Annotated in this window: 82 protein-coding genes and 1 pseudogene (2 of these 83 running past the window's edge); 28 read left to right on the forward strand and 55 right to left on the reverse strand. The window is 55.9% G+C overall.

Annotated elements, in window-relative coordinates; translation table 11 throughout:
* Together BMW31_RS02045 and BMW31_RS02050 are read left to right on the forward strand one after the other, a co-directional pair.
* A protein-coding gene (locus BMW31_RS02045) for a glycoside hydrolase family 97 protein (protein ID WP_091820466.1) crosses the window boundary here: on the forward strand, positions 1-1,294 show its 3' portion. 635 nt of this gene lie to the left of the window's left edge; only the last 1,294 of its 1,929 coding nucleotides appear in the window; its start codon lies beyond the left edge, outside the window; its stop codon occupies positions 1,292-1,294.
* 109 nt (positions 1,295-1,403) lie between these two features.
* Positions 1,404-2,159, forward strand: a complete 756-nt coding sequence (locus BMW31_RS02050) for a M15 family metallopeptidase (RefSeq protein WP_255404787.1) — start codon at positions 1,404-1,406, stop codon at positions 2,157-2,159.
* A 211-nt stretch (positions 2,160-2,370) separates the two neighbouring features.
* Here the strand turns inward: BMW31_RS02050 and BMW31_RS02055 are convergent, their stop codons facing one another.
* The 3 genes from BMW31_RS02055 to BMW31_RS02065 are packed head-to-tail and all read right to left on the reverse strand — an operon-like array spanning position 2,371 to position 5,834.
* The gene (locus BMW31_RS02055) at positions 2,371-3,126 is read right to left on the reverse strand and encodes a succinate dehydrogenase/fumarate reductase iron-sulfur subunit (protein ID WP_091820469.1); all 756 of its coding nucleotides are present in this window, start codon (positions 3,124-3,126) and stop codon (positions 2,371-2,373) included.
* 41 nt (positions 3,127-3,167) lie between these two features.
* Complete coding sequence (locus BMW31_RS02060) at positions 3,168-5,114, reverse strand: fumarate reductase/succinate dehydrogenase flavoprotein subunit (protein WP_091820471.1); 1,947 nt, start codon at positions 5,112-5,114, stop codon at positions 3,168-3,170.
* A gap of 45 nt (positions 5,115-5,159) precedes the next feature.
* The gene (locus BMW31_RS02065; RefSeq protein ID WP_091820474.1) at positions 5,160-5,834 is read right to left on the reverse strand and encodes a succinate dehydrogenase/fumarate reductase cytochrome b subunit; all 675 of its coding nucleotides are present in this window, start codon (positions 5,832-5,834) and stop codon (positions 5,160-5,162) included.
* Positions 5,835-6,065: 231 nt separating this feature from the next.
* On the opposite strand from BMW31_RS02065, the gene mnmG reads away from it, so the two are divergent.
* The 7 genes from mnmG (at position 6,066) to deoC (ending at position 12,607) form a co-directional block, all read left to right on the forward strand.
* Complete coding sequence (mnmG, locus tag BMW31_RS02070; RefSeq protein WP_091820476.1) at positions 6,066-7,937, forward strand: tRNA uridine-5-carboxymethylaminomethyl(34) synthesis enzyme MnmG; 1,872 nt, start codon at positions 6,066-6,068, stop codon at positions 7,935-7,937.
* Between the two features lie 92 nt (positions 7,938-8,029).
* On the forward strand, positions 8,030-8,560 hold the full coding sequence (locus BMW31_RS02075; protein WP_091820478.1) for an adenine phosphoribosyltransferase: 531 nt from the start codon (positions 8,030-8,032) through the stop codon (positions 8,558-8,560).
* Positions 8,561-8,632: 72 nt separating this feature from the next.
* Complete coding sequence (gene uvrC / locus BMW31_RS02080; RefSeq protein ID WP_091820480.1) at positions 8,633-10,483, forward strand: excinuclease ABC subunit UvrC; 1,851 nt, start codon at positions 8,633-8,635, stop codon at positions 10,481-10,483.
* Between the two features lie 59 nt (positions 10,484-10,542).
* On the forward strand, positions 10,543-10,995 hold the full coding sequence (gene dtd / locus BMW31_RS02085) for a D-aminoacyl-tRNA deacylase (RefSeq protein ID WP_091820483.1): 453 nt from the start codon (positions 10,543-10,545) through the stop codon (positions 10,993-10,995).
* Between the two features lie 117 nt (positions 10,996-11,112).
* Positions 11,113-11,262 (forward strand): hypothetical protein, encoded by a 150-nt coding sequence (locus tag BMW31_RS13390; RefSeq protein ID WP_177166251.1) that lies wholly within the window; start codon positions 11,113-11,115, stop codon positions 11,260-11,262.
* Positions 11,262-11,600 (forward strand): nucleotide pyrophosphohydrolase, encoded by a 339-nt coding sequence (locus BMW31_RS02090; RefSeq protein ID WP_091820485.1) that lies wholly within the window; start codon positions 11,262-11,264, stop codon positions 11,598-11,600. The genes BMW31_RS13390 and BMW31_RS02090 overlap by 1 nt, the downstream gene beginning before the upstream one ends.
* A gap of 68 nt (positions 11,601-11,668) precedes the next feature.
* Positions 11,669-12,607 (forward strand): deoxyribose-phosphate aldolase, encoded by a 939-nt coding sequence (gene deoC / locus BMW31_RS02095; RefSeq protein ID WP_091820487.1) that lies wholly within the window; start codon positions 11,669-11,671, stop codon positions 12,605-12,607.
* Between the two features lie 558 nt (positions 12,608-13,165).
* On the opposite strand, the gene BMW31_RS02100 is transcribed toward deoC, so the two are convergent.
* On the reverse strand, positions 13,166-14,143 hold the full coding sequence (locus BMW31_RS02100; protein WP_091820489.1) for a polyprenyl synthetase family protein: 978 nt from the start codon (positions 14,141-14,143) through the stop codon (positions 13,166-13,168).
* 88 nt (positions 14,144-14,231) lie between these two features.
* Here BMW31_RS02100 and polA point away from each other — a divergent pair, with 88 nt between their 5' ends.
* Positions 14,232-16,994 carry a DNA polymerase I gene (polA, locus tag BMW31_RS02105; RefSeq protein ID WP_091820491.1) on the forward strand — a complete coding sequence of 921 codons (2,763 nt, stop codon included), beginning with the start codon at positions 14,232-14,234 and terminating at the stop codon, positions 16,992-16,994.
* A complete protein-coding gene (locus BMW31_RS02110; protein WP_143049128.1) occupies positions 16,964-17,392 on the forward strand; it encodes a hypothetical protein in 429 nt (142 codons plus the stop codon). Before polA ends, BMW31_RS02110 begins: the two co-directional genes overlap by 31 nt.
* Positions 17,393-17,458: 66 nt before the next feature.
* Here BMW31_RS02110 and BMW31_RS02115 read toward each other — a convergent pair whose 3' ends face one another.
* The 5 genes from BMW31_RS02115 to BMW31_RS02135 form a co-directional block, all read right to left on the reverse strand.
* A complete protein-coding gene (locus tag BMW31_RS02115; protein ID WP_091820493.1) occupies positions 17,459-18,016 on the reverse strand; it encodes a lipocalin-like domain-containing protein in 558 nt (185 codons plus the stop codon).
* A 320-nt stretch (positions 18,017-18,336) separates the two neighbouring features.
* Positions 18,337-20,535, reverse strand: a complete 2,199-nt coding sequence (locus BMW31_RS02120) for a hypothetical protein (protein WP_091820495.1) — start codon at positions 20,533-20,535, stop codon at positions 18,337-18,339.
* Positions 20,513-21,433 carry a hypothetical protein gene (locus BMW31_RS02125; protein WP_091820497.1) on the reverse strand — a complete coding sequence of 307 codons (921 nt, stop codon included), beginning with the start codon at positions 21,431-21,433 and terminating at the stop codon, positions 20,513-20,515. Before BMW31_RS02125 ends, BMW31_RS02120 begins: the two co-directional genes overlap by 23 nt.
* Before the next feature lie 34 nt (positions 21,434-21,467).
* Entirely contained in the window at positions 21,468-22,403 is a 936-nt protein-coding gene (locus BMW31_RS02130; RefSeq protein WP_091820501.1) for a cation diffusion facilitator family transporter, read from the reverse strand.
* Between the two features lie 56 nt (positions 22,404-22,459).
* Positions 22,460-23,476 carry a hypothetical protein gene (locus tag BMW31_RS02135; RefSeq protein ID WP_091820504.1) on the reverse strand — a complete coding sequence of 339 codons (1,017 nt, stop codon included), beginning with the start codon at positions 23,474-23,476 and terminating at the stop codon, positions 22,460-22,462.
* A gap of 143 nt (positions 23,477-23,619) precedes the next feature.
* On the opposite strand from BMW31_RS02135, the gene ychF reads away from it, so the two are divergent.
* Positions 23,620-24,723, forward strand: a complete 1,104-nt coding sequence (gene ychF / locus BMW31_RS02140; protein ID WP_091820507.1) for a redox-regulated ATPase YchF — start codon at positions 23,620-23,622, stop codon at positions 24,721-24,723.
* A 44-nt stretch (positions 24,724-24,767) separates the two neighbouring features.
* The gene (gene lgt, locus BMW31_RS02145) at positions 24,768-25,652 is read left to right on the forward strand and encodes a prolipoprotein diacylglyceryl transferase (RefSeq protein ID WP_091820510.1); all 885 of its coding nucleotides are present in this window, start codon (positions 24,768-24,770) and stop codon (positions 25,650-25,652) included.
* Between the two features lie 857 nt (positions 25,653-26,509).
* On the opposite strand, the gene mutS is transcribed toward lgt, so the two are convergent.
* The gene (gene mutS / locus BMW31_RS02150) at positions 26,510-29,173 is read right to left on the reverse strand and encodes a DNA mismatch repair protein MutS (protein WP_091820513.1); all 2,664 of its coding nucleotides are present in this window, start codon (positions 29,171-29,173) and stop codon (positions 26,510-26,512) included.
* A gap of 186 nt (positions 29,174-29,359) precedes the next feature.
* Between mutS and BMW31_RS02155 the strand changes: the two genes are divergently transcribed.
* Genes BMW31_RS02155 through BMW31_RS02170 form a run of 4 tightly spaced genes read left to right on the forward strand, consistent with a single transcriptional unit; the run spans position 29,360 to position 31,488 of the window.
* Positions 29,360-30,148 (forward strand): GIN domain-containing protein, encoded by a 789-nt coding sequence (locus BMW31_RS02155; protein ID WP_091820515.1) that lies wholly within the window; start codon positions 29,360-29,362, stop codon positions 30,146-30,148.
* A 49-nt stretch (positions 30,149-30,197) separates the two neighbouring features.
* Entirely contained in the window at positions 30,198-30,677 is a 480-nt protein-coding gene (locus BMW31_RS02160) for an RNA polymerase sigma factor (RefSeq protein WP_091820517.1), read from the forward strand.
* Complete coding sequence (locus BMW31_RS02165) at positions 30,674-31,105, forward strand: hypothetical protein (RefSeq protein ID WP_091820519.1); 432 nt, start codon at positions 30,674-30,676, stop codon at positions 31,103-31,105. Before BMW31_RS02160 ends, BMW31_RS02165 begins: the two co-directional genes overlap by 4 nt.
* Positions 31,102-31,488, forward strand: a complete 387-nt coding sequence (locus tag BMW31_RS02170; RefSeq protein ID WP_091820520.1) for a DUF5024 domain-containing protein — start codon at positions 31,102-31,104, stop codon at positions 31,486-31,488. Before BMW31_RS02165 ends, BMW31_RS02170 begins: the two co-directional genes overlap by 4 nt.
* 431 nt (positions 31,489-31,919) lie before the next feature.
* Here the strand turns inward: BMW31_RS02170 and BMW31_RS02175 are convergent, their stop codons facing one another.
* Positions 31,920-33,230, reverse strand: coding sequence for a histidine-type phosphatase (locus tag BMW31_RS02175; protein WP_091820522.1), 1,311 nt, complete (start codon positions 33,228-33,230; stop codon positions 31,920-31,922).
* Positions 33,231-33,362: 132 nt separating this feature from the next.
* Here BMW31_RS02175 and BMW31_RS02180 point away from each other — a divergent pair, with 132 nt between their 5' ends.
* Positions 33,363-35,627 carry a DUF4838 domain-containing protein gene (locus BMW31_RS02180; RefSeq protein WP_091820728.1) on the forward strand — a complete coding sequence of 755 codons (2,265 nt, stop codon included), beginning with the start codon at positions 33,363-33,365 and terminating at the stop codon, positions 35,625-35,627.
* A 559-nt stretch (positions 35,628-36,186) separates the two neighbouring features.
* Here BMW31_RS02180 and BMW31_RS02185 read toward each other — a convergent pair.
* From BMW31_RS02185 to BMW31_RS02230, 10 genes are all read right to left on the reverse strand, one after another.
* Positions 36,187-37,068, reverse strand: coding sequence for a carbohydrate kinase family protein (locus BMW31_RS02185; protein ID WP_091820525.1), 882 nt, complete (start codon positions 37,066-37,068; stop codon positions 36,187-36,189).
* A 182-nt stretch (positions 37,069-37,250) separates the two neighbouring features.
* Positions 37,251-38,408 (reverse strand): MFS transporter, encoded by a 1,158-nt coding sequence (locus BMW31_RS02190; protein ID WP_091820528.1) that lies wholly within the window; start codon positions 38,406-38,408, stop codon positions 37,251-37,253.
* Positions 38,409-38,433: 25 nt separating this feature from the next.
* The gene (locus BMW31_RS02195) at positions 38,434-40,170 is read right to left on the reverse strand and encodes a glycoside hydrolase family 32 protein (RefSeq protein WP_177166252.1); all 1,737 of its coding nucleotides are present in this window, start codon (positions 40,168-40,170) and stop codon (positions 38,434-38,436) included.
* A 148-nt stretch (positions 40,171-40,318) separates the two neighbouring features.
* Positions 40,319-41,908, reverse strand: coding sequence for a glycoside hydrolase domain-containing protein (locus BMW31_RS02200; RefSeq protein ID WP_091820532.1), 1,590 nt, complete (start codon positions 41,906-41,908; stop codon positions 40,319-40,321).
* Positions 41,909-41,923: 15 nt separating this feature from the next.
* Positions 41,924-43,309 carry a DUF4960 domain-containing protein gene (locus tag BMW31_RS02205; protein ID WP_091820535.1) on the reverse strand — a complete coding sequence of 462 codons (1,386 nt, stop codon included), beginning with the start codon at positions 43,307-43,309 and terminating at the stop codon, positions 41,924-41,926.
* A 256-nt stretch (positions 43,310-43,565) separates the two neighbouring features.
* On the reverse strand, positions 43,566-45,305 hold the full coding sequence (locus tag BMW31_RS02210) for a RagB/SusD family nutrient uptake outer membrane protein (RefSeq protein WP_091820538.1): 1,740 nt from the start codon (positions 45,303-45,305) through the stop codon (positions 43,566-43,568).
* Between the two features lie 15 nt (positions 45,306-45,320).
* Positions 45,321-48,425 (reverse strand): SusC/RagA family TonB-linked outer membrane protein, encoded by a 3,105-nt coding sequence (locus BMW31_RS02215; protein ID WP_091820541.1) that lies wholly within the window; start codon positions 48,423-48,425, stop codon positions 45,321-45,323.
* A 359-nt stretch (positions 48,426-48,784) separates the two neighbouring features.
* Entirely contained in the window at positions 48,785-51,445 is a 2,661-nt protein-coding gene (locus tag BMW31_RS02220) for a substrate-binding domain-containing protein (RefSeq protein ID WP_091820542.1), read from the reverse strand.
* Positions 51,446-51,598: 153 nt separating this feature from the next.
* The gene (locus tag BMW31_RS02225; RefSeq protein WP_091820544.1) at positions 51,599-53,371 is read right to left on the reverse strand and encodes a RagB/SusD family nutrient uptake outer membrane protein; all 1,773 of its coding nucleotides are present in this window, start codon (positions 53,369-53,371) and stop codon (positions 51,599-51,601) included.
* A gap of 52 nt (positions 53,372-53,423) precedes the next feature.
* On the reverse strand, positions 53,424-56,501 hold the full coding sequence (locus BMW31_RS02230; protein WP_091820547.1) for a SusC/RagA family TonB-linked outer membrane protein: 3,078 nt from the start codon (positions 56,499-56,501) through the stop codon (positions 53,424-53,426).
* A 325-nt stretch (positions 56,502-56,826) separates the two neighbouring features.
* Here BMW31_RS02230 and BMW31_RS02235 point away from each other — a divergent pair, with 325 nt between their 5' ends.
* Entirely contained in the window at positions 56,827-58,383 is a 1,557-nt protein-coding gene (locus tag BMW31_RS02235; protein WP_091820550.1) for a sulfatase family protein, read from the forward strand.
* A gap of 495 nt (positions 58,384-58,878) precedes the next feature.
* Here the strand turns inward: BMW31_RS02235 and BMW31_RS02240 are convergent, their stop codons facing one another.
* The 7 genes from BMW31_RS02240 to BMW31_RS02270 are packed head-to-tail and all read right to left on the reverse strand — an operon-like array spanning position 58,879 to position 66,134.
* On the reverse strand, positions 58,879-59,853 hold the full coding sequence (locus BMW31_RS02240) for a hypothetical protein (RefSeq protein WP_143049129.1): 975 nt from the start codon (positions 59,851-59,853) through the stop codon (positions 58,879-58,881).
* Between the two features lie 50 nt (positions 59,854-59,903).
* The gene (locus tag BMW31_RS02245) at positions 59,904-60,854 is read right to left on the reverse strand and encodes an aldo/keto reductase (RefSeq protein WP_091820554.1); all 951 of its coding nucleotides are present in this window, start codon (positions 60,852-60,854) and stop codon (positions 59,904-59,906) included.
* Positions 60,855-60,908: 54 nt separating this feature from the next.
* The gene (locus BMW31_RS02250; protein WP_091820555.1) at positions 60,909-62,792 is read right to left on the reverse strand and encodes a 4-hydroxy-3-methylbut-2-en-1-yl diphosphate synthase; all 1,884 of its coding nucleotides are present in this window, start codon (positions 62,790-62,792) and stop codon (positions 60,909-60,911) included.
* A 27-nt stretch (positions 62,793-62,819) separates the two neighbouring features.
* The gene (gene purE, locus BMW31_RS02255; protein WP_091820557.1) at positions 62,820-63,326 is read right to left on the reverse strand and encodes a 5-(carboxyamino)imidazole ribonucleotide mutase; all 507 of its coding nucleotides are present in this window, start codon (positions 63,324-63,326) and stop codon (positions 62,820-62,822) included.
* Between the two features lie 14 nt (positions 63,327-63,340).
* A complete protein-coding gene (locus BMW31_RS02260; protein ID WP_091820560.1) occupies positions 63,341-63,952 on the reverse strand; it encodes a phosphatase PAP2 family protein in 612 nt (203 codons plus the stop codon).
* Positions 63,949-65,442: an RNA polymerase factor sigma-54 gene (gene rpoN / locus BMW31_RS02265; protein ID WP_091820563.1), complete on the reverse strand. Its 1,494-nt coding sequence runs from the start codon at positions 65,440-65,442 to the stop codon at positions 63,949-63,951. Before rpoN ends, BMW31_RS02260 begins: the two co-directional genes overlap by 4 nt.
* Positions 65,443-65,486: 44 nt before the next feature.
* A complete protein-coding gene (locus BMW31_RS02270) occupies positions 65,487-66,134 on the reverse strand; it encodes a hypothetical protein (RefSeq protein ID WP_091820733.1) in 648 nt (215 codons plus the stop codon).
* A gap of 991 nt (positions 66,135-67,125) precedes the next feature.
* On the opposite strand from BMW31_RS02270, the gene BMW31_RS02275 reads away from it, so the two are divergent.
* Positions 67,126-67,347, forward strand: coding sequence for a hypothetical protein (locus tag BMW31_RS02275; RefSeq protein WP_091820566.1), 222 nt, complete (start codon positions 67,126-67,128; stop codon positions 67,345-67,347).
* Between the two features lie 20 nt (positions 67,348-67,367).
* Here the strand turns inward: BMW31_RS02275 and BMW31_RS02280 are convergent, their stop codons facing one another.
* The 3 genes from BMW31_RS02280 to BMW31_RS02290 are packed head-to-tail and all read right to left on the reverse strand — an operon-like array spanning position 67,368 to position 71,079.
* Positions 67,368-67,556 carry a hypothetical protein gene (locus tag BMW31_RS02280; RefSeq protein ID WP_091820568.1) on the reverse strand — a complete coding sequence of 63 codons (189 nt, stop codon included), beginning with the start codon at positions 67,554-67,556 and terminating at the stop codon, positions 67,368-67,370.
* Positions 67,557-67,607: 51 nt separating this feature from the next.
* The gene (locus tag BMW31_RS02285; protein ID WP_091820570.1) at positions 67,608-69,071 is read right to left on the reverse strand and encodes a glycoside hydrolase family 32 protein; all 1,464 of its coding nucleotides are present in this window, start codon (positions 69,069-69,071) and stop codon (positions 67,608-67,610) included.
* Positions 69,072-69,084: 13 nt separating this feature from the next.
* Positions 69,085-71,079, reverse strand: coding sequence for a glycoside hydrolase family 32 protein (locus tag BMW31_RS02290; RefSeq protein WP_177166253.1), 1,995 nt, complete (start codon positions 71,077-71,079; stop codon positions 69,085-69,087).
* A gap of 373 nt (positions 71,080-71,452) precedes the next feature.
* Between BMW31_RS02290 and BMW31_RS02295 the strand changes: the two genes are divergently transcribed.
* Complete coding sequence (locus tag BMW31_RS02295; protein ID WP_091820574.1) at positions 71,453-74,185, forward strand: hybrid sensor histidine kinase/response regulator transcription factor; 2,733 nt, start codon at positions 71,453-71,455, stop codon at positions 74,183-74,185.
* A gap of 243 nt (positions 74,186-74,428) precedes the next feature.
* On the opposite strand, the pseudogene BMW31_RS13245 reads toward BMW31_RS02295, so the two are convergent.
* From BMW31_RS13245 to BMW31_RS02365, 15 genes and pseudogenes are all read right to left on the reverse strand, one after another.
* A pseudogene (locus BMW31_RS13245) lies at positions 74,429-74,536 on the reverse strand (DUF3108 domain-containing protein); the annotation flags it as partial.
* Positions 74,537-74,558: 22 nt separating this feature from the next.
* Entirely contained in the window at positions 74,559-76,079 is a 1,521-nt protein-coding gene (locus BMW31_RS02300; protein WP_177166254.1) for an alpha-N-arabinofuranosidase, read from the reverse strand.
* Between the two features lie 106 nt (positions 76,080-76,185).
* Entirely contained in the window at positions 76,186-77,232 is a 1,047-nt protein-coding gene (locus BMW31_RS02305) for a family 43 glycosylhydrolase (protein WP_091820579.1), read from the reverse strand.
* 74 nt (positions 77,233-77,306) lie between these two features.
* Positions 77,307-79,151 carry a RagB/SusD family nutrient uptake outer membrane protein gene (locus tag BMW31_RS02310; protein ID WP_091820582.1) on the reverse strand — a complete coding sequence of 615 codons (1,845 nt, stop codon included), beginning with the start codon at positions 79,149-79,151 and terminating at the stop codon, positions 77,307-77,309.
* 28 nt (positions 79,152-79,179) lie between these two features.
* The gene (locus BMW31_RS02315) at positions 79,180-82,698 is read right to left on the reverse strand and encodes a TonB-dependent receptor (protein ID WP_091820584.1); all 3,519 of its coding nucleotides are present in this window, start codon (positions 82,696-82,698) and stop codon (positions 79,180-79,182) included.
* 212 nt (positions 82,699-82,910) lie between these two features.
* On the reverse strand, positions 82,911-83,924 hold the full coding sequence (locus tag BMW31_RS02320) for a FecR family protein (RefSeq protein WP_091820586.1): 1,014 nt from the start codon (positions 83,922-83,924) through the stop codon (positions 82,911-82,913).
* A gap of 170 nt (positions 83,925-84,094) precedes the next feature.
* Positions 84,095-84,682 carry an RNA polymerase sigma-70 factor gene (locus BMW31_RS02325; protein ID WP_091820588.1) on the reverse strand — a complete coding sequence of 196 codons (588 nt, stop codon included), beginning with the start codon at positions 84,680-84,682 and terminating at the stop codon, positions 84,095-84,097.
* A 425-nt stretch (positions 84,683-85,107) separates the two neighbouring features.
* Positions 85,108-85,917: a DUF3108 domain-containing protein gene (locus tag BMW31_RS02330; protein WP_091820590.1), complete on the reverse strand. Its 810-nt coding sequence runs from the start codon at positions 85,915-85,917 to the stop codon at positions 85,108-85,110.
* A gap of 56 nt (positions 85,918-85,973) precedes the next feature.
* Entirely contained in the window at positions 85,974-87,860 is a 1,887-nt protein-coding gene (locus BMW31_RS02335) for an Ig-like domain-containing protein (RefSeq protein WP_255404793.1), read from the reverse strand.
* A gap of 187 nt (positions 87,861-88,047) precedes the next feature.
* Positions 88,048-89,571, reverse strand: a complete 1,524-nt coding sequence (locus tag BMW31_RS02340; protein WP_091820595.1) for a GH3 auxin-responsive promoter family protein — start codon at positions 89,569-89,571, stop codon at positions 88,048-88,050.
* Positions 89,572-90,807: 1,236 nt separating this feature from the next.
* A complete protein-coding gene (locus BMW31_RS02345) occupies positions 90,808-91,941 on the reverse strand; it encodes an AAA family ATPase (protein WP_091820597.1) in 1,134 nt (377 codons plus the stop codon).
* 228 nt (positions 91,942-92,169) lie between these two features.
* Positions 92,170-92,970 (reverse strand): outer membrane beta-barrel protein, encoded by an 801-nt coding sequence (locus BMW31_RS02350; RefSeq protein WP_143049130.1) that lies wholly within the window; start codon positions 92,968-92,970, stop codon positions 92,170-92,172.
* 243 nt (positions 92,971-93,213) lie between these two features.
* Positions 93,214-93,582, reverse strand: a complete 369-nt coding sequence (locus tag BMW31_RS02355; protein WP_091820602.1) for a tellurite resistance TerB family protein — start codon at positions 93,580-93,582, stop codon at positions 93,214-93,216.
* Between the two features lie 33 nt (positions 93,583-93,615).
* On the reverse strand, positions 93,616-93,819 hold the full coding sequence (locus BMW31_RS02360) for a hypothetical protein (RefSeq protein WP_091820604.1): 204 nt from the start codon (positions 93,817-93,819) through the stop codon (positions 93,616-93,618).
* A gap of 191 nt (positions 93,820-94,010) precedes the next feature.
* Positions 94,011-94,658 carry a DUF4294 domain-containing protein gene (locus BMW31_RS02365; RefSeq protein ID WP_091820607.1) on the reverse strand — a complete coding sequence of 216 codons (648 nt, stop codon included), beginning with the start codon at positions 94,656-94,658 and terminating at the stop codon, positions 94,011-94,013.
* A gap of 110 nt (positions 94,659-94,768) precedes the next feature.
* On the opposite strand from BMW31_RS02365, the gene BMW31_RS02370 reads away from it, so the two are divergent.
* The gene (locus tag BMW31_RS02370; RefSeq protein ID WP_091820610.1) at positions 94,769-96,760 is read left to right on the forward strand and encodes a helix-hairpin-helix domain-containing protein; all 1,992 of its coding nucleotides are present in this window, start codon (positions 94,769-94,771) and stop codon (positions 96,758-96,760) included.
* A gap of 252 nt (positions 96,761-97,012) precedes the next feature.
* Here the strand turns inward: BMW31_RS02370 and BMW31_RS02375 are convergent, their stop codons facing one another.
* Entirely contained in the window at positions 97,013-97,375 is a 363-nt protein-coding gene (locus BMW31_RS02375) for a helix-turn-helix domain-containing protein (RefSeq protein ID WP_091820613.1), read from the reverse strand.
* 14 nt (positions 97,376-97,389) lie between these two features.
* The gene (locus tag BMW31_RS02380) at positions 97,390-97,692 is read right to left on the reverse strand and encodes a type II toxin-antitoxin system HigB family toxin (protein ID WP_091820616.1); all 303 of its coding nucleotides are present in this window, start codon (positions 97,690-97,692) and stop codon (positions 97,390-97,392) included.
* Positions 97,693-97,972: 280 nt separating this feature from the next.
* Here BMW31_RS02380 and BMW31_RS02385 point away from each other — a divergent pair, with 280 nt between their 5' ends.
* A complete protein-coding gene (locus BMW31_RS02385) occupies positions 97,973-99,688 on the forward strand; it encodes a phosphoethanolamine transferase (RefSeq protein WP_177166255.1) in 1,716 nt (571 codons plus the stop codon).
* 202 nt (positions 99,689-99,890) lie between these two features.
* On the opposite strand, the gene BMW31_RS02390 is transcribed toward BMW31_RS02385, so the two are convergent.
* Complete coding sequence (locus BMW31_RS02390; protein WP_091820620.1) at positions 99,891-101,108, reverse strand: anaerobic sulfatase-maturation protein; 1,218 nt, start codon at positions 101,106-101,108, stop codon at positions 99,891-99,893.
* Positions 101,109-101,211: 103 nt separating this feature from the next.
* Positions 101,212-102,660, reverse strand: a complete 1,449-nt coding sequence (locus BMW31_RS02395; RefSeq protein WP_091820622.1) for a serine hydrolase domain-containing protein — start codon at positions 102,658-102,660, stop codon at positions 101,212-101,214.
* A gap of 413 nt (positions 102,661-103,073) precedes the next feature.
* Here BMW31_RS02395 and BMW31_RS02400 point away from each other — a divergent pair, with 413 nt between their 5' ends.
* Both BMW31_RS02400 and BMW31_RS02405 read left to right on the forward strand, forming a co-directional pair.
* Complete coding sequence (locus tag BMW31_RS02400; RefSeq protein WP_091820623.1) at positions 103,074-103,553, forward strand: D-Ala-D-Ala carboxypeptidase family metallohydrolase; 480 nt, start codon at positions 103,074-103,076, stop codon at positions 103,551-103,553.
* A 110-nt stretch (positions 103,554-103,663) separates the two neighbouring features.
* Complete coding sequence (locus BMW31_RS02405; protein ID WP_091820625.1) at positions 103,664-103,885, forward strand: winged helix-turn-helix domain-containing protein; 222 nt, start codon at positions 103,664-103,666, stop codon at positions 103,883-103,885.
* A gap of 176 nt (positions 103,886-104,061) precedes the next feature.
* Here the strand turns inward: BMW31_RS02405 and BMW31_RS02410 are convergent, their stop codons facing one another.
* From BMW31_RS02410 to BMW31_RS02430, 5 genes are all read right to left on the reverse strand, one after another.
* Positions 104,062-106,458: a glycerophosphodiester phosphodiesterase family protein gene (locus BMW31_RS02410; protein WP_091820736.1), complete on the reverse strand. Its 2,397-nt coding sequence runs from the start codon at positions 106,456-106,458 to the stop codon at positions 104,062-104,064.
* 102 nt (positions 106,459-106,560) lie between these two features.
* A complete protein-coding gene (locus BMW31_RS02415; protein WP_091820627.1) occupies positions 106,561-108,207 on the reverse strand; it encodes a RagB/SusD family nutrient uptake outer membrane protein in 1,647 nt (548 codons plus the stop codon).
* A 10-nt stretch (positions 108,208-108,217) separates the two neighbouring features.
* Complete coding sequence (locus BMW31_RS02420) at positions 108,218-111,256, reverse strand: SusC/RagA family TonB-linked outer membrane protein (RefSeq protein ID WP_091820629.1); 3,039 nt, start codon at positions 111,254-111,256, stop codon at positions 108,218-108,220.
* Between the two features lie 759 nt (positions 111,257-112,015).
* Positions 112,016-112,360 (reverse strand): DUF1893 domain-containing protein, encoded by a 345-nt coding sequence (locus BMW31_RS02425; protein WP_091820738.1) that lies wholly within the window; start codon positions 112,358-112,360, stop codon positions 112,016-112,018.
* Positions 112,361-112,567: 207 nt separating this feature from the next.
* Positions 112,568-113,272 carry an SIR2 family NAD-dependent protein deacylase gene (locus tag BMW31_RS02430; RefSeq protein WP_091820634.1) on the reverse strand — a complete coding sequence of 235 codons (705 nt, stop codon included), beginning with the start codon at positions 113,270-113,272 and terminating at the stop codon, positions 112,568-112,570.
* Between the two features lie 117 nt (positions 113,273-113,389).
* Between BMW31_RS02430 and BMW31_RS02435 the strand changes: the two genes are divergently transcribed.
* The 3 genes from BMW31_RS02435 to BMW31_RS02445 all read left to right on the forward strand — a co-directional run.
* Entirely contained in the window at positions 113,390-113,995 is a 606-nt protein-coding gene (locus BMW31_RS02435) for an FKBP-type peptidyl-prolyl cis-trans isomerase (protein WP_091820638.1), read from the forward strand.
* 40 nt (positions 113,996-114,035) lie between these two features.
* On the forward strand, positions 114,036-114,908 hold the full coding sequence (locus BMW31_RS02440; RefSeq protein WP_091820641.1) for an FKBP-type peptidyl-prolyl cis-trans isomerase: 873 nt from the start codon (positions 114,036-114,038) through the stop codon (positions 114,906-114,908).
* A gap of 71 nt (positions 114,909-114,979) precedes the next feature.
* Positions 114,980-115,343, forward strand: partial view of an FKBP-type peptidyl-prolyl cis-trans isomerase gene (locus BMW31_RS02445; RefSeq protein ID WP_091820644.1) — the beginning only. It continues 614 nt past the right edge of the window; the window shows 364 of its 978 coding nt (coding positions 1-364); its start codon is at positions 114,980-114,982; its stop codon lies off the right edge, out of view.

Raw genomic sequence — 115,343 nt, forward strand, 5'->3', positions numbered from 1 at the left:
GAGCAACGGGCAGGGAGGGCTCAAGGCCGAGTTCCCCGCCTATCCCAAAGAACTCTCGCCCGTGGGCGACAGGCACTTCAACATCGTGTCGACCCGTAACTACATCGCCCGCACTGCAGGCCGCCGGAGCCTGCCCTGGCGCTACTTTGTCATTGCGAAAGACGACGACCGGCTGGTGTTTAACGGCATGGCAGAGCGGCTGGGGGCTGCCTGCGAGCTGAAGGACTGCAGCTGGATAAAGCCCGGACAGGTGAGCTGGGACTGGCTGAGCGGCCGCCGGTTCGAGGGGGTTGACTTTAGGTGCGGCGTAAACAACGAGACCTATAAGTACTTTATCGATTTTGCGGCGCGCCACCATGTACCCTACATCATCCTTGACGAGGGCTGGGCACGCAACACGCAGAACCCTTACGAGACGGTGGAGGGCATCAATCTGCCCGAACTCATAGCCTACGGACGGCAGCGGGGCGTAGGTCTCATACTCTGGATGACGTGGCTCTGCACGGAGAAACATCCCGACGTGTTTGAGCACTTCGGCAAGATGGGCGTGGCGGGGTTCAAGATTGACTTCATGAACCGCACCGACCAGCAGATGGTTAACTACTACGAGCGCACCGTGCAGGCAGCGGCGCGCCACCATCTGCTCATCGACTTCCACGGCGCCTACAAGCCTGCGGGGCTGGAGAAGCGGTATCCTAACCTGCTCTCGTACGAGGGCGTGCGCGGTCAGGAGCAGGGTAACGGCTGCACGCCGGCCAACTCGGTGTGGCTGCCTTTTATCCGCAACGCCGTGGGGCCCATGGATTTTACGCCGGGCATACTGACCTGTGCGCAGCCGGAAAACGCCCATTCCACCGCCGAGATGCCCATGAGCATCGGCACGCGGGCCTATCAGCTGGCGCTGTACGTGGTGTTCCAGAGCGGCATCCAGATGCTGTCGGACAATCCGCAGGTATATGACACCCTGCCGGAGTGTACCGATTTCATCATCGCAGTGCCCGTTACGTGGGACGAATCGCGCGTGCTGGCCTCGCAACTGGGGCAGTACATCGTCGTGGCACGCCGCAAAGGCAGCCGGTGGTACATTGGAGCCATGACGAACGGGCAGCCCCGCAGCATTACCGTGAACCTCGACTTCCTGCAGTGCAGCGGCAGGCTCACCGCCTTCGAGGATGGCCTCAATGCCGACCAAATGGCCCGCGACTGCCACCGCACAGTGCGCAATGTGGACAACTCCACGCAGTTGGAACTCAAATTGGCACGCAACGGCGGCTGGGCAGGAGTGATAGAATAAGTCCCAAAGCCCATCTTTCCCTCCCAAAGGGAGAGGGGGAAGCCTACCCTAACCCTCCCAAAGGGGGGAACAGAGACTGAGATTGAGAATTGACAATGTATAATTGAGAATGATGATTTGTTTTGATGATGAACTCTTTCCCTCCCATTGGGAGGGTCGGGGTAGGCTCTCTGCCTCCCACTCCATTAGGAGAGGTTGGAAGAGGGCCACTGTGGTGGGCTGCCTCTGCCTCTTCTTCTCCTTCACTCCTTCTCCTTTGAGCCGGACGGCACAGAGTCTGGAGCAGCGGGGATACGTGAACGTGCAGAAGAAAGACCCCTCTATATTCGTGTCGCTGATGTATGCGCGGCCCGACAACTTTACGGGCAGCGTGCTCTACGACGACTTGCGCGAGGCCTACCTGCACCCGAGGGCGGCCGAAGCGCTGGTTGTTGCCCAGAAAAGACTGAAGCAGCTGCGCCCCGACCTGAGCCTGAAAGTGTACGATGCAGCCCGCCCCATGAGCATACAACAGAAGATGTGGGACAAGGTGAAGAATACTTCAAAGGATTTCTATGTCTCAAATCCTGCCCACGGCGGCGGGTTGCACAACTACGGACTGGCGGTTGACATCACACTCTGCAATCTACGAGGCGACACGCTCGAAATGGGAACCAAGATTGATTACATGGGCGCTGCAGCCCACATAGACCGCGAGAACCAGCTGGTAGCCACGGGACGCATAACACGCAAGGCGCTGCAAAACCGCCGGTTGCTGCGCGAGGTGATGCGCTACGCCGGCTTCAAGGCGCTGCGCACAGAGTGGTGGCACTTCAACTTCCGCACCCGAGCCCAGGCCAGGAAATATTATAAGGTGATAAAATAAAGAACTCGCTTGTAATGGATAATTGAGAATGGACAATGGATAATGATGATTAGTTTTGTGAGGGCACGTTCCTGATTATTTTCCTTATCCGACAGGATATGAGCAAAAAGCTAATCATCATTATCCATTGTCCATTCTCAATTATCAATTACCACATAAAAAAAATCCCTGCCATCCTTTCGGAGGCAGGGATTTTTTTATGTGAAGTGGGTTAATCATTCAGTTTTGCCTTGATGAACTCGCGGTTGAGACGGGCTATATTGGCAATGGACTCGTTCTTGGGGCACTCGGCCTCGCAGGCACGGGTGTTGGTGCAGTTACCGAAGCCCAGCTCTTCCATCTTGGCAACCATGGCCTTGGCACGTTTGGCAGCCTCCGGACGGCCTTGCGGCAGCAGCGCGAGCTGGCTCACTTTAGAGCTTACAAAGAGCATGGCAGAGCCGTTCTTGCAGGCTGCCACGCAGGCTCCGCAGCCAATGCAGGTAGCGCAGTCCATGGCTTCGTCGGCTGCCTCCTTGGAAATAAGGATGGCATTGGCATCCTGGGCCTGGCCAGTACGCACGCTGGTGTAACCGCCGGCAGCGATAATCTTATCGAAAGCGGAGCGGTCGACCATACAGTCCTTGATAACCGGGAAACCGGCCGAACGCCACGGCTCGACGGTGATAACGTCGCCATCGCTGAAACGGCGCATGTAGAGCTGGCAGGTTGTGGCCCCCTGGCCTGGGCCGTGGGGATGACCGTTGATGTAGAGTGAGCACATACCGCAGATGCCCTCGCGACAGTCATGGTCGAATACGAACGGCTCCTGGCCGTCTTCGATGAGCTGCTCGTTGAGGATATCCAACATTTCGAGGAAAGAGGTATCGCCCGGGATATCCTTCATCTCAAAAGTGTCAAAGTGACCCTTGGCCTTGGGTCCGTTCTGACGCCATACTTTAAGTGTGAAACTTATATTTGTATCCATTTTGAATTTCTCCTTTAACTATTAATATTACCTGTCAACTCTTAGCTCTTGTAGTTACGTGTCTGTACCTTGATGTACTGGTAGTTGAGGTCTTCCTTGTAGAGGGTTGGTGCTACCTCATCGGAGCCTTCGTACTTCCAGCAGGCTACGTACATGTAGTTCTCGTCGTCGCGCTTGGCCTCGCCTTCTTCGGTCTGGCTCTCCTCGCGGAAGTGTCCGCCGCAGCTTTCATTGCGGTTGAGCGCGTCGTAGGCAATGAGCTCGCCCATCGTGATGAAGTCGCGCAGGTGGATGGCCTTGTCAAGTTCTACGTTGAGACCTTCCTTTTCGCCGGGGATACGCACGTGCTCGTTGAACTCTTTACGGATATCCTTGAGCATCTGCAGGGCCTTCTCCAGCCCTTCCTTGTTGCGGGCCATGCCTACGTAGTCCCACATGATGTGGTAGAGCTTCTTGTGGATGGAGTCAACGCTCTCGTCACCCTTAATGTTGAAGAGACGGTCAATCTCTGCCTGTACGGCCTTTTCTGCCTCGTCGAACTCAGGAAGGTCGGTGGAGAAGCGGGGAACGGTAATCTGGTCGCTGAGATAGTTCTGCATGGTGTAGGGAATGACGAAGTAGCCGTCGGAGAGTCCCTGCATAAGAGCCGAGGCTCCGAGACGGTTGGCACCGTGGTCGGAGAAGTTGCACTCGCCGAGGGCAAACAGTCCCTTGACGGTTGTCTGCAGCTCGTAGTCAACCCAGATGCCGCCCATTGTGTAGTGGATGGCAGGGAATATCATCATCGGGTTTTCGTAGGGGTTCACGTCGGTTATCTCTTCGTACATGTCGAAGAGGTTGCCGTAGCGCTGCTCTACGCGATCCTTGCCAAGGCGCTCAATGGCTTCGGAGAAGTCGAGGAACACGGCGAGGCCTGTATTGTTAACGCCGAAGCCCTTGTCGGTACGCTCCTTGGCGGCGCGGCTGGCAACGTCGCGCGGCACGAGGTTACCGAAGGCCGGATAACGACGCTCCAGATAGTAATCGCGGTCTTCTTCGGGAATATCCTTGCCTTGCAGGGTTCCGGCCTGCAACTTCTTGGCGTCTTCGAGTTTCTTGGGCACCCAGATGCGACCGTCGTTACGCAGCGACTCCGACATCAGGGTCAGCTTGCTCTGCTTGTCGCCGTGAACGGGGATACAAGTGGGATGAATCTGCACAAAAGCAGGGTTGGCAAAGTAGGCTCCCTTGCGGTAGCACTGGATGGCTGCAGTGCAGTTGCAACCCATGGCATTGGTAGAGAGGAAGTAAGTATTGCCGTAGCCACCGGTGGCGATACAAACGGCATGGGCGCTGTAACGCTCCAGTTTACCGGTAACAAGGTTCTTGGCGATAATGCCTCGTGCACGGCCATCGATGATAACAACGTCTTCCATCTCGGTGCGGGTGTGGAGCTCTACGGTACCGTTGTTCACTTCCTTCATCAAAGAGGAATAGGCACCGAGCAGCAACTGCTGGCCCGTCTGCCCCTTGGCATAAAACGTACGGCTAACCTGCACACCGCCGAAGGAGCGGTTGGCAAGCATGCCGCCGTACTCGCGGGCGAAAGGCACGCCCTGGGCAACGCACTGGTCAATGATGTTGGCACTTACCTCGGCCAGACGATAAACATTGGCCTCACGGGAGCGATAGTCGCCACCCTTGATGGTGTCATAGAACAGGCGGTAAACGGAGTCGCCGTCGTTCTGGTAGTTCTTGGCTGCATTGATACCGCCCTGCGCTGCAATGGAGTGAGCACGGCGGGGGGAATCCTGAATGCAGAGATTGATGACATGGAAACCCATCTCACCGAGAGAGGCCGCTGCCGAGGCGCCGGCCAGACCGGTACCAACAACGATAACGTCGAGCTTACGCTTGTTGGCGGGGTTAACTAATTTCTGGTGAGCTTTATAGTTGGTCCACTTCTCGGCTAATGCGCCTTCAGGTATCTTAGAATCTAACTGTGACATAATCTTATATCTCTTACAAGTTTACTATTAAATAATGTAATGCCATTAAAGACTCGGCGCAAAGCCAAGCCAGAATGAGAGAACCAGAAAAGCGAAAATAGCCATCAGGATGGTTACGTAAATCAGGCCAATCATCTGCCAGCGCTTGAGCCAAATCTTACCGCTCCAGCCCAGTGTTTGCATAGCACTCCAGAAACCATGGGAGAGGTGGAACCAGATGGCGCAAATCCAAAGAAGATAAAGGATGGAGAATACGGGATTAGAGAAAGTGTCCTGTATCCAGGCAAAACCATCCGAAGGGCTGTGAGCCACCTCGATGTCGGCCAGTTCGGCGAACATCATGTGCCCCCAGAAATTGTACAAGTGAAGCACGAGGCCGAGCAAAATGATGATGCCGAGCACCAGCATGTTCTGACTGGCCCAGCTCACTTCGGGCCGACGGTCAGTCACTGCATAACGCTCGCTGCCACGTGCACGGCGGTTCTGTGCGGTGAGGATAAACGCATAGACGATATGGCATACAGCCAGAACGGCAAGCGCCATCGTACCAACCAGTGCATACCAGTTAGTGCCCAGAAACTCGCAAACCATGTTGTAAGCCTCTCCGGAGAAGAACGCGGCAACATTCATGCAACAGTGGAACGTCAAGAATAGAATAAGGCTAATGCCGGTTACCGACATTACCACTTTTCTACCAATAGATGAATTGATTAACCACATAAATGATTGAAATTAAATTATTTAACTGTTAGAAATTATTTTTAAGAATTATACGAAAAACACGAAAGACCAACCCAAAGCTACCGCAAGTCAAAAGGTTACATACTCTTTTTTAGGTATCCAAGAGCGCTCTTTTGACTGCAAAAATACTATATTTTGATGATTAATCAAAGCATTTCTGATAAAATTTGGATTTAATTTCTTACTTTTGTGGAAAATTGGACGAACGGAATGAAGTATCAATATGATGTCATTGTTATCGGAGGCGGGCATGCTGGCTGCGAGGCCGCAACTGCTGCCGCCAACATGGGCGCCAAGACGTGCCTGATAACAATGGACATGAACAAGATAGCACAAATGAGCTGCAACCCCGCAGTTGGCGGCATTGCAAAGGGGCAGATAGTACGCGAAATCGACGCACTGGGCGGATACATGGGCCTGGTTACCGACGCCACAGCCATCCAGTTCCGCATGCTCAACAGGGGCAAGGGTCCTGCCGTGTGGAGCCCGCGCGCACAGTGTGACAGAGGCAAGTTCATCTGGAAATGGCGCGAGGTGCTCGACAGTACGCCCAACCTCGACATCTGGCAAGACCAGGCCGACGAGCTTATCGTTGAACACGGCATGGCCGTTGGCGTGCGCACCGTGTGGGGCGTGGAGTTCCGCGCAGCAAGTGTGGTGGTTACGGCCGGCACCTTTCTCAACGGACTCATGCACATCGGGCGCCACCAGTACCCCGGAGGCAGATGTGCCGAGCCGGCCGTGGCCAACTTCAGTGAGAGCATCGCGCAGTGGGGCATACGCGTGGCCAGAATGAAGACGGGCACCCCTGTGAGGATTGACAAGCGCAGCGTACATTTCGAGGACATGGAAGAACAACCGGGCGAAGCCGACTTCCACCAGTTCAGCTACATGGGGCCGCACCGCCAACTGCACCAACTGCCCTGCTGGACGTGCTATACCAACAAGGCCGTTCACGACACGCTGCGAAGCGGACTGGCCGATTCGCCCCTCTTCAACGGCCAGATACAGAGCACCGGTCCGCGCTACTGTCCTTCCATAGAGACCAAGCTCGTTACCTTTCCAGACAAAGACCAGCACCCGCTCTTCCTCGAACCGGAGGGCGAAGACACCAACGAAATGTACCTGAACGGGTTTTCTTCCAGCATGCCGATGGACATTCAGCTGGCTGCCATCCATCAGATACCGGCCTTGCGCGATGCAAAAATCTATCGTCCCGGCTATGCCATCGAGTACGATTACTTTGACCCCACGCAGCTCAAGCACTCGTTGGAATCGAAGATTTTGCCCGGTTTGTTCATGGCGGGACAGGTAAACGGCACCACCGGATACGAGGAGGCAGGAGGCCAGGGACTGGTTGCCGGCGTAAATGCAGCCATCCATTGTACGGGCGGCGAGCCGTTTGTCATGGCACGCGACGAGAGCTACATCGGCGTCCTTATAGACGACCTAACCACCAAAGGCGTAGATGAGCCTTACCGCATGTTCACTTCCCGCGCCGAGTACCGCATCCTCTTAAGGCAGGATGATGCCGACGCACGCCTCACGGAGAAAGCCTACCAACTCGGCATAGCCAAGCACGACCGTTACGAATGGTGGATGGAGAAGAAAGAAAACATCAGCCGCATACTCGATTTCTGCAACAATACATCGGTGAAACCAACTGAAATCAACGACGCGCTACAACGACTGGGCACCACCCCACTCCGCATGGGATGCAAGATTTCCGACCTCATTGGCCGGCCGCAGCTCACCATGCACAACTTGGCCGAAGTGCTTCCAGAACTTAAAGAAGTGCTGAATTCACCGCAAAACCGCAAGGAAGAAATTGCCGAGGCTGCAGAAATCAACATCAAATACAAAGGATATATAGAACGGGAGAAGATGGTTGCCGACAAGATGCACCGCCTGGAAGATATCAAGATAAAAGGAAGATTCAACTACAGCACGCTGCATGAAATCTCGACCGAAGGACGGCAAAAGCTCGAAAGAATAGATCCGGAAACTTTGGCGCAGGCCAGCAGAATTCCCGGTGTTTCTCCGAGCGACATCAATGTGCTGCTGATTCTCCTCGGAAGATAGAGGAGCAAAGAAACAAGCAGCCAACTGCTACACCGTCGTTTCCGTTTCACGTGAAACCAAAAGAACGCATACAGAACAATAACTTACTGATAATGAACAACAAAGTGCTACTCGACAATCTGCGCTGTATTCCGGATTGGCCGATTAAGGGAGTAAATTTCAGAGACGTAACGACGCTCTTCAAGAGTGCAGAATGCCTCAAAATCATTAGCGACGAGATGTTCGGCATCTACAAGGACAAGGGCATCACCAAGATTGTAGGTATCGAGAGCCGCGGTTTCGTCATGTCATCGGCGCTGGCCATCCGGCTCAATGCCGGCATTGTGTTATGCCGCAAGCCAGGCAAACTGCCCTGTAAAACCGTGCAGGAAAGTTACGCCAAGGAGTACGGTATCGACACAATAGAAATACACGAAGATGCCATCAACGAGAACGATACCATCCTGCTCCACGACGATTTGCTCGCAACAGGCGGCACCATGAAGGCAGCCTGCGACCTTGTAAAGAAGTTTCACCCCCGGAAGGTGTACTGTAACTTCATCATCGAACTTGTCAACGAGGGGCTCAATGGCCGTGAAGCATTCGACGACGACATTGAGATAAGCAGCCTGATTCAAATCTAAAACAGTAAAGGCTCTGTCGTTTCACGTGAAACAACAGCACCTTTATCCTCTTTATACATAAGGGTTTAGGAGATGACAAAGGAAGAAAACGAACAGCGACTGGCGTATTTGAAGAACATAGTCCTCAACATGCCGGAGGTTCCGGGTAGCTATCAGTTTAAAGACGAGACCGGAACCATCATCTACGTAGGCAAGGCCAAGAACCTCAAGCGCCGCGTTTCTTCTTATTTCCTCAAAGAAGTAGACCGCTTCAAAACCAAGGTTCTGGTGTCAAAGATTAGGGACATCAGCTACTTTACGGTAAAAACAGAGGAGGACGCACTGCTTCTTGAGAACAGTCTTATCAAGAAGTACAACCCCAAGTACAATGTTCTGCTCAAGGACGGAAAGACCTATCCCAGCATTGTTGTTACCAAGGAGTACCTGCCCCGCATCTTCAAGACGCGCAACATCAATAAGAAGAACGGCACGTACTACGGCCCTTTTCCGCACATTTCGGCCATGTACAACGTGCTCGACATCATCAACCGCGTCTTCAAGCCGCGCCGCTGCCACTTCCCCATTACCCGTGAGGGCATTGCAGCAGGCAAATACAAGACCTGCCTGGAATACCACCTGCACAATTGCATGGCGCCCTGCGTAGGCAAGCAGAGCTACGAGGACTACCAGGAAAACATCCGCCAGGCGCGCGAGGTACTGAAAGGAAACACGCGCGAGCTGGGCGACTGGCTCTACAAACTCATGGAGAAAAACGCCGAAATGCTGCGTTTTGAGCAGGCCGAAGCCCTCAAACAGCGCTATATCCTGCTCCGCGAATTCGTTGCAAAGAGCGAGGTGGTAAGCCACACGATAACGGATGTTGACGTGTTCAGCATTACCGACGACGAGCTACGCAAGCACGCATTCATCAACTACATACACGTAACCAACGGAACCATCAACCAGAGCTTTACCTACGAGTACAAGCGCAAGCTCGACGAGACCGATGAGGACCTGCTGCTCACGGCCATACCGGAAATAAGAGAGCGCTTCGGCAGCCACGCCAAGGAGGTTATCGTACCCTTCGAGATGGACTGGAAGCTCAAGGATGCCGAGTTCTTCATCCCCCAACGGGGCGACAAGAAACACCTGCTGGAACTCTCTGAAATGAACGGAAAGCAGTACAAGTTCGACCGACTGAAACAGGCAGAGAAGCTGAACCCCGAACAGAAGCACACCCGACTGATGAAGGAACTGCAAAACAAGCTGAAACTCAGCAAGTTGCCTTACCAGATCGAGTGCTTCGACAACAGCAACATATCGGGTACCGACGCCGTGGCAGGCTGCATCGTGTACAAGGGCATGAAGCCTTCTCGTAAGGACTACCGCAAGTACAACATCAAAACAGTCTCCGGACCGGACGACTACGCCTCCATGCAAGAGGTGGTTCGCCGCCGTTACAGCCGCATGATAGAGGAGCAGACTCCCCTGCCCGACCTCATCATAACCGACGGTGGAAAGGGTCAGATGGAGGTCGTCAGAGAGGTCGTTGAGGACGAACTGAAGCTCTCCATACCCATAGCAGGACTGGCCAAGGACGACCGCCACCGCACCAACGAGCTGCTCTTCGGCTTCCCGCCGCGCGTGATAGGCTTGAAGACCGACTCCGAACTCTTCCACGTTCTTACCCAGATACAGGACGAGGTGCACCGTTACGCCATCACCTTCCACCGCGACAAGCGCTCCAAACACGCCCTGCACAGCGAACTGGACGACATTAAAGGCATCGGACCCAAAACACGAGACCTGCTGTTGCAGAAACTAAAGAGCGTGAAAAAGATTAAAGAAGCTGATAATCAATTACTTACAGATATTCTGGGCACATCGAAGGGCAACCTCGTCTATGCTCATTTCCACCCCACCGAACCAGCTCCGGCTGTCTGACCGGTAGCCAACGGGCAAATTGATTTTGGCAGTTCGGAATTTATGTTTATCTTTGTGACATGAGAATAGTCATACAGCGTGTGCAGCATGCGTCGGTAACAATCCGCTCGGAGGTTCGCTCCGCCATCGGCAGAGGCTTCCTCATCCTCGTGGGAATAGGCGAAGACGATACCCCGGAGGATGCCGAATGGCTGGCCAGAAAGGTGGTTAACCTGCGTGTTTTCGATGATGCGGAGGGCGTGATGAACCGCTCCATCCTCGACGTAGGCGGCCAGATACTCGTCGTGAGCCAGTTTACGCTCATGGCGAGCTACAAGAAGGGCAACCGTCCCAGCTGGATTCGAGCCGCTCGCCACGAAGTTTCCATCCCGCTCTACGAGACTTTCTGCGGGCTTTTAAGCCAGCAGCTGGGCAAGCAGGTGGCAACAGGAGAGTTCGGAGCGGACATGAAGGTGGAACTGCTAAACGACGGGCCGGTAACCATCTGGATGGATACAAAGAACAAGGAGTAGAGTAAACCCACCCCTGACCCTTCCCGAAGGGAGGGGGAAAAGGGGCTCACAGGCCGCCGATAACTGCGAAACGCCGGCCGCTGAAAGGGCAATTTAAAGCCGATAGAAACAGTAAAAATGGATCGAAAAGAGACCAAAAAGGAGACTGCCGCTGGCGGGCAGTGGAACCGCAGGCCGTTGGTGGCGCTGCTGCTATACGTGCTCGTGCTGGCAGCAGTTTTCATACTGATTTTCTGCTTTTTAACACCAATCAAACAATTCGACTGATGAAAGAGAACCTAACGATAAAAGAAGCGCAACAGCTTGTAGACCAATGGATTAAAGAATATGGCGTTCGCTACTTCAGCGAGCTAACTAACATGGCCTGTCTGACCGAAGAAGTGGGCGAACTGGCACGCGTCATGGCCCGCCGCTACGGCGACCAGAGCTTCAAGGAGGGCGAAAAGGCCAACCTTGGTGAGGAGATGGCCGACGTGCTCTGGGTGCTTATCTGCCTGGCCAACCAAACGGGCGTGGACCTTACCGAGGAGTTCAGGCGCAGCATGGAGAAAAAGGCAACGCGCGACGCACGCCGACATCTCGACAACCCTAAGCTGCAGGCGTAGCCACAAAGCGCTGCAGCAGCCATCTTACGGCAATCAACAGCATTCATATAATCACAAAACACAGCATTATGGGAATCATCAAAAACAAGGTTCAAGAGGACCTGAACGCCCGCGCCAACAGCGAGAAAAGCAAGTACGAAGAGGCTCTGGAGAAGTACGAAACCAACATCAGCGACCAGGAAGTGAGCCAGGCCGTTGCCCGCATCATTGCCGATAAAGTGCCCGCTAACGACACCCCGGAGGTCAAGCGCTTCCTCTTTGGCAGCGTGGAGCTAACCTCCTTGCACACTACAGATACCGAGGAGAGCATCCTTGCTATGGTTGAGAGGGTGAACAGCTTTGCCAGCGACTACCCCGACATGCCCCACGTGGCCACCATCTGCACCTATCCGTGCTTCGCCAAGCTCGTAAGCGACAGTCTGGAGGTAGACGGCGTAGAGATAGCCAACGTGAGTGGCAGCTTCCCCAGCTCGCAAACGTTCATCGAGGTGAAGGTGGCCGAGACGGCGCTGGCACTGAAAGACGGCGCCACGGAGATTGACATCGTGATGCCGGTGGGCAAGTTCCTGAGCGACGACTACGAGGGCGTAGCCGACGACATACAGGAACTGAAGGAGGTGTGTGGCGACCACAGCATGAAGGTAATCCTCGAAACGGGCGACCTGCGCAATGCTTCAGACATTAAAAAAGCGTCCATTTTATCGATGTATGCTGGCGCCGACTACATCAAGACGTCAACCGGAAAGGAGAAAGTGAGTGCTACGCCCGAGGCCGTTTACGTAATGTGCCAGGCCATCAGGGAGTATTACGACCTTACGGGCCGCCAGGTAGGCCTCAAACCGGCCGGCGGCATCAACACCGTTCACGACGCGCTGACCTACTACACCATCGTAAAAGAGGTGTTGGGCGACCGCTGGCTCACCAACAAGTGGTTCCGTCTGGGCACCAGCCGGCTTGCCAACACGCTCCTGAGCGAGGCTGTAGGTCGCGAGATTAATTACTTCTAAGGGCCCGTTTTGCCCCATTCCTCCGCCTTTTTTAGCAGGATGAATGGGCCAGGAGGCGCCGTTTATCAAACGAACAAGCAACTACCCGGCCGGCTGTCTTCAGGCTTCATTCGGGTAATTGTTTGTTCGTTGTCTGTTTCTACCTATCCCATCGGTTTTTTGCTCCGAATTCATCGCTTTTTAAGAGCTATCCTTCAAGCTCCTTGAAAGCATCGTTCAAGCCCCTTGAAAGCATCCATCAAGGGCCTTGAAGGATATGTCCTGTTTTGTCATTTCTTGCTGCGAGCATCATTCCCTCCTACCCTGTGAATTGTGAATTGTGAATGATGAATTACCTGTTCACTGCTTGCAAGGTCATCCCCTCCTAACCTCCCCTTTCCAAGGGGAGGATACTCTGGCGCCTATTTGCCTGCAACAAGCGGATAAAAGGGCAAAAATAAGCAGCAAAACAAATCGGTATCCTCCCCTTGGAAAGGGGAGGTTAGGAGGGGATGATTAACCGGCAGGGTAGCTAATCATGATGAACAAACGAGAGGAAAGGAAACAGGCGGGGCGTTGTCAGTTCTTCCGTTCTATCACGAAGTCGAGATACGCCTGCAGCGCACGCTTGATTTCGGGCTTCGTGATACGCGTTTCGATGAACGTCTGGCCCTCTCGGTGGAAGTCCCACATGCGCCGGTCGGCGTATTCTATGCCGCCGTTTTGCTTGGTGAAAGCCACCAAACGGACGATTTCATCGGGCTTGATGTCGCGCATCTTCACCTTTCGGGCCAGCCGGAGCATCTCTTCGTTGCCGGTGGTGTTGAGGGCATGGATAACGGGCAGGGTGAGTTTGCCCTCTGCCATGTCGTTGCCCGTGGGCTTGCCTATTTCGCGCGAGTCGAAATAGTCGAATATATCGTCGCGTATCTGGAAGATGATGCCGAGGTTCTGGCCGAACTTCTTGGCCGCCAGCACATCGTCCTCAACAGCTCCCCCGGCCTGGGCACCTATGGCGGCACAGGCCTCGAAGAGGGCAGCAGTTTTGCCTTTGATGATGTCGTAGTAAACAGTTTCGGAGATTTCGCGGTTCTGGATGTTCGAGAGTTGCAGTATCTCGCCGTCGGAGAGCGTGCGACCCAGCTGCGCCAGGTAGCGTACAATGATTTCGGAGTGGGTGAACGACACGTGTAGCAGCGCCGTTGAGAGGATGTAGTCGCCCACGAGCACGCTCACCTTGTTGTCGTACACGGCGTTTACGGAGGCCTGTCCGCGGCGTTCCTCGCTCTCGTCCACGACGTCGTCGTGCACGAGGCTGGCCGTGTGCAGCAGTTCCAAGCCGATTGCTGCATGGTAGGTAGCCTCCGTTATCTGGCCGAAGTTCTTGGCCAGGAGCAGTATCAGCATCGGGCGCATGCGCTTTCCGCCGCGCTGACGGATGTGTGTAAGAGCCTGGCTGAGCAGTCCGTCAGGGTGTTCCAGCGACTTGTCGAACAGGCGCACGAACTCATCAAGCTCCGGTTGTATGGGCTCTTTGATAAGCGAAAGATAATCCATCTGTTTCCGAAATTTGTTACAAATTTAGTGATTTTATCGAGATTTGTGGCAAAAAATTAGTAATTTTACGCGATAAACCGATATTATTATGGACAAACTGTTTCTTTTAGACGCCTACGCGCTTATATATCGCTCCTATTATGCCTTCATCCGCACGCCGCGAATCAACTCAAAGGGGCTCAACACTTCGGCCGTTTACGGCTTTCTGAACACCCTGAACGAGGTGCTCACCAAAGAGAAACCCACGCACATCGGCGTGGCTTTCGACCACGGCAAGACCTTCCGCCACGATGCCTTCCCTGCTTACAAGGCGCAGCGGGAGGAAACGCCGGAGGACATCAAGCTCAGTGTGCCCATCATCAAGCGGCTGTTGGAGGCCTATCGCATACCCATCCTGCAGGTTGATGGCTTCGAGGCCGACGACGTAATAGGCACACTGGCCGTGAAGGCCGGGGCCGAGGGCGTGGAAACTTACATGCTCACGCCCGACAAGGACTACGGACAGCTCATCCGCCCAAACGTCTTCATGTACCGCCCTCGCCACGGCGGAGGCTACGACATCATCGGAGAACGCGAGGTACAGGACAAGTACGGCATCCCTACCCCCGCCCAGGTGATTGACCTGCTGGCACTGATGGGCGACTCGGCCGACAACTTCCCGGGCTGCCCCGGCGTGGGTGAGAAGACTGCTGCCAAGCTTATCAACGAGTTCGGAAGCGTTGACAACCTGCTCGCCCATACCGACCGGCTGAAAGGCAAGATGCGGGAAAAGGTGGAAGCTGCCGTAGACGACATCCGCATGAGCCACTTCCTGGCCACCATCCGAACCGATGTGCCCATCGCGCTCAACCTCGACGAGCTCAAGACCGTTGACCCCGACGAGGAGCAACTCACACAACTATTCGACGAACTCGAGTTCAAGAGCTTCGGAAACCGATTGCTTAACAAAAGCGAAAAACCGTCTACAACCGTTAATACACAGCTCGATTTATTTGCCGAAAATACGGCCGACGGGCCGGAAAGTTCAGAAAACGCGCGTTTAGAGAGCCTTAAAACCACGCCTCATGAGTACAAACTGGTTGACAATCAGGAAGATATCAAGGCGTTATGTGACTTTTTCAGGACAAAAGAAATTCTCAGTCTGGACACTGAAACCACATCAACCAACCCGATAGACGCCGAATTGGTGGGCTTGAGCTTTGCCGTTGAAGAAAACAAGGCCTGGTATGTGCCCGTTCCGAGTGAACGTAAAGAAGCCTTAAAAGTTGTCAATATGTTTAAACCCATCTATGAAGACGAACGCATACTCAAGGTTGGACAGAACATTAAATACGACTACGAGGTGTTGCGCAACTATGGAGTGGAAGTCAGCGGACGCATGTTCGACACCATGCTTGCCCACTATCTCATCCAGCCGGAGCTGCGTCACAACATGGATTACATGGCAGAAACGCTGCTCAACTACCGGACCGTGCACATTGAAGAACTCATCGGGCCGCGCGGAAAGGGGCAGAAATCCATGCGCGACCTCGCCCCCAAGGATGTTTACGAGTACGCCGCAGAGGATGCCGACATCACCCTGAGACTGAAGAACGTGCTCGAACCCAAGCTCAAGGAAGTGGGTGCAGAGGACCTCTTCTGGCAAATAGAGATGCCGCTGGTGCCCGTTCTGGCCGAAATGGAGCTCAACGGAGTGTGCCTGGACACACAAGCACTGCGCGAAACGTCGGATATTTTCACGCAGAGAATGAACGAGTACGAGGCCAAGATATACCGGGAAGCGGGCGAGAAGTTCAACATCTCGAGCCCGAAGCAGGTGGGCGACATCCTCTTTGGCAAGATGCAGATAGTAGACAAGCCCAAGAAGACCCGCACGGGGCAGTACGTCACGAGCGAGGAAGTGCTGCTGCAGCTCAAGCAGAAGGCCCCAATCATCGACGACATACTGAACTACAGGGGCATGAAGAAGCTCCTCAGCACCTACGTTGACGCCCTGCCGAAGCTCATCAACAAGCGAACGGGGCACATACACACCTCCTTCAACCAGGCGCTCACGGCCACCGGACGCCTCTCATCGAGCGACCCGAACCTGCAGAACATTCCCGTCAGGACCGACGACGGCAAGGAGATACGCAAGTGCTTCATACCGGAGCCGGGCTGTACGTTCTTTTCAGCGGATTATTCTCAGATTGAATTGCGCATCATGGCGCACCTTTCGGGCGACGAGAACATGATAGAGGCCTTCCGCGAAGGGTTCGACATCCACCGCGCAACGGCAGCCAAGATATGGCACGAAGAGATGAGCGCCGTTACCGATGCACAGCGCAAGAAGGCCAAGCAGGCCAACTTCGGCATCATCTACGGCATCACCACCTACGGCCTGGCACAGCGCATGGACATCAGCAACGGCGAGGCAAGGCAGCTGATAGACGACTACTTCAAGACCTTCCCAAAGGTGCAGGCCTACATGGAGCAAGCTAAACAGACGGCAAGGGAGAAAGGCTACGCCGAAACTCTCTTCGGTCGCCGCCGCTACCTGCCCGACATCAACTCCCACAACGCCACCGTGCGCGGCTTTGCTGAGCGCAATGCCATCAACGCTCCGATACAAGGCAGCGAGGCCGACATCATCAAGGTGGCCATGATACGCATCCACCGCCGCTTCAAGCAGGAAGGAATACGCTCCAAGATGATACTCCAGGTACACGACGAACTTAACTTCTCGGTCTATCCGGAGGAAAAAGAAAGGGTGCAGCACATCGTCATCGAGGAGATGCAGAACGCCTGCCAACTCTCCGTGCCGCTAACAGCCGACGCCGGATGGGGCAGCAACTGGCTCGAAGCACATTAGAAACCCCTCCCCTGCCCTCCCCGAAGGGGAGGCTTGGTGAGCCCGAGCAGATGCTGCAATGGGCACGCCGGGCCTACGCGGAATGGAGCAGAGACCTCATCACAGTCTACTGGCTGGCCCTCGCGCTCTATGAGAACAGCCTGTGGCAGGAGGCCATCAGCCACAGCGACACGATACTGCAATGGGACTTCAGGAACCTTGCTTACGGGCCGCATGGCGATGGTGCCGACTACGCCTGGCAGCTCATCAGCGACTGCAACGCCGTGAAGGGACTCTCGCTGCTGGCCCTGAACCGGCCCGAAGGGCGCCAGTACCTGCAAAAGTACCTGCAAAGGGCAAGGGAGCAGACCTCGTGGTTCAGCCGCGCCTATATCCGCCGCCGGCTGCAGCAGGGCTAAGGGCGGCTGCAAACTGAAACAGGCGACCCGCCGGGCCGCCTGTTTTCATTCACTGCATGATGCGTTTTACTTCATCCGCCTCAGCGTCATGGTAGCCTTCTCCACTACCTGCGCCATCTCTTCATCAGAGAAATCGGTCATTTCCAGCTCCATAGCGTCGGCCGTGAGGCGGCTCACCTTCCAGCTCTCATCATCCTCTTCTTCGTACTCAAAGGTAAGCACGTTGTTCTTGAGCGAATAGGTTCCTCCGTCTTCTGCCGACCACTTACCCTCCCTGTATTCGTAAGCGGTAAACTTGTTGCCGGCCTCGAAGCTGATGCGGGCATAGAGACCTTCAACATCTTCGGGGTCAATACCCATGTCGTCCCAATCAAATCGCTGTCCGTTCAGGTAGGGAACCGTCTTTCCGCCCACTACTCTCATGTCGATGGTAACCTTCTGTGCCGTGCCCGGAACTTTCATCTGCAGGCTCGCCTGCTGCATTTCCCAGGTGCCGAGAACGGCCGATTGCTCCACATTAACCGGTTCGTCGTCGTCATCGTCGCTGCATGCAGACATCGTAAACACCCCTGCGAGCAACAGCAGTGCCCACAAAACACGATCCAAATACAAGTTCTTTTTCATATCATTTAATCGTTAATAGTTTGAACACAGCGGCAAATATAAGTATTACAGACGGAAAAACAAAGTCTGCAGGCATTTTTTTTGCGTCATTGAAGATTATCACCCACCGCTCAAAAGCTATCACTCACGAACTTTCGACACTTGTCGCACGATTGTGCGACACCTGTCAAACGATTGTGCGACAAGTGTCGAAAGTTCCTGCTCATGGCATTCGGCACCCGCGGGCGAGGTTTCCGGCACCCCCGCCGGTACGCTGCGGACTCGCAGAACGGGCCGAAAGACAGCCGCCCCTGCCCCACTCCGCTTGCCTGCTAACGGACTCATGGCAGCTGATTGGTGTCCAGGCGCTGCGCCAGGAACTGCCGCAGCACGTCGCACCGGGACACATACGGGGCCACGGCGGCGGGATGCCGGGCGGCAAAATCGGCCAGGCGGCCCAGTGCCTTGTATTGCCTTGACGCAGGGCGAACGGCATGTACCTCCTCCCATTCATCCGTTTTGGGGTTTATCAGCCAGTCATCTATCCGCCAGGGGTCGTCACCGATGTAAGCCAGGGCATAGAGACTGCGCTGCTGCAGGTCGAAGGTGCTGCTCTTGGCACTCTCATTCAGGTAAAGTAAAGCATCGGCCACGAGGTCGCGCTCCTGGGGCCTTACCGAGTCGATATTGGTCTTGGCGTAGTGCGTAAGCCACCAGCACTGCCCCAGGTAGCTTGCCTGAAAGGTCAGGGTGGCCAGCCTGTAGGCCAGCAACCGGCGTGTCTCGGCGTCGCGGGCCAGGCTGTACTGGCTCTGCAACTGCGTGATGTCGCGGCAGAAAGACAGCCTCGGATTGTCCTGCAGCTGCACTTTGCCGGGCCCTTCGTAGTTCCACGGCACCGGCTGGCGATGCAGCCAGGGCTCCACCTTGTAGTCGCGGCGGGCCATGTAGGGGGCAATATTCTCGGTACTAAGATAGCTGGGCGACACCTGCCGCAGGTAGGTCATGGCCTCGGCCCAGCGCCCGCGCGCCATTAACTTGGTGCCCATGAGGTCGCGGTAGTAGTTGGGGTCGCGGTACACGCGGGCCAGCACGTAGCGCTCCAGGGTGTCGGCAGGCTCCGACTGCAGGTAGTCCATGTAGCTGCGCAGGGCTTCGGGGCGCATGCTGTCTATGCAGTCGAAGTACTGACCGCGGTAATCAGAGTTCCAATGCCACTCGTCGGGCTTCAGGTTCTTGTTCTTCCGCGGGTTGAACTCGGTGCCGTTGTACCTCTCTTCCATCATTCCAAGCAGGGCGGTGGCTGCATTCAGGCGGCCTGCAGCGCGGTAGCGGTCAACCAGGGTGCGGTACACCATGCGCTGGCGTATGTCGGTGTAGTGGTTGCTGAAGCCCGTCTGCTGGCCCGGACTGTCGGCTCGCTCCTTGTCGTTGAGCCATTCGAATTCGCGTATCAGGAAGCTGCTGTAGGCCGGAGTGAGGCGGGCAGTCTTGGCCGAAGCCACCAGGTAGATGGCGCGGGCATTGTCCTTCATGCGCTGGGTGCCGTCCAGGGTCATGGCATCGCGCAGCTCGGCCACGGCCGTAGCATAGTCGCCCAGCAGGTAGTGCAGGCATCCGGCGGCCGACTTCCACATGGCGGGCCACTGCGTGCGGCCGCTGGCAGCAACCTGGTTGGCAAAGGCTATCATGCCGCGCACCTCCTTCTCGAACACCGGACGGGCGTTTATCTCGTTCATGTAGCCAATTCGCGAGCTGTCATCAGTACCTATCATCCACTCCCGATAATGGTTCCGGTAGATGTCCTGCGTCTCTTGGGCGTTGTTCACGAAGTCCTGCACCAGGTACCACAGCGTGGGACTGTTGGGGCGGGTGCCGTAAACAGCCTTGATGCCTGCCAGGTTTCGGTACTTGCTTACGCAGTATTGCAGGCTCGGAACATCGCCCTGGGCCGCGTAAATGTCGATGGCGCGGCTCTTGAAGCCCAGCCTCAGCAGTGAACCTGCATAGAGGTTGAGCATGGCATCGCGGTAGGCGCCGGCTCGGGTAAGCCTTCCGGTGCGCTCCCAGTAGTCTTTGTTGGCCTGGAAACGACCCATCAGGCAGTTTGCCCGCATCAACATGAGGCGGTACTGGGGTTGCAGGCGGGTGCCGCGGTAGCCTCTCGCGGCGGCTACAGACTGGTTGCACACCGCCTGGCAGCGCTGCCGCATGGCCTTGGAGGGGTAGTCCCAGGCCTCCTTCTGCCATCCGCAAACCTCCAGGAAGCGGTTCAGCTGCTGCAGATAGGCCACCATCTCGCGGTCTCCACGCCGTCGGGCGGTGCGGAGAATGAGGTCCTTGGAGCCCTCGTAGGTGTACACCTCAGGGCCGGCATACTGCCGCCAGAACTCGTCGAAGCGGCAGGAGAGGCAGTAGGTGCCGTTGTCGCGCAGGTAAACACTGTACAGGTAGTTGTTGTAGGTGGGCTCTTCGTTGATGCAGGCCAGGGCCTTTAGGGCCAGCAGGAGCAGCAGGCTAACGGCTGAAAATCGTTTCATAATCGGCTGGTTTAAATCGTTCGATATTGCGTCTGCTCAGGTCGAAGAGCAGCACTTCGTCGTGTACGTCGGGCCGCAGGTGGCCAATGGCCTCGCGTGCGGCTATGATTTGTTCCATTTCCGGCCGCCTCTCAATGACCGTATCGCCCGCCATGACGGGGTACTCGCCATCTTTGTGCACGATGCCCACGAACACTCCGCCGCGGTAAAGTACCTTCCAGGTGTAGAGCGGATAGGCTGCAGAGAGCCGGAGCCTGTAGGCAGGCAGACTGCGGAGGTAAGGACGCACGGCCGCAATGTCGAGAATGGGGTGCCGGTCGGTTATATCGGCCACGTTGCCGGTATTGTACACCATCAGCACTCCACGGTCTACAGGCGGCACGGGCTGCGTTAGCTGGTGCAGGCGGATGGTGGCCGAGAGCGCCAGACCGTGCTGCCGGGCCAGCTGCCGCAGCCGCTGCAGGAAGTCGAAGAAGCGCTGTTGGGTGCGTAGAGTCCAGTCGCAGTCTATCTGCAGCTCCCTCACGCCGGCCACGTCGTTGGTTTCGTTCATCTGCAAAACGCGCTTCACGATGCGCTCCGGCAGCTGCGAGAGGTCACGGAGCAGGCAGTCGTTCATGATGTAGACCACCGGCACCACCTCTACCCCACCCGGCACGGCCGAGCGGAAGGCAATGGTGGCATTGGGAACGGCATCACCCGAGGCCGCCGTTACCACGTCGAAGTAGCGCACGTAGAGGCGTCCTACGTCGTGGGAGCGCAGGAACCGGGCTTCTGTAGAGTCTATACGGAAGGTTGTACTCCAATAATACATGGAGCGGGAGTTATGCCGGCTTACCGTTGCAGGCTTGCAGGCGGCCAGCAGCAACAGCACGAGAAGCGCATAAAAGGGTTTCATGCGGCAAATATAAGCATAAAAGGCGTACGGTGGTTTATGTCGGGCCGGGTTTTTCGTAATGGCCGGCAACTTTCAGAGGTTCCACGTGCAGCGCCACGTGCGTATCGCTTCCGAAGCGCCGGCGCAGCCGTTCCTCGATGGCGGTGGCATGCTGGTGGGCGTCGTAAAGGGTGGTTTCGCCCGCCATGCGGATGTGCATTTCGATGGCGATGTGGTTGCCCAGGCTCCGCGTTCGCAGGTTGTGGATGCCGCTCACGCCCGTTTCAGCCTCCGCTATGCGCACGATTTCGTCCTCCACCTCGTCGGGCAGACTCTGTTCCAGCAGTTCGCCGAAGGCTTCCTTCACCAGTGCAGAGGCGGCGCGGATGATGAACACGCTCACGATGAGGGCTGCCAGAGGGTCGAGTACGGCCCAGCGGCCGCCCAACAGGATGGCTCCACCAATGCCGAGTGCCGTTCCCACCGACGAGAGGGCATCGCTGCGGTGGTGCCAGGCGTTGGCTTCAACGGCGGCAGAACGGGCCTTTCGGCCGGCCCGGATGGTGAAGCGGTAGGCCCACTCCTTGAGAGCGATACTCACCAGTGCCGCCACCAGCGCGATGACGCCGGGCTGGCTGAGCTGCTGCCCCTGCACGGCCATCCACGTGCGGGCCACGCCACGGTAGCAAATCATGGCCCCCACGCCCAGCAGGGCCAGGCCTATAACGGCTGTGGCCAGGGTCTCGTACTTGCCGTGACCGTAGTCGTGGCTCTTGTCCTTGGGCTTGCTGCCGAGCTTGACGAACACCAGCACGACGGCATCTGTAACCAAGTCGGTGAGCGAATGCACCGCATCAGCTATCATGGCGGTGGAGTTTCCGAGTATTCCTGCTGCGAACTTGAACGCCAGGAGCACGATGTTGATGATGCCCCCGCCTATAGTCACCTTGTAGATAGTCCGCCGGCGGCGGGTTGCTTCTTGCTGTTCCATACGCTTGCTTGTCTGTATCTGTAAGTCTGCCGGGCGCTGATGGCTGCCCGGCAGGGCTAAAATTCGTAGGTATATCCTATCGAGAGGTTCAGCGGGCGGGTAGTTCCAAGCCCACTCTCGTGGCGCAGGGCGTACTCTGCCTTGAGTATGAGCGTGCTCCAAGGCACGAAGTTAAGCCCTACGGTGTATTTGTTGAGGGCCATGGAATGAGGCAGGTAGACGCCGTCGAAGCGGCCGAAGAGCGTGAGCTCCGTGCCTTCCGCGGCCGCCGCAGCAAGCACATTGTAGCCTGCCTCCATGCCTACGGAGTGCGCCCGGGCATCGGACGCCCAGACGGCCGAGCCGCTCACGGTCCACCCGTTGGCCTCGTAGGAGCCGTCGAGTGCGGCATAGAGAATGCCGTCAGTTCCCACAAAGTCGGGCGCATAGAGGCGTGCGGAGCCCCGGCTTGCCGTTCCCCAGTAGGAGCTAAGGGCCAGGCTGAGGTCCTGAACGGGACTGTAGGCCACGCGGGCGGCACCTCCCAGCAGCCGCGAGCGGCGCAGCGGCGTGGCCGCATAGGCCAAGGCAGCCAGCGAGTAGCTCCATCGGCCGCGCTCGCCCCACAGCGTGAGGCCGCCCTCATGCCACGTCATGGGCATGAGCAGGGCTTCGCTCTCGGGGTCGTAGATGGTGAGGGCGGGGCCTCCGGAGTTGGTTACGCCCACCGGAACCTCCACGATGCCGGCCTTGACCTGTATGGCCGGGCTGAACAACTTGTTGAGATAGAGCTTGTTGGTGGCAAAGTTATCGCGGAAGCTGTTGCCCCACGCGCCGGCTGTATAGAAGCGTTCGTACTCCACCTCGGCCGTAACAGACCAGCCGCGGCCCAGCACCGCCTCGGCCGAGAGCGTGATGTGAGGGAAGTCCCACATAGTAGGTTCGGCCTTGCCGGCCTCGTATCCGTAGTTCACTTCGGTGTTGGCAGAGCCGTGTATGCCGCGGGCGGCGGTGCTGTCGGTATCGGCCGCATGAGTTGAAAGGGAGCTGTGGACAAGGTACACAGCCGTCAGAATTCTGTAAAAAGCAGTCATCGGGTCATGTAAATTAATGTGTGCAAAGGTAAGAAAATATCTTCACAGCCTGCTCCCGGAGGCGAAAAATAACACCGCCGGCGGGCTATTATCGGATTATTTGACTAACTTTGCATCCGTATATACAAAATTTTATCATTCAAATGTCACTAAAATGCGGTATCGTAGGACTGCCCAACGTGGGCAAGTCTACGCTTTTCAACTGTCTGTCGAGCGCCAAGGCGCAGGCTGCCAACTTCCCGTTCTGCACCATAGAGCCCAATCTGGGCGTCATCACCGTACCCGACGAGCGCCTCACTAAGCTCGCCGAAATCGTTCATCCGGGCCGTATCGTGCCCGCGACCTGCGAGATTGTGGACATTGCCGGACTGGTGAAGGGAGCCAGCAAGGGCGAAGGACTGGGCAACAAGTTCCTGGGCAACATCCGCGAGTGCGACGCCATCATCCACGTAATACGCTGTTTCGACGACGACAACGTGGTGCGCGAGGGCGGCGCTCCCGTCGACCCGCAGGCCGACAAGGAAATAATAGACACCGAACTGCAGCTCAAAGACCTTGAAACCATTGAGGGCCAGCTGGCCAAACAGCAAAAGGTGGCCGCCACGGGCAACAAGGACGCCAAGGTAATGGTTACCGTGCTGGAAGCCTACAAGCAAGCGCTGGAGCAGGGGAAGAATGCCCGCACCGTTACCTTCGACAGCAAGGAGGAGCTCCAGGCAGCCCATGACCTCTTCCTGCTCACCACTAAACCGGTGCTGTACGTGTGCAACGTAGACGAAAGCAGCGCCCACGAAGGCAACGATTACTCACGACTGATAGAGCAGATAGCTGCCCGGGAGGGTGCCGAAGCCATGGTGATAGCCGCCAAGACGGAAGAAGACATCGCCTCGCTCGACACCTACGAGGACAAGCAGATGTTCCTCCAAGAGCTCGGCTTGCAGGAGAGTGGCGTCAACAGGCTCATCAAGAAGGCTTATCACCTGCTCAACCTGCAGACCTTCATCACAGCAGGAGAGATGGAGGTAAAGGCCTGGACCTACCACAAAGGATGGAAGGCACCGCAGTGTGCGGGCGTTATACACACCGACTTCGAGAAAGGTTTCATCCGTGCCGAGGTCATCAAGTACGACGACTACATCCGTTACGGCTCCGAGGCTGCCGTCCGCGAGGCCGGCAAACTGGCCATCGAGGGCAAGGACTACGAAGTACAAGACGGCGACATCATGCACTTCCGCTTCAATGTCTGACACCCGCCGCACCCTCATTGCGGCCCAAACAAGAAAACAACGATATGGAATTACTCAACTACATCGTCTGGAATCCGGACATGTTCGCCTTCAGGATAGGCTCCTGGGGCGTGAGATGGTACTCCCTGTGCTGGCTCATAGGGCTCGCGCTGGGCTACTTGCTCATGAAGAAACTGTACGAGGAGCAGGGCATTACGTGGCAGGAACGCGTGCAAGGACGCAAGAAGGTGAAGGTAAACGTCTTCGACCCGCTCTTCATCTACATCTTCGTGAGCGTGCTGGTGGGCGCCCGTCTGGGCCATTGTATCTTCTATGAACCCGACCGTTTCCTGACTTCGGTACAGGGATTTGTGGAGATGCTGCTCCCCATTCACTTCCTGCAAGGCGGCGGATGGAAGTACACAGGCTACGAGGGGCTGGCTTCTCACGGCGGCGTGATAGGCATGCTGGTGGCCATTTGGCTGTACTGCCGCAACACCAAGGTGCCTCTGTGGACGGTGCTCGACAACATGGGCATCTGCTGTGGCGTCACTGCAGGCTTCATAAGGGTAGGAAATCTGATGAATTCAGAGATTATCGGCAAGGTGACCGATGTGCCCTGGGCCTTCATCTTCGAGCAAGTTGACAAGGCGCCCCGCCACCCCGGCCAGCTTTACGAGGCCCTGGCGTACTTCGCCTTCTTAATAGTAGTGCTCTTCATCTACAGGCGCCGCGGCCCCGCATCAGTGGGTACGGGCTTTTACTTCGGCCTTTGCCTGACGGTAATCTTCACTTTCCGCTTCCTTATCGAGTACACAAAGGACATACAGGTGGCCTTCGAAGCCGGCCTGCCGCTCGACATGGGACAGATACTCAGCATCCCCTTCATCCTCATTGGTGTGGCCTGCATGGTAGGCGGACCGTGGATGAAGCGGCTGGGAGCCAAGTAACGCGATGGTGGACGGCATCAGAACGCTGCCCGCCCCTGCGCTCCTTGGTTCATCATCCCCTCCTAACCTCCCCTTTCCAAGGGGAGGAAACGATGCCACAAGCTGCTATCAGGAGCAGGAAAAGCCTGTATCCTCCCCTTAAAAAGTGAAAGGAAACGCTGCCATAAGCAGCCATCAGGAGCAGGACAAATCTGTATCCTCCCCTTAGAAAGAGGAGGTTAGGAGGGGATGATATCCGCAGCAAGAAACCAATATACTGCCATGTGGTCATCCCCTCCTCCGCCTCCCCTTTCTAAGGGGAGGATACCAGTTAGCCTTATTGCATATAGTTGCTTGCTCATTTCCACTAACAAGCAACTCTGCAGCAAACCAGCAAAAGCCCCGAAGCAGAGGTTCCTCCCCTTAAAAAGTGAAAGGAAACGCTGCCACAAGCCACTATCAGGAGCAGGACAAACCTGTATCCTCCCCTTAGAAAGGGGAGGTTAGGAGGGGATGATGAACCAAGCAGCTTGACCGTACAACACATATTCACCAACAGCACCGCTGCAAACCTGCCACCAAACACCACTATCCAAGTAGCCGCTCCGCACAACCGCTCGGGTTGCAACGAGGCTGAAAGGGGCTTTCTGATGCCTATTTGGGATAGTGCTGTAAGTATTTGAAAACCAGACTGATAGCAAACTATCTCGTTGGAGCATAGCTTCAAGGCGCTTGGAGGTGGCATTCAAGGCGCTTGAAGCTATCCGTCAAGAGGCTTGAACGGGGCCTATCAGATAAACGAAAACGGACAGGGGCTGTGCTGCTGCACAACTGCTGTCCGTTTTTTGCTGTGTTTCCGGCCGTCCGGGGCGCCCGCCCTACTCTCCTCCCGTGAGTATCCGCTTGATGTCGTTGAGCTTGTTGAGGGCCTCCACGGGCGTTAGGTTGTTGACGTCGAGCCCCAGTATCTCGTCGCGTATCTGCGAGAGCACGGGGTCGTCGAGCTGGAAGAAGCTCAGCTGCATGCCTTCGCGGCTCTCCTCCAGGTGCTTTACGCTGGGCTTGCCCACGGTGCCCACCTGGGCGTTGTCGGCCTCGAGCTGCTTCAGTATCACGTTGGCGCGCTTGACGATGGATTTGGGCATGCCCGCTATCTCGGCCACGTGGATGCCGAAAGAGTGCTCGGAGCCGCCCCGCTCGAGCTTGCGCAGGAAGATGACCTTGCCGTCAACCTCCTTGACACTTACGTTGTAGTTCTTTATCCGGCTGAAGTTCTTCTCCATCTCGTTGAGTTCGTGGTAGTGGGTGGCGAAGAGCGTGCGGGCGCGAGCTTTGGGATGCTCGTGCAGGTACTCCACGATGGCCCAGGCGATGGAGATGCCGTCGTAGGTTGAAGTTCCCCTTCCGAGCTCGTCGAAGAGCACGAGCGAGCGCGGGGTGACGTTGTTCAGGATGTCGGAAGCCTCGGTCATCTCCACCATGAAGGTTGATTCGCCGAGCGAGAGGTTATCAGAAGCGCCCACGCGGGTGAAGATTTTATCCACCACACCTATCCTGGCGCTCTCTGCGGGCACAAAGCTGCCCGTCTGCGAGAGCAGCACGATGAGCGCCGTCTGGCGCAGCAGGGCGCTTTTTCCGGCCATGTTGGGGCCTGTAATGATGATTATCTGCTGCTTCTCGGTGTCCAGCAGGATGTCGTTAGGCACGTATCGCTCTCCTGCGGGCAGCTGGGTCTCGATGACGGGATGGCGTCCTTGCCGGATGTCGAGCACATCCGAGTCGTTTACCACGGGCCTCACGTAGCCGTACTCCTCCGCTGTCTTGGCGAAAGAGAGCAGACAGTCGAGCCTTGCTATGAGGTTGGCGTTTATCTGTATCTGCGGAATGAACTCCTGCATGGCCGTTACCAGCTCGCCGAAGAGGCGCGCTTCGAGCTCCTGTATCTTCTCCTCGGCGCCCAGTATCTTCTCTTCGTACTCCTTGAGTTCCTGGGTTATGTAGCGTTCTGCTTGTGCCAGGGTTTGCTTGCGCACCCAGTCGGCGGGCACCTTGTCACGGAACGTGTTGCGTACTTCTAAGTAATAGCCGAACACGTTGTTGTAACCAACCTTCAGGCTCGTTATGCCCGTTTGCGCTGTTTCGCGCTCCTGTATCTTCATCAGGTAGTCCTTGCCGCCGTGCGAGATGCTGCGCAGCTCGTCGAGTTCGGCGTTGTAGCCGCTTGCTATTACGTCTCCCTTGTTCACGAGCTGCGGTGGGTCGGCCACGATTTCATGCTCTATGCGGTCGCGCAGGCTCTCGCAGAGGCTCAGCTGCTCGCCCATGCGCTTCAAACTCTCGTCCTTCGCGTAGAGGCAAGCTGTCTTTATAAGGGCCGTGGCGGTAAGTGCATGCTTGAGCTGCACCACCTCGCGCGGCGACACTCGGCCCACCGCAACCTTGGAGATGATGCGTTCCAGGTCGCCGATGCGGTGCAGCTGCTCGTCTGCCAGCTGCCGGAACTCGGGCTCCTTGAAGTAATATTCCACCACGTCCTGCCGCTGCGTGATGGCTTTAACGTCCTTCAGCGGGAACACGAGCCACCGTTTGAGCATGCGTCCGCCCATGGGCGTGACCGTTCGGTCTATGACATCGAGCAGCGAGGAGCCGTCTTCCTGCATGGGTTGCAGCAGCTCCAGCGAGCGTATGGTGAACTTGTCGAGCCTTACGTAGCGCTCTTCTTCGATGCGCGAGAGGGCCGTTATGTGGCCTATGTGCGTGTGCTGCGTGAGCTCCAGGTACTGCATGATGGCGCCGGAGGCTATGATGCCGCTCTTCAGATGCTCCACTCCGAAGCCCTTGAGGTTCTTGGTGCCGAAGTGTTTGAGCAGCTTCTGGCGTGCACTCTGCTCGGTAAAGACCCAGTCATCGAGCTCGAACACGCAGTAGCGCGTGCCGAAGTAGCGCTCAAAGTCCTGCTTGCGGGCCCGGTCGTAGAGCACTTCCTTGGGCGAGAAGTTGCCGAGCAGCTTCTCTACATAGTCGAACGTGCCCTCTCCTGTGAGGAATTCACCGGTCGAAATGTCCAGGAAACTCACCCCGCAGGCACCCTTTCCGAAGTGCACTGCAGCCAGGAAGTTGTTTTCCTTGTAGTTAAGCACGTTGTCGCTCATGGCAACGCCCGGCGTTACCAGTTCGGTAATGCCGCGCTTCACCATCTTGTCCATCTCCGTGAGGCCCTTCTTTCCCTTTATCTGTTCGCGCTTTTTCTTCGGGTCCTCCAGCTGGTCGCAGATGGCGACCCGCTTGCCCGCGCGGATGAGTTTGGGCAGATAGGTGTCCAGGGCATGATGAGGAAAGCCCGCCATCTCCGACCCCACCGAGGCTCCATTGTTGCGGTGAGTGAGCGTTATGCCCAGTATCTTGGCCGCCTCGATGGCATCGTCGCAGTACGTTTCGTAGAAGTCGCCGCACCGGAACAGCAGTAACGCGTCCGGATGCTTGGCCTTCATGGAGAAGAACTGCTTCATCATCGGGGTCAGCCCCTTGTCATTCTTTGCCATATCTCGTTTCTCTTTCTTACTCGTTTGGTGCCTGTTTGCCGCCTACTGCACTGCCTCGGCAGCACGGGTGGCAGTATGCAAAGATACTGAAAAATGGTTTCTTCTCAAAAAATATAACTATTTTTGTGTCACAAAAGCCATCTGCCGGCGTACTGCCTGTAGAAGAACGGATTTAAACTCACACGTATGAAAAAGCAAATCTCTACCCTACTGCTGCTCTGCCTGCTGCTTACACTCACGGCAGGAGCCGCCAAACAGAAAGAAACCGACTACACCCAAGGCTCTTCCGTCACGCTGCCGCTGACCGGCTTCAGCGCCATCGACAACGCCATCATGGTCACTGTGCGCTACGTGCAGGGCTCAACGTACGGCGTGAAGGCATGGAACTACGACGCCAACAGGCACAACCTGTACGTGAAAGACGGCGTGCTGTACCTGCGCAGCCATAAGTCTAACGACAGGGAAGCGTACGTGCTACGGCTCCGACTCGACATTACGGCGCCTCACCTCAATGCCATCCGCAACAGCGGAATGCTCAACCTGGAGGCCCAAACGGTAAAAGCCGGCAACTTCGGACTTCGTAACAGCGGCACGGGAGCCATCACTCTGGGCCGCGTAGAGTGCCAGCGGCTGGGCTGCTCCAACTCCGGCACGCTCACCTTCAGCGGTACCGTGACCGCCAAGAAGGCCGAGCTGCACAACAGCGGCATAGGTAACTGCACCCTGACGGCCAATGCCGACGAGATGGAAGTGCACAACTCGGGCGTATCGAGGCTCACGCTCAACTTCAAGGGTGGCAGCATCAGCATACACAACAGCGGCAGCGGAACCAGCAACATCAACGTTGACTGCCGACGGCTGACGGCCTACAACAGCGGCGTAGACAAGTTTACCATTGCCGGGTCGGCAGATGACACGAACATAACCACCAACGGCGTGGCCAAGATAGATACCAAGAACCTGAACAGGTACTGATTTACGCCACCCCCACACCTACCGAACAAACGAGAAAAGCACCGAGAACATGACCGCAGAGGAGTTCAAGCAGGAAACCGGCAGCTGCCGCGAGAAGCTCGTCAGCATAGCTGCGGGCTATCTGAAGAACCGCGACGCCGCCCAAGACATCGTGCAGGACGCCCTGCTAAAGCTCTGGACAATGTGCTCGGAGCTCCGTTCGCCGCTGCTGCCGCTGGCCTCCGTGCTCACCCGCAATCTCTCCCTCGACCGGCTGAGGCGGCATCTGCCCGTACAATCTCTCTCTGCCGAAGATGCCGCCGACGGCGGGGATGAGCGCACGGAGCATGAACGCATCGAGCACATGATGCACCTCATCGAGTCGCTCCCGGCCCGGCAGCAGGTCTTCCTGCGCCTGCGCCACCTGCAGGGCATGGAGTACGGCGACATCGCACGCCTGGCCGGCTGCACCGAAACCACTGCCCGCAAGGCCGTGAGCCGCGCCCGGCAGGCCGTGAGAGACCAATTTCTAAAGGAACAAAGACAATGAAACAGGAAGACATCAAGCACCTCGTAGACAAGTTCTTCGACGGAGAAACCTCGCTCGAAGAAGAGAGCAGGCTCTATGCCTACTTCCGTCAGGAGTCCCTGCCGGCCTCTCTGCAGCCCTACCGCGAGCTCTTTGCCAGCCTGCAGGCCGTCTCGCTGCCGCCTGCCGACCAGCTGCAAGCCCGCCGCAGGCCCCTGCTGCTGCGCTGGGCCGTGGCTGCAGCAGCCTCGCTGCTGGTGTTCATCACCGCCGCCGGCCTGTGGCAACAGCACAGCGAGCAGCTCCTGGCACGCCAGTACGAGGGCAGCTACATGATAGTAAACGGCCGCCGGATTGACAACCTGAGCGAGATGAAGCCCACGATAGAGCAGACGCTCGCCGAAGCCGACCGCATCAAACACGAAATACAACAAGCATCAGCCCAATGAAAAGAACACTCTGTACGCTCTGCCTCTGCCTGCTCGCGTGGCTGGCAGCATCGGCACAGAACCAGATAGACGAGCTGGTAAGCCACTACTCCATCATAGGCAACGGCTCGTTCACCACCGTCGTGAAGCGTAACCCCAAGACCCGAGCCGTGCAGATGGTGGTCAAGACGCTCACGCTCAGCGGCCAGCACACGCGCTCCATGCTCCGTGCGTTCACGCAGGAGAAGAACAGCGGCACCTGGATGGAGCGCAAGGAGGGCGACACAACCATCCTTACGCTCGTTACGCACCAGCCCGGCAAGGAGCGCATCTACACCCTCCGCTACAGCGCGGACAACGCCTACACCGGCTCCAAGACCACCATCATCATTACCATGAAATAAAACCGGCGGCAGGAGAAGTCACCTCCCGCCGCCTTATCCGTATTCACCCATCATCCAACACCTCACCATCCATCACCCAACACCCATCACCCAGCCACCCAACACCCATCACCCAGCCACCCAACACCTATCACCCAACAACTTTCGACACTTGTCTAACAATCGTGTGACACCTGTCGAACAATCGTGCGACAAGTGTCGAAAGTTGCTGAACGATAACTCCGGGAACCCGTAAGGCCCGTTTCCGCACCCCCGCTGCACCGCTTCGGGCGGCCGGCAACGGCTCTGCCATCGGCTTTTAACTACAGAGTGAGCGCAGCGAACGGTAACTTCTTTAACTTCCTTAACTTCTAAAAAAAGCAGCGAACGGTAACTTCTTTAACTTCCTTAACTTCTTAAAAAAGCAGCGAACGGTAACTTCCTTCACTTCATTAACTTCCTAATTCCGCCTTTCTCTGGGCCTCGTAGGCGTCAATCTTGTTGAGATAGAACTCGCGGAAGTCCTTCCAGTGGTAGTAGGGGGCGCAGTCCGTGGCGATGGGCAGCGTGGCCTCGTCCTCGTTCTGCAGCACTTTGAAGAGCACGTCCTTGTCGTCCGGCGACCTCCGATAGAACACTAACTGGATGTTACAGGCCATAGGAAAGATGCGATAGTCGTACCATTGCTCGTCGTCCAGCCGCTCCAAGTCGTCTATCTGCTTACCGTAGCCGTTGATGTCGAGCAAACACGTGAGGGGCATCACCATGGTATCGTGGCCGAAACGCAGCGTGGCGCCGGGCTTGGGCAGGGCGATGCAGCTGTCTGCCTCGCTGATTATCTTGCGCAGGAGGTTGCGTTGCACAAAGGGTTGGCGCCCCTCCGTGAGCGGCGAGGGGCCGTAGGCAATGTACCACCAGGCGTTGCCACAGAGCCAGCTGTCGTACATTTCGTCGAATGTAAAGATGTCGTAGAGCGACAGCTTGTGCCTCAGTTCGGTGCTCTGCACGTTGCTGGCCAGCTTGAAAAGCTGGTCGCAGAGGCGCTGACCTTTGACCTCATGCTGCCAGTAGGCCTCGTCGTTGAAGAGCACCTGCATCAGGTGGCGGTAGTTCTGGTGGCGGCGGGCAAAGTCGTCGTAGGCCTTGCGGGCCTCCGGGCGCCGTTTCTCGCTAACCAGCAGCGTGTCGTCATAGTTCATGTAGTACATGTCGTGGTAGCTTGCATCGTGCCTGATGCGCAGCTGCGGGTTCATGACGAGCAGCTGCTGCAGGGCATTCTCCATCGAGAGAATGCAGCGGATAACGACCGTACTCTTGGCATCAACGTTGGCGGAGCCTGCAAACACCTCCGGAAAACGCTCGTACATGCGGCGCGCGATGTCCTTGTGCTGCTCGGCACCGCGCTGGGTCAGCTCGCCGTCTCGGCCCCTGGCTTCGTCGCGAATGAGGCTTACTTTCTGCAAAACTTCCTTTCCTTTGGCCGTCAGTTTGCCCAGGCTGTCGGCCCGGAGCAGGGTGAGATAAGGCTGGTCGTAGTCCTTCGTGCCGATGAGATAGCGCGAACCGTGGCGCCCGTAGTGGCTGATGTAGAAGGGTTTGTAGCCCTCCGGGGCCGGTGTAAGCTGCTTTTTCTGCGGCCCGGGATAAGCATAATAGTTGCTGCCGGAGATGCTGATGTCGCGCCGGAAGTCCTTGCGCGACTGCTGGGCATGGATACCTGCCGAAACGAACAAGGCCAGCAGGAGGACAAGATACTTTTTCATGATGCGTTGCTTTGATTGTACGGCAAAGTTAAGATAAATATCATGGACGGGCAAATAATCGCATCAATTTTCGTATATTTGCAGGGCGACGGCGCCGGTCGGCCCCATCCGCAAACCCAAACACCAACCGTCATGAACAAGAACATTCTCTCCGCCCTGCTCTTCGTACTGCTGCCATGCCTGCAGTTGCCTGCCCAGATAACGCTCGTGGAACAGGGCAAGCCCAAAGCCCGCATCGTTTACAATGCCCGCAACGCCGCTGATGCCTCGGCGGCACAGCTGCTCAACAAGTTCATTGGCCGCATCTCGGGCACCCGGCTGCCCACAGTGGGCGACGTGAAGGATGCCCGCAGGGGCGACGTAGTGATAGGCGGGCAGACTGAAAGGGCAGGGGAGGACGGCTTCCTCATCCGTTGCAGCGACGGGAGGCTGACCATCAGCAGCGGTGGCGACAAGGGTTCGCTGCTCGGGGTGGTGCATCTGCTGGAGCGATACCTGGGCTGCGACTACTTTGCCCGCAACGTGTGGCAGGCGCCCAAGCGGCAAACCATTACCCTGCCGGCACTGGACTGGGCCGAGACGCCGGCCTTCCGCTACCGCCAGACGCAGAGTTACGGCACCGAGGATGCCGACTACCGCGCCTGGTACGGACTGGAGGAACCCGACCAGATGTTTGCCGGAAACCTGTGGGTGCACACCTTCAACCAGATTCTGCCGGCCAGCCGATACGGCCGACGGCACCCGGAATGGTACTCGATGATTAACGGCCGCCGCCAGCCCGGCGACCACTCGCAGTGGTGCCTCACCAATGAGGAGGTGTTCGAGGCCGCCTGCAACAAGATTGACAGCATCTTCCGCGCCCATCCGGGCATGAAGATGATATCCGTGAGCCAGAACGACGGCAACAACACCAACTGCCAATGCCCCTCCTGCCGCAGGCTGGAAGAGGCCGAAGGGTCGCCCTCCGGGCCCATCATCCACTTCATGAACAAGCTCGCCAGGCGCTTTCCGGACAAGGAATTCTCCACCCTCGCCTACCTTTTCTCCATGCAACCGCCGCGCCATGTGCGGCCGCTGCCCAACGTGAACATCATGCTCTGCAGCATCGACTGCCGCCGCGAGGTGCCGCTGACCGACAATGAGAGCGGGCGCGAGTTCATGAGAGCCATCGACGGATGGGCCAAGATATCGCGCAACATCTTTGTGTGGGACTACGGAATAAACTTCGACAACATGGTTGCTCCATTCCCCAACCTGCACGTGCTGCAACCTAACATGCGCATATTCCGCAGCCACAACGCCAACATGCTGTTCGAGCAGGTGAACGGAACACGCGGAACAGACTTCGCGGAGCTGCGCGGCTACCTCATCGGCAAGCTGATGTGGAACCCCGATATGAACGCAGATTCGCTCACGCACGCCTTCCTTAGCGGCTATTACGGTGCCGCCGCGCCCGCCATCTACCAATACCTAAAGGTGCGTGAGGGCGCCTTGCTGGCCGGCGAGGCACCGCTGTGGATTTACGACTCGACCATTTCGCACAAGGACGGAATGCTCAACGACCGCTGCATGAAGCGCTACCAGCAGCTCTTCGACGAAGCAGAAGCGGCCGTGGAGGCCGACAGCGTGCTGCTAAGCCGCGTGCAGCTGAGCCGCCTGCCCATCATGTACGCCGAGCTGGAGATTGCCCGCACGCGCACGGGAGGAGATACCGACGACATCCGCCGCAAAGTGGCAACCTTCAAACAGCAGTGCATCCGCTTTGGCGTAAAGAGCCTGAACGAGCGCAACAACAGCCCGGCAGACTACTGCGACCTGTACCTCAAGCGCTTCATGCCGCAGGCCGAACCCAGCAAGGCCATAGGAGCAAAGGTTACCTACCAGCAGCCTCCGGCCGAAAGATACCGCAACATAGCCGACCGGGCACTGACGGACGGCCTCTACGGAGGCGCCAGCTACGTGGAGAGTTGGGTGGGGTGGGAAGGCAAGGACGCCGACTTTACCATCGACCTGGGCCGCGAGATGCCCGTTACTGCCGTCTCTACCGACTGCCTGCACCAGCTTGGAGCGTGGGTGCTGCTGCCCCGCAGCGTAACCTATCAGGTCTCTGCGGACGGCCGCCGGTACGTTCCATTCGGCCAGCCTTACGTCTTCAGCGAGGACCGCGACCTCACCATCAAGTACAAACAGGCCACGGCAAACGTGCCGCAGGCCGTGAACGTGCGCTATATCAAGGTGCATGTGGCCACGATAGGGCAGTGTCCGGCGTGGCACTACGGCGTGGGGCACCCCGCCTGGTTCTTTATTGATGAGGTGGAAGTTAAAACCTCTCCCCGACCCTCCCCGAAGGGGAGGGAGGTACTTACAGCGTCTCCCTCGCTCTCTCTTGAAGAATAAGGGGGCGAAAGGAGGAGAGTTTCGCACTCGCTTCACAAGAATGAGGGTACGAAAGGATAAGAGTTTCCCGCTCGCTTCACAAGAATGAGGGTACGAAAGGGGGAGAGTTTCACACTCGCTTCACAAAGGAGAGGGAGCTGGAGGAAAGGAGTGGGGGCGTTGGAGGTATCGTTCAAGGGACTTGATGATGCCCTTCAAGGGGCTTGAAGGTATGGGTCAAGAGGCTTGAACGATAGCTCTTTCAAACGCGCTCATAATCAGCGGGTTATCTTCTCCTGTCCTCCGCCTTCCAAGGAGAGGATAAGTGGGCCACGCGGAACTGGCAGATAAAGGAATGAGAACAGCAGATAAGCAAAGCTGACGGGCCGGCCTCCTCCCCTTGGAAAGGGGAGGTTGGGAGGGGATGACAGGTTACTTGCTTCGCCAAACACATAACCCGGTACCCTTAACTCACAGAAAACAAAAAGGCGGACGAACAAACTACAGCCCTAAACTGCGTTTATTCGTCCGCCTACAAGTACCTCCCTCCCCTTCGGGGAGGGTCGGGGAGGGGTTTTGTTTACTTCACCCTGTCCAGCAGCTCCTGCGGTAGCTTGGGCATGGCGCCGTTCTGCGTGCACACAAAGGCACTCACCTCAACGGCCAGCTTGTGGGCTTCCTGCATGGGCATGCCGGCAAGTATGGCGGCCGTAAAGCCTCCGGTAAAGGAGTCGCCGGCGCCAACGGTGTCGGCAACGTCTACGAGCGGCGTCTCCTGATAGCTCACCAGGCCCGGTGCAAACACGTAGGAGCCGTTTACGCCGCACGTGAGCACGAGCATGTTCAGATTGTACTTGCCCAGTATGAGCCAGCACTTGTTCTCCATGTCGAGGCCCGGATAGCCGAAGAGGCGGCCGATGGTAACCAGCTCCTCGTCGTTTATCTTGAGCACGTTGCAGCTGCGCAGGCTGTCGCAAATTACCTCTTTGGAGTAGAAGTTCTGACGTAGATTGATGTCGAATATCTTGAGGCAGGACATTGGCGTGGCGCCGAGGAAGCGGCGGATGGTGTCGCGCGACACGCTGCTGCGCTGGGCCAGCGAGCCGAAGCACACGGCCTGGCAGTTGTGGGCGGCCTCCTCAATCTCGGGAGTAAAGGGGATGTTGTCCCATGCCACATCGGTCTTGATGTCGTAGGTAGGCACACCCTCATCGTCGAGTGTTACCTGCACGGTTCCTGTAGGAAAGTCAACGCGCGGCATGATGTAGTGCAGCTGTTTCTCGTCAAAGGCTTTCAGGGTTTCTGTTCCCAGTTCGTCGTTGCCCACTGCACTGATGGCATAGGCTTCGTTGCCAAACTGGCTGGCGTGATAAGCAAAGTTAGCGGGCGCTCCGCCCAGTTTTCGTCCTTCGGGAAGGCAGTCCCAGAGAGCCTCTCCCAGTCCAACAATTATCTTTTTCATTTGATTTTTGGGGTTTGTTTTTATTTGTAGAAGTTGGAGAAGATAAAGAAGTTATCGCTTCCTTCGGTCGCTCGAGAAGTTAAAGCCAATGGTTTGGCGTTTCAGGAACAAGGCAAATGGCCTTTAACTTCCGTATCTTCTTTAACTTCTTTAACTTCTGTAATCATCTTGTTTGCTAAAACCTAATGTTTAATCTTCGGAATGTACGACAGCACGTACAGCACACCAACGGCCATGATGAGCACTGCGCCCTTCTGTCCTATGGCGTCGCTGGCGAATCCCATGAGTAAAGGAAAGACCGTGCCGCCGAAGAGTCCCATGATCATCAGGCCCGAAACCTCGTTCTTCTTTTCCGGAACGCTGAGCAAAGCCTGCGTGAACACGATGGAGAAAAGGTTGGAGTTGCCGTAGCCCACCAGTGCAATGGCCGTGTAGAGCACCAGCTTGGAGGTTCCGAAGAACAGTCCCACCATGCTCAAAACCAGCATGCAGGTGGAGATGATGAAGAAGCTCTTGTTGCTCATCACGCGCAGGAAGAAGCTGCCGGTGAGGCATCCGATGGTACGGAAGATAAAGTAGAGCGAGGTGGCAAAGGCCGCATCGTTGAGCGTCATGCCCAACCGCTCCATCAAAATCTTAGGAGCAGTGGTGTTGGTGCCCACGTCGATGCCCACGTGGCACATGATGGCAAGGAACGAGAAGAGCACGATGGGCGTGCCGAGCAGCTTGAGGCACTCGGCAAAAGTTGAGGGCTTGCCCTCTATCTTCTCCTCCTCAATGGGCGTGGAGAGCAGCAGCAGCGACGCCACAATGCCGATTACCATGTATATAGGGAACAGTACGCGCCACTCGAGGCCAAAGCTCGGGATGGTGGCTTTGGCTCCCCACATGGCTATATACGGTGCCATGAACGACGCGATGGCCTTTACGAACTGGCCGAAGGTGAGCGTCGAGGCCAGGTTTCCGCCCTTGATGACGGTAGAAACCAGCGGGTTAAGCGACGTCTGCATGAGCGCGTTGCCGATGCCAAGGAGCGAGAAGGCTACCAGCATGAGGTAGAACCCCTCGCCGAAGATGGGCAGCAGCAGCGAAAATACGGTGATGACGAGCGACAGCAGCACTGTTTTCTTGCGCCCGATGCGGTTCATCAGCATGCCCGTAGGCACGGAGAAAATGAGGAACCAGAAAAATACAAGCGACGGAAACACGTTGGCCACGGAGTCTGTAAGCCCCAAGTCTTCTTTTACATAATTGGAGGCAATGCCCACCAAGTCCACGAATCCCATTGCGAAAAAGCACAGCATGATGGGAATCAAAGTCAGTTTTTTAGTCTTGCTCATTGTTGTTTATAGGTTTGATAGGTTTTTACTTCGTTGCCGGTTGTGCCGGTTGCGCCTTCAGTTCGTACACGGTAGCCTTGGCCTTTCCCTTTATCGAGAGCGCGTTATAGGGCTCCGAGGGGAACACGAGGTTCGTCATGGCCGTCTTGCCGTTGTTGCCGAAGGCCTCTATGCTGCAGCGGTCGATGAACAGGCGCAGCGTTTTGAGCGGGCCGAAGGTGGGCGCCGTGGTGGTTGCTGCAAAGGACTCGCTGAACGAGGTGTCGCCACTCTTGCTGCGGTTCATGGCAAGCGTCTGCGCAGCAGCATCGTAACTCATCACCACCTCTTCGCCTTTACGGTTCCTGAGTGTCAGGGTGAAGCTGCCTTTTACGTTGACTTCTACCTCCGAAGTCTCCGTAGGATGAGCGGTCTTGCGGCCCCTCACGGCTTCCATCTCCCTGCAGGGAGCCGACGCCATGTAGGTTTCGCCGTTGCTGCTGAACAGGTACAGGTCGCGTGCTATGGAGTTGGCAGAGCGGTACTGGCGCGTGGGAACCTGGTTTGCATACTGCCAGTTGCTCATCCAAGCCATTGCTACGGCCCGGCCGGAGGGGGCATTGTCGAAGGTTACTGTTGCGTAGTGGTCCTTCCCGAAGTCCATCCATTTGGTCGTTGAAGGGCTGCTTTCACAGGTGAACTTGTGGCCGTCGAAAGTGCCGGTAAAGTACTGCGTGGCGCTTCCTCCGAACGGTCCGCCCGGATTAATGTTCAATATGAGCGCCCACTTCCGGCTTCCGGTGCCCTCAACGGGCAGGCGCAGCATGTCCGGACACTCCCAGACGCCGTCGTGGTTGCCGTATCCGTTGCCGAAGGAACTCTCGTAACGCCATTCTTTCAGGTTCTTGGAAGAGTAGAAACGCACCTCCTGGCCGGCCGCGAGAACGAGGTTCCACTCGCCCGTCTCATCGTTCCAGAAGACGTTGGGGTCGCGGAAATCGGGCACGTCGCCCGTTATCACGGGGTTGCCTGCATACTTCGTAAAGGTCTGCCCGCCATCGGTAGAGTAGGCGAGGCTCTGCACCTGGCTTGCTCCTGCCGATGTGTAGATGGCCACCACGGCACCAGCACCGAAGCCGGCCGTGTTGTCCTTGTCAACCACAGCACTGCCGCTGAATATCGTACCCAGCCCATCAGGCTCAATGGCGTTGGGCTGTTGCGTCCAGGTTACGAGGTCCCGGCTCGTTGAATGGCCCCATGTCATGTTCTCCCACTGGCTTCCGTAGGGGTTGTACTGGAAGTACAGGTGCCACACACCGTCCTTGTAGAACATGCCGTTGGGGTCGTTCATCCAGCCGTAGGCCGGCGTATGGTGGTACGAAGGCCTGAAGCGCTCGGTGTTGCGGGTATCAAAAGCGTCGGCGTACTTCATGTTCTGCCAGCACGAGAAGTCCTTGATGACTCCCTTGGAACGGCGTTCGCCCTGGAAAGTGATGTCGAGCAGGGCCTCGGGGGCACCCAGCGACTGCAGTTCCAGCGGCACATAATAGTCTACATGGTCAACGGCAAGGCGGCAGTTGAACTGCTTCACCACCTTGTTATCAACGATTACGTTCACGTGCGCAATCTCTTCTTTCTCCTCGACGGGCAGCAGCAGATACCTCTGCGAGGTGGTTACGCGCTTCATGGCGTGGTTATCGCCGAGGAAGGACTGCGCATGCAGCCCGGCCACTGCACCGACCAGACAGAGACACAGCATAAGGATTTTCTTGTTAATAGTCATTACGTTCGTCATTAGATTTGATGGGACAAAAGTAAACATTATCCTTTAAAAGGGATAATAAAAATCGTTCATTCTGTTGTGTTTTTGTTACATTGAACGAAAAAACACACGGAATGAACGATTTTTTAAAGCCGGCAGACTTTCCGGGTTATTGCTTCACCTCCACGTTGCTTACCGTGATGCTTCCTCCGTAGCTGTTAATGCTCCAGCAGTTCTTCTGTATTCCGTAGATGCGGTTGGTGTAGCAGCACACGTCGTTGATGTACATTACGCAGACGCTGTTGTCGGTGTAGATGGTAACATGGTAGGTGTTGTCGGCCGGACGGGCAAAAACGTAGCCGTCGGCGCCCTCGATGAAGCCCTTTCCGGCAGTGCCTTCTTCCTCAAAGTTCACCTTGCGGGCGTTGTCGCCCTCGGCATTCACCACCATGGTATAATACTTCTCAGAGTCGGTTCCGCGAACTACGGAGATGCCGAACCTATCGGTATTGCCGCTTGTAGTTACGGTGAAGGAGATTTTGTTCCGGCTACCCAGACGGCCGAAGAGGGCATACGAGTCGGCTCCCAGCGTAAAGCTGCCGCCGCTCTGCTGCACGCTGCCGCCCTGGGCCATCAGCTTCACCTCCTGCGCGGTTGCCAGTTTGCTGCTCACAGCGGGCACCTCGCCCAGCGTGAGCGTGCCATCGGCGTGCTGAACAAGCCGATGTGCCACCAGGTTACCGGCCCACTGGGGCTCGTTGGGATAGGCACCCACGTTGGTGTTGTCGTTACCCGACCGCGTGGGGCACCAGCCCCAGATGTAGCGGTTGGTGCCGTCGGAGGCCGTCTTGCCGGCATAGAAGCCGCGGCTGTCCAGCATTCCTTCGTGTGCATCGGGCCAGAGGCCGGCGTCGTTGGCCGTGCAACGCTTGAGTTCTTCGAGCGTGCGGCCCTTGAAATACTGCACTCTGCGCACGGCGGCGTGCATCTCGCTGTACACCAGATACCACCAGTCGCCCATCTTGAACACGTCGGGGCACTCGTAGAAGCGGTCCCACATCATGGTCATGAACACCCCGGCGCTGGTCCAGTCCTTGAGGTTAGCCGAGGTGAACTCGGCCAGCACGCCCTTGCTGCCTTGCTTCGTAGACACCAGCATGTGGTAGCGGCCGTCGTCGCCCTGGAACACCATCGGGTCGCGGAAGTCGTTGCGGCTGTAGCCGTAGTCGTTTCCCTTGAGCATGAAGACCCTGTCCTTGGTCCATGTCTTGAAGTCGGGCGAGGTTGCCACCATCACCACCTGGCCGTTCTCGGCAGCAGTAGGAGCGTACTTGTTGCCGGTGTAGAAGGTGTAGTACAGCTTGCCTGCCTCGTCGTACACCGTACAGCCGGTTCCGAGGGCGGCATCCTGCTCGGCCGCACCGCCGCAGGGGATGAGCTCACCCAGTGCTGTGTAGCCGGCGGCGTCCTTGGTACTGAGCCCCCAGAAGGGGTGATAGGTGGCTGCCTGGTTAGGGCGGAACTCCTGCAAGTACATAATCTTGAACTCTGCTGCCACCGGGTCGTAGAACGGCATGGGGTCGCCCACGTAGCCAACGGACGGCTTGTAGTAAGTTTCCTGTGCCGAGGCATCGGCCGAGGCAAAGTAAGTGGCCGTGTTCCAGTCCTTCTCTTCGACCACCGAACTGTCGTCGCTGCAGCCTGCGAGCGGTGCAGCGAGGCCGGCGGCGAGTATGAACGAATATATCATCTTTTTCATTTTTCCGGGTTTTTACTAATTCATCAGGTAATTGAATGCGTTCTTGGTCATGGTTGCCACGTTGTCATGATAGGTTCCGGGAGCCACGGGAGCCAGGCTGTACCAGTCGTAGCAGCCCGAGCCTATGCACAGGATGCGGCCGTGAGAGCCAGCGGCCGGGAACTCCCATGCCACGATGGCGCCGTCGCCTCCATGCCCCAAGTCGATGCCACCGGTAGCATTGCGCCAGGCGGCAGCGTCATCATAGCCGCCCCAGTCGGTGCCTATGTGCCACTGAGCGGTAGAGTTGGTGATGCGGTAGCCTGCCTCGCAAGTGTAAACACCGTTGGGGTCGCCGCTTGCCATCATCAGGTTCCGGAACAGCGGATGGTCCGTATGGCCGGCCATGCTGAAGCTCCAGGGGCCTCCTGTGGTCTCGGCATCCTGTTCGTTCTGGCCCCAGCAGTTGTTGGGGCAGCCGTCGTTGGCCACTGCACCTATGTAGGCGGGCATGTTGGTGGCGTATCGGGTAAAGAAGAAGGAACCTCCGGCGTTGTAGTAGTCGCGCAGTTTGGCGGCTGCATCAACGGCCTGGGGCGCTGCGGCCTCAAAGGCGTTCTTGCCGTCTACGCCTCCGTCCTTGTGGAAGTGCCACCAGATGACCTTGCACTGGCTCAGGTCAATGTTGCCGTTGCGTATGTCGGCAAACGACACATAGAGCGAGTTGGGAATGTTCTCCAGCATCCACATGCAGGCGGTCTGCTCCTCCGGGTTCAGGTCGGCCATCGTTGCGCCCAGTCCCACGTAGAGAGCGGAGGGCTTGTCTATGGCCGTTACGGTAACGGTATAGGAAGAGCTGGCCGTGTTGTTCTCCAGTTTGTAGACCACGGGGTGGGTGAAGTCGGTGGCCACACCTGATGCCGGAGTGAGCGTGGCGCCGCTGCTGTAGACCACGGTGGGCACGAGTGCCTTGATGTCGAGCGTGTTGGGAACGTAGACGGAGATAGTCTTCGCCTGCTCGTTGATGATGCCCGTGTAGGTTCCGTTTATCTTGAAGGAGGTGATACGGGCCTCATCGTGCACCACGCTGACCGTCCAGTCGAGGAACACATCGCCGTTCTTCACGTGCAGTACGTGCGGCGTGTCCATGTTCATCACCTCGCCCGGCTTTACGTCGGCCACGGCGCCGTCGCTCAGTTCCAGCTTGGTAACGGACATGCTTGCGGCATTGTAGGTCTCGGGAACGTTCACCGTAATGGTTCGGGCGGCCGGGTTTACGGTTCCCTCGAACTCATCGAGGGCGAAGGCCGAAACCGAGCAGTCGCCTGCAAGCTGCAGGTCGGATACATTGGAGTCGCTGCATGCGGCCAGTGCCAGCAGCAAACCTGCCATCATCCAGATATTAAAAATAATCTTTTTCATAAATGTTTTTCTTGTTGTTAACGTGAGTACCGCCAGCCGGAGCTATCGTTCAAGGCTCTTGGAGGTATCGTTCAAGGGGCTTGAAAGGCATCTTCAAGGCGCTTGAAAGGCATCTTCAAGAATGCCCTTTGCCACTACCGGGTGCAAATCTCTGTATATCAGACTGTTGCGAATGCCCCTGAAAGGGGGTTCGGAGCAGGCTCACGGAGGCCCCGGCAGACGGTACTCATTGTTAAGTTTTTTGTTGCCTGTAGTTTTACCAGTTGCCTATGTTCTGGGTGTAGTTGCCGTTTGAGGCTGCCAGCTGCGCATAGGGAATGGGCAGATACTCGTTCTTGTTCTTCGTAAAGCGGGCTGCCGAGTAGATGGAACAGTCGTTGGCCTCCTCGGCGTAGTAGCGGTTGAGCACGACGTCGGCCTCGCCCCAGCGTACCAGGTCGAAGAATCGCTCGCTCTCCATGCCCATTTCCAGGCGGCGTTCCATCTTGACCATCTTCAGCGCCTGCTCCTGGCTGTAGGAGCCGGTGTACGTGTTGACGTTGAGTTTGACGCCGTAGTCGGTCTCGTAATTGGATATTACGCCCAGGCTCTGCTTAGCACGAAGGCGCAAGCGGTTGAGCAGGCTCACGGCCTCAGCTATGCGGCCGTCGTTCAGTTGCACCAGTGCTTCGGCCCGTTCCAGCAGTACGTCGGCGTAGCGGAACACGATGCGGTTCTCCGAAGTGCCCCACCAGGAGCCCTTGATGAGATAAGTGCCCACGGCATCGGGGTCAATGTTCTGCTTCAGTGTTACGTAGTAGCCGTACAATCCGTTTGACCGGCTCCAGGTGGCGCTCTCGTCCATCATGTATTTAGGATTGAACTCGTAGGGCAGCCCGGGCATTCCCACGGTCAGGAAGAGGCGAGGGTCGGCGTAGTCGGTGGCCTTGTCGTAGTCCTTCTGGTTGAAGTCGTCGATGAAAGGCAGGCCTGCGGCATTGGTGCGGTAGGCGTTCACCAGGTTCTGGCTGGGCTTGTAGAAGTCGGTTCCGCCATCGGTAACGCCCGGAATGTTGGGCACTATGAGGCCGTAACTCCAGTTGAGGTTGCCGTGAGTGGTGCCGTCGTTCTTGGAATACTGCATGGCCCAGATGCTCTCCGTGCCGTTCTCGTACTGCTCCTCGGGGCGGAAGTTGTTGTGGAAGTCGGACTCCAGCCCGTATCCTCCGGCCGAGTAGATGCTCTCGTCGGTGTACTTCACCACGTTGGCCAGGTCGCCCTTGTCGATGCTTGTCACCTCGTTGCTCTGCGGGTTGTCCTGCCGGTAGGCCTTGTAGAGGTAAACCTTGGCCAGGAAGGCGGCTGCCGCGGCCTTTGTGGGGCGTCCCTTGTCGGCCTGAGTGGCCGGAAGCGTGTTGTAGGCCTCGGTCAGGTCGTCTATTATCTGCTGCCATCCCTCGTCGTTGGAGTACTCTGTGTTGGACAGGTTGTTGTACTCCTGGGTGGTAAGGTTCTCGTTCATGGCGAACGGAATGTGCTTGTAGAGGCGCTTGAGCAGGAAATGGCCGTAGGCGCGGAGGAACTTCATCTCGGCCAGACGCTGCGACTTCTGGGGATACGAGGCCTCGTCCATCTGGTTGAGCAGTGCGATGGCGGTGTTTGCACGCGAGATGCAGTTGTACAGCCGCTGCCACATGTCGCTGATGTTCCAGTTCGTAGTGAGCACTCCCTGCGATATCTCGAGCTGGTGGAACACGTCACCGTCGCTCGTGCCGTTGCCTCCCTTGTAGGCGTCATCAGAGCGTACGTCGAAGTTCCACATAGAGAAGCTGGAGTTGATGTCCTCTGCCGTAATCCAGATAGCATAGGCAGAGATAATCAGGTTGTCGGCATACTGCGGGTTGCTCACCTGTTCGTCGGTCAGTCTTCCTTGTGGTGTCTGCTCACTAAGGAAGTCGGAACAGCTGCTCATCGCCACAGCAAGAGCCAAAATGATGGTATATGTTAGTTTCTTCATTGCTGTTTTCGTTTGTTAGAAAGTTACGTTTAAACCGAAAGTAATGTTCAGCGGAATGGGATAACCGTAGTTGGGGTTCTCCGGATCCACACCGGTAAAGCCGCCGCTCTTGAGGGTCAGCAAGTTCTGGGCGCTGAGGTAGAAGCGCAGGCGTTCCATGTACAGCTTCTTGGCAAGAGTCTGCGGCACGTTGTAACCCAGCTGTACGGTGCGCAGCTTGAGGTAGGAGCCGTTCTCGACCCAGTAGGTGGAGACGCGCTTCTCGTTGTTGTTGTCGGACAGCGAGAGGGCCGGGATGTTGCTGCCGGGGTTGGCCGGGCTCCATGCTCCGAGCATCCGGGAGCCTTTGTTGAGGAAACCGATGTTCAGTCCGGCCCATATATCGGTCTCCTTCTTGAGGTCCGAGATAACGTCTACACCCTGTACGCCTTGCCAGAACATGGTGAAATCAAAGTTCTTGTACTCCAGGTAGACGTTGAAACCATAGGAGAAGTCGGGCGTGGGGTCGTAAATCCAGTCCTGGTCGGCCTCAGTAATGACCTTGTCTCTGTTCAGGTCCTTCCATCGGATGCGCCCGATGCCGGCTCCCTCCTGCCTTGCGTGGTTGTCGATGTCGTCCTGGCTCTTGAATATACCGTCGGCTACATAGCCCACCTGGGAGCCCATAGGGTGGCCGATGACGCTCTTCACGCCGTTGCCTCCAAAGGTTCCGTTGGCTGCAACGGTAGCAGGCAGCGCGGTAATCTTGTTGCGGTAGGTGCTGATGTTGCCCGTAACGTCGTACTTCAAGCCCCACTTAGTGGTCTTGCGGTAGCCTACGTTGAACTCAATACCTCTGTTTTCCATCTCTCCGGCGTTAATCCACTGCGTGCTGCCTTCGCCCATTGCGGCTATTCCTGCCATCTGTACAAGAATGTCCTTGGTCTTCTTGAAGTACCAGTCGAAGCTGCCGTAGAACTTACTTCCAAACAAGGAGTAGTCTAAACCGAGGTTAGTCTGCGTGGTGGTTTCCCACTTGATGTCGTTGTTTCCTAACTGGTCGCGCTTGAAACCGGACGGAAGCGTCTGGCCGCCGTTGGTTCCCGCGATGTCGTAGGCAGTGCCGTAGCTCTGTCCGCCGCTCTCAGAAACGCCGTAGTTGCTCACGTAGATGGTGTAGCGGGCTATGTTGGAGATTTCCTGGTTACCCGTTTGTCCCCACGAGGCACGCAGCTTCAGGTCGTCCAACCAGTTGGAAGTGTTCTTCAGGAACTTCTCCTGACTGATGCGCCAGCCCAGCGACAGGGAGGGGAAAACAGCGTAGCGGTTGTTCTTGCCGAAGCGTGAAGAGCCGTCGTCGCGTACGGTCAGCGAGGCCAGATACTTGTCATTGTAATTGTAGTTGAGCTTACCGAAGAACGAGACCAGCGAATATCCCTCGCCGTTTCCGTAGCTCTGGGCGGTTCCCACGCCTGCATCGGGCCACATGTAGTCGGGGTTCAGGATGAGGTAATCTTCCTTGTAAGCCGAGAAGTTGGTATCATCTTCGCGGTTAAGTTCTATGCCCGCCATCAAGTCGGCGCGGTGTTTGCCCAGCTCCAGGTTGTAGGTTGCAACGGCATTCCACATCCATTTGGTCCAGTGTTCCTGCTTGGGCTCCACTGCGTTGGTAGGATTTGCCACGTTGCCCTCGGTTATCGGGTACCTGAAAATGCGCTGCATCTTCTGCGCGTAGTCAAGTCCGAAGGTCGAACGGAGATTGAAGTTCTTGAACAGATGCAGGTTAATGTACGCGTCACCGAATGCTCTCCAGTAGGTGTAACGGTTGTCGCGGTTGCGCTGCAAGCGTGCGTAAGGGTTCTCGCGGTCGGGATAACCGCCCACGGGGCCGGCATATCCGCCCGTTGTCGTATAAACCGGGAGCGACGGGTTGAACTGTAACACGTTCTCCAGGAAGCCGCCCGGGGCCTGGACTTCGGATGTGCGGTTGAGCGTAAAGTGCTCGCCAATGGTGAGCACGTTGTCTATCAGCTTGTACTCCGTATTCATACGGGCCGAGAAGCGGCTGAAGTCGGAAGTCTTGATGATGCCCAGGTTCTTGTAGTAACCCAGCGAGAAGTAGGCGTTGCCCTTATCAGAGCCGTTGCTTACGGCCACGTTGTAGTTCTGGATAACGCCCTTGCGGGTGGTCTGGTCGAACCAGTCGGTATCCGAAGCCGACGTAGTTCCGGCCGCGTCAAGATACTTCGACATCGAGATACCGTTAAGAACGGGATAGCCGTTGGCATCGTAGTTCCAGTTGAACCGATAGCCCAGGCCGTTGGTGTTGGGGTCCATGCCGTCGTTCACATAGGCTTGCCACATCACCTGTCCGTACTCCTTGGCGTTCAGAACGTCCATCTTGTGGGCGTACATCTGAGCGGCAACCGAGGCATCTACATCTACCTTAATCTTTCCACTTTTGCCTTTCTTGGTCGTAATGATAATAACGCCGTTGGCGGCACGTGAACCGTAGATGGATGCAGAGGCCGCATCCTTGAGCACCTGGATGCTCTCAATGTCGCCGCCGTTGAGCTCGTGCATGCCCGCCTTGGTGGGTACGCCGTCGATAATGTAAAGAGGGTCGTTGTTGTTCAGCGTTCCCACGCCGCGGATACGCACTGTAGCCGAGCCCGAGGGACTGCCGTCTGCAGCGATGTTCATGCCTGGAACGCGGCCCTGCAGGGCCTTCATGGGGTTGTTCTCGTTCTGCTTGGCCAGCTCCTCGACGCTCACCACCGACACGGCACCCGTGAGGTCGGCCTTGCGCTGCACCTGGTAGCCGGTTACCACAACCTCGGTCAGTTCCTTTGCATTTTCCTTCATGGTAACGTTCAGGTTAGCACCGGCCGGCATCTCCACCGTATCGTAGCCGATGTAAGAGATGACCAGAACCGACCCCTGGGTAGCTTTGAAGGCAAACTTACCATCCAAATCGGTCACGGCACCATTGCTGGTGCCTTTCTCCATGACAGTAGCACCCATCACCGGTTCCCCCGTAGGGTCCACGACTGTACCACTGACATCAATGCCCTGCGCGCTAACGGCAGAGCAAACCACCGTGAGCAGAAAGCTCAACAGGATTTTCTTAAAGTTCTCCATTCGTCTTTTTCTATTAGGTCTATTGGTAATTTGAAAAAACACTGGAGCAAAGATATACCTTATAATCAACCCAATTCAGCAAAAATAGTTCTTTGATTACAAGAAATGTTGCATGAAACAATACTTCATTTCTTTGTCAATAATCTTGAGATGCCCCGTGGGCAGGCTGTCGGATGACTGGCTACGGCGCTGCCGGCGGAATTTGGCGGAGGGACGGAAGACATGCTCCGCGAACTTTCGACAAGTGTCGCACGAACGTGTGACAAGTGTCGAACAATCGTGCGACACTTGTCGAAAGTTCCCGAAGCACCCATCCGGCACTTTTTTTACATGGTTCTTGGGAGGCAGAACGGCTGCTGTCAGCCGTCCTGTCGCATCTCGTTGGGATACATGCCGTACTGCTGCCTGAAGCAGGTGGTGAAGTAAGACGGCGTGGCAAAGCCCACGCTGTAGGCTATCTCCGATATGGTCTTGTTGGTGGTGCACAGCAGCTCGCGCCCTTTCTCAAGCCGGGCGGTGCGCAGCAGGTCAACGGGCGTGTGGCCGGTCAAGGCCTTCACCTTGCGGTACAGCTGCACGCGGCCCAGCCCCACCTTGTCGCCCAGCTCCTCTATCTTGAGGTGCGGGTTGGCCATGCTGTCCCGTATGGCCTGGCGGAACTCGTCGATGAACTCCTTGTCGCGGCCGCCGAGCCGAGCCTCCTGGGGCTGTCCGGCGTCGCCCCGGGCTGCAAACACGCTGCGCAACTGGGCCCGGTTGTGCAGCAGGTTGGCTATGCGGGCCATCAGCAGGCGCGAGTCGAAGGGCTTGGTGATGTAGGCGTCGGCCCCCTGCTCGTAGCCCTCTATGCGCTGCTCGTCATGGCTGCGGGCCGTGAGGAGGATGACCGGAATGTGGCTGGTGGCCTTTCCGGACTTGAGAAGGCTGCAGAACCGGAGCCCGTTCATAACCGGCATCATCACGTCGCTTACCACCAGGTCGGGTATATTCTCGCGTGCAACGGCCAGACCGCTCTCTCCGTCGGTGGCAAAGAGCAGCTGGTAGCTGCCGGCCAGCACCATCCTGATGTAAGCCCGCATGTCGGCGTTGTCGTCGACCACAAGCACCACGGGGCGCGCTTCGGTCTCCGTGGCCACAATGTGTTCAAACTTGTTCTCCCTGGCGGCATCCTCGGTGGCGGCAGGAGGTACGGGCAGGATTTCCGGAAGGCTCCGGTCGGCAGGCCCGGTAGGGGTTCCCTCCTGCCTTGCCGGCAGCTCCACGCAGAACGTGGAGCCCTTGCCAACGGCGCTGCTAACCGTTACCCGGCCGTGGTGAAGCTCGGTGAAGAGCTTCACCAGCGCCAGTCCGATGCCCGTGCCGCCGGCAGAGTTCTTGGCCTGATAGTACTCGCCGAAGATGCGCTCGGCGTCGGCAGCATCCATGCCCACGCCGTCGTCCGCCACCGCAACGGCCATGCGGCCTGCCCCGGACTGGCTTACGGAGAGGCTGATGTGGCCTCCCGCAGGCGTGTATTTCAGGGCATTGCTGAGCAGGTTGGACACTATGCGGAGCACCTTGTCGCTGTCGGCCACCATTGTATAGTCCGCGTTGGCGGCCGTCTCCAGGCGGAACGCTATCCGTTTCTTCTCCATCGAGGGGCGGAAAGCATCGGCCAGCTGGCGCAGCACGTCAGCCAGGTCGAATTCGGAGAGGCGGAGCTGCATCCGTCCTTCTTCGGTTTTGCGCACGTCCATGATGTCGTTCACCAAGCTGTTCAGCACGCCCGTGTTGCGTGCAGCCATCAGGAGGAGCTGCCGGTCTTCGCCTTTGAGGGTGTTTCTTTCCAGGATACGGTTCACCGGGTCGGCTATCAGGGTGAGCGGCGTGCGCAGTTCGTGGCTCACGGCCGTGAAGAACGACAGCCTGTAGTCGGAGAGTTCGCGTATCTTGCGGTTAGCCCTGTCCTTGATTTTGCTGATGCGGTAGAAGTTTACAAGCAGCAGGACGAGCAGCAGGATGACGGCCAGCACGAGCACGTTGATGATGTTCTGGGCCTGCAGGCGCTGCACGTAGCCGTCTATACGGCGGTAGATGTTCTCGAGGTTGGCACCCTGCGCCTCTGTTTCCTTGTTCTGCATGGCTACAATCTCGGCGTTGTCGCGGGTCACGATGGCCGATTCAAGGTTGTTGATGCGCTTGTAGGGCTGGCCGCGCAGTATCTTCACGGCCAGGTTCACTATCTCTTCGCCTTTGGTGGGATAGATAAACGTGCCCGTAAGGAGGCCTTTTCTGACAAATTCTATGCCCTCGTTGGGGCCCGGAAGGCCGTCGATGCCCACCGTCACGAGGTGCTTGCCGCGTCTGGCTGCTGCCCTGCTGCCGCCATAGGCCTCGCGGTCGTTGTGGCCGAACACGCAGTCTATCTGTTCTCCCCGGTCCATGAGGGCGCCCGTTAGCTGCTCGGCCTTCTCGGTGGTCCACGCGCCCTGAAAGAAAAAAACGCGTATAGCGGGGTAGTGCTCCATTGCTTTCATGAAGCCGTTGTGGCGCTCTGCAACCGGCGAAGAGCCGCCGGCGCCCGTAATCTCGAGCACCACGCCGCGCCCCTTGAGGTTAGTAGCAACGAACTGGCCTACTATCCGGCCCACTTCTACGTTGTCGGAACCTATGTAAGCGGTGTAGTTGGGCGAGTTGGTCTTGCGGTCGTAAAGAATAACGGGTATGCCCTTGCGGTACGCGCGGTCAACGGCAGGGGTAACGGTGCTGATGTCCGAGGGGGCAACTACGAGCAAATCGACCCGGCAATCCACCAGAGAATCTATCTGGCGAGCCTGTCTGCGGCCGTCATTGTTGGCCGATACGATGCTTACTTCTATGTCGCCGTGCTGGTACTGGCCAATTCGGATTTCCTTGTTTACCTTCTGCCGCCACCCGTCGTTGCTGCACTGCGAGACGCCAATGGTATAATGAGCCCGCTTACTGCAACCGCACCAGGCGGACATCAGGATGATGAGCGAAAGAAAATGTAACCGTTTCATCAGGCATTATAGTTATGTTGGCAAATATAACGATTAATTTCGAGAATGCTGCCAACCACATACGAAAAATCGTCCGGACAGCTGTTTCTGTCCGGACGATGATTATCTGGCTTGCATTACCGGCTTGGCGGTAATCTTGCACCAACCTATGCCTTACTCGAATGATGCGTAGCCGGGGTTCTGGGTGTAGGCACCCTGCGAGAGGTTGTACTGCGTTACGGAGATGGGCAGGTACTCGTCCTTGCCCTCGGTGAACTTGGAGTTGGAGTAATAAACGCGCTTCGACTTCTCATGAGCAAAGTAGGCATTCATCGTTTGGCCTGCTATGCCCCAGCGAACGAGGTCGAAGAAGCGCTCGCCCTCCATCGCCGTTTCGAGCCGGAACTCGTAACGCAGCGCCTTGCGGGCGTAGTCCTGCGTCCAGCCTGCTGCCGGATAGAGGGCTATCTTGTAGTTGGCGGCATACTTGGTGTTGTCGTTGAAGTCCTTTACCCAGTACTGGCTATTGGCTGCGCGCTGCCTAATCTGGTTGATGAGGCTGCGTGCTTCCTCCAGATTCTGGTTGCTCTCGATGAGTGCCTCGGCCTTCCAGAGCAGCACGTCGCTATAGCGTATGATGTTCCAATTGAGCGCGCTGGCTCCCCAAGGCCATCCGTTAAACATCTCGGAGCTCTCGGGCGAGACGAAGAAACGCTTGCTGCAGTGCTGTCCGTAGCTGCCTTGGTCGCGCACCCAGGTAGGCTGGCAGGGCGTCTTGGTGTAAGTCTTCCACCTTACTCCGGGCCTTCCGACTACGTAGTCGAGGCGTGGGTCAACGTTGTTGCTTACGTTCTCGCTCTTTCCTGTTGCCGCATTCCACACGTCGAAGTGGTGAGTAAAGTAGGTATCGAATTCGGGCAGGCCGTTTGCATCGGTCTGGTAAGCATCTACCAGGTCCTGACTGGGCAGGAAGAAGCCGTCGCCGGAGTAGGGTCCTTGTGGCGCATTGAGCAGGTTAGACCAGTTAACGCGGCCTGCGGAGCCACTTCCGTCGTTCATGGAGTACTGCACCTGGAAGACTCCTTCCTTGGAGTTGTCGCCGGTGGAAACCTTGTCAAGGTCCTGGAAGTTGTCAAGCAGCGCGTAGCGGCCGCTGTTGATAACCTCGTCGCAGTAGCTGATGACCTTGCCCAACAGCCCGGCGTCAACGCTCACCACCTTGTGCGTGGTCTCGTCCTGCTTGTAGGCACGGTACAGGTTCACCTTGGCAGCATAGGCGGCAGCCTGGTATTTGTTGATTCGGCCTATCTCCGGCTGCTGCGCGGGCAGCACTTTCTCGGCGTTCTCCAGGTCGGTGGCTATCTTCTCCAGTATCTGGTCGCGGGTGAACTCATTGTTGGAGAGCTGCTGGATGCTGCCCTCATAGTTCTCTTCAAAGTACACTATCTTGTTGTACAGGCGGCTTAGCTCGAAGTAGAAGTGGGCGCGCAGCACCTTCATCTCGGCTATCTGCACGTTGCGGTCGGCCAGCTCGGCGTCCGTGAGGCTGTTGAGCATGCGCAGTGCTGCATTGCATCGTTGCACGCTTACATAGAGATGGTACCACTTAACATCCACGTTGCCGTTGGTGGCATCAACGTCCATGATTTCCATACGGTGTATTTCGGAAATGTCGCCCGTACCACCGCCGCCCTTGTAGGCATCGTCGGAGCGCACGCTACCGTAGCTCCAGTTGGTTACGGGGGCTGTCCAAACGCTCCAGTCCTGCGGCGACGGACCCATCAGAGCTGCGTAGGCAGCCGTTGTAAGCAGGTCTACCTGTCCACCTTTCTGTATCACCTCGTCGCTCAACACACCCTGCGGCTTGTTGTCCAGGAAGCTGTCTTCGCTGCAGCCCGTCATCATCAAGGCTGCCGTTGCTATGATTGCTATATTCTTAAGTTTCATAATCTTGCTTTTATTAATTCTTCATTAGATAAGTACCTTTATCCGTCAAGGCCTACAAACCGATGGAGAGACCGAACGTAAACGTGCGGGGCAGCGGATAGGTGTAGCCAAGTCCTTCAGGGTCAGCACCGGTATAGCCGGTCAGAGTGAATACATTCTGTGCCTGGAAGTAGACGCGGGCACGGCGCAAATGAACCTTGTCGAGCAGGTTCTGGGGCAGAGAATAGCCCAGGGTGGCCGTCTTGAGCTTGATAAACGAGCCGTTCTCGATGTAGAACTCGGAGCTGCGGTTCTCGTTGTTGCTGTCTTCGGCCGTCAGTGCAGGCGTGTCGCAGTTGTACACACCGGTCTTTTCAAACTCCGTCCATGCGTTCATGGCGTCTATCAGACGTGTGGAGTGGTTGCCGTTCCAGCACTGGAAGAGGTCGGTGTAATACTTGGAGTTGTTCCACGCATCGCGCACCATGCCGTTGAAGAACAGGCTCAGGTCGAAGCCTTTATACGATGCCGAGAGGTTGAGACCGGCCGAGAACTTGGGCTTGTCGCTGCCAAGCCAGGTCTGGTCGGCAGTGGTTATCTTGTTGTCGCCGTTCACGTCAAGGTACTTGATGCGGCCTACGCCGGGTGCTCCTATCTGCACATCGTACCGCTGGCGGTACTCATCGACCTCGGCCTGGGTACGGAACACGCCGTCGGTCTTGTAACCCATCCAGGAACCGAAGGGCTGTCCGACGATTGACTTGCCCGGCATGCCGCCTCCGAAGGTGTAGTAGATGGATTGCGGTAGCGACTTCATCTCGTTGCTGTACATAGAGGCATTGAAGTCGATGCTGTAGTTCAGTCCGTTCTTCAGATGGTCTCGCCAGCCTGCAACGATTTCAAAACCGTTGTTGTCCATGTCGATGCAGTTCTGCCAGGAGTATCCGCCCTCGCCCACAACGGCTGCGTAAGGAGGCTCGAAGAGCATGTCGGTGGTGCTCTTGGCAAAGTAGTCGAGGCTCAGGGTGAGGCGTTGGCTGAGCAGGGTGGCGTCGATACCGAAGTTAACCTGGCGCGTCTGCTCCCACTTCAGGTCAGGGTTGCCGGTGTGGGTCTTGTAGGCTCCGACCGCCATGTCTTGGTTGTTGCCCGGCAGGTTGTAGCCGGCATTGGCCAGCGAGACGAGGTATTTGGTGTAGGTAGCTTCGTTGTCAATCTCGTCGTTACCGTTTATACCCCAGCTGGCGCGCAGCTTCAGGTCGTCGAGCCAGCTGCTGGTGCCCTTCATGAACTTCTCGGAAGAGATGCGCCAGCCGGCACTCACCGACGGGAACACACCCGAGTTGTGGTTCTTGCCGAAGCGTGAAGAGGCGTCGCGGCGCACCGTTGCGGCCAGCAGATACTTGCCCTGGTAGGAGTAGTTGCCCTTGGCAAAGTACGAAACCATGCTGTAGTTGCTGGCTATGCCGCTCACCTTGGCCAGGCGGGTCACTGCGTTCAGGTAGCGGTAGTCGGTTTCTTCCGACACCAGTCCTTGTCCGTAGCCGCCTACCATCTCCGTGCGGTCCTTCTTGGCCTCCATACCCAGCAGGAACGAGGCATGATGGTCGCCCAGGTCCAGGTTGTAGTTGGCCGTGTTGGTCCACACCCAGTTAAAGGCCGTGTTGTTGTTCGAGGTCAGCTCGTTGGTGTCAACGGTACGCGAGCTCTCCACCCATTTGGGCACAAAGTCAGAGTTGTTGTCCGTATAGTAGTTCACTCCGAAGTTCGACTTCAGCGTAAGATTCTTCACCGGTTCAAGCTCCAGGTACATGTTACCGAATATTCGCCAGTACGTGTGGCGGTTATCCTTCTGGTTGTTCTGCAGTCGCAGCGGGTTTGGCTTGTCGTTCAGCACGTCCATGTAGCCGCCACCATAGCCGCCCATGGAGTCGTAGGCCGGCTCTGCCGGATGCTGTGCCACGAGCTGCTCCTCAATACCACTCTGGGCGATGTGCTGCGTCCAGCGATTGATAGAAACGCTCTCGCCTATGCGCAAGTGGTTGTTGAAGAAGCCGTAGTCCGACGTCAGGCGGGTGTTGAACCGCTGGTAGTCGGTGTTCTTGAGCATACCGTCCTGGTCAATCCAGTTCACCGAGAGCGAGCTTGAGCCGTTCTCGGAGCCTTTACTCAACGTAAGCGAGTAGTTCTGCATCAGGGCAGTCTTGTACATCAGGTCCAGCCAGTCGGTGTTGGCGGCGGTGTAGGTGCGCCCGTCGGCCCCAGTATAATAAGGAGTGGTGGTGTTCAGCTGTGCCGTTTCGCCGTTTCCGTAAATCATGGAGTTAGGATGAGTGCCGTAGGTGTTGCGGTACGCCTGCCAGTAAACATCGCCCCACTGGTACGCATCCAGCAGTTCGTAGTTCGTGGTAAACGTCTGCGCGGTGAGCGAAGCGTCGAAGTCTACGCGTATCTCGCCCTTCTTGGCGCGCTTGGTGGTGATGATAATCACGCCGTTGGCAGCCTGGGCGCCGTAGATGGCGGCCGAGGAGGCGTCCTTGAGCACCTGGATGCTCTCCACGTCGTTGGAGGAGAGGATGCTTCCTACGTTGTCTCGGGTCATGATACCGTCGATAACGTAGAGCGGCGAAGAGTTGTTGATGGTCGTCGTACCGCGCACCAGCGTGTTCGTGTTGCCGCCACCGGGCGTACCGTCGGTGGTAATGTTCACGCCTGCCACGCGCCCGTTGAGGCTCGAGAGCACGTTACCCGTGGGCACGTCGGCTATGTCCTTCATCTTGATAACAGACACCGAACCCGTCAGGTCGGCCTTTTTCTCCGACGTGTAGCCCGTCACCACAACCTCATCTATGGTCTTGGTATCGCTGGAGAGCGTCACCTTCATGTCCTGCTGTGCAGGCAGCTCGATAGTCTGCAGGCCGATGTACGAGAACTCGAGCACCGCACCCTGCCTGACTGTGATGGTGAAGTTGCCGTCCATGTCGGTCACGGTAGCGTTGGTGGTACCCTTCTCTTTCACGGTAGCACCAATCACCCCCATGTTGTCATCGGCCGAGATAACGGTACCGCTCACCTTCATGGTCTGTGCATACGCGAGCGTACACACCACTGTGAGCACAAGGCTCACCAGGAATCGCTTTAGGTTTTCCATTTTTGCTTGTTGTTGGTTAGTAAATAATTTAAAACTGATGCAAAGATAGCTCAGCCGCTCCGGGAAAGTCTAAAGAAATATTACAAATGCTTAAAATATTGTTTCATGCAACATATTTGCCAGCCCATGCAACATAACTTGCAGCCACCGCCCGTGGCGTACCTGTCATTCAAGGAGCCCGAACGGCACTTTCAAGGCGCTTGAAGCTATGGGTCAAGCCCCTTGAACGACACCTCTTCTGCACCCGTCCCTGCAACTTTTAGCCCCAATTGTTGCCGCATTGCCATTTTATTGCTATTTTTGCAACAGCTAACCAAGCAGCATCATGACACACAGATTTCTCTTTTACCTCTCCGGGAGCATGGCGGCATGCGCGGCGCTACCCGTTCACGCGCAGCAGCAAAGGCCCATGAACATACTCTACATCATGAGCGACGACCACTCGTACCAAACCATCAGCGCCTACGACGACCGCTTCATCCAGACGCCGAACATAGACTGGATAGCCCAGCACGGCGTGAAATTCAGCGAAAGTTTTGTGGCCAACTCGCTCAGCGGGCCATCTCGGGCCTGCATGCTCACCGGCAAGCACAGCCATGCCAACGGCTTTACGGACAACTCGCGCACCTTTGACGGCAGCCAGCAAACCTTTCCAAAGCTGCTGCAGCAGGCAGGTTACCAGACAGCCATGATTGGTAAGTGGCACCTCATCTCGCAACCAACGGGCTTCGACTACTGGGACATCCTCATCGGTCAGGGCGATTACTACAACCCCAACTTCGTTTGCAACGGCCAGAGGGTAAGGCGCGAGGGCTACGTTACCAACATCATAGCCGACCTGGCCATTGACTGGATGGACCACAAGCGCGACAAGAACAAGCCTTTCTGCCTGCTCATGCACAACAAGGCGCCACACCGCGTGTGGAGTCCCGATACGTGCGACCTCGACCTATTCAACGACCAGACCTATCCTCTGCCAGCAACGTTCTACGATGACTATAGCGGCAGGCAGGCTGCTGCCAAGCAGCAGATGAGCATCAGCAAGGACATGGACCTGGTGTACGACCTCAAGATGGCCGACAAGGAGAACCAGATACACTCCGACCCCGACCTGGAAGCCATCGGAAGGGCCAACTACAAGCGCATGAACGCCGAGCAGCGGGCCCGCTGGGACAAGCACTACGAACCCATCATACGCCGCTTCAAGGAGGCCGGACTTACCGGACGGCAGCTTGATGAGTGGAAATACCAGCGCTACATGCACGACTATCTGCGCGTCATTCGCTCCGTTGACCGCAACGTGGGGCGTGTAATCGACTATCTGCGAACCCACGGTCTGCTCGAAAACACACTCATTGTGTACACCTCGGACCAAGGTTTTTACATGGGAGAGCATGGCTGGTTCGACAAAAGATTTATGTACGAAGAGTCGTTCCGCACGCCTCTGCTCATGTATCTGCCGGGCGGCAAGCACGGCGTTGTCGACAAGCTGGTGCAGAACATAGACTATGCGCCCACCTTCCTGCAGCTGGCCGGCGTGCCCGTACCGGCCGACATACAGGGCACATCGCTCCTGCCGCTGCTCCGGGGGCAGCGCGTCAAGCACTGGCGCAAGGCCCTCTACTACCACTACTACGAGTATCCGGCCGAGCACTCCGTGTGCCGCCACTACGGCATACGCACGCAGCGCTACTCGCTCATGCACTTCTACAACGACGTGAACCAGTGGGAACTCTATGACATCCGTAAGGACCCGGAGAACATGCACAACCTCTACGGCCTGCCGGGCATGGAGAAGATAACCGCCAAACTGAAGAAGCAGCTCCTCAACTTGCAGCTACAGTACGACGACCCGATACGCCTTACGCCCGCCGCGCAGTAGCACCGGGGAGCCTGGCAGATGGCAGCAGCCCTCTGCACAGGTTCCGCTATCAACTAAAAAGCCGTGTGCCAATGGTACTATTTACCTGGGCGCACGGCTTTTTTCGTAAACATCAACATGACAGGAGCTGCCTAACAGGCTTCGCGAAAGCCAAAGACAAACCTTCTTACTGTAAACATCTTAGGGCTTAGACAGATGGTAGATTGCGCATGATTTTACCTTCCTGAAATCATGAAGCTATGCCTCCATTTTTCTGAACAATAGCTGCAAGTTTCTTGAACGATAGTTTCAAGCCTCTTGACCGATACCTTCAAGCGCCTTGACCGATACCTTCAAGCGCCTTGACCGATACCTTCAAGCGCCTTGAATGGCACGTTCAACTAACCTACTGATATTTAGCGAGTTTGATGCCCGTATTTTCTGCTGTTTCAGCAGCAGCCGTTCGGCTCCGTTCCGCCGGCCGTACAGAAGCCCGAAACCTTAACTTCATTTCGTTTAGATGGCCGTGGTGGTGTCTTGCTTGAGCTCCTTTTCCCACTCATCCAGCACCGCATTGCCGTACTTCCTGACTTCTGCCTGTGGCAAGCTCTTCACGTCCTGCCGCAATGCTTTTATCGAAACGCGGTCCTGCGGGCGCTTACGCAGCGCGTTGGACATCAGGAAAACGTACTTCAACTGGGCGGAGACGTCCTCGTCTTCATTGCGATGGTCGTACAGCCACAGCCATACGGCGGCGGGATTACGGTAATAGATGTTGAACGGGAAGCTGTGCTTTACAGGCGGCGCATAGTCTACAATCACGCCGGGAGGTTCCAACCGCTTGTAATGATTGATGTGGTTGCAGGCTTGGTAGGTTTGAGAAACGGGATAGCTCAGGATGTCGAGCAATGGAGTAGGGGTGCGGTGGTGGTCTTGACGCGACAGGAGTTTAAACCTGTGGCTGGTTACGCAGTAGGTGCGTACAATGGTATCGGCAGCAAACTTGCACCACAACCGGAACCTGCTCTTGCCCAACCGGCGGTATTCTCCCTGCGTAATACCCTCTATTCCATCCCCTAATGCGCGCACGGAAACCTTCACCACGCCGTATTTATCGGGCTTGGCGGGCGCTTCCGGCAGTAGCCACAGGCCTCCGTTGAGGCTGTCGAGGCGGCGTCCGTGGGCATCGTAGAGAACAAAACGCATGATGCCGTTGCCAAAGGTATAGGCTAAGAGCCAGTCGGAACCAAACTGCTGGGCCGACAGCAGCACCACTTGCGGATAGGGAAGACCGTCGGTGAGGTTGCCGAGCAGCTGCTCCTGCTGTTCTGCCGATAACCTAAGGCCGCACGAGTCGGCAGGTAACGGCTGCGGAACGCGGTCCATGATGAGCGTATCGGCATTTATTCCGAGTTCACGCATGAACGGTATGGCCGACCGGTTGCAGCCGACCAGCAATACCGTTAACAAAAAGAATACCCACTCTCGCATTCTTTTAAGGTTTTAGGATGCCCCCTCCCTTCGGGCGGGCGGCAATGAGCTTACACCTTCATGTTCTGCTCCAGCTGCGCCACACTGCTGGCCCCAACGAGCACGGAGGTAACTCCGTCCTGCGCGAGGTTCCACTTCAGCGCCTTCTGGGCCAAGGTTTCGCCCTGCCGGGCGGCCTCGTCGTTGAGCTTGCGCAGATGGCCGAGCAGCTCTGGTGTGAGCATTTCGCGCTTCAGGTTGGTGTTACGTGCCATGCGGGAGTCGGCCGGAATGCCGTCCAGATAGCGGTTGGTGAGCAGTCCCTGGGCAAGAGGCGAGAAGCTGATGAAGCCGATGCCGTGGCGGTGACAGTAGTCGAGGATGCCTTGCTCCATGGGTTCGCGGCTCAGCATGTTGAGCCTTCCCTGGTAAATAAGCAGCGGTACGTCGTGCCGGCGCAGGTACTCGTCGGCGAACTTGAGCCCCTCGAGGGGCCAGTTTGATAGGCCCACGTAGAGTGCCTTGCCCTGACGGACGATGTCGACGAGTGCCTGCAGGGTCTCTTCCATCGGCGTAAGCGGGTCGAAGCGGTGGCTGTAGAACAGGTCGACGTAATCCAACTTCATGCGCCGCAGGCTCTGGTCGAGGCTTGCCATGAGGTACTTGCGGCTGCCCCAGTTGCCGTACGGGCCCGGCCACATATCGTATCCGGCCTTGGAAGAGATAAAGAGCTCGTCGCGATAGGGGCGGAAATCGTCGTCCATCAGCCTTCCGAAGGTCTCTTCTGCCGTGCCGTAAGGAGGTCCGTAGTTGTTGGCAAGGTCGAAATGGGTGATGCCGTGGTCGAACGCATAGTGCGTAATGTCGCGCGACCGCTCATAAGGGTTCACCCCACCGAAGTTATGCCACAGGCCCAGAGATATCTTGGGCAGCAGCACACCACTGCGTCCGCACCGGCGGTACATGGTCTCCGAGCCATCGTAACGGCTCGCGGAGGCCGTATAAAAACCTTTTAAGTCCATAGTGTTAACAGTTAATGGCTCCTTTCGGAGCGTGGTTATTGTGTTGTCGGAATGCTATCCGGCGGCCTCCCTGTCCTTCCGGATGAGGGCGAGCAGATGCTCCACGGCCACCTCCTGGGGGATGTTCTTCTCCACGCACACCTGCTTACGGTAGAGCGAAACGCGGTTCACGCCCGCCCCAACGTAGCCGTAGTCGGCGTCGGCCATCTCGCCCGGGCCGTTTACAATGCAGCCCATGATGCCTATCTTGAGGCCTTTCATATCGGCGGTGGCGGCCTTGATGCGGGCTATTGTTTCGCGTAGGTCGTACAGGGTGCGGCCACAGCCGGGGCAGCTGATGTACTCCGTCTTCGATGTACGCAAGCGGGCAGCCTGCAGAATGCCGAAGGAGGTGTCTTCGATGACGTCGGCACCGAGGTTGCCGTCGTTCATCAGCCAGATGCCATCAGTGAGTCCGTCAATCATCAGGGCACCCATGTCGGCGGCACTCTCCAGCTGGAACTGCTCCTTGTCATTGAGTCGGTACATCTGGGCCATGACAACAGGGTTCTGTAAGCCGGCAATCATCATCTCATGAACCAGTGCCCGCTGGTCGCCCAGGCGGTTGCGGTGGTTGCTGGTGCACACCACCACGGTTTCCGGATGCTGGCGGAGGCAGGCTATGTACTCATCGGCCGGCGTGCCGAACTGGAGCACCAAGAACTTAAGAGGTGAGTGAACCTGCGCCATGAAGGGCATGGCAGTAACGGGAAAGATGGGGAACAAGCGCTCTGCCAAGTGCTCTTCCTGTGCCTTGGGCGAACGAATGAGGTCGGCATAAACATTAAAATCAACGATGTAACGCTGCCCCTCTTCGAACTCTTCAGGCACATCAGAGCCCAGATAAACATAGTCCGCCTTCACAGGTACTCCCCTCGCCTTCGGAGAGGGGATGGGGGAGAGGTTCCCAATCACCACCGGCACGTTCTCGCCACCTATGTTCCCAACGGCCTGCGTGAGCCTGCGCTCGGGGTGAACCCAGTCGAACCCGCCGTATGCTTCGGCCGGAATGAGCAGGTGACCGGCCTTGCGGCCGATGTATTCCACCAGCCTGCGGGCCACCGGAATTTCCTCCTCGGGCTCTTCGGAGAGGCTTACGCGGATGGTGTCGCCTATCCCGTCGGCCAGCAGGGCACCTATGCCGACGGCACTCTTGATGCGTCCGTCTTCGCCTTCGCCGGCTTCCGTCACGCCCAGATGCAGCGGGTAGTGCATGTCCTCGTGCTCCATTGTGGTGACGAGCAGGCGCACCGAGCGCACCATTACCACCGTATTGCTGGACTTGATGGAAATAACAACGTCGCTGAAGTCCTGCTTCTTGCAGATACGCAGGAACTCCATGCAGCTCTCCACGATGCCTTCGGGCGTGTCGCCGTAACGGTTCCGGATGCGATCAGACAGCGAACCGTGGTTCACTCCTATGCGTATGGCCGTGTGGTTGGCCTTGCAGATGTTGAGGAAAGGCACAAAACGCTCCTCTATCTTCCTGAGTTCGTCGGCATACTCCTCGTCGGTGTACTCCCGTTTGATGAACTTCCGGGCCGGGTCTACATAGTTGCCGGGGTTTATGCGCACCTTCTCGGCATAGCGTGCAGCCACGTCGGCCACGTTCGGATTAAAGTGCACGTCGGCTACAAGGGGCGTGTTGAAGCCGTGGGAGCGTATGCCCGCGTTGATGTTCTTTAGGTTCTCGGCCTCCTTGGTGCCCTGAGTGGTGAGCCTGACGAGCTCTCCTCCGGCCTTTATAATACGCTCGGCCTGGGCTACGGAGCCCTCGGTGTCGTCGGTAGAGGTGGTGGTCATGGACTGTATGCGCACGGGGTTGTCGCCTCCGATGTCGATGGCACCCACGTGAACCACGCCCGACGGCCGCCTTGAATAGTTGAAAATGTCTGTCATCTCGTTGTCTTTTGTCCTTTCACTTCATCAGTTACACTTGTATGTGTACTTCACTTGGGCCAGCTCCTGGTTGGCTTTCTCAATCTTGACGCCCAGGCCCGACTTCCATTCGGCAACCTTTCGGGCCACTTCCTCGTCCGTAAGCGCAATGATTTCGGCGGCCAGTATGGCTGCGTTCTGTGCCGCATTGACTCCTACAGTGGCAACAGGAATGCCGGGAGGCATCTGGATGATGGAGAGCATGGCATCCAGTCCGTCGAGCATTCCCTTGATAGGAACGCCGATAACGGGCAGCGGCGTGGAGGCTGCTATCACCCCCGGAAGGGCTGCGGCCATGCCTGCAGCGGCTATGATGACCTTGATGCCGCGCTCCCGGGCACCCTTGGCAAAGGCTTCAACGGCATCGGGCGTGCGGTGGGCAGAGAGCGCGTTGACCTCAAAAGCAATGTGGTTATCGTCCAGCCACTTACATGCTTTCTCCATGACAGGCAGGTCGCTGGTGCTGCCCATGATGATGCTGACTAATGGTTTCATTCTATTTTCGGGTTTTAAATAATCATGAAGAAGCCGCACACCGTTCCTACAAGGAAGCCGGTGATGACCTGGCTCAACGTGTGTTGGCGCAAAATCATGCGGCTGCTGCCCACCATGCCGGCCACGAAGAATACCAGGCAGAGCCACCATACAGGGTTGAAGGAGAACAGGAGCGAAAAGGCAACAAGCGCGCCGGCCACTCCTCCGATGGATGCCGTGTGCGTTGAAATCTTCCACCACACGTTGATGAGGGCGCAAACTATTTGTATCATCAGCGCTGCTACCAGTATGCGGGCCATGAAATGGGGTATCCGGAACACGTTCATCAGGTAGTAACAGGTGAAATAGCACAGGATGGAGATGATGTAAGGTACCATGCGGCGCTCCTTCTTGCCCAGTTCAATGAGCGTCCAGCCCTGATAACGGCGGTAGATGTGTATGAGCACGGTGGGCAAAAGGATGGTGAAGAGGTACACCATGGTGAGAACAATCATCTTGTACCACCACGGCATCATGCTCATATAGCTGAAAATGAACAGTGCCACCAGTCCTACCAACGGCAGATAGAACGGAGTAAAGACCATGCTCATTACCCGCGCCGTCCATATAATATTCTTTTCTTTCATTTTCTAAGTCTTGCCACCGGTATTCCCAGTTGCTCTCGGTACTTGGCAACGGTACGACGAGCGATGGGAAAGCCCTGCTGCTTCATCTCTGCTGCCAGTGCATCGTCGCTCAGGGGCTTCTTCTTGTCTTCCTTGTCGATGGCTTCCTTCAGCGCAATCTTAATCTTGCGGGTCGACAGCTCCTCACCGTCCTCGGTGGTGTAGCCGTCGCTGAAGAAGAAGCGAAGCGGGAAAGTGCCCCACTTGGTCTGTGCGTACTTCACGTTGCTTACGCGAGAGATGGTCGATATATCAAGCCCCGTACGGTCGGCGATGTCCTTTAGAACCATTGGTTTAAGGTCGGCTTCGTCGCCATCTTGGAAGAACCGGCGCTGCCGGTCGATAATAGCCTTCATGGTGATGTAGAGCGTACGGCGGCGCTGTTTTACCGCTTCGATGAAGCCCTGCGCCTTTTCAACCTTCTCCTTGGCATAGAGCAGCGCCTCTTTTTCTTGCCGGTTCATGCCCTGACGGTTGTTTTTGTACGTGTCGACCATGTCGGCGAACGATGGCGACACCTTGAGTTCGGGCACGTCTCCGCGGTTCAGGGTGAACGAAACGGTGCCGTCGTCGGCCGTGTCGATGATGAAGTCGGGCGTAATCTGCTGTATGTTCCGGCCTTCGGTCTCGCCGAGAGCGGCCCCGGGCTTGGGGTTCAGCTTGCGTATTTCGGCCTGCAGGGTGGCCGTTTGCATGTCAGTAAGCCCCATGCCTGCCTGTATCTTGTCCCAATGTTTCTTCGTAAACTCGTCAAAATAGCTGCCCACGAGCGTCTGCATGGCTTCCTTGAGGCGGCCTGCAGGCTTGCGTTCTATCTGCAGCAGCAGGCATTCCTGCAGCGTGCGGGCACCTATTCCGGCCGGGTCGAAGCCCTGCAGGCGGTGCAGCACCTCGGTTATCTCGGTCTCGGTTACGTCGATGTTGTGGTATATAGCCAGCTCATCGCCGATGGAGTCGATGCTTTTGCGCAGCAGGCCGTCGTCGTCGAGCGAGCCTATGAGATACTCCATGATGTCCCGCTGGCGGTCGGTAAGGTTCTCCATGCCCATCTGCTCCTTCAGTTTGTCATAGAAGCTGACGGTGTCGCCGTACACTATCTCCTCGTAATCGGCATTCCGGTTGGGCGCCGCACCGTAGGTCTCGGGCATCTCGTCGTCGCGGCCAATGCCCTCGAGTGCGTTGTCCAGTGCCTCTTCCCGTTCCTCCCGCTCGGTTTGCTGCTCAAAGTTCTCCTCGCCGGCGTCCTCTCCCGGCGTCTCCCTCTCGTCGCTCAGCGCGTCGTCAGGTGAGCTTGTTTCCAGTGCGGGGTTATCATCAAGTTCGGCGTTCACGCTCTCCTCCAATTCAGTCAGCGGCATTTCCAGCAGCTTCACCTGCAGCATTTGCTGCTGCGAGAGCTTCTGCACCTGCGCCAGTTTTTGTGTCTGGGTCTGAATAAGTTTCTGAGCCATAGTCTTGGTAATTGTCAGGCAAAGTTACGAAAAGATATTGTAACTCAACGGAAATATTCCTTTAATTGTGCTGCCGTGGCCGAAAGATTCTCCGGGTTGCCGTTACCGTAGCGGCTCCATATCTGCTTGCACGGCACCACAAGTGGGTGAATCATCAGGTCGTCGCGGTTCAGATAGGGGTCGCAGAACCTGAACACGTCCATCACGTCGCATATCCGGTCGGGCTGCAGCTTGATGAGCTTGCCCAGTTGCACTATCTCCGGCGTCTCGGGAACCATCGTGATGGGCGTCAGACGGAAGTAAAGGTCCAGTATCATGATGAGCATCACGGGCGTTATCTGTGCGTCTTCGTCCAGCGGCTTGAAGTCTTTTTCGAACGATTCGTTCACCTCCACGCCCTCGTAAAACTCCGATGCCTGCCCAAAACCGTTCATTTTGCGCAGCAGCGCAACCTCCTGCGAGAGCTTGCGCGGGCTCTTGCCGTACGTCTGCCACAGCTGTTCAATCTTCGGCGTTTCCAGCTGCCGCAGGCGGAACATCTGGTTATAGAGGAACTGCGGGTGTATGTGCAGCTCCAGACTCAAATCCACCAGCGGCCGCGAGTACAGCGGTTTTACGCCTACGGGCTTCCTTAGATAGAGCTGCATGAGCAGCAGCCAGTATTCATCTCTCCACAAGCGGTGTTTTGCCATCATATTTCCGGGTTTCAAATTAACACCACAAAGGTAGCAAATTGTGCACAGAATGCAAAGGAAATAAGGAGAAAAAAGCGGACGAAAAGCCACGAAAAGAGACCCCTTTGAGCCGGAGTAGCCGGCTGGCAGTTAAGGTTCAATCGCTATCGGGCTTCCTTTATCCAATGTTCACAGTTTGTTTGCAGCTTGCTTGTCATTTCATTCTAACCTGTGAATTGTGAATGATGAATTGTGAATTAGCTGTTCGCAGCTTGCAAAATCATCCCCTCCTAACCTCCCCTTTCTAAGGGGAGGAACCGCTGACGCATGTTTCCTGCTGGCTTGCTGCTGATTTTTAAAGACAGAGTAACAGAGTATTTTTGATGCTGCTGTAGTTTTGCTTGTCTGCTGGAATGTACAAGCAACACTTTGTAAAAGAGCTAACTGGTATCCTCCCCTTAGAAAGGGGAGGCGGAGGAGGGGATGATGAACGGCAGGATAGATAATATTCAGCAAAAGCTACGGCCACATCAGCCGACTCTATTTTATCTAAGCAAGAGAAGAAAAAGAAAGCGATAACAATGCAAAACACACCCTTTTACAGCCCATTACACAAACTATTGATATCCAACTACTTACAAACAAGGAGATAAAAGGTATCATTCAAGCCTCTTGAACGGCATCTTCAAGGCCCTTGAAAGTATCGTTCAAGGAGCTTGAAGCATACAAACGACGCTTTACAAGAAAGCAAACTGGTATCCTCCCCTTGGAAAGGGGAGGCGGAGGAGGGGATGACCAGGTGTCGTGCTGATTACAATTTGTTGCGCAAATCATCCCTTTCCAAATTGTGAATTGTGAATTATGAATTGTGAATTAGCAGCCAGCAGGCTGCAAAATCATCCCCTCCTAACCTCCCCTTTCTAAGGGGAGGAATCGCTGCTGCAAGTTTCCTGCTGGCTTACTGTTGATTTTTAAAGACAGAGTAACATAGTATTTTTTTCGTTGCTGAATGCTTGCTGCATTGTGGAAACGAATAAGCAATGGTTTTCAAGAAGGCAAACCGGTATCCTCCCCTTGGAAAGGGGAGGCGGAGGAGGGGATGACCAATCAGCAGAAACTCAACCATCTGCCAGCAGAAACTCAGCCATCTGCCAGCAGAAATTCAGCCATCTACCAGCAGAAATTCAGCCATCTGCCAACAGAAACTCAACCATCAATCAGCGAAAACTAACCGAACGACGAGCCTTTGCGCTACTCCCACAGCCGCCGGAGGGTAGCAACAAGCCGGGAAGCCTTGGCCAGCGGAGCCTCTGGCAGCGGCAGGAAGGGGTCGAAGGGCACAACATCGGCACGCCTGCCGCTGCGCAGTTTCCAGTTTCCGGACGCGATACCGTCCTGCAGAACCACCGGAAAGAAGATGCCGTTACGTGTGTGCGTCATACTGCGGAGCCGCCAGTTGCGGGCTCAGCAGGCGCAAGTTAACGTAGTTCTTCATGGGTTCCAGATGCTGCGCAGCGGCCAGGCCTGCAGCTCCATGCGCGTACCGGGCCGGTGGGCAAAGGTCTCTATGCCCGTTTGACCGTTGCCGGCATAGGTTAGGAGCGTAAAGACTTCCTTGCCGCGGTTGGCGAATATCTCGATGCTCGACCTGTCTACGTAGACATGAAGGCGCAGCTTGCCACCCTCGGGCTGTACCTCGGCCTTCGTTATGCGGCTGAACTTGGGTATCTCTACGTCGGCTGCATTGGTGCGGTCAATGAGCAGCGTGCGGGCATCGGTATCGTAGCTGACCACCGTCTTGTGGCCGTTGCCCTCGGCGAGGTAGAACCCGAAGGTGTTTGAACGTGAGGTATCGAAGGTTACATCCAGCTCGTACTGGTTGCTCTTGGGGGCAAACCCGGCTATCGGATGGGCTCCCACGGGCAGCTCAAGGCGCTTGCTGAAGAGCTTGCCGCGCAGCTGCTGCAGCGCTGGGAGCGGTGTCTGGGTGAGGCGGAGGCCCTCGCCTGCAAAGCTGGTAAGCCCGTAGAGGCGCGGCAGAGACCAGAAGCCTTTGCCCCAAGTGGATGGTGCCTGCTGCGCATAGTCCCACGTTGCCACCCATCCCAGTGTGATGGACTGATGCAGAGTGTCGTCATAATCGCGCACAACCCGCGATGCGTAGTAGTCAAGACCTCTGTCCACGTAGAGCGGTTGCTGCGGGTGGCCGTCCATGAGGGTGAACTTGTGGCCGTCGAAATCGCCGATGAAGTACTGCTCCTGCGCCCAGTTAACCGATACCACCATCACCCAACGGCGGTTATTCCAGTTGCCATTAACGGGCACCTGGAACAGGTCAGGACACTCCCACGACTTCTCCTGGTCGCCTGCAGGGCCGAAGTCGCTCTCCCAAGTCCAGTCTTTCAGGTTGGCGGAGGAGTAGAATTTCACCTTCTTCTCCAGTGCCTTGGCCACCACCATTACCCATCGGCGGGTTTGCTCATGCCAGAAAACGGTGGGATCGCGGAACTCCGTGCTCCAAAGGTCTATCACCGGGTTCTTGTCGAAGTGGCTGAAGTGCACGCCGTCGTGGCTGAATGCCAGTCCCTGTGCCTGCTTCTTGGAGTCTTTCTCGTAAACGGTCATGGCCGCCACCCATGCTTCCGGACCCCATCCGGCGGTGTTGTGCTTGTCTATCAGCACGGAACCGGTAAAGTTGGAGATGCCCGGCGGCGTGTCTTCCATCACGTTGGGCGACACTTCGCGGTAGTGAACCAGGTCGGTCGAAACGGTCTTTCCCCACCAGAAGAGGTGGTACTGGCCCTTGTAGTAGGTAAGTCCGCAGGGGTCGCCTATCCATCCCCGGGCCGGACTAAAGTGGTACTGCGGGCGGTAAGGCTCGTTGTAAGGCTGTGCCTGCATGGTAGCGGCGCAGGCGGAGAATAACAGTGCTAAGGTTAGTTGTTTGATTTTCATCGTTATGTGTTGTTTAGAAGTTAGTCCGTACGGGAGCCGGCATCAGGTCGTAGACGGTGGCCGAGGCCGTTGTCAGCGGCCCGGAGGCAAACAGCTCGGCCTGCGTGCTGTGCTCGGAGGCCGTGAAGATGCGCGTGGTAAAGGCATCCTCGCCGTTGATGAAGCCCTCAACGACCGACCCGTCTACATAGAGCCGCAGCTCCAGAGGCCTGCCCGGGGCAACGCGGTAGGCATCCTTGCGTACGGTGTTGGGGATGCCTTGGCGCAGCGAGGCGTGCGTCTGGTCGATTACAAGCTCATGACTGCGCTGGTCGAAGTAGATGCGCGTGAACTCTGATGCGTCGGGGTTCTTGCACAGAGTGATGCCGAAAGCCTCCTTGCCCTTTGGATTGAACGTGGCAACTATTTCCTTCTGCCAGCCCTGCTTGCTGATAACGAGCGGCTGCGAGAGGGCGGTCTGCTTAAAATAATGGCTGTCCGTGCGCAGCGACTGCAACCCGTCGTAAGGCTGCTGGCAGATTTTACGACCGTTGAAGGTCCACTGCCGCGGGATGGAATACAAGTGGGCCCAGCCGTTCTCGCGGTTGGCAGAGGGGCTGATTTCATCGGGTATGATGGCTATGGCAATGGTTCTGCCCTCGGGAGTGGTGCAAACGGAGGGCGAGAGCAGGCGGTTAACGACCTCAAGGTTTTGGGGCAAGGCGTTGTCGGGCATGAACTTTTCATGCCGGAACTGCCCTGTCCAGTACTGGGTGCGGGCAGGCAAGCCCCGCTCAGGTACCCTGTTCACGCTCAGAATCCACTTCTTGCCCATGCGGAGGAATACGGGCATCTCCCAGAAACGGCCCGAGTGATCGCGCTGTGGATTGCCCTCAAAGAGCAACCCGACGTACTGCCAGCGCTTCAGGTCGGCCGACTGGTAGAGCAACAAGGTGCCGTGAGGCGTGCCGGGGCTGTCGATGCCGAACCCTACTATCATGTACCAGCTGTCCTGATGGCGGAAAACGTAGGGGTCGCGCATGTCGGTACGGGAGTACGCCTGCGGCCTGTCGGCTATCACGGGGTTGTGTTCGTACTTGCGCCAGCATGTGAGCAACGAGTCAAGCGGGAAGGCCAGGCCTATTGAGTGGGGCATGGCGCCGCCTGTATAGATAATGGCAGGAATGCCGTTGCCATCAATCACGGCGTGTCCTGACCAGATGCCGTCGCGGTCGTAGGGCTCCGAAGGCTTCAAGGCTGGCACCTCCTCGGTCCAGTGAACTAAGTCGGGAGAGGAGAAATGGCCCCAGTTGATTTGGCGGAGCAGGATGTTGGAGGCGTTTTTCTGGTTGAAGATGTGGTACCGGCCGTTAAAATAAAGCAGTCCGTGGGTCTCGTTTGTCCAGTTTGCTGCTGGCAACAGATGGTAGCGCGGACGGCTGAAAGCATAGTCGAAGTGGCTCTCCGGCACGGCCAGCCGTGGCTTTTGCTGCAGCCGGCGACCAACGTCAGCATGCAGGATAACGGCCTCCACGGGCTCGCGGTTGGCCTTCACGCCGTCTATGAGGCCGTTGATGACGTTGAGATCGTAGCCCCATCCGCGCCTTGACGTAAAGTCCTTGCCTGCCCGGATGGTAAGAGAGTCGTGCTGCGAGAGCTCCTCCCACGCCGTTGCCTGCAGGCTCCGCCCGTTCAGGAGCACGTCATGGCCATCCATGTCAATCACTACATGCAGCCAGCTAAAGCAGTTCACGCTGCCTGCAAGGGGCCTGTAGCCTTGCCGGCTGCCAAGCAGAAGCCGCCCGAAGCGGTCTACGCAAACGGCTACATGCCGCCCCTGGCGGTCACGGATGCCGAGTAAAGCGGCCGTATCGGTAGGAAACGACTCGAGTGCAAACCAGCCTGAGACCGACGACAGGCCTCCCGCCACCCGCTGCTCGGTCCAGATGGAATAGCCGTTGGTGCGCAGCTGTGCCGCCGAAGGCAACAACACGGCCGCAAACAAGACTGCCGAAAGGATTGTTTTCATTGATATTTTCATTTTCCATCCATGTTTCCGTTCATTAAAAAAGACCTCCGGAAGCCACGTTCCGGAGGCTTTTTTCATCCTGATTCTACATTTCTATCATACTACCTACAGGCTAATCCTACTGAAGAAAGTCAGTTTACCGATACTTGGTATCTATCATTGCTTAGTTTGTTTTTATTGTCTGCAAAGGTAGGAAATAGCGAAACGCAGGGCTGTCATTTTTGTTTCCGATGATGAGAAAAATGTTGCAAGGGCGCAGAAAATCCAAAAAAATAACTATATTTGCCACCAAACAAACGGGCGCACGGCACCCCAACCCTTGCGGAAAACCAACTGCGCGGCCCGTTTCTGCTTAAACTAACATACCTGACTCATGAAAAATATAACCTACCTTCTGCTCCTTCTGCTCACTGCAGCAGCGTGTACGCCTGCCGACCGAAAGTTAGTTATCGGCGTGTCGCAGTGCAGTGAGGACATCTGGCGCGAGAAACAGAACAGAGAACTCAAGACAGGACAATACTTGTACGACAACGTGAAGCTGCGGTTTGCATCGGCCCGGGACAACGACCAGAAACAAGTTGAGCAGATAAACCGCTTCATCGACGAACCGGTTGACCTGCTCATCGTCTCTCCCAACCAGGTTAACACCATCTCGACCGTCATCGACAAGGCCTACGCCCGCGGCATTCCCGTCATCCTCTTCGACCGTAAGACCGACTCGAAGAACTACACCGCCTTCATGGGAGCTGACAACTTCGAGATTGGCAAGACCATGGGAACCCTCATTGCCAACACCCTCAACGGCCGTGGTAAGGTGGTTGAAATCATGGGACTCAAAGGTTCATCGCCCGCCATCGAGCGCCATCGCGGCTTTGCCGAGGCCCTACAGCGCTATCCGGGCATAACACTTATTACCTCGGAGCAGGGCGACTGGACCGAACAGAGCGGTGAGCAGGCCATGCGGAAGGTGCTGGACGAGGCGTCCGACGTGGATGTAGTCTTCGGTCAGAACGACCGGCTGGCCATGGGAGCACGACGAACGGTGCAGGCCGAGCTGCCGGACAGGGCCGTAAGATACTTCGGCGTAGACGGCCTGCCGGGTAAAGACGGCGGCATCGTAGCGGTGAAGAACGGCCTCATGACGGCCACCTACATCTACCCCACGCACGGAACGGAACTCATGCAGCTGGCCATGAACATCCTCGAACGCAAGCCCTACCGGCGCGAGAACCGCCTGCAGTCGGCCATCGTAACCAAGAACAACGCCGACGTACTGCTCATGCAGTACACCGAACTGGAGAAGCAGAGCCGCAACATCGACCTCCTGCACCGGCAGGTAGACACCTATTTCGACCGTCTGAACAGTCAGAAGACCACCATCGCCATGGCTGTGGCGCTCATCCTGATACTCATCTTCAGCGCCATCATGCTGTACCGAACCACGCTCATGAAGTCTCGGCTCAACGACGAGCTGCTGCATCGCAACGACGAACTGCAGCGGCTGTCGCACGAAATCGAAGAGATGACGCAGGCGCAGCTCACCTTCTTCACCAACGTAAGCCACGAGTTGCGCACGCCTCTTACCCTCATAGCCGACCCGGTGCAGCGACTGGCCGCCGACGCCACCATCACCGGCGAGCGCCATGAGCTGCTCTCGCTGGCTTCACGCAACGTGGGCGTGCTCATGCAACTGGTGAACGACATCCTCGACTTCCGCAAAGTGCAGAACGGCAAGATGTCGCTCCGACTCTCGCACTTCAGCCTCAGCGAAGCCATAACGGCCTGGACGCGCGACTTTACCGCCGCGGCAGCACGCCACGACATCACCCTCACGCTGCACACCGACCCCGAAACGGACTACAGCATCACTGCCGACAGGGACAAACTGATGCGTGTTTTCGGCAATCTCATGAGCAACGCGCTCAAATACACGCCCGCAGGGGGCAAGATAGACGTAACCACCGGGCGCACCGACGACGGGCAGCTGCGCTTCAGCGTGAGCGATACGGGCATGGGGATTGATGCCGACGAACTGCCCAAGGTATTCGAGCGCTTCTTCCAGACCCGCCACTCAACGGGCGGAACAGGCATCGGCCTGGCGCTTGTCAAGGCCTTTACCGAGCTGCACCACGGGCAGGTGACGGTGCAGAGCGAGAAAGGCCAGGGCACCGCATTTACCGTTACGCTGCCTGTAACGCAGCAAGGCGCCCTCGCGGAGGATGCAGCGGAGGCGGCAAGTGCTCCGTTCACCGCCCCCGCAGAGGCCGAACCAACAACCCTAACGGCCGCTTTTGCTGCCTTGAATGATGAAACCGAAGGAAAGGAAACGGTGCTCGTAATAGACGACAACGCCGATGTGCGCGCCTACGTGCGCTCGGTTCTGGGCGGAAAATATACCGTTACCGAGGCCGACAACGGCCGCGCAGGACTGGAAACTGCCCGCCGCGAGGTGCCCGACCTGGTGGTGTGCGACGTCATGATGCCCGTAATGGACGGACTGGAGTTTACGAACGAGCTGAAGAACGATACCGCCACGAGCCACATACCGGTAGTGCTGCTCACGGCGCGAACCCTCGACGACCAGCGCATAGAGGGCTACCAGCAGGGGGCCGACGCATATATCACCAAGCCGTTTACGGCCAAGGTGCTCATGGCTCGCGTCGAGAACCTGCTCCGCACACGCCAGAATCTGCGCCGCCTCTACGCCTCACAGTCGGTTGCCAGTACGCCGCAAACACCCGCTGACGCAGCATCGGCAGCCGCTGACGGGTTTGTTGCCAACAGCCGCGACCAGGCTTTCATCGCCCGGCTGCGGCAAGTCATACAGCAAAACATGACCGATTCCGACCTCAACGTAGAGAAGATAGGCTCCGAGATAGGCCTGGGGCGCGTGCAACTGTACCGCAAGGTGAAGGCCCTCACAGGCTCTTCGCCCGTAGAACTGCTGCGCACGGCGCGCCTGCAACGTGCCCGCACGCTCATACTAACCACCGACAAAACCATCTCCGAGATAGCTTACGAGGTGGGGTTCACCGCCCCTTCGTACTTTGCCAAGTGCTTCAAGGACGAGTTCGGGATGGCTCCGGGAGAGGTGAGGCAGGAATAACGGCTTGTGCATACGTACAAGCGCCAGCCTTTCCTCACCTTGGAAAGGGGAGGTTAGGAGGGGATGATGGCAGCAGGAAATGCCCTGAAAAAGCCTCGTTCGTAAGCTGTTAGAAATCAACAGCTTACAAACCGCAAAGCAAAAGATGCCTTTCAAGAGGCTTGAAGGGCATCTCCAAGGGGGTAAAAGGTATCGTTCAAGGAGCTTGAAAGCCATCTCTTACAGAGCAACTGCAAGCAGGCGCTACTTCACGAGCGATGTAACAGGACTGCGTAAGCCCTTCATGCTCGTCACGAAAGCCTTGGCCGAACCGAAGCGCAGGAACAGGTCGAGCCGCACGGGCACGTGGTTCTTGTGCCTGCGGACGATGGTGTCAGCGCAGCGAAATGATGAATTGGGTAAAAGAGTGGGGCTCAAGCGGGAACTTTATCTTCCCATTTTTTATTTCAACAGCTTGTGAACGTGTCTTTACATTCTCCTCTGCAGGCGTATTCATGCTCTTGGTGGTCTTTCCGTTGACAATGCAGGCAGTGGCTTTTTTGCCCCAAATATCATTCTGGTCGACCAGCGTAAGCGGCATGACTTGCTCTTTGTGGCGGTTGACTACATTGACTACGACGGTCTTTTTGTCAGGATTGAAGGCTGCAGAAGCGTCAACGTAGGGTTGGTCGGCATTGTCAATCTTGTAGACGGGTGTGCTGACCGAGAGACTCAGCGACTGTCCGAAGCAGTTGTTGGCAAACAGCTGTAAGGGATAGAATATGGTCTGGCGCCATGTTTTTTCGTTCGTTGTAGCAATCGGACCCAGCAGATTGACGATTTGAGCCATGTTCGTCATCCTCACTATGTCGGCGTGTCTGACGAAGGCGTTCAGGTAGGAAGCCACGCAGAGGGCGTCTTCCAGGTTGAACGTGTCGTGTGCTCCGCCATGCCCCTTGGTGTTATAGGAGGCATTGTATTCATCGAATGCGATGTAGAGCGGATGGTGGAGCTTGTTCGAAATCTGTGCTTCGAGGATGAGTCCTTTGGTAACTTTAATCACATTGTCAGCAAAATCGGTTGACGCCATGTAGCGATAGTAGTCGTCGGTATTGTTGCTTACGTAGTTGTGCAGCGATATATAGTCGGCATGGTCACCCAAGGTGTTGATGACGGTACGGTTCCAATTCACCCAGTCAGCTCCGTAGTTGCTGCATCCGGCGGCAATAAGTTTGATGTCCTTGTCAACCCATTTCATCACTTTTGCAGTTTCCAGTGCCGCCTTACTGTAGTCTTCAGCATTCTTGTGGCCTATCTGCCACGGCCCGTCTACTTCGTTTCCAAGTCCCCAGTAGATAATTTTATAAGGCTCCTTGTGCCCATTCCGGGCGCGCAGGTCGGAATAGTAGGTTCCGCCGTCGACGTTGCAGTACTCCACCCAGTTGTGAGCTTCTTCTGCAGTACCGGTTCCGAGGTTTACGCAGAAGTAGGGAATGACGCCTGCCTGATGGCACCAAGCCATGAATTCGTCGGTTCCGAAAGAGTTGTCTTCTCTTTTTCCCCATGCCAAGTCCATGCGTACCGGGCGCTTTTCCTTTGGCCCTATGCCATCCGTCCAGTGATAGCCGGATGCAAAATTGCCTCCAGGCCACCTTACAAGCGGTACGTTGAGTTCCCGTATTGCCTTGATGACATCGGTGCGGAAGCCGTTTGCATCGGATTCGGGCGATGCCGGGTCGTAGATTCCCTGATAGACACAACGCCCCAGATGTTCGGCAAAACTGCTGTACATCAGATTGTCTATTTGCCCTATTCGCCGTTCTACGTCAACTTTGATGACGGCTTCATTCTGGGCCATGCACAGCGTCAGCCCATGAATGAGTACCATGGATAGGATTAATATTATTTTTTTCATGCTATGATGCCAGTTATGGATGGTTGACGAGAAGGGCAAGGCAGCCTGCCGTTCAATGAATACTGTTGCCTCCTTGATGGTTCCGCCTTGCCCTCCTCCGCTTCGGTTACTCTTTGAAATAAGGAACATCGTGCTGATAGGCGGGAATATGGCCGGCTATAAGTGGCCATCCGTCCTTCCACAGAACCTGATCGAGCAAAACCTGACGACCTCCGTCAGGGTCAGCTTTCAGGTAGGAGTGGAAAATCATCCAGTCCTGTCCCTTGTCATCAGTAGTGATTTCTGCATTGTGTCCGGGTCCTGCAAAGTAGTTGTTGCCTTGGAGGAAAACATCAAAATTACCGTCGAGCATCGATTTCCCGTCCTTGGTTACGTAGGGACCGAAGAGGTTCTCGGAGCGCCCGCAGATAACCCGGTAGGTACTGTTGGCACCTTCGCAGCAAGTTCCGTTGGAGCCGAACAGGTAATAATAGCCTTCATGCTTGTAGATATAGGTTCCTTCCATCTGGTTGCCGGCAATTTTTTTCTTTTCAGCTCCGGGCTTGACGGAAAGTCCGTCGTCACTTAATTCTATTCCGTAGATGCCGTGAAAACTGCCCCAAAACAGGTATTTGTGGCCATTGTCCTCCATGTAGAACCCGTCGATGCTGTTCTGCACGCCTATCGAACTGCTGTCGAACAGGCTTCCGTGGTCCGTGAAAGGCCCCTCGGGGCTGTCGGCCGTAGCCACACCAATACCACATGTCCATTCGCCTCCCCATTCGGATTTGGCATAATATAGCGTGTATTTTCCGTTGACATAATTTATATCAGGGGCCCATAGACCGCCGTTCGGGTTCCATTGCGGGCGACTCTCGTCCGTGAAGGCAGTGCCTACAAATTCCCAATGCACCAAATCCTTGGATTTGTAGATGGGAAGATTATGTATGTCCTCTGTGGCATACAAGTAAAAATAGCCATTGCCGGCTCTGATAACTGTGGGGTCAGGCAAACTCGTACCTATAACCGGGTTCTGGTATTTGGCCACTTTACCGGTTCCGTTGTTCCCACCAGGCTCATCTGTAGTTGACTCTTTTGAGGCACACGATACCATTACCGTAAGCCCGGATGCTATCAACAGGGAGACTCTTCGTAAAATATTTCTTTTTTTCATGATTGTGTTTGGTTTAGTGCCGGTTATGTCCGCATGGACATAACCGGCAGGTTTGTTTCAATTCAGTTTATTTTTTATTTCCAACCATCATTCTGCTGAAGAGCCGGAACGCGCTCGATTTCTTCCTGAGGGATGGCCCATTTGAACTCATAATCGCCGTTGTAATTCAGCGTGTAGCGTTTGGTTCCCCAAATCTCTGTCATGCCGTTGGCACCGTTACGTTTTGTGGCATCGGCCTCAGTCAGGCGGTTTGTGCCGAACTTCTTGTCGGCCCAGGTTCCCCAACGGAGTTCTTTCCAGTACATTTGTCCTTCACCACACAGCTCCCAGCCAAATTCCCTGCGAATGCGCTGCCGCATGTCTTCTTGTCCTTTAACCGTTGTGTATTGGTTGCTGTTGAGTAATGCAAGGCCGGGAATGCGTTGCCTTACCTGGTTGACATAGGTAACGGCTTCGTCGGTCTTTCCCTGTTCGTTCAGTGCTTCGGCCAGACTGAGCAAAGCACCGGCATAGCGGAAAATGGGAATATCGATATCGCTATCCCAGATGGTACGGCTTTCGCGTCCCTCAATTACGAATTTGCGCCACAGATAGTAGTAGCGGTCATTCGTGTCGGTACGCAAGTCGTAAGGAAAGGCACCGTCAGAACCGAAGTAAGGCCAACGCAGTGTGTAAGTGAAATTATTGGATGTACATCCTCCCACATAAGTAGAATAAGGAGTGATGAAGTTCATCTCCATGCGCGGATCACGTCCGTTATAGGCTTTTCGAATACGGGCCTCGTTTCCATGCTCTAAATACTTACTCATGTCTGAACCGTAATTAGTCATCTGGGTATATCCTTCTCTGTAGTTGGCATCGAGCTGCGTGCCTGTTGCATTCGGATTCAGGTTATCACGCAGGAAGTAGACGGAGCGGGCTTTGGGCGACATTTTGGAGTAACCGGGTATGACTTCATCCATATCGAAAGGCTTTCCGTCGGCCCACTCGTAAGAGTCTACGAACATGGGGTTGGGAATGAAGTTGTTCCAGGCGTTGCCTACAGTTACGCGATTGCCATATACTTGTGAAAAGCAATTGCCCAATCCGTCGTCGTCAGTATATTGATACTGGAAAATGTATTCGTCATTTTTCTCATTAGCTGCCTTGAACATGGCCTTGTAATCTGAAAAGAGCGCATATCCCATCTTAGTGATGGCCTTGAAATCCGACTCTGCCTTATCATATTCTTTCAGCCAAAGATAAACTTGTCCACGCAGGTAATAGGCTGCGCCTTTGGTTACCCGTCCAAAATCAGCATTGCCGGTTGCATACTTGTCTGGCAGGTTGGGCTCGTTGATGGCAGCCGTACAGTCATCTATAACTTGCTTCCATACTTCTGCTTCTGTGGCGCGAGGCTTCGTGGCTTCTCCGTATTTTACCGGTTCTGTATATATGGGAACTCCTCTCCACACACAGTTAGCTCTGTAATAGGCCCAAGCTCTCAGGAAATGACATTCGGCAATGTCACGTCCTTTTTCAGCTTCGGGCATGTCGGGTACTTGCCCTATGTTCTGAATTACGTCGCTGGTACGGTAAATCTCTTCATAAAAGCATTTCCACCAAAATGAGAACATGCCTGACGAAGTTGTTGCCGAGCCCATGAGGATGGGAACATCGCCATTACTCCAGTTGGCATCCAAATCCATAATTTCGGTAAAGACATCTAATCCCACCTTACCTTCATTGGCAATGTATTCATAATAAAATCGTTCATAGGCTCCATTCACAACTGCATTGGCCATGTTGGCAGAAGTCCAGACAACGCCCGTGCCGACCCTATCTGATGGATTTGTATCCAGAAAATCAGATGAGCAGCCCGTCAAGGAAAGCGTTATGGCACACAGAAGTACACCTGATACTTTTTTTATCGTTTTCATAATTCCTAATCTTTTATGTCTTTATGTTCTAAAAAGTTACATTCACACCAAAGGAGAATTGACGCATTGTAGTGTAGCCTTCACCTGAACGCATTTCTGGATCGAGTCCCGGGAAGGAAGTGATGGTAAGCAAATTCTCACCGGAAAAATAAACACGAATATTCTGCGCATAAATAGCTTTGGTGATAGATAGCGGAAGAGTGTAGCCAATGGTGAGGTTGCGCAGTTTCAGGAAATCGCAGTCATATAGACGGAGTGTACTGCTGAGGCCGTCACTTTGACTTGGATTCTTTACCACGAGGCGAGGATTCTTGGAACCGATGTTTGTCCGTGGGTCGGCAGGATTATCGGGGTCATAGAAATAATGGTCGTAAGCAACATCTTTCGGAAGTTCCAATCCATAAACTACATCCGAAGAGTTTTGTCCTATTTCGCGCCAGTAGGTCTTGAAGCCAGTAGAACCTCCCCAATTCATGGACAAGTCAAAACCTTTCCATTCCATGTGAGCTTGCATGCCAAAGTTGAATTTGGGCGCGTTCGACTCACCCAGGAATACACGGTCGTTGGTACCTCCGTAAACACCATCGTTGTTCTCATCGGCGAAGATATAGTCTCCATACCAAATACGGTCTTTACCTACGGAATGGTTGGGGAAGAAATCGTGGCCGGCTGCTATCATGGCATTGAGCCAGTCCATATCTTTATCGGTACGAATCATGCCGTCTTTTGGTCCGCCGTTGATGTTGACGGAGCCGTCTTGATTGAAGTAAGAGCCATTGCCGGAATAAGTTTTGTAGAGATAGAACTCATTCATCATGTGTCCTTCTACGATTCGAGTATCGCCTCCAGAAGAAACTTCGCCCAAGTTGGAGTAATATACATTGGCATCCGGATTTTTCGGATCTGCTCCCCAGCCGTGTATCCATGTCCCTTTATATTTTTCTACCATGTTCTTGTTCCATGAACCATTCACCGCCACTCCATAAGTAAAGTCGCCGGCACGGTCTTCCCATCGCAGTGTAAGTTCAATTCCTTTGTTGCTCACTTCAGCAAGATTTTGCAACGGAGATGTCTTGTCACCATAAGTTAAACCGATGGACGGACTGTAGAGAATTCCCGATGTATATTTGTTATAGTAGTCAATCACACCGCTCAGTCTGCTGTTCAGAACGGAGAAATCCAAACCTATATCAAAAGTCTTGGTAGTTTCCCACGTCACGTCAATATTGGGCAGATGGTTCAGGTAGAACCGTGGGGCTTTCTTGCCTCCCATTACTGTATAGCCGCTTTCATACCAAGACTGGTAAGCATAATTGTCTACAGAAGAATTACCCAGCTTTCCGTAAGAGAGCCGCAGCTTCAAGTTGTCGAAAACATTCAGGAAAGAATTCTTGGCAAAGGCTTCTTCCGAGATGCGCCATCCTGCGGAAACCGACGGGAAGAAACCCCAGCGGTTACCGGGAGCAAAGCGTGAGGAGCCGTCTTCGCGGAAGTCTGCTTCAAACAGATATCTGGAAGCATACGCATAGTTCAGTCGTCCGAAATAGGAACGGAAGCGGTTCTGGGTATCAGCACCATGTATGTAGTTCATCTCGGTTACGGTACTCATATCCGTAATGTGCGTGTCGAGTATTCCGTATTTGCTCGTATCAAGATTTGATGCGTAGGCCTTTCCTTCCTCGAAGCCCAAGAGCACGCTCACGTCGTGTACCTTATTGAATACATGGTTCCAATTCAACGTATTGGTCCACTTCCAGTTATATGTCTGGTTGTAGTACATGTAGTCGTAAATCTGGTCCAGTGAAGCGGCGGGACTGACAATCTGGTTGCGGCTAAAGCTATAAAGCTCGTTCTGCGTACCGCAGTATTTGTGCCGCTCCTGGAAGTAATCGTACCCGAAAATGGTCTTGAACGTGAAATCATTCAGGAACCTTACTTGTGCATGCGCTGTGGCATAGATGCGGTTGTGCTTGTAGTAAGAGTCGCCATTTCCGTTCAGATTTAACAGCGGGTTACCTGCAGAACCGTCTTCCTCAGCGGTCTCAATGCCACCGTAATGTCCGTCATAATAAGGATAAATGCCCGGTACGGTTTTCAGGAACGACCATTCCGACAGGTTGTTCACGTCGTTACGTTGCTGGTCATTGTGGAATCCCCACGCATGGGCACCTACTTGCAGCCAGTCGGTGATATCTGACACGACGTTGAGATTCATAAAGTATTTCTTGACGCCCGAACGAACAATCATGCCGGGATTGTCCAGATAAGTGAGCCCAATGTTATACTTGGTGCGTCTCTCGTTACCCAAAACGGAAATGGAATGTTCCTGCATTACCTTAGTCTTGTATATTTCGTCAAACCAGTCGGTGTTGGGATAGGCCACGTAGTTAGGATAGCCGCTTTCCGATATTCCGTTTGGATCCTTCTCAGCATCACGCCATTTCTGTATTGTAGCATCAGAATACGGGCCATTGGTGATGCCCAAATTCGTGTACGACTCGTTAACGAACTGCATGTAATCGCCGTAGTTAGAGATAAAGCGGACCAGCTTCGCCGGTTTATTGATGGAGAATTTGCCCGAGTAGGTAATCCTTATCTTGTCTGCCTGGCCGGTCTTGGTGGTTACCAATATCACTCCGTTGGCGCCCCGGTTGCCATAGATGGCGCATGAGGCGGCATCCTTCAGTACCGATATGGTCTCTATATCATTTGCATTGACATCCGACAGGCTCATCTCCATACCGTCTACCAGTATCAAAGGACTGGAATTGTTCAGCGTACCCACACCGCGGATGTTGATGCCGAACCCCTCGCCGTTTGGCCGGCCGGAGCCTTGCAGTATCTGGATGCCCGCAGCCATGCCGGCAAGTGCCTGGGTGGCAGTGGTAACAGGGCGTGACGAAACCTCTTTGGTAAAGTCTACCGAAGCCACAGAGCCCGTAAGGTTTACTTTCTTCTGTACGCCGTAGCCTACCACAACCACTTCGTTCAGGTCGGTGGCCGAAGGCTGCATGGCAATGGTTACGTTCTTCCTGCCGCGCAGATTGATTTGCTGTTGCTCGTAGCCGATATAGTTTACCTCCAGGGTAGCATCGGGCGGACAGTCAAGCGTAAACCGTCCGTCAACGTCAGTAATCACTCCCGCGTTGGTTCCTTTCACCCTTACGGTAGCGCCCACCACCGGTTCGCCGTTGTTATCGTTGATGGTTCCGGTGATTTGTCTCTGGCTCGGCTGGCCAGTAGTCTGGTCTTTCTGCTGCTTAGAGAAGACGATGACATTCTTGTCTTTGATTTCATAATCCACGTCTTGCCCCTTGAGTATCTGTTCAACAGCCTGTTTCAGGTTCGTTGCGCTTACGCTGACCTTTCTGTCAATGTCCAAATCGGAACCTTCGTACACGAACGAATAGCCGCTTTTCTGTTTCAGTTCGGTCATGGCTTTCTGTACGGTTACGTTGTTCAGGTGTAACTGCAGGCTTTGTGCAAAGGTGCAAAGACTGCCCGATAGAACCAATAAAACAAAAAATATTCTTTTTTTGCAGTTCATGGTAGTGTTGATTTTATGTTTAAAATTAGATGTTAGATAAGTGTACCAGGAATGGTTTCACAGGTTTCTGCGGCATGTCAAAAGATGCCGGACAGGCTCTTTACGGGCAGGCGAGCGTGCAGGCTTTCCCGCCTTTACGGAATCCGTCAGGAAAAGATTACTGCTCTGATAGTGATCATACGGATTATTATTTAGGTTAAACATAGGTGCTGTCAATACAATACAATCCCTTTTTGGGCTTTCCTGTATTTCAGCCGCCCCGTCGCTGCAAGTGCATTGAGTACTGTGTATATGCTTTGCTGCTCCTGATGGAACTCTCCGTAGAAGTGGCGGTTGTACAAGGCAGTGTCTGCAATGGTGATGTGTACGCCGTAACTGCGTTCCAGCAGCCTGGCGATTTCAGTCAGCGGCTGCCCGTTGAGCGTAATCTTGCCCTTGGTCCACAGGGCAGATGCCGTTGCGCTGTTGCCGTATATATCCACTTTTCCCGTGCTTTTGTTGTACACCGCTTTCTGGTTCGGGCTCATGCCGTACAGCTTGCCGGCCTTGCCGGTGGCAAAGTTTACTTTTCCTTCTATCAACGATATCACCGCTTCTTCATCCTCGGCGTAGTCGCGCAGGTTGAAAGTGGTTCCCAAATCGTTTACCTTCAGTGAGTTTGTCCTGACGCTGAAGGGCAGTTTCTCGTTCTTCTTTACCTCAAAATAGCCCTCACCGTCCATCCACACATTGCGGTCTTTCAGGCCGAAGCCTTGCGAGTAGATGAGCCGTGAGCCAGCGTTGAGCCACGCCTTGGTGCCATCGGGCAGAATGGTCATGGTGCGTGAACCCTCCGGCGCCTCAACGGTGATGTCGGCAAATGAGGCAGCCAGACTCCCCTCGCCTCGTTGGTAGCCAAGGTAGCCTACAATAAACGCTACAGCAACGGCAGCAATATAGCCTGCCAGGCGGTGACTGCGTGGGCGTGTGTGTAACTCATTGTGCCGGCTGCTGATGGCGTTGGCCGTGCGTAAGCGGAATGTGTTGAAGGCTTTCCTACTGTCGTATTTGGCGAGTTGTCCGGCATCCACTGCCGAGAACCACACCTCCTGCCGTTGCAGGAAATAGCGTTCATGGTCGGCCGATGCCGCAATCCATTGTTGCAGTGCGTGATAGTCGTCGGATGTTATCGTGCCGGTAAACAGTTGGACTATCAGTTCGTCGATATGTTCTCTTTGTTGTTCCATGGTGTGTCTCTATAGTTTGTGACGATGTTTATACGGAAAAGGACAGGTGAAAACGTGTTTTTTTGCAAGAAACGCAAAAGGTTTTCTCTTTTGTCTGCATACTCAGGCGATGAGGCCGACCGCTGATGAAGCAGCCCGCGAGACGAACCGGAAGCCACCACTCTAACATATCAGATGCCAAGGATGAGCAAAATGACGAGATATTTGCCTAACTCGCCGCGCAGAAAGCTAAGCGCCGTGGCCAGATGATACTTCACTGTGCTGACGGAAATGGCCAGTTCGCGAGCAATATCCTCATTGCATCTGCCCTCGAAGCGGCTCATGCAGAACACCCGCCTGCACTTCTCTGGCAGCTTGCCCACGGCCTCGGTTATCTTCTCTTCGAGTTCTTTCTCCAGCAGGCGGCCCAGTGGATAGTCGTCGCTGCAAAGGTATTGCACGGCGGGTAGCTGCTCGAGGCTGCACTTACGCACGGCTTTCTCCTGTCTGCACTGCCTCGATTTCAAGTAATCCAGGCACCGCCGCCTTACGCTTTGCGCCAGGTAAGCCCTCAGAGAGGTGCTGATTTCCAGCTCCGAACGTACTTCCCACAAGTGGAAGATGGTGTCGCCAACAATGGTTTCGGCCGTGAACGAGTCGTGTACATACCCTTCTGCGATGTGACACAGCACGGCATAGTGATGGCTGAACAGATAGGCGTAGGCCTCCTCTCGTCCTTCGCGAAGTTGTCTGGCTATCAGTTCCTCCGTGTGTTCCATTGTTTGTAGCTCCTGATTAAGTAAGTTTATTCCGGTTGCTATATTTGAAATGTAGGCTACAAAAATAGCAATAAAGTAACAACGTAACAAAAATATGTTTCAAAAGTTGCCTTTCCACGCCCGCCACCAAGTGCTTCAAGGACGAGTTCGGGATGGCACCGGGAGAGGTGAGGCAGGAATAACGGCTTGTGCATACGTACAAGCGCCAGCCTTTCCTCACCTTGGAAAGGGGAGGTTAGGAGGGGATGATGGCAGCAGGAAATGCCCTGAAAAAACCTCGTTCGTAAGCTGTTAGAAATCAACAGCTTACAAACCGCAAAGCAAAAGATGCCTTTCAAGAGGCTTGAAGGGCATCTCCAAGGGGGTAAAAGGTATCGTTCAAGGAGCTTGAAAGCCATCTCTTACAGAGCAACTGCAAGCAGGCGCTACTTCACGAGCGATGTAACAGGACTGCGTAAGCCCTTCATGCTCGTCACGAAAGCCTTGGCCGAACCGAAGCGCAGGAACAGGTCGAGCCGAACGGGAACGTGGTTCTTGTCGTCGGTTACATAGAAGTCGACGATGTGCTCGAACTTTCCGTCCTCCTTTTCAGAGTAGGCCAGCCGCAGGCAACGGTACTTGTGGCCGTTGTCGCCCTTAACAGTAACCTTGCCACTGTAGGCCAGCCGGCCCGTGTCTACGCTGTTGCCGTCGGCTATGGGGAAGTCAATCACCTTGCCGCTCGTCCATCCGTCGGGGTTGAAAGAACGGGCGCGCAGGAAGATATTGAGCATATCGTACACACAGTAGTTCAGTGTGTGCTGCTCCCAGAGGTGCTCGGCGCTGCTTGTGAGTCTGTGCTGGCGGATGTTGCACTTGCCTCCGGGGTAGGTGTAGAACACCTCGTCTACCGTGTATCGGCTGCCTTCGCGGGCTCCCTTGCGGAAGTAGAGCGGCTCCATGTCGAGCGATGAGTAGCAGAGCAGCGTGTCGCGCAGCACGTACATGTCGTCTACGCGGCGATTGCCGCGCGTGGTGAGGCTGGCGCGATAGGCCGGCTTGCCGTTGTAACGGCTCTGGACGGTGTACATGGAGGCTGTTCCGGCCTTTACCCAAACGAACTTCCAGTTATAATAAAGGTTGTAGGAGAGGAACTCTCCCGACTTGAATGCCTCGTTGCGGAACGAGCATTGGGCGCCTGACTGCATGGCTACGGCCAGCAGCAGGGTTGTTATCAGATATTTGAAACTTCTCATTGGCTTATTCGTTTTAAATGTTTCGGCCGCACCGGATGCTGTCAGCCGCCGTGCTGTTACTTCCTTACGGTTACCACGTTGGCGGGCAACGGCACGCCCATTTTGCGTGCCCGCTCGGCGTTGCGGTACTTGATGGTTTTCTTCTTGTCGGCCTTCTGTTGCGTTATCTCGGCCGATTTCTGCTCGTCGAGGCGCCGCACGGCGGGCTGCCAGGTCTTTCGCACCTCCCATTTGGCACGGCATTCTATCTTTTCAGGATAGTAGTAAACCTCTTCGGGCTGGCGGTCGAGGTCGTAGTCACCCGTGTCCCATCGGCCGTTTGCATTCTCATCGACTATCATCCGGAGGTAGTAGGTGTCGGGGTTCACGTAGAAGAACTCTGCCGTACCGCTCGTGGTACTCACCTGCTTCTGCACTTTGTCCTGCTTGTCGAGGAGCTGGCAGATGACCGGTCGGCCGTTCATGCCCTCCAGGTTCATTACGATGGTGGTGTACTCATCGTCATTGCGCACCTTGAAGCCCTGCTTCAGCTTGTCTGACACGTTGCCGTAGATGTCGCGGAAGGCTGCGCTGTCTACCTCGAGACTGTACTCCACGCCCGGTCTCCACTCGCCGTAAAGCTCGTAAGTGCGCGGTATGGGGGGGTAGGGGCGCAGCAGGAACCTGGCGCGATACCAGAGGGTGTCTATCTTAGAGTACAGGTGAACCTTGGCGGTGTCCATCTCCGCCAGCGGCACAGGGAAGGAGAAGAGGATGTTCTGGTCGGGGTCAAACTGCGAGGGAGCCTTGATTTCGGGCTTCAGAGCCTCCGGGCGCCACACGGTTTCGTATTTGTCGCCACGCTTCTTAGCCCGGTCCTGCCGCTTCTGCCACTCGTTGCGGCGGCGCTGCAGGTCCTTCAGGCGGCGGGCGTAAGGCTGTTTGGAGAGTATCTGGAGCGTGTCCGTCTGCATCACGAGCTGCCCCGCGGAGTCCGTCATCTCGTAAGCAAGCTGCACGCTGAGCGTGTCCTGGTTTACCAGAGCCGTGTCGCGCAGCCAATAAGTAATGGTGTCGCGCTTCTCGTTGGCCTCCACCAGGAAGGCATCTGCGGCGTTGAAGTTCAGCCCCTTGACCTCCGGAAGCTTGTTGCTGCCGTAACTGTAGAAGAGTGTAAAGTGGTTGGCATCCTGCCGTTCGGCCTTGATGAAGTAGCGGTCGGTGAGCACTTCGGTGAATGCTCGCAGCACTATGTCGTCCGGAAGGAAGTGAGTATAGCCCACGCGGGCTATGGAATCGATGTGCAGAGAGTCTCGCCAGAGGGTGTCCTGGCGCACATCGGGCTTCGAGGAAGGCACGATGACGTCGTGATTAAAGGCCAGTTTCTCGCTCTTCTGCGAGAAACGGTAGTCGCCGTCCACATCCTGAAGGGCGTAGATGCGGTAACTTCCGGGCGCTACTCCTTTGATAACGAAGCGTCCGCGACTGTCAGTCTTCGACACGCGGAGCATGGGCAGCTTGTGGAAAGCACTGTCCGACTGGTTGGCGTAGAGGCCTACGAGGATGCCCTTCACGGGCTCCAGGTTCTCTGCCTCGAGCACATGCCCGCTCACCTCCATCGTATCAATCTCGCTGCCGGTGGAGAAGCTGTAGGTAAAGTTGCCCAAGGGATTGTCTTCGTTGTTGTCGGTAATGGCGTCGGAGAAGTCGATGGTGTACGTTGTATTGGGTTTCAGCGAGTCTTTCAGCTCCACGACGATGCTCTTGCCCTGCCCTTTTATCTCGGGTGCTTCCATCTGCGGAGGCGACACCACCACGTTTTCGGTGGGGTTGTCTATCTTGATGAACTCGTCAAAGTTTATGCGTATCTTGCGCCCGGTGATGCCTGTAGCCTTGTCGGCAGGCGTACTTCCAATAACGCGCGGCGGTGTTTCGTCGTACCAACCGCCGTCGGGCTGACCCATGCGGGCACACGACGACACGGCAAACAGCGCCGTGAATGAAAAGAACAAGCCTGCCGCAACGCGCCCCAAAATGCGCAGCGCGCCGCCCGGACACCCACTCCCCGACCGTGGACGGTGCCCTCTCTGCAGCTCAAAAATGTGTTTCTCCGTTCTTCTCATTCGTCTTTTTCGCTTTACCTTATTATATTCATTGTTCTTGGGTGGTTCCGTTGAGCTCCAGGAGTTCGTCTATATTCTTCCTGCTGTTGCTCAGTCTGGGCACCTTATGCTGCCCTCCGAGCTTGCCCTTTGACTTGAGCCAGTCGTTGAAAAGATTAGGGCGGGCCTGCACAATCTGCAGATGTTGGAGCGTGACGTCGTGGAAACGCTTGGCCTCATAGTCGCTGTTGAGCTCCTGCAGGCGCCGGTCGAGCAAGTCGGAGAACTGCTGCAAGCTCTCCGGAGGCCTGCTGAACTCGATGAGCCACTGGTGCCTGCACTTGGCATTGGCATCCATGTAGATGGGCGCAGCCGTGTATTCGGCCACCTGGGCGCCCGTTTGTTCGCAGGCGTAGGCCAGCCCCCGCTCGGCGTTATCCATGATAAGCTCCTCGCCGAAGGCATTGATAAAGTACTTGGTGCGGCCGGTGATGACGAACTTATACGGCTTGCGGCTGGTAAACTGCACCGTATCGCCGATGAGATAGCGCCACAGTCCGCACGAAGTAGAGATGAGCATGGCGTAGTTACGCCCCAACTCCACACCCTCCAGCGGAACAACGGCGGGATGGTCGGTGCCGAATTCGTCCATTGGTATGAACTCATAGAACACGCCGTAGTCGAGCATGAGGAGCATGCTCCTGTCCGTCGGGTCGTCCTGAATGCCGAAGAAGCCCTCGCTGGCGTTGTAAGTTTCCATGTAGTGCATGCCCGGCGAGGTAATGATTTGCTCGTACTGGCTGCGGTAGGGCGTAAAGGCAATGCCGCCGTGGAAGAACACTTCCAGGTTTGGCCACACCTCGTTGATGTGCTGCTTGCCGCTCAGTTCGAGCACGCGAACCAGCACCGAGAGCATCCAGGAGGGAACTCCGGAGAGGTTGGTCACGTTCTTCCCTATGGTTTCGCGGGCTATGCGGTCGCGCTTCACCTCGAAATCAGAGAGCAGCGCCGTCTGCTTCTTCGGCACGCGCACTAAGTTGGCAACCGGATTGATGTTCTCTATCAGGATGGCGCTCAGGTCGCCCACCAGACTTCCGGGCAGGTTATAGTTGGGCGAATGGCTGCCGCCGAGGATGAGACTCTTGCCGTCGAACATCCTGCTCTGCGGATTGTTGCGCAGGTAGAGTGCCACTACATCGGCCCCACCTTTATAATGTATGTTGTGCAGACCTTCGGATGAAACGGGTATGAACTTGCTTTTGTCGTTCGTGGTGCCCGATGATTTGGCGTACCATTTTACCGTTCCGGGCCACAGCACGTCGTGTTCGCCGTGGCGCATGCGGTCTATACAGTCCTTCAGTTCTTCGTAAGTAGTTACCGGAAGGCTGCGGGCAAAGTCGCTGTAAGAGCGTACCGCCCCCATTGCATACTTGCGTCCGTACTCCGTATGCTTACCTCTGCCCACAAGATATTCGAGCACCCGCTGCTGCAACTCATCCCCATCGCGAAGGTGATGCTTCAATTCACGCTGACGGGGAACGAACAGCTTGCCGGCAAAACTTGTTAAACTCATTGATGCCTATTATCAGTTTAAGTTGCAAATTTAGCCTAAACTTTCGGATTTAACGTACAATTTAAGATTTTTAATACTGTCTCCGCCCGTTTGTTTCTTGATGACCTGGCACCGTGTTTATTACATTCAGCGCAGCTTATTTTACAAGACAAAGTAACAGAGGCAGGCAATTCACAATTCACAATTCACAATTCACAGGTTTTGAAGATATGCTTCAAGCCTCTTGAACGATACTTTCAAGGGCCTTGAAGATGCCGTTCAAGAGGCTTGAATGATACCTTTTATCTCCTTGTTTGTAAGTAGTTGGATATCAATAGTTTGCGTAACGGATACCAGTTAGCCTTCTTGCTATATTTATAAAAGTAGGTAATTGGGGTCTGCTTGTGGGCGTCAGCGTATCCTCCCCTTAGAAAGGGGAGGTTAGGAGGGGATGATATGTTAAGCAGCAAACTGCTAATTCGTAATTCATAATTCACAATTCATAATTCAGAAGGTGATGGTCTATCCTTCAAGTTAGCTAATTCCTGCCATCAAATCATCCCCTCCTCCGCCTCCCCTTGGAAAGGGGAGGATACCGGTTTGTCTTCTTGCAAACCGTTGCTTGTTTGTTTCAAAAATGAAATAAGCATTCAGCAGCAGAAAAAATACTATGTTACTCTGTCTTTAAAATAAGGAGACAGCACAACAAAATAATATCAGCAACGAAAAAAATACTCTGTTACTCTGTCTTTAAAAATGAGGAGCAAATCAGCTGGGAACATGCAGCAGACAAATGAAAAATTTGTTACTCTGTCTTTAAAAACCAACTTTTCCACCCCAACTTTATAATTATTTTCTCTTTGTTTTTTAAAAGAAAAAAGAAAATGAATGGTATGATGTGGTGTTGATAAGTGCAAAACTCGAGGCCCGATTATTTGGTTATTCCGCTTTCAACATTCGGGTTGCAGTTATGCACACATCCACCTAATTTCTGATTGTTGGTTTTCAGCGAGATAGCATACTTATTCACATGTTCGTAATAGATAGTGCAAAGTTGATAAGTTGATATCTTTTCAGCTGCCGAAAATGTGGAAATCGCTTTTAGAAGGGCGTAATAAACCTGTGGATATCCACGCTTTTGCGGCTCTCTGTCTGCCTACGTGCATATCTGCAAAGTTATGATGAGGTTGTAAACAGGGTTTTCCACAGGTTTATCAACAGGTTGTTGAAAAGCCAGCAGGGTTGTTTCAGCCGCCTTCAGACCATCATTTTTCGTTCAAACCACTTGCCGAATACGGGGTCGGTCAGGGTTATCTCGTCGCCTTTTACGGTGATGATGTCGCGTTCCAGCAGGGCTTTCTTCAGTCTGTTGATGTTTGAATAGCTTCCCAGTCGGTATTTTTCGCGTACCTGTGAACGGCCGAAGTTGTCGTTGATGCCGTCGATGATTGCACGGATAAAGTTCATCTGGTATTCCGAGAGCGGCTCTACCATCTGCATGAAGAGGATGTCGTTGGTGGCCAGCAGTTCGTTCATGGCCGCCTGCAGATGGGCTCTGGTAACGGTGTCGCCCTCCTTTGTCAGTGTAAAGACAAGCCACGAGAGCTGCTGCACGTAGGCCGAATAATTGTCGACCAAGGTGCATATTTCTGCTGCCAGTGTGGGACTGATGCTGCGGTTGCCGTCGGCAAAGTGAGTGACGATGTAGTCCGTCCAGTCTGCAGTAGATATTTTGTCGAGCACTATCAGGTCACCGAACTGATAAAAGGGCATGCTCCTGTTCAGAAAAATGCTGCCCATGAGGTGGTGTTTGCTGCCGAAGAGACAGTAGGACGTACGCTGCTGGTGCTGCCACACACTCCTGAGGCGGGCCTGCACTTGCTTGCTGTCGGCTATCTCGCCTATTTGTTGGAACTCGTCTATGCACACCACAATCCTTTTTCCTTTCCTTTCGGCTATCTGTTCGACCAGAGAGAGTATCTCCTCCGGTGTATGCGTCTTGGGCGAAATGCCGAGTGAGACGCTGAACTGGATGTTGGGGTCGGGACTGAACGAAATCTTCGGCGAGAGCCGATAGATGAAGTCTTTGGCTTCCTCGAGCCAGAGTTCCTTGCGCGAGGCCGTTTGCTGCAGCACTGCCGCAGCCAGTTTGTTATAGAACTCGTACTCCGTCTTGCACCCGAAGATGTCAACATAAACCGTAATGAGCTCCGTCGGCGAGACCAAACCGCACACATGCCTCACCAGAGAGGTCTTGCCTAAGCGGCGGGGCGACATGAGTATCACGTTCACTCCATTTCTGAAATCGGTCAGCAGGCGCTCCGTTTCGGCCTTTCTGCCCGTAAAGTTATAGCCTGAAACAGCCACTCCGAAAACAAATTTGCGCTCCATAACTTTCTTGTTTCAAATGATTTACGCCGCAAATATAGGCTTTTATTTTCATTTACACAAGTATGTATCACACAAAGTTGTGTCACACAAGGTTGTGTGACTTGTTTTTCAGCGTATTTAATGGGTGTTTTCAGCGTCGTTATCAACCGCCGGTAAAGGTGTAAAAGGCATGTTTCAGAAATTCTGAACGGCAGTTTCGCCTACCGCGGTTGCCGCAGGCGGGAGGCTTTAATAGTCGTCATCATCGCCCATCAGCAAGTTTAAAAGGTTGTCGGCATCCTTTATGGTGAACGAGAAAGGAAAGGTAAACTTGAGCCCGAAGGCCAGGGCATGGCGGTGGATGCTGCCATGCGAGAGGCTGGTGGCGCTGCTGTCGGTGTAGCGGGAGCGGATATCGGCGTGGGAATTGATGCCCATGCGGTAGCCGTACGTTACCTGCAACGCTACCGATGACAGGATATAGAGGTCTACACCCACCAAGGGAGCCACGCTGAAGCGTGGCAGGCGGATGGTTGCCGTACGCTCGTAGGCCTTGCTGACGGGCGTGGCGCTGCTGGTCATGGTGAGAGTTTGGCGCGTGGAACCGAGGGTGCAGAACGCGTCGAGGCCTATGTAAGGCTGCACCATCCACTCTTTTGGGGCGGGATACCAGCGTCCGCCGAGCATTGCCTGCTGCAAGTTGGCCGAGAGATCCTGCCCCTGATAGTTGAGTTCCTCCTTCTCATAGCCCGCCGTAAGGCTGAAGTGGGAGGCGGGAATGAAGTATTCGGCATGCAGAGAGGTCATGAGTCCCGTCTTCACACCGGGCAACGAAGAGTTAATGGACTGCCCCGTGGTGTGCAGGTCGGTAAGCTTCACGGGGCCCAAAGCACCGTCCAGGGCCCACCGCCGCTCGCTGTCGGCATCCTGTGCCGGGGTCTCGAGAGGTATCAGTAATAAGAAAATGAAAAGAAAGAAAGCCGGTTTCAGCCTTCTGCTGCAGCAAAGGGCGGCCGGCAACGCATGTTGGTTAAAACTTAAACGGCTCATCTTAAAAGGCCGCCACGGCGGCTGTTACACTTCTTTTGTAAAGACATAAATGGCTTGAAACTCATGTTGCATGATGAAAAAGCCCTTTCCGGCCTCGGTTGTCAGGAGGGAAGCAGAACTAATACTAAGTGTATCTCCGCCCTTCTTTCGCAAGAGGCAGAGAGTTGAAAATTTGAAGCAAAAAGACTTCCCCGCCCGTCCGGTAAGACCGGGAGTAGGGCTTTGTTTTTTATTTGTTTGCCGTCAGTGCAGTCCGAAGGCCGTTTTCCAGAGCTTGTAGTTTTCGTGTTCCAGCGGATGAACGTGTCCGTCAGCTCGTATAACCTTATTGATAAACCCGCGGATGCTCTTCAGTATGGCCTGCCTTTCGGGCTCGCTGAAGCCGTCGAGCACCTCTCTTGTGCCGTCAACGATTTCGTTCAGGGTGTATTTCTTGTCCAATGAGGCCTGAATATCGGCCTCCATCTCGGCCGTGATGTCGCCTATCTGCTTGATGCCTGATACGAACTCGTCAATGTATTCTTTCTCTCTGCGCTGATAAATGCCGTCGGCATTGGCGAAGAAGAGTCCCGTCTGCGCCATCAGCTTTACTATTGCGGTGATTTTTTCCATTGTTTTTACTCCTAAGGTTCATGTTTCTTACGGTCATTCCGGTTTCTTGTCGAACGACTTCCCGGCCAGTCCGATGACGCCGATAACGCTCTTCGCCATCTGACTTAGCTTCTCCGAGCTTATTCCGACCTTGCCGAGCGTTTCGCTGATCTTGCCGTCCTGCAGTTTTTCTTTTGCCGATTCAATCATTGAATTGGCCACATCGCTTTTGAGAATGTTTTCCAAGAAGTTCCCCATAATTGCGTTTGATATTAGTTATAATATAATAATGTGTCGCCACAAAGATAGGGAAATAATTTAAAACGGCAAGGAAAAAACAAATTATTTTACTCAAATAATGATGCTGAACGGCCGGATTACGGTTGCAGAAAGCATTCACCACGCTTCCTGAAGGGCTGTACCGGGCGCGGCGATAGCCGTGAGCAGGGCTACAGCTGGCCGTTCTCAACCTGTAGCACGATACGCTCCGTGAGGCGATCTACGCCCTCGGGGTCGTACTGCTTCTTCAGACTGGCGCCGAAGAACCACGCAAACGCCTGGTAAACTCCGGCCCTGGTAGGACCGAGGAAGGCCTGAATGAGATTGTAGGACGACGAGTTACACTCGCGGTAAATGAGCTTGATGAGCAGCTTACCCTGCTGGTAGGTGAGCTTCTTCATGCGGGGCGTGTACTCTTTCTTGATGCTGTATTCCACACGACGCATGTGTTCGTCACGCGCCTTCTTATTGGGCAGCGTCTGCAAATACTCCCCCGTCTCGATGATAATGGCCCTGCACTCCTTGGCAATGGGCAGTACCTTCTTGACATTATACACCAACCGGTTGTATCGGGCACGCTCTGCAGCATTGCTGAACACCGGAACAGGGTACACGTAGAGCGGGTTCAGCTCCACGTACTGTATGGAGTCGGCGCCATAGAGCACCTTTCCCACCTTTACCTTAGGCTCAAAGGTGGGCGTATCCATGTTTATCGGGCGGTCTTCGGGGTTGATGTGGCCCGGCTTGTCGTCCTGGGCAAGCAGCTGCAGGGGGGCCAGCAGCGCCGCGAAAACCAGTATGCAGAACTTTACTTTCATTGCAATGGCAAAGATACAGATAAGTTGTCAGCCGGAGAAAAAATTTCTTTTTTATTTGCGTTATTAAGCATTTAAAGCTATATTTGCGACCAGTCACACACACACAGACCATGAAAAGACTTTTGACGCTGCTCCTGCTGGCAGTCGTGCTGCACGCATCGGCACAGCATACCGAGCCGTGGGAGGAATATCTTGACCAGTTGGGAGAAACCGAAGACGTGGAAACGGAGACCTGGGAAGCCATGTACGACGTGCTGAGCGAGCTGGCCGCAAGGCCCCTGAACATCAATACGGCCACCCGCGAGGACCTGGAACGCCTGCCTTTTCTCACCCCCCGGCAAGTTGAGGACTTATCAGAATACCTTTATAAATATGGCCCCATGCGCTCGTTAGGCGAGCTCTCGATGATTGAGTCGCTCGACCCAACGCGCGTAAAGCTGCTTGGCTGCTTCGTGTTTGCAGGCCAGCCGGCCGGCGGAAGACAACTGCCCACCCTGCAGCAGGTGGCCCACTACGGCCGCCACGAGCTCACCGCAGCCGGCCGGTTGCCCTTCTACACCCGCCACGGCGACGTCAACGGCTACCTGGGTTACAAGTACAAGCACTGGCTGCGGTACGTTTTCAGCTACGGACAGCAGGTGAGAATCGGCCTCACCGGTGCCCAGGATGCGGGCGAACCCTTCTTTGCAGGCCGTAACAAGGCGGGCTACGACTTCTATTCCTTTTACCTCCAGTTGCGCGACATGGGCCGACTAAAGGCGCTGGTGGCCGGAAGATACCGGCTGAAATTCGGCCTCGGCCTTATCCTGAACAACAGTTTCGGCTTCGGAAAGATGGCAACGCTCTCCACGCTGGGCAACAGCAGCGCCTCCCTGCGTGGCCACTCGTCGCGCTCGAGCGCCAACTTCTTGCAGGGAGCAGCGGCAACCGTGCAGGTTGTACCGCACGTGGAGCTTACCGGATTCTTCTCTTACCGCAAGATAGATGCCACGCCCGGAGCCGACAGCAGCACCATTCAGACCATCCTGAAGACCGGATACCACCGCACGCAGACCGAGATGGACCACAAGAACCTGGCCGCGCAGACCCTTGCAGGGGGCAACGTGGCCTGGCGATGGCACGGTCTGCATGCCGGCATCACGGGCTTCTACACCTCGCTCGACCATGAACTGGCGCCCCAGTCCACCCAACGCTTCCGCCGGTACTACGCCCGCGGCAGCCGCTTCTGGAACCTGAGTGCCGACTATGGCTACACTTCGCGCGCCCTGACCCTGAGCGGCGAGACTGCCACCGGCGACTGCGGAGCCCTTGCAACCATCAATCTGTTGAGCTGGCAGCCCTCGTCCCGCCTCTCTCTCCTGGCCCTGCAACGCTTCTACAGCTACCGTTTCTACTCGCTCATGAGCAGGAGTTTCAGCGAGGGAGGTGCCGAGCAGAACGAGAGCGGCATCTACTTGGGAGCCACCTGGCGCCCGGCAAGCCACTGGGAGCTGATGATGTACACCGACTACAGCCACTTTGCATGGCCCCGGTACGGAGCCAACGCTCCCTCGCATGCCTGGGACAACCTGCTCGCCGTTACCTGGCGCAGCGGCAGAACGGCCATCTACGGCCGCTACCGCATAAAACTGAAGCAGCAGGACAATGCTGAAAAGACCGCACTCATATCCGGCACCGAGCAGCGGGGGCGCCTCGCATTCAGCTATGAGGCCGATGGATGGGGACTGAAGACGCAGGCCGACGTGATGAACAGCCACTGGCAGGGCAACAGCCTGGGGTGGATGGCGAGCCAGAACCTGAGCTGGCAGCGCCGCCGGCTGCACCTGTACGGCAGCGTGGGCTACTTTCACACGGCCGATTATGCCTCCCGCATCTACACCTACGAGCGCGGATTGCTCTACGACTTCTCGTTTCCGGCCTTCTCGGGGCATGGCATCCGCTACGCACTCATCGTGCGCACCGACCTCGGCAGCCACGTTATGCTCATGGCCAAGCTCGGCTCAACCGATTACTTCGACCGCGACCACATCTCTTCCGGCTACCAGCAGATTGACCGCTCATCGCAAACCGACCTCGACATCCAGCTCCGTCTCAAGTTCTGAAGTCCGTAGCCGCCTTCCTCCCAATGTCTTTCCGCGGTGCTTTCAACCCGCCGTTGCGGTGCAGGAAGACAGCTTCGGGAACTTTCGACAAGTGTCGCACGATTATTCGACACCTGTCACACCATCGTGCGACACTTGTCGAAAGTTCGTGAAAGCATCCTTTTACACCTTTCTTTCAATCATTCTAAAACCGGAGAGAGAAAGAAACGGAACCTCTCTCCGGCCATTTTACGTAGGTCCGGGCATGTGGCGTTAATAGCCAAGCATGGCTTCGGGGCGTATGCCGAGTATGTGGCATATCTTGCCGGCTAAGCTCAAGCCCGGCTCGCTCTTGCCTTTCACAAAGTCGTTTACGCGCGTTGGGCTTACGCCAATGCGCCGTGCAAGTTCTTTCTGGGTTATTTTTTGCTCGTCGAGGCTTAACTTGATAAGCTCGGCAGGAGTGGGTTTGGCGATGGGGTAATGCAGTTTTTCGTACTCCTCTACGATGTCGCTCATGAGCGTAAGCTCCACACAAAGCGGCGAGTCGGTGGGAGTGCTGTCGTCAACAAGCGGCAGCAGTTCCTCTATTCGTCGCTCGGCCAGTTCGTATTGCTGTTTGGTTATTCCTTCCATTGTCGTTTCCTCCTTTATAAATGAGTAATGTCTTGTATCTTGTCATACTGCTGGTGGGTTCCCACAAAGCGAATGAAGATTCGCTGAATGGTGAACTGAATGACCACGACCAGCCTGTATTTGTTGCCTCGGATGTTGAAAACGTAGTGCTGGTTGCCTACCATGTCGGTGTCGCCGTAGTCTTGTCGGATGTCTCCTAACGAGTGCCAGCTGCTGTGCAAGGCTATGTCGTACCACCGTTCCAGTGCTACACGGGCGTCTTCGCAGCCTTTCTGCTCGTAAAACAGCTTGATTTTCTTATGCGAAATAATTCTCATGATGCGTTCACAAACACTTTCTTTCGGTTACAAAGATAAGTATAAATACCGAAATACAAAATATTCAGGCAGAATAAATCTATATTTCAGAATTTCAAGAGCATTGTAATCGTTCTTTCAACTCATTTCTCCCATCAAGCTACTTTTAACCTGCAGCAACTCTTTATTTCATAAATAATTGCTAACTTTGCACCCTGATATGGGTATGTTGACTTATTTTGTCGAGGCAATATTGATATTTATCCTTGGCTGCACGGTGTATCTGAAATGTAACCAAGGCATGGCCAGGAACGCTCGCGGCCAGCAGACGCGGCGCTTCCTGATAACAACCCTGCTCTCGATACTGCCCTTGGCCGTTACGGGAACATCGTTGCTGCAACCCCGTATGCTGCTTGGCCTGGGCCTGGGTGTGCTGTGGATGGTCACTTATCCGCTGCTCTTTCACCTCACCAACCGCAAGACATCGCCCGATTACGAGAACTACATGGACATTACCTTCGGCATCTACATCTTCGGCTGGCTGTCGGCGCTCAACCTGCTGTGCCCCTGGGGTTGGGTTGTGGCACTTGTTGAGCTGCCGCTGATGCTTGTTCCGCTGTTCCAGATTGTTTACTTCGTGACGTACAGAGTGTGCATTGATGACAACGGAATGAAGCTCATTCAGGAAACAGACGTGAACGAGGTGGTCGAATTCTTCCGTTCTTTTGCGTGGTGGCAGAATGCTCTGGCCGTCCTGCCCGCGGTGTTGCTCACGGCTGCACTGTTCGTTGTGAACGGCCGGAGCGGTGCAAACGTACTCTTAAACACCGACTGGCACGATGCCGAAAGCCTCATCCGGGCCGGCTTAGTGATAGGACTGTTCGTCTTCTTCAGCATCTACACCTTCAAGCCTCACCACGGCGTGTTCGGCCGAACGGGCATAGCCATGCTCTACGCCAACGTGAGGGAGTACGCTGCCAACAACCTCCGCTACATCCGCGAGGCTGCCCTGCGCATGCAGGAACTGCGGGTTGAGCCCCTCGGCAGGCCTTCCGATAAGCCCCACACCATCATGATGGTAATAGGAGAGTCGGCCTCTCGCGACTTCATGAGTGCCTATCATCCCGACATGAAGGAAGACACAACGCCCTGGCTGCGTGCCTCCGCGGCCGACAGCCGCCACTTCCTGCTCTTCCGCAATGCCTACTCGTGCACCATGCAGACCGTTCCCACGCTGGAAAAAGCACTCACCGAACGCAGCCAGTACAACCTGAAGCCGTTCTATGAGTCGTGCTCCATCGTCGACATAGCCCACAAGTTAGGCTACACAGTGCACTGGTACAGCAACCAGGGGCACCTGGGAGCGGCCGATACTCCTATCACCCTGGTGGCCAATACGGCCGAAACGGCCAAATGGACACGGCAGGAAGTAAACCGCGTGCAGTACGACGAGACGCTCATCAGCTTCCTTGATGAGGTTGACCCCACACAAAACAACCTCGTGGTGCTGCACCTCATGGGCAGCCATTTCAACTTCATGAGCCGCTATCCGGCCGCCTTCACCCGCTGGGGGCAGCCCGGCGTGCAGGAGAACGTGACCAACTACAAGAACTCCCTGGCCTATACCGACCACGTGCTGCAGCAGTTCTACGAGTACGCATGCAGCAAGCTGAACCTCGAAGCGATGGTTTACTTCAGCGATCATGCCACCGAACCGGGCCGCAGACGTAAGCCCAACTTCGACAGCTTCCAAATGGTACGCATCCCGTTCTTTGCCTTCGTGAGCGAAGATTACATCGACCATCACCCCGAGCGCTACGCTATGATGGCCCGGAACCAAGACAAATACTTTACCAACGACCTGATATACGACTTCATGTGCGGCCTGTTTGACGTGCGTTCCAACCACTTCGACGAGGCCGAATGCCTGGCCAGCAGCCGTTACCGCTACACGCGCAACATGCTGCTCACCTACGACGGCAAGAAGCACATCAGTCAGGACAACGAAAAAGTGTAATCTCCGCCACTTTCATTCACCCCATTTTTCATTCAGTTATGTCCGCTTTGAAGATGGCGGACAATAGCTTCGGGAACTTTCGACAAGTGTCGCACGATTATTCGACACCTGTCACACCATCGTGCGACAAGTGTCGAAAGTTCCTCCTCACGGTCAACTTCACCCTTCATCCACATCTCCGTTACCCTGGGTAACGGCATTCTTACAGCTTTATTTCGTTCATTATCTCGGCCGGGGCACGCTGCTGCTCCAGCAACTGCTTCATGCGGTCCATGTAGGGTGCCACGTGTTCGAAGAACCGGAGGTAGCCCCGGCACAGGTAGTTGAGGCCGGGATTGCCGTAAGCGTCGGTCACGAAGCGGTTCTTGGGGCACTCGCCGTTGCATGCGAAGCGGTACTTGCACTCCCTGCACTGCCGGGGCAGATGCTTTTGTTTGAGCGTTGCGAAGGCCCGCTGCTTGTCGCCGTACATCATCTCGAGCAGCGTTTGCGAGTTGATGTTGCCCAACCGGTACTCCGGGAACACGAAATGATCGCAGCTGTACACGTCGCCGTTGAACTCCATGGCAGCCGCATGGCCGCATGTTTTGCCCATGGTACAGATGCCGGGGGTCTGCCCGCACCAGTTTGCCAGCGTGGCATCGAAGAGCTGTACGAACACTTCGCCCACGTCGTTGCGCACCCACTCGTCGAAGATAGCACAGCAGAAGCTGCCCCACTGGTCGGGCGTTACGCTGAAATCGGCCATCGGGGCGTCGGCTGCATCTGTGAGGCTGGCCAGATGGCGGCCGTCGGCATGGCTCACGATACGCTCTACGATGGGCGTGAACTGGATGTACTTGCAGCCTATCTGCTTGAAGAAACGGTAGAACTCGAGCGGGTAATCGGCGTTGAAGTCGTTGACCACGGCCATTGCATTCCACTCCACGCCGTGCTTCTGCAGCAGCTTGATGCCCGCCATGACCTGCGTCCACGACGGCTTCCCGCTGCGGCTGCGCCGGTACTCGTCGTGAAACTCCTGCGGACCGTCTATACTCACGCCCACCAGCCAGTTGTTCTCACGGAAGAACTCGCACCACTCATCGGTCAGCAGGGTGCCGTTTGTCTGTATGGCATTGGATATTACGCGGCCGCGGGCGTACTTGCGCTGCAGCTCCAGGGCCCGCTTGTAGAAGGAGAGAGGGCGCATGAGCGTTTCTCCGCCGTGCCAGGTAAAGAGCACCTCGTTCATGGTCTGCGCCTCGATATACTGTTGGGTGAAGCGTTCGAGCAGCCGGTCGCTCATCACGTGGCGCGGCACTTGGTCGTACAGATGGGCTTTCTCGAGATAGTAACAGTACGTGCAAGCCAGGTTGCAGTGGGCCCCGATGGGCTTCAGCATGACGTACATAGGATGCGAAAAGAGGTTGAGGGTGGGCATGTTGGGTGTTGGGTGTTGGGTGATGGGTGGTAGATGAATGGGTTTGTGGGTGTTGGGTGATGGGTGTTAGGTGATGGGTGGAGAGTGATTTTCTTTCCTTCGCCTACTCGATACGCACTTTGGGGCCGGATGGGGAGGGAGTTACGGTGAGGTCTACGGCCGTTATCCAGTTAACGTAATGCAGGCGGATGCGGAGCTGGTTGCCCTGCCAGGCATAGCTGCCGGCCACGAAGAACGGGGGCGTAATGCCGCTGAAGCGGCCTTGGGCGCTGATGGTATAGGCGGGCCAGGCGGTGGTTTGGGTGGTAATCCAGCGGCGGTAGCCCAGGCGCAGGTTAACGGCATGGTCGTTGGCATCGGTGAGCGTGAGCACTATCTCGCTGCTTCGGCGCTCTGCCTGCATGCTCTTGAGCCCGTACTGGTTTGCGGGCAGCGTGTTGGTGCGGTCCAGCAGGCTGTCCTCATGGGTGCCCCGCCTTGCGCCGGAGGGAGTGGGAAGCACGGCGTGCGAGAGCTTCTGTAGTCGCCGCGCATCGCTCCGCGGGGCTGCGGGCAGCGGAGCATCCGTTACGCGGGGCATGAGCAGTCGCCAGAAGAGGTTGCGCTCGCGCTGCCCGTCGTAGTTGGAATACTGCGTGACCACTATCACCATGTCTTCCTTGGGCATCACGAAGATGTACTGCCCGAAGGCTCCGTCGGCCCTGGCGGCGCCCGGATAGGCGCATCGCCACATCTGGTAGCCGTAGCCCTGCTGCCCGTTATCAATCTGCTTCTGCATCATCTCGTGCGTCCACTGCTCGGGTATGAGCTGCCGGCCGTGCCAGTTGCCGTGGTGCATGAGCAGGAGTCCGAACTTTGCCAGCGTCTCGCTCTGGGCATGCAGGCCCCATCCGCCGGTGTTGATGCCCTCCGGACTGAGCTCCCACTGCACCTCCGTTACGCCCAGGGGGCCGAAGAGGCGCTGCCTGAGATACTCCAGCAGCGTGGTGCCCGTTACGCGCTGCACGATGGCAGAGAGCATGTAGGTGCACAGGGAGTCGTACTTGAAGAGCTTGCCCGGCGTGGCAACGGGGCGCGAGAGGAACTGCCGCGTCCAGTCAGCGGCGCCGTTGCGCAGCTGCCAGTCGGGTTCAATGCCCGAAGCCATGACGAGCAGGTCGCGTACCGTCATGCTTGCCAGGTTGGGAGAGATGCTGTCAGGCAGCTCTCTGGGAAAGAACGTGGCCACGCGGTCGGTCAGCCGGAGCCGGTTCTCGCCTATGGCAATGCCCACGGCGGCGCTTACAAAGGTCTTTGAGCAGCTGTACAGCGTGTGCGCATACTCGGGTCGGAAGGGCTCGGGGTACATTTCGGCCACCACCTTGTCGTGCCGCAGCACCATGACGCTGTGTATGCTGGTTCTTGGCAGGGCGAGCAGCGAGTCGAAGAGCTGGGCTACGGCGGCCGTGGGAATGCCCTCGGACTCGGGCGAGGAGCGCCGGAGCTGACCCGTCTGCGCCCATGCGGCGAGACCGGTAAGCACGAATGCGAGACAGATAACGGTTCTTTTCATGTGAGAGAGATGTTTCGATGAGTTGCCCAAAAATACAACTTTATTTCCAATCGGGCAAACTTGACGGCCGTATTTTTGGCTTCCGGGGGTGCAAGAGGTATGCTTCGGGAACTTTCGACAAGTGTCGCACATGAATTCGACACTTGTCACACAATCGTGCGACACTTGTCGAAAGTTCCCGGATGATAGGTTTTGAGTAACGGGTGGCATGCAGCACCACCCTGATGGCGATGCTCCGGGCCCGCCGCATTTGCAAGGCAGAAACCGCGCCCCGCAGCGGCCTCAAGCCCGCTGCAGCGAGGCTGCAACATGGTACCCTGCGTTGTACCAGCGCGGAGCTTGCAACCGGTGGGGGCATTGCGTATCTTTGCAGCGACAACTAAAATTAATTGACCACTAAAAAATTATTCAGGATGAACGAAAAAGAAACCTACGACGTTCTCCTCTCCGAGCATTTCAGGCTCGGAGAGCTTACACGCTCCGCCGCTGCTATACGCTACGGACTGCGCAATGAACCCAATGAAGTGCAGACGGAGCGCCTCCGCCAGCTCTGCCTACGTGTGCTCGAACCGCTGCGCAGGCGCTTCGGCGTGCTGCGTATCACGAGCGGTTTCCGCTCTGCAGAGGTGAACCGGCTGGTAGGTGGCGTGCCCTCATCGCAGCATACCCTGGGCGAGGCGGCCGACATCTTTACGCCTTCGGCCGAAGTGCAGCGCAAGATGAAGGACTTCATCGTGTGCAACCTGCCCTACGACCAGCTCATTGTGTACCACCGACCCAAGACTGGTGCGCGCTGGCTGCACGTGAGCCTGAAGAGCGACCGCGGCAACAACCGCTACCAGCTGCTCTGTTCAGGGCAGACGGAACGGACAACCGAAGGTGGCGGTAAATAAAAAGTGTTAAATTGTTTGCACCGTTTCTTACTTTTCCTTATATTTGTATAGGTGGAGAGGAGTCTCCGGACTCCTCTTCCATCGGGTGTTCAACTTAACATACAACTGATATGGAAAAAGGAGTAATAGGCTTTAATGCAGGCCGAGTTTGGCGCTATCTGAAGGACAGCGGCGAGACCGACATCAACAGATTGTGCCTGGACCTGGGCTTGAGTTTCGAGAATACCGCCCTTGCCGTGGGGTGGCTGGCCCGGGAGAACAAGGTAACGGTGAGGCGGAAGGACGGCAATCTGCTGATAGCAATCCAGGATGTTGAGTTCTCGTTCGGATAACCGTCAGCATGTATCCATGCCCCGCACCTGCCCCGACATGGCGTGAGGAGAAACAAGGGCGACCGCAGGCCAGGCCTGCCGGTACCGGCTGTTTGTGTCCTTGTTGTTTACAGCTGCATGAAAAACACCTGCTGTAGGTTTCTACAGCTTACGAAGAAGAAATAATCGGTGCACCGTCAGTCACGGCGGAAACAGTTGAAGATGGCGGCCAGGCTGCGCATCTGACTGATGAACGGGCTCTGTTCGCGGCTCTGCCGGAGCGCGCTGAACACGAGGTCGTACTGCCGCATGCGCTCTGCGGGTATGAGGGCGAGGGCCAGACTGTCGGCATAGTGCAGGCGGTAGAGGTCGAGCACGAGGTCGAACCCTGTCCAGCTGTCCATCGTCTGCTCGGCATCAGCCGTGCGCGGAGCGATGCGCTGCAGCAGCTGAGCACCGCTGCGGGGCAGCAGCTCACGGCGCAACACCTCCGGAAGGTCGCGCTCTATGAAGCGCACCCGGGTGAGGTCGCGGAACTGCCAGTCGCAAAACTGCTGATAGCTCCTGGACTGCAGGGCCTCGATGCTCCACACCGGGCGGCGTCCGTGGGCCTTTTCGTAGGCGTACTCACGGCGGTAGCGGTCGAAGAAGGCATCGAATCCGGGTACCGAGTCAACCGGTACGGTGCTTACTTGGCAGTCGCCTCCCATGCCGATGGTAACGAGCTTGTAGGCCGGCATGCAGGTTGCCAGCGACGGAATTTGTATGTTGACCAGCCGGCGGCCGTCTTTGGCAGCGTAGGTGGCCTTGTCGTTTACGTGCATGTGGCCTGCAAAGTGCAGGCGCAAGCCAGCTTCGAGGAACGAGTCGGTAACCTCCGGGGCCGGCACACGGTCGATGTCGAAGGCTCCGTTGCCCCAGGCACGGCGGATGATGGGCGAGGCGCCGTCGTTAAAATCGGCCAACGGATAGTGGCTGAAGGCAATGAGCGTCTTGCCGCGGCGGCGTGCTTCGGCCGTAACCCTGCGCACCCACGAGAGCAGGTGGTGCTTGTGGCGCAGCACGTTGTTGTAGCCAACGGACGAATTCTTGTACGTCATGCGGCCGTTAACCAAGCTGTCGGGCAGGTAGACGCCGGCATCAATGGCCATGAGCCACAGCCCCTGCACCGGTTCTGCAAGGTAGCTGGCGTCTATGGCGCGCAGGCTGTCGCAGTAAGTACAAGTCCGATTGGCGATGCTTGCGGCCTCCTGCGCCTTGAACAAGGAGTAGCTGTCGGGTGTATAGGCCGAGAAAGGCGTCTCCCAGTACAGATAATCGGCTCTGGGAAAGAACCCGAACCTGCTGTAACAGCGCATCTGCTCCTCGTAACCCGCGCTGCGCAGGGTGGTGTCGACCTGTACGGGCGGCACGGCTGCGGCACTATAGAGCGACGAATCGCTCACTATGGCGTGCGAACTGCCGTCGGCAGCCAGGAAGTTGGCCTCTTCGGTATCGGTTCCGAAAGGCGACTTGGGGTCGTGGTTGCCTACGGTCATGAAGAAGCTCATGCCGTATCGGCGCTCGTATTCATGCAGTATGCGGGCTGCGGCGTGCTGGTTCACGAGCTGCCCGTTGTCGGTCATGTCGCCCGTCAGCACCACGATGCCGGCCTGGCGGCGGGCAGCATCGTCGAGAGCAGCGCGCAGGGCGAAGATGTTCTCATTGAAGAGACGCGTTGACTGCACCTGTACGTTCATGGTGCGCAGCAGCTCCGGGTGCGAGATAACATCCTGTATGTGGGCGTCGGACATGAAAGCAGCGGTGCGGTTGCGTTCGTACTGCAGCTGTCGGAGTACCTGACGGAAGCGTTCGGGCTGGTCGAGGTTCACCATGTCGGGGTGGCAGTTGATGGCTTCGCGATAGGCTTCGTCGCCGTTCTTCATCATCAGTGCGGCCATGATTTTGATGCCCCGTGCCCGGCAGTAGTTGCGGATGGAGTCGGTGAGGTGGGCCGGCGAAATCTCTATGGCCATGGGTCGGCATACGCGCATCCACTGTTGCAGCTCGGCATAGCTCTCTGCGTTTACCTTTATTTTAAGTTCCGGAGCCAGGCGCACGAACCTGTCCTGCATCTTGCGGCTGCCGAACCAGAAGAAGCTGTTGTGCTGCCAGCCCCTTGAACGTACGAGGCTGATGAGGCGGGGCAGCGAGACGCCGTCCTTGACATCGAAGAACACGTTGGCGCGACCTTTCAGGCTGTCGAGCATGGTGGCAATGGTGGGCACTCTGGTGCCGGCAAAGCGTGGACTGAACCAGCTGCCCGCATCCAGGCGGTCGATGTCGGCAGACCGCATGCGGGCTATCGGTCCGTGGCCGTTAGTGGTGCGGTCGAGGGTTTCGTCGTGCAGGTTGTAGAGCACGCCGTCGCTGCTCTGCCTGACGTCAACCTCTATCCAAGAGGCTCCGTAGTCGAGTGCGGCAAGCGCAGATGCCACGGTATTCTCCGGTGCCAGCGAGTTGGCGCCGCGGTGCACCAGCACTTCGATGGGCTGCTGCGCCGCTGCCGAGGTTAAAAAAAGACACGTTGCAAGCGAAAGAAATAGAGACTTCATGTTGCTGTTGATGAGTGATTGCACAGAAAGTGAGAGGCTCTGCGGGAGCAGCAGCTGTGCATGCAAGTTGCTTCCGTGGCCTCTCTGTTCCTTGCCTGTTGTCTAATACCCAACGTTCTGCTTCCAGTTTGTATTGGTGTTCATCACCTTGGTGGGGACGGGGAATATGCGGCGGAACTTCTCGCCGGCACTCTGCGGGTTGTAGGAGCGCAGTCCCCAGAGCTCTTCAAACTTGCCAAAGCGAATCAGGTCGTTGCGGCGCCAACCCTCGCACACCAGCTCCCGGGCCCGCTCATCGAGCAAGTCGTCGAGCGTGGGGTCTGTATCCATGAGCTGAGCCTTGGCAGCCTGGCGCACTTGGTTGATGAGTGAACGCGGCGTATCGCCGTTAGTAGCCTTGGCGCCGCGCAGGATGGCTTCGGCTTTAAGCAGCAGGATGTCGGCAAAACGGAAGATGGGAACGTCGTTGCACTGGCTTCGGCCGTCGTCGCTGGTGGTGTTGGGGTCCATGTAGAACTTGATGTTGCGGTAACCCATGGAGCGGCCAATCTTGTCGTTGCCGGCGTTCATGGTCAGTTCAGGGTTGCCCAGCTCCGGTCGCAGGGTAACTCCGTTGGTCAGGTTCACCTGCCAGGTAACCTCTGCATCGCCGTCGACACCGCTGTAGAACTGGTCTACGCCCTTCTTGGTAGTTGATACCGTGAATGGTTTGTCGGTGCGTTGGTAGTTGCTCCAGTAGTATTGGGGCCCCTTGAGCCATAGGTCGTTGCGCACGTCTCCGGGCAGATTGAACTTGTTGCAGTACTCGGCGTTGCCGCGTAATACGCCCGCCACGGATGCTGCCATGTTGTGGTCAAACTGTGCGCGGCCGTCTCGGTGGGTCCACCAGCGGGCGTAGTGCATGCCGCGCTGTGTGATGCGGTCGTACGGCATGGCGTAGATGAAGTCCTTTATCTGCGGCCCGTTGGTGGGCAGAAACTTGCTCCAGTAGTCGCCCTCGAGGTTAAATTGGCCCGAGTTGATGATGTCGTCGCAGTATGCAACGGCCTCCTCCAGCTTCGGGTTGGGTGTATCGGGCGTATAGGAAGCCACGTTCTCGGCCGTGTACACATTCCAGTTGAGGTACAGTTTTACCAACAGCGCCTCTGCCATGTAGCGTGTTACCTTGCCGTAGGTCTTCTCGTTCACGTCGGTAGTGAGCTTGTCGAGGCATTCCTTGACCTCGCTCTCAATGAAACGAGTCACTTCGGCACGCGTTGCTCGGTCGGTTTCTTCCTGCCCCATGGCCCTGAGAATGGGCGCGCCGCCGAAGTTGTCCATGAGCAGAAAGTAGTAGAAAGCCCGCATCACGCGGATAGGAGCGGCGTAGGATTCATCCTTCAGCTGTGCCAACACGTTGTTGGCAGTGTTCACTCCGTTCATGGCACCGTTCCACATGGTCTCCAGATAGGGGTGATCGGCATTCCATGAGTGCAGGTCGAGGTCGCGGAAGCGGCCTCCGTCGTAATAATCAGAGCCCAAGGCTACGGCCAGGCACTCGTCTGACGAGATGGACTGCGCGAGCCAGTGGTTCTCGCCAAGGGCGTCGCGGTAGCTGTTGTAGACGCCTCCAGATATGGCATCGACGGCATCCTGCGTCTCGGGAAGCGTGGTGTACTGCGACTTGATGTCGACGTCCAGATTGGTGCAGCCCGCTGCCAGCATGGCAACAGCCGAAAGCAACAGTATGTTGGAATGTTTTTTTCTCATGTCTTTGGATTTAGAAGTTGATGTTTACGCCCAGCAGGAAGGTGCGGGTGCGCGGATAGGTCTGGCGGTTGTCGATGCCCGGCTCTATGCCTCCCAGACCTACCTCGGGGTCAAGGCCCTTGTAAGACGTGATGCAGAAGAGGTTGTTGCACGTTACCTGCAGGCGCAGATTGTTGATGGCGGTGCCGATGCGGCCGAAGTCGTAGGCCAGCGAAAGCGTGGACAGGCGCAGGTAGGAGCCGCTCTCCAGGTAACGGTCAGAGAGATAGTGGGAGTTGATGTCGGTGACTTTGTTCTCTGCCAGGGCCGACTTGAGGATGTTGCGCAGGCCGGCGTCGCCCATGTTTGATAAGCGGGCACGCGTTGCGTTCATGATTTTGTTGCCCAGCACGCCGTGCATGAAGGCCGTAAGTGTCCACCTTCCGTAGTTCAGGGTGTTGTTCCAGCCGTAGGTGAGCTTGGGCTGCGCGCAGCCTAACTTTACCAAGTCTTTGTACTGGGGCTTAGAGGTAGTGTTCCCGGTGGGGTTCCCCTCGTCGTCGTACTCATAGAATACGGACACGCCCTCGTCGTTGTAGCCGGCCCATTTCCATCCGTAGAAGGTGCCAATTGGTTCACCCTCGCTGATGCGTTGGCTCGGCATGCCAGTCTGTCCGTAGCCGCCGAGGTAGGCTTCGTCCATGAAGTTGACGGAGAACTCGGCGCTTGAAATCTTTTCCACCTTATTTTTATTATGCGAGATGTTGAGCGATGTGCTCCACGTAAAGTTGCCGGTACGCACCGGTATGGCGTTGACGGTAAGCTCAACGCCACGGTTACTGATGCGCCCTACGTTGGTTGTGAGCCAGTTGTAGAGGTATTTGGTGGTCGAAACCTGGTAGTCCGCTATCAGGTCATTGGTGGTTTTGTTGTAGAATTCGAGCGTTCCGTTGAGTCGGTTGGCCAGGAATCCGAAGTCAATACCTATGTTGAACATGCCCGTGCGCTCCCACTTCAGGTCGGGATTGGCGTTGCGCGTGGCCCCAATAGTCTGTATGGGCCTGTTGTCGAAGTTAGTAGTCCAGCCGCCGAGGGCGCCGTACACCTGTGTTGCCGTAAAGACATCGAAGCCCAGCGAGTTGCCGCTTACGCCGTAGCCGATGCGGAACTTGAGGTCATCGAACACGCCAAGGCGCTTGATAAAGGGTTCTTCAGAGAGCCGCCATGCCGCCGATACGGAGGGGAAGGTGGCCCACCGGTTGTTGCGGCCGAAAGCCGAAGAGCCGTCGCGGCGCACCGTTGCCTGCAGCAGATACCTGTCGGCATAGGCATAGTTCACGCGGCCGAAGAAGGAAATCATGCGGAGCGTGGAGAGGTAGTAGTTGCCGTAGTCGATGCGGTCCTGGCTGTTGGAGAGCCCGAGGTTATGGAACGTGAGCGTATCGTCAAAGAAGTGAGAGCCCGTAGCCTGAAAACCGTCGTTGTCGTTGCCCTCTTCCCACGAGTAGCCAAGCATGGCTCCCAGCTTGTGAACCTTGCCTATGGTCTTGTTGTAGTTAAAGAACAGCTCCACGGTCTTGTGGTCGTTCTCCACGCTTGCACGCCTTGCGTAGCCCTGGGCGCCTGCTTTGATGTAGGAACCGGAGCTGTAGTAGGTGTTGTAAGTGTAGTGTTGGTTCTGGTAGGAGAGGTTGAGGTTGAAGTTGAGTCCGTCGATGATGTCTACCGTTGCCTTGGCCACAGCCTGCATGCTCTTCACTTTGGTCTCGTTGATGCTCTCCCTGTACAGTCCCACCGGGTTGTAATACTGCGAGCGCGAGGGGCGTTCGAACCACTTGCCGGCAGCATCCTTCACGGGCGATATGGGCAGGAAGTAGGTCATGGCATCGTAAACGCTCATGGCATCGCCCAGATGCGGCACGTCGTTCTGCTTGGTGAGGCTGCCGTTGAGGTTAAAGGAGAGCGTGAGCCTGTTGGCCAGCGCCTTGGTCTCCACGAAGGCTCGGCCCAGGTACCGCTTGCTGTCGGTGCCGCGTATCACGCCATTGTTGCTGAATACATTGAAGCTGGCGCTGTACGAAGTGCGTGCCGAGCCGCCCGAGATGGCGAGGTTATGGTTCTGCGAGAGGCCCGTGCGCTGCACCTCCTCCTGCCAGTCGGTATCCACGTTGCCCTCGTCGTTGGGGTCAATGGCAAGTTTGTTTTCGTTCATGAAGTTGCGGTATTCGGTCCCGCTGAGCATCTCGTAGCGCTTGGCTACGTTGTCCACGGCCACGTAGGCGCTGTAGTTAACGGTGGCGTGGTCGCCCTTACGGCCTTTCTTCGTTGTCACTATGATGACGCCGTTGGCGGCCTTGGAGCCGTAGATGGCCGTGGCCGAGGCATCGCGCAGCACGTCTATGCTCTCTATGTCGTCAGGTGAAACAACCGAGAGCGGCACTCCCGGAATGCCGTCTACCACGTAGTACGGCTCCTGCGCCGCACCGGTACGGAAGGTGGAGGCGCCGCGCAGCGTTATCGACGGGGTGCCGTTGGGGTTGCTGCTCTGCGTGATGGTGAGGCCGGAGACCTTGCCCTCCAGCAGCTGGGCGGGCGAGGAGTAAACGCCCACGTTCATGTCCTTGGCCTTGACGGTGGTGATGGAGCTCGTAACATCCCTGCGTGACATGCTGCCGTAGCCCACAACCACGACCTCGTCGAGCGACTTGGCGTCTTCCTCGAGCATGATGCTGACCCTCGTCCGGCCGTCGGCGGTGAGCTTGCGGGTAACGAAGCCGAGCGACGAAACCTCTATCACCTGGCCCCGGGTTACGCGGAGGGTGAAGTTGCCCTCGGCATCGGTAATGGCTCCTGTCTTGTTGTCGGCCTTTACAACGGCGCCTGTTACGGGCTCGCCGTCGCGGGTCGTTACGTTGCCCTGCAGCTGGTACGCATCATCCTGCTGGGTTACAAGGCTGCCTCCGCCTGCACCGAGGGCGCTGAAGCTCAAGACCGGCGATAGAAAGAGACATGCGGCGAGCAAGAGAATGTAGCGCCTGCCGTCTGCACAGATGGTTGTGTCCTGTTTCATAAGTTTTTATTTGGTTATTTAAATTCCTGTCTTTACATTTAAGTTTCATGGCATCAGGGAGTTTGCGCACGTGCGGCCGCAAACTTGTGTAGACTCTTTGGCTGCAAAGATAAACATTTTTCTGGCACTTAATCATAAATTACAAGTTTTTTAATCTTTTTGTATTATTTTCTTAACACGTTGCCCCGACGTTCTCAAGAGGAACAGTCCGCAGGTTTGACCATGACTGCCCCGTTAGCCGAGAGAGCGAAACACCTGCCCGAGGCCATGCCTGCGTCAGGGGCCGAAACCTCTGCCTGGCACTGTTAAAACCTGCTGTTTATCCTTACAATACAGTAAGAAAAGGCGGCGCGGGTTTTCTCCGGAGCCGCCTGTGGGTCAAAATAAGGCAGAAATCAGATATGTTATAAATGGTTGATAATCAACATTTTGTGTTTTTATCCGTATTTTCGGGGTTCCTGAAGGTATGCTTCAAGAGGCTTGAAGGATGCGTTCAACAAAGCCGGAACATATCTTCAGGCAGGCAGAACGTACCGTCTGCCGCCGCCGGAGGTATGCTTCAAGGTTCATGAAGCATGTTTCAGGTGCTGCAAGTGGGTAAAAACGGGCGGCCGAAGAGCCGTTCTCGGTGCCGGAACTGTGCCGTTTTTACTTTTCCGGTTGGTATAAAATGTGTTAAAAATTGGCAAGTTTCCTGACAAAACCGACGGCCTGCCACAGCGCTGCCTGCCGCCGGTGAAGGCGCTGATGGGCAAACTTTCAGTCGGCTTCGCCGAGCTTTTCCCATATCTTAAGGAAGGTGGGGTGGTCTACCTTCTTGTCGTAATTCACCTTGATGCCGGCATCGCGCAGCACGTCGAAGGCCTGGTCGCTTATTACGTCGGCATAAACCTCGACCACGCCGCCGGCCGCCATGGCCTTTGCTGCTGTGCGGCCCACGGCCTTGTCGGCCAGTTTGGCGCCGAAGAGCAGCTCGGGTTCGTCGTTCAGAATGTTGTAGAGTGTCCTTACGCCACGTCCGTTGAAGGTGTTGATGTTTCCTTCGTGCAGCACTACAAGCGAGCATTGCTCGGTGTGCAGCGTGTCAATGAGTTCGTTCATCATGGTCTTGTCCTCCATGTGTTTGTTGTAAAGATAAGCGCAAACGTGCCCTGCGGCCGTCCGGCTGGTGTCATCTCGGCTTCCGACGCGTGTGTATGGGGTCGGTGGCTTGTGCAAATATAGGCATTAATTTTGAACCTTCATGTAAATAAATAAGTAAATTTTGCAAAAACAAACGGGAACCTTCCGATTCCCGTTTCTCGTTTGCAGTCAGCCGTTTTGGGCCAACAGGCGGCACAACTGGCGCATGCCGGCGCTGGCTCCCTGCTGTATGTGGGTTACGTTCCGGTAGCCGCCGGCCATCACGGGTTCGGGGTCTATGAGGTACACGGGGCACTGCGGCGGGGCGTACTGTATGAGCCCGGCTGCCGGATAAACGTTGAGCGAGGTGCCGATGATGACGAACACGTCGGCCTGCTGGGCCTCGCGGGCGGCCGGTTCAATCATGGGAACGCTCTCGCCGAAGAAGACGATGAAGGGCCTCAGCAGGCTCCCGTCGCCGGCTTTGGTTCCCGGGGCCACCTGACAGTTGTCTTCGGGCAGGCTGACGATGAACTCCGGGTTGTAAGGGTCGCGGCTGGAGCACACCTTGGCGAGCTCGCCGTGCAGGTGGATGACGTGCGACGAGCCGGCGCGTTCGTGCAGGTCGTCCACGTTCTGCGTAATAACAGTAACCTCATAGTCCTTCTCCAGGCTGCTGATGAGGCGGTGTCCCTCGTTGGGTTGGGCTCGGTAGAGCTTCTGCCGCAGCATGTTGTAGAAGTTGGTAACCAGCACCGGGTCGGCTTCCCACCCCTCGTGAGAGGCCACCTGCTGCACGGGATAGTTCTCCCAGAGGCCGTCGTTGCCGCGAAAAGTCTTGAATCCGCTCTCTACCGACATGCCTGCTCCGGTAAGAAATACGATTTTCTTCATAAGCACAGAATATTAACTAACTACAAATTTAGTATTTTTTTCGGAATAAATCGTATTCAGTCAGAATAAAATAGTACCTTTGCACATTATTTATATTAAGCAAGCAAACAGACAGACATGGACAAAGTAAGTTACGCTTTGGGACTTGGCATCGGCCGCCAGCTGGTTGACATGGGTGCCAGGCAACTGAACATCGACGATTTCGCGCAGGCTATCAAGGACGTGATCATGGGCTCCAAGCTGCAGCTCGATGAGCAGGAAGCGCAGACATTGGTACAGAATTTCTTCCAGGAGCAGGAACAGAAGCAGCGCGCTGCTGCTGCCGAGCGCTTCTCGGCCAATAAGGAAACGGGCGAAAACTACCTGGCCCGGAATGCCGGTAAGGACGGTATAGTGACCTTACCCAGCGGACTGCAGTACAAAGTGCTCAAGGAGGGCAACGGCAAAAAGCCCAAGGCAACCGACCAGGTGCGCTGTCACTACGAGGGAATGCTGGTAGACGGCACGCTCTTCGACAGCAGTATCCAGCGCGGCGAGCCTGCCGTGTTCGGCCTCAACCAGGTAATTGCCGGCTGGACCGAGGGCCTGCAGCTCATGCAGGAGGGCGCCAAGTACCGCTTCTTCATCCCCTACAGCCTCGGCTACGGCGAGCGCGGAGCCGGCCAGCAGATACCTCCGTTCTCGGCGCTCATCTTCGACGTCGAACTGCTGGAAGTGCTCTGAAACGCTGATTTAGAAATTTCAAAAAAGCAATTATACAACAATGAAAAAACTGACTTTCGTAGCCGCTCTGGCTATTGCAGCCGCCACCCTCACGGGTTGCGGACATTCAACCCCCAAGGCTAACCTCAAGAGCGATGTAGACTCTATGAGCTACGCCATGGGCATGTCCCAGTCGCAGGGACTCAAAGATTTCTTAGTGGGCCGCATGGGCATCGACACGACGTACATGGACCAGTTCCTCAAGGGCCTGAACGACGGTGCAAACGCCGGCGACGACAAGGGCAAGGCTGCCTACTACGCCGGTATCCAGATTGGACAGCAGATATCAAACCAGATGGTGAAGGGTATCAACCGCGAGGTTTTCGGCGATGACTCGACCAAAACCATCAGTCTGAAGAACTTCATGGCCGGCTTCGTGGCCGGTACTACCGGCAAGAAGGGCCTCTACAGCATGGAACAGGCACAGCAGGTGGCACAGGCCAAGATGACCGATATCCGCCAGAAGAACCTGCTCAAGCAGTATGGACCCAACAAGGAGGCCGGCGAGAAGTTCCTCGCTGCCAACAAGCAGAAGCCCGGAGTGGTAACACTGAAGTCGGGAGTGCAGTACAAGGTCATCAAGGAAGGTAACGGTCCTATCCCCAAGGACACCTCACTGGTGAAGGTACATTATGAGGGCCGCACCCTCGACGGCAAGGTAATAGACAGCAGCTACAAGCGTGGCGAGCCCGTGACCCTGCACGCCAACCAGGTTATCAAGGGCTGGACCGAGGCCCTGGTGCACATGCCCGTGGGCTCTGCCTGGGAGGTTTACATCCCGCAGGAGATGGCTTACGGCGAGCAGCTGCAGAACAACATCAAGCCTTACTCTGCCCTTATCTTCAAGATTGAGCTGCTTTCTATCGAGAAATAAGCATATGGCAAGATAAATAGTCAGGTCCCTTCCCATCTCCGGGGAGGGACTTTATAATCATAGCTTCTAACATGAAAAAGGTGATTTTGCTTGCACTCGTCATCTTGGCGAGTGCCTCTTTGAGCCCGGCTATGGCCGAGAAGAAAAACAAGAAGAAGAAAACGACGGCGCAGCCCGTTGAGGCCGTGGTGCTTGCCACGCCCTCCGATACTGTTAGCTACGCCGTGGGAAAGGCCTCTACACGCGGCCTGATGAACTACCTGAAGCAGGAGTACGGCGTCGATACGGCCTACATGGCCAACTTCGTGCAGGGCTACAACGAGGCGTTGCAGCGCATGAACGACCCCGAATACAAAGCTTACAACGCCGGGGTGCAGATAGCCCGCATGGCTGCCGAGCGCATTCTGCCCGGTGCCAAGGCCGACTTTGAGAACA

The sequence above is a fragment of the Prevotella sp. kh1p2 genome (assembly GCF_900111525.1).
In the GTDB taxonomy this organism is placed as follows: Bacteria; Bacteroidota; Bacteroidia; order Bacteroidales; family Bacteroidaceae; genus Prevotella.

Coding starts and splice junctions, on each gene's coding strand:
- BMW31_RS02250 (WP_091820555.1), bottom strand. CDS start 62,792: ATGACAGACATTTTCAACTATTCAAGGCGGCCGTCGGGCGTGGTTCAC.
- BMW31_RS02355 (WP_091820602.1), bottom strand. CDS start 93,582: ATGGAAAAAATCACCGCAATAGTAAAGCTGATGGCGCAGACGGGACTC.
- BMW31_RS02335 (WP_255404793.1), bottom strand. CDS start 87,860: ATGGGTCAGCCCGACGGCGGTTGGTACGACGAAACACCGCCGCGCGTT.
- BMW31_RS02365 (WP_091820607.1), bottom strand. CDS start 94,658: ATGAAAGTAAAGTTCTGCATACTGGTTTTCGCGGCGCTGCTGGCCCCC.
- BMW31_RS02235 (WP_091820550.1), top strand. CDS start 56,827: ATGACACACAGATTTCTCTTTTACCTCTCCGGGAGCATGGCGGCATGC.
- BMW31_RS02430 (WP_091820634.1), bottom strand. CDS start 113,272: ATGAAGAAAATCGTATTTCTTACCGGAGCAGGCATGTCGGTAGAGAGC.
- BMW31_RS02175 (WP_091820522.1), bottom strand. CDS start 33,230: ATGAAAAAGTATCTTGTCCTCCTGCTGGCCTTGTTCGTTTCGGCAGGT.
- BMW31_RS02205 (WP_091820535.1), bottom strand. CDS start 43,309: ATGAAAAAGATTATTTTTAATATCTGGATGATGGCAGGTTTGCTGCTG.
- BMW31_RS02440 (WP_091820641.1), top strand. CDS start 114,036: ATGAAAAAACTGACTTTCGTAGCCGCTCTGGCTATTGCAGCCGCCACC.
- BMW31_RS02260 (WP_091820560.1), bottom strand. CDS start 63,952: ATGAAAGAAAAGAATATTATATGGACGGCGCGGGTAATGAGCATGGTC.
- BMW31_RS02050 (WP_255404787.1), top strand. CDS start 1,404: ATGATGATTTGTTTTGATGATGAACTCTTTCCCTCCCATTGGGAGGGT.
- BMW31_RS02300 (WP_177166254.1), bottom strand. CDS start 76,079: ATGAAAAAAATAATATTAATCCTATCCATGGTACTCATTCATGGGCTG.
- BMW31_RS02060 (WP_091820471.1), bottom strand. CDS start 5,114: ATGTCACAGTTAGATTCTAAGATACCTGAAGGCGCATTAGCCGAGAAG.
- BMW31_RS02390 (WP_091820620.1), bottom strand. CDS start 101,108: ATGCCCACCCTCAACCTCTTTTCGCATCCTATGTACGTCATGCTGAAG.
- BMW31_RS02330 (WP_091820590.1), bottom strand. CDS start 85,917: ATGAGAAGTTTCAAATATCTGATAACAACCCTGCTGCTGGCCGTAGCC.
- BMW31_RS02290 (WP_177166253.1), bottom strand. CDS start 71,079: ATGAAAACAATCCTTTCGGCAGTCTTGTTTGCGGCCGTGTTGTTGCCT.
- BMW31_RS02405 (WP_091820625.1), top strand. CDS start 103,664: ATGGAAAAAGGAGTAATAGGCTTTAATGCAGGCCGAGTTTGGCGCTAT.
- BMW31_RS02285 (WP_091820570.1), bottom strand. CDS start 69,071: ATGAAAATCAAACAACTAACCTTAGCACTGTTATTCTCCGCCTGCGCC.
- BMW31_RS13390 (WP_177166251.1), top strand. CDS start 11,113: ATGGATCGAAAAGAGACCAAAAAGGAGACTGCCGCTGGCGGGCAGTGG.
- BMW31_RS02115 (WP_091820493.1), bottom strand. CDS start 18,016: ATGAAAAAGAACTTGTATTTGGATCGTGTTTTGTGGGCACTGCTGTTG.
- BMW31_RS02180 (WP_091820728.1), top strand. CDS start 33,363: ATGAACAAGAACATTCTCTCCGCCCTGCTCTTCGTACTGCTGCCATGC.
- BMW31_RS02270 (WP_091820733.1), bottom strand. CDS start 66,134: ATGGCAAAACACCGCTTGTGGAGAGATGAATACTGGCTGCTGCTCATG.
- purE (WP_091820557.1), bottom strand. CDS start 63,326: ATGAAACCATTAGTCAGCATCATCATGGGCAGCACCAGCGACCTGCCT.
- BMW31_RS02065 (WP_091820474.1), bottom strand. CDS start 5,834: ATGTGGTTAATCAATTCATCTATTGGTAGAAAAGTGGTAATGTCGGTA.
- BMW31_RS02400 (WP_091820623.1), top strand. CDS start 103,074: ATGAACGAAAAAGAAACCTACGACGTTCTCCTCTCCGAGCATTTCAGG.
- BMW31_RS02295 (WP_091820574.1), top strand. CDS start 71,453: ATGAAAAATATAACCTACCTTCTGCTCCTTCTGCTCACTGCAGCAGCG.
- BMW31_RS02055 (WP_091820469.1), bottom strand. CDS start 3,126: ATGGATACAAATATAAGTTTCACACTTAAAGTATGGCGTCAGAACGGA.
- lgt (WP_091820510.1), top strand. CDS start 24,768: ATGGAATTACTCAACTACATCGTCTGGAATCCGGACATGTTCGCCTTC.
- BMW31_RS02075 (WP_091820478.1), top strand. CDS start 8,030: ATGAACAACAAAGTGCTACTCGACAATCTGCGCTGTATTCCGGATTGG.
- BMW31_RS02385 (WP_177166255.1), top strand. CDS start 97,973: ATGGCCAGGAACGCTCGCGGCCAGCAGACGCGGCGCTTCCTGATAACA.
- BMW31_RS02210 (WP_091820538.1), bottom strand. CDS start 45,305: ATGAAGAAACTAACATATACCATCATTTTGGCTCTTGCTGTGGCGATG.
- polA (WP_091820491.1), top strand. CDS start 14,232: ATGGACAAACTGTTTCTTTTAGACGCCTACGCGCTTATATATCGCTCC.
- BMW31_RS02215 (WP_091820541.1), bottom strand. CDS start 48,425: ATGGAGAACTTTAAGAAAATCCTGTTGAGCTTTCTGCTCACGGTGGTT.
- BMW31_RS02165 (WP_091820519.1), top strand. CDS start 30,674: ATGAAACAGGAAGACATCAAGCACCTCGTAGACAAGTTCTTCGACGGA.
- BMW31_RS02370 (WP_091820610.1), top strand. CDS start 94,769: ATGAAAAGACTTTTGACGCTGCTCCTGCTGGCAGTCGTGCTGCACGCA.
- BMW31_RS02245 (WP_091820554.1), bottom strand. CDS start 60,854: ATGGACTTAAAAGGTTTTTATACGGCCTCCGCGAGCCGTTACGATGGC.
- uvrC (WP_091820480.1), top strand. CDS start 8,633: ATGACAAAGGAAGAAAACGAACAGCGACTGGCGTATTTGAAGAACATA.
- BMW31_RS02360 (WP_091820604.1), bottom strand. CDS start 93,819: ATGGGGAACTTCTTGGAAAACATTCTCAAAAGCGATGTGGCCAATTCA.
- BMW31_RS02225 (WP_091820544.1), bottom strand. CDS start 53,371: ATGAAACTTAAGAATATAGCAATCATAGCAACGGCAGCCTTGATGATG.
- BMW31_RS02200 (WP_091820532.1), bottom strand. CDS start 41,908: ATGAAAAAGATGATATATTCGTTCATACTCGCCGCCGGCCTCGCTGCA.
- BMW31_RS02130 (WP_091820501.1), bottom strand. CDS start 22,403: ATGGAACAGCAAGAAGCAACCCGCCGCCGGCGGACTATCTACAAGGTG.
- BMW31_RS02160 (WP_091820517.1), top strand. CDS start 30,198: ATGACCGCAGAGGAGTTCAAGCAGGAAACCGGCAGCTGCCGCGAGAAG.
- BMW31_RS02240 (WP_143049129.1), bottom strand. CDS start 59,853: ATGCGAGAGTGGGTATTCTTTTTGTTAACGGTATTGCTGGTCGGCTGC.
- deoC (WP_091820487.1), top strand. CDS start 11,669: ATGGGAATCATCAAAAACAAGGTTCAAGAGGACCTGAACGCCCGCGCC.
- BMW31_RS02305 (WP_091820579.1), bottom strand. CDS start 77,232: ATGAAAAAAAGAAATATTTTACGAAGAGTCTCCCTGTTGATAGCATCC.
- BMW31_RS02185 (WP_091820525.1), bottom strand. CDS start 37,068: ATGAAAAAGATAATTGTTGGACTGGGAGAGGCTCTCTGGGACTGCCTT.
- BMW31_RS02395 (WP_091820622.1), bottom strand. CDS start 102,660: ATGAAAAGAACCGTTATCTGTCTCGCATTCGTGCTTACCGGTCTCGCC.
- BMW31_RS02350 (WP_143049130.1), bottom strand. CDS start 92,970: ATGAGCCGTTTAAGTTTTAACCAACATGCGTTGCCGGCCGCCCTTTGC.
- BMW31_RS02100 (WP_091820489.1), bottom strand. CDS start 14,143: ATGGATTATCTTTCGCTTATCAAAGAGCCCATACAACCGGAGCTTGAT.
- BMW31_RS02230 (WP_091820547.1), bottom strand. CDS start 56,501: ATGGAAAACCTAAAGCGATTCCTGGTGAGCCTTGTGCTCACAGTGGTG.
- BMW31_RS02170 (WP_091820520.1), top strand. CDS start 31,102: ATGAAAAGAACACTCTGTACGCTCTGCCTCTGCCTGCTCGCGTGGCTG.
- BMW31_RS02425 (WP_091820738.1), bottom strand. CDS start 112,360: ATGATGAACGAACTCATTGACACGCTGCACACCGAGCAATGCTCGCTT.
- BMW31_RS02315 (WP_091820584.1), bottom strand. CDS start 82,698: ATGAACTGCAAAAAAAGAATATTTTTTGTTTTATTGGTTCTATCGGGC.
- BMW31_RS02310 (WP_091820582.1), bottom strand. CDS start 79,151: ATGAAAACGATAAAAAAAGTATCAGGTGTACTTCTGTGTGCCATAACG.
- mutS (WP_091820513.1), bottom strand. CDS start 29,173: ATGGCAAAGAATGACAAGGGGCTGACCCCGATGATGAAGCAGTTCTTC.
- BMW31_RS02110 (WP_143049128.1), top strand. CDS start 16,964: ATGGGGCAGCAACTGGCTCGAAGCACATTAGAAACCCCTCCCCTGCCC.
- BMW31_RS02375 (WP_091820613.1), bottom strand. CDS start 97,375: ATGGAAGGAATAACCAAACAGCAATACGAACTGGCCGAGCGACGAATA.
- BMW31_RS02275 (WP_091820566.1), top strand. CDS start 67,126: ATGCTTGCTGCATTGTGGAAACGAATAAGCAATGGTTTTCAAGAAGGC.
- BMW31_RS02340 (WP_091820595.1), bottom strand. CDS start 89,571: ATGAGTTTAACAAGTTTTGCCGGCAAGCTGTTCGTTCCCCGTCAGCGT.
- BMW31_RS02415 (WP_091820627.1), bottom strand. CDS start 108,207: ATGAGAAAAAAACATTCCAACATACTGTTGCTTTCGGCTGTTGCCATG.
- BMW31_RS02125 (WP_091820497.1), bottom strand. CDS start 21,433: ATGAAACCCTTTTATGCGCTTCTCGTGCTGTTGCTGCTGGCCGCCTGC.
- BMW31_RS02190 (WP_091820528.1), bottom strand. CDS start 38,408: ATGAGCAAGACTAAAAAACTGACTTTGATTCCCATCATGCTGTGCTTT.
- dtd (WP_091820483.1), top strand. CDS start 10,543: ATGAGAATAGTCATACAGCGTGTGCAGCATGCGTCGGTAACAATCCGC.
- BMW31_RS02320 (WP_091820586.1), bottom strand. CDS start 83,924: ATGGAACAACAAAGAGAACATATCGACGAACTGATAGTCCAACTGTTT.
- mnmG (WP_091820476.1), top strand. CDS start 6,066: ATGAAGTATCAATATGATGTCATTGTTATCGGAGGCGGGCATGCTGGC.
- BMW31_RS02280 (WP_091820568.1), bottom strand. CDS start 67,556: ATGACGCACACACGTAACGGCATCTTCTTTCCGGTGGTTCTGCAGGAC.
- BMW31_RS02135 (WP_091820504.1), bottom strand. CDS start 23,476: ATGACTGCTTTTTACAGAATTCTGACGGCTGTGTACCTTGTCCACAGC.
- BMW31_RS02220 (WP_091820542.1), bottom strand. CDS start 51,445: ATGAAACGGTTACATTTTCTTTCGCTCATCATCCTGATGTCCGCCTGG.
- BMW31_RS02155 (WP_091820515.1), top strand. CDS start 29,360: ATGAAAAAGCAAATCTCTACCCTACTGCTGCTCTGCCTGCTGCTTACA.
- BMW31_RS02380 (WP_091820616.1), bottom strand. CDS start 97,692: ATGAGAATTATTTCGCATAAGAAAATCAAGCTGTTTTACGAGCAGAAA.
- BMW31_RS02120 (WP_091820495.1), bottom strand. CDS start 20,535: ATGAAACGATTTTCAGCCGTTAGCCTGCTGCTCCTGCTGGCCCTAAAG.
- BMW31_RS02410 (WP_091820736.1), bottom strand. CDS start 106,458: ATGAAGTCTCTATTTCTTTCGCTTGCAACGTGTCTTTTTTTAACCTCG.
- BMW31_RS02435 (WP_091820638.1), top strand. CDS start 113,390: ATGGACAAAGTAAGTTACGCTTTGGGACTTGGCATCGGCCGCCAGCTG.
- BMW31_RS02420 (WP_091820629.1), bottom strand. CDS start 111,256: ATGAAACAGGACACAACCATCTGTGCAGACGGCAGGCGCTACATTCTC.
- BMW31_RS02345 (WP_091820597.1), bottom strand. CDS start 91,941: ATGGAGCGCAAATTTGTTTTCGGAGTGGCTGTTTCAGGCTATAACTTT.
- BMW31_RS02090 (WP_091820485.1), top strand. CDS start 11,262: ATGAAAGAGAACCTAACGATAAAAGAAGCGCAACAGCTTGTAGACCAA.
- rpoN (WP_091820563.1), bottom strand. CDS start 65,442: ATGGCTCAGAAACTTATTCAGACCCAGACACAAAAACTGGCGCAGGTG.
- ychF (WP_091820507.1), top strand. CDS start 23,620: ATGTCACTAAAATGCGGTATCGTAGGACTGCCCAACGTGGGCAAGTCT.
- BMW31_RS02325 (WP_091820588.1), bottom strand. CDS start 84,682: ATGGAACACACGGAGGAACTGATAGCCAGACAACTTCGCGAAGGACGA.
- BMW31_RS02195 (WP_177166252.1), bottom strand. CDS start 40,170: ATGACTATTAACAAGAAAATCCTTATGCTGTGTCTCTGTCTGGTCGGT.